Origin of the sequence: Aliihoeflea sp. (assembly GCF_052435475.1) — a bacterium.
GTDB lineage: Bacteria > Pseudomonadota > Alphaproteobacteria > Rhizobiales > Rhizobiaceae > Aliihoeflea.
On the sequence record NZ_JBQVMV010000008.1, the window covers coordinates 1 to 113,581 of the forward strand.

A 113,581-nucleotide genomic window follows, 5' to 3' on the forward strand; every position below is an offset into this window, starting at 1 on the left:
TCTCACTTTGCATCCTTGGCGAAATACGCGGTGGCTTTTTTTAGGATGTCACGCTCCTCGGTGACGCGCGCCAACTCCTTCTTCAGACGTCGGATCTCTGCCGCCTGATCCCCATCGCCTCCTGATGGCTTCGAGAACTTCCTGCGCCACGCGTAGAGCGAGTGCTGGCTGACACCCAGCCGCTTCGACACCTCCGCGACAGGATAACCACGCTCGGTGGTCTGCGCGACCGCATCGCGCTTGAACTCATCAGTGAAATTGCCAGACCCCATCATGGCCTCCTTGCCTCAAAATTAGGGAAGAAGGCGTCCACAAATCTAGGGGCTATTCACCCTACACCGGGCGTGGCGTAATAAAGGGGCTGCTCCCACATGGGCCTCACAATGTGCGCGACGTGCTGGCGACCCACATCCTGAAGCAGACAGGCTCATACGAACAGGCAAGCTACGCTATCCAAGACACGCCCGACATGGTGGCGAAACACTACGGACGATTTTTGCCACAGGACAAGGCAGCACTGGCCGCGCGCATTCTCAATCAGGTTTGGAGTGCGGCATAGTAGTGTGCACTTAACCTTTCTCTTTGGGAGGAAGCCGGCGATAGTCGCCGAATACGTTTGCGTTCGAGCAGGATTCCGCGCCCATGTCCAAGTCCTCGCGTCTCGTCGATCAATCGACAGAGTTATTCCCATTTAATAGGGAGACCTACGAGCGTATTACAGAAGAGTTCGATACCATCGAACACCGCTTTCGCAGCCTACAACATTCCGGCAACGTTGAAGCGAAACGCCTAGGTGATTTGGCGGCGCAGATTAACGGCCAGATTTGGGAGCTGTGGTCCGCGATTGTCGAGGCAGAAGATCGAGAACGGGATGCGGAAACGAAGACTGCTTCCTGATCTGCGTGGCGTCACGAGGTGACCTACGCACTCGAATTATCAGTCTGCCTGTTGCATCTCGAGTCTTGTTTTCGCTGTCTTCCCTCGGATTGGACGTGCCGAGTTCTGTCGACAACGTCGCTGTAAGAATTCGTCGGATTTCATATCTGAAATCCGAACTTTCGGGCCGTGCCCCTTGGTAGTCGAATACCCGCCCCCCCGGATTCCGTTTCCGGCAGGAACTCGACCCCTGCGTCGATGAGCGCCTTCTGCACGCGCAGGCTGATTTCCAGGCCGACCGGTTCTCCTGCTTCGATGCGCACGAGCGAGCGCTTGCTGATGCCGGCGCGCTCGCAGAGCTCGGTCGTTGACATGTCGAGGGCAGAGCGCGCGGCGCGCAGGAGATCGAAAGATGCTTGCATGGTCGACTTGTAGCCGATCCGAATCCTAGACGCCAGGCGTCGCGACGCCTCATCTGGCCGGTGGACGCCGGCCCCTCCGACGCCTTATGCAAGGTCTCGTCACGAAGCGAATCGCCATCCGCACCCCAGCATCCGGGCCGGCGGCGAGATCCCGGAGCCTTGCCATGGTCACCTTCACGAACGGCAACCCACAACATGAGTCTTTGGCCAAAACGGCGGAGCGGCTGTCGGCGCTCGCCGCCGACCTGAGGGCGATCGCTCATGGCCAGCTCCCGGAGGAATTCCTCGCGGGATCAGCGCCCACCCTCGACTGGTGGAGCCCGGCGGTCCGTCCGTCCGTTTGCCTCGAAGGTCTGGTGAGCGGCCATCCCGTCCTCGTCGGCCAGGATCGGGCCATCCGCACGTCCGAGTTATGGCACCTCGACCAAGAAGCTGGCTGGGCCAGGACCTATTCAAGGTGGTACCGCCTCGGCCAGCCCGCGCCTGCGCTAGGTCAGGGAACTGGATCGTGAACATCGATGACGGCATTGACCATGACCGGCATTTTCAGCGACGCTTGGCAGCGGCGGTGGCCGGGGTGCATCTGCCTTCGGAGGAAGAACTCTTGCGTGGCATGTCCTTCTTCAAGGACCGCCTCGTCGAGGACGTCCGCGAATATGCGGGCCGCATGGGCCGCGCTGCGAAGAAGCGGGCGACCTTGGGACCTGCGAGCATCATTGCCTGCCTCGATGAACTCGCCGTCGACCCTTGCCTGGAGGCGGTAACGGTCCTTGAGGAAGTGATCGCCGAAGCCGAGAATCCAAAGCGGTTTCCTGTCGCTGCCTGCCGGCTGCGCTGCCGGATCTACCGCGCCTGGCTCGGGGACGAGGATGCCATGGCGCAGGTCGCCGCCGAGGCCGCGGCGCGCGTCTTCGACGACGGCCGCCTCGACGGGCTTCCCGAGTTGACCTGGGATGCGCTCGCTTGGGGCGCCTTGTCCGTGCGCATAGCGGGATGGAAGGACACGGGTGTTGCCATCGCCGCTTCGCACACTCGCACTGATCATGAGCTCCAGCGCACTCGCCAGCAGTTCCGACGCAGCTTCCAACGTGCCGTCGAGCGTGAGTTGGAAGAGCGTTTGGCGGAGAGCGACGTCAAGAAAGCAGAGCAGAAGGATGAGGACTTCGGTCTCGGGAGCGAGGCGTCCGACAGCGACATTGACGATGAAAGCGTTCCGTCCCCACGCCCCAGCACCGATGGCGTGGTCATCTTGACCGGGGTCGGCAATGACACGACGTCCGAGGGAAAGAAGGTCGTCAAGGAATTCGCCTCCCTCATCGGCAAGCCGGTTCCGATGCGGGCCCCACCCGACCTCTCGCTCGTTCGGGAAGAACTCGTGGCGGAGTTTCCCTACGCCGCTGGCATCGTCGACGCCCTGCTGAAGACCATGATCGGCCGCGACCACGTCTGGCTGCGGCCGACATTGCTGGTAGGATCGCCAGGATGCGGAAAAACGCGATTTGCCCGCCGCTTCGCCGAAGTCGTCGGTCTGCCCTACGAACTCGTGCCGTGCGGCGGGCTCAGCGACAGCGCGATCGGGGGTACCGCGCGGCGCTGGTCCTCCGGCGAACCCAGCATTCCGATCATGTCCATCCGTCGGCACGGCATCGCCAATCCTTGTATGATCCTCGACGAGATCGAGAAAGTCGGCACCAACCGCAACAACGGCAACCCGCACGATGTCCTGATCGGGCTGCTCGAGAACGAGACCGCGCAGCGCTGGCACGACCCCTATGTCGAGTCCCACTGCAACCTGAGCAATGTGGTCTGGCTGATGACGGCCAACAGCGTCGGGCCAGTCCCCTCTGTCCTGCGGGACCGGTGCCGGACCCTTCGCTTTCCTGATCCCGGCCCCGACGACCTCGACATGCTGGCGCAGCGGATCCTTCAGCGGCTCTATGAAGACACCGGTCACGACCGGCGTTGGGCGACGCCGCTTGATGGGGCCGAGCGCGCGGCCCTCGGTGAAGCCTGGCCGGGTGGTTCGATCCGCAAGCTGGAACGGCTTGTCGAAGGACTGATCGCGGCTCGCGATCAAGCGCAGGTGCCGCAATGACGAATCCTTCGACAACAGCGGATCAGGCAAGTGCGGACGCCGGCTCGGAACGGCACTCCTCAACGGGACGATGCGCGCTGCCATCGAACGCGCTCCTCTACCGGCTCGCCATCCACGAAGCCGGACATGCCGTGGCAAGGATCCAGCTCGATGCCGGCACGCTCGAGCTGATCACGCTGGACCTCGCGCGCGAGCGCGGCGGCGGCGTCTCGTGGATTCCCGACGATGATGACGAGGCAACCGAGACGCGCCTGACAAACGAACTCATCATCATGCTGGCGGGTCGGGCGGCCGAGGACGTCCTGGTCGGATCGGTATCTGCTTATTCCGGCGGGCCCGAGTTCAGCGATCTCGCACAGGCGAACGAACTCGCCCTGCGCATGGAGACGGTGTTGGGATTCGGGACGGCGCTGCCGCTGCTGCACCTGCCGACCGCCGATCGCACCATGCTCCTCACCATGGACAAGGAACTGGCAGTCCGAATCCATGAGCGGCTCGCGAGAGCATATGAGGAAGCACGCGCTCTGGTCGGCCGGCAGCAGGCGGCGGTGAAGTACATGGCGGCGTTGATCCTCCACGAAAGGCCGCTCGAAGGTCACCGCCTCCAACGCATCGTCGAGCGGATCCACAGCAAGGTCGTTCCGTGAGGATATGGTTCCTTTCCGACGTCCAGCTCGAAGTGGCGCCGTTTTCTGGACCGCTCGCGATACCCGACGCCGAAGTCTGCGTCGTGGCCGGCGATCACTTCCAAGGCGTCGCCACAGCGTCCGCTGGCCGGCTGATCACATCGCACCCGCCATGCCTTGCGTCTACGTCGCCGGGAACCACGAGTTCTACAAGGCTCGATCCAGGAAGGCCTGGAGGATGGACGACGCGTGGCGCAAGGATTCGCCAACGTCCATTTCCTGGAGCAGGACATGGTGACCATCGGTGGCGTCTGATTCCTTGGCGCGACGCTCTGGACTGACTATCGAATTGAAGGCCACCTGGCCATGATGCACGCCCGCGAGCGCATGAACGACTGCAGGGCAATCACGCTTCAGAAGAAGCCATGGCGCCGCTTCGTGTCGGAGGCCGCCGCAATGATTCACGACCAGTCGCGCGCCTTCATCGCCTCCGCGCTTGCAGCCGTATCTTTGCGACCGTCGTCGTCACCCACCACCTGCCACACAAAAAGTCGGTCCCGCCACGCTTCACCGGAGACCTCCTCAACGCCGCATACGCGTTCGATCTTGAAGAACTCAACGCCGCGGGACGGCCCGCTCTAAGGATTCACGGGCACGTCCACGACAGCTGCGACTATCGAATCCATTAGACGCGTATAATGGCCCATCCGCGTGGGTATGGAGGCAAGAACCGGTCACACGATCCGGGGCTGATCGAGCTGAACGTCTGGAGTTGATGCAGGGCGGACGCCGGATGTTCGAGCGGAAGCCGAGCCTATAGTGAAGCGGCGCCTTTGCGGCCCATTCCGGCCGTTCCATCGACACTTATGACTTCCCGAAATCCGACATCAATTATTGTCTAGCAAAACGGGGACAGACGAGCGTCAGCATCTATTTGAGTGAACCAATCTGAAGAAAGCCGGCGGACTACCTAGAGCCGTCAGGATGCCAACTGCCCATGCCTTTCGAGGAGCCGCATCAACACGGCATTGGCGTGGGTGAAATTCGCGAGCTGGCCTTGGAGATGGTACGCCCACTTCTCGCCGTGGAACAGATTGTTGCGAAAGCGCCAGACGATCATCATCACGGTCAGCAGCCGATCGCGCGGGTCGTTGTTGGTCCCGTCGACGACCGCTCGAACTAGGTCGGGCTGATCGGCGGGACGCAGGTGGAGGTGCGCGAAGTGGTGCGTAAACACGCCGTTCGAAAAGTAGCGCTGCCGAAAATAGACCAGCTCTCCATTATATTTGTCGGCGTCGAGCGTGCCTGCATCGCGCCACTCGTCGGCTTTCGCGCAAATGAGATCGGCGCGCGCGAAATTGCCCATGACCTGCGCCTCGAACAGACTCCAGAGGAAGGTGAAGTTGAAGATCGCTGCGCGGTCCTCTTCGGGCAGCGCCTGGAAACCCGGTGCGCGCGCCAACAGCCATTGCATGCTCATGTTATGCCCCATTCGTTGTTGGTCTCGAGGACAGTCAGTATCCTGGCCCGTCGCAGTCATCCGGGGACAGTTCCGAGAAGTCGGTGAGCGTGTCGCACTGGATGCAGTAATACATCTGAGAGGCCTCCTGAAAATGCATGCCGCATAGGCATCCGCAGAAGGGACAGCATTCGTCGATTTCGAGGTCAGCCCACTCCCACACACCGAGATATTCGGGGATGGCGTCGCGGTCGTAGCCGGTGATCTCAAAGGCATCGGCGTTCTTCGCGACGAACCCGCGCTGTCCGACTTCCATTAGGAAAGGCAAGACGTCGGCCGGCTCGACGTAGAACCACTCGCCGCGGCCGCGCCGGGATGCGAGGCGACGATGCAGATCGCGCTCGGTCTCGAAATCGTCGGCCGACGTAATCCAGCCGAGGAGTTTGAGTTCGAGCGGATTGCCGGTCTGCAGATCGCTCCTTCGCCGGCCAATATCCTTGGCAACGCCGACCTTGATCGGCGAGCACCCGTTTTCATCCTCGCCTATGAAGTAAACCGGCATAGGCCTTGCCCCGTTGCGTCTATCTGCATTTGCGATCAGTCATTCCCGTAGTCTGGCTCGTATTCCATTTCACGTTCTTGCTGGTCCTCGTGGATGTAGTTCAGTCCAGAGGCGTCGAGCTCGTCGCTTCCCATCAGCGTCAAGTCGCATGTTGGGCAGCGAAACTCTTCACCAACGAACTCGCGGTCGACGACTTCCCAGATCGCATGCTCATCGCGCTCCTCGCTGATGTCTTCGCCGGTTTGCTCGCCGGTCATGAAGGCTCGGCATTTGCACGCCGGGCAGCTCTCCGCCCAGATCTCGTCGTAGCGGCTCTTGAAGATTCCGACCTGGTGCTGCGGTTCGCGCAATTCCGCTTCGCCAGTCAGGCGCTCCCGCTCTGCCTTCTTCAACGCCTCGAATTGCTCGCGGGCGGCTTCGACGCGCAGCTTGACGGCGGCCGCGAGAGCCTTGGTGGCTTCATTGAGAAGCTGGCGGGGCGCTTTTGCATCGGCCGCGCCGAGCCATTGCTCCAGGGATGAACCCATCTGGTACAGGATCGTGTCGCACGCATGCCAATAGCGTGCCTCCCAAGCGTCGAGACGCATCGTCCGGAAGGGAAGATCGGCCGAATGCAGCTCGGCGTTTCGACGTTCGGCGATGTCCTGGCAGAATTTCTGGACCGTCTTGTCGAAGCGAGGAACGAGGTGGGCCAGGCGCTCGAACAAGGTCTTGGCTGCGATAGTCTTCACGTCCGTGGTGACGTTGATGCCGGCGGCGACGAACATAGACTGCCAGTGCGTCGGATCGACCACGAGGCTCGGGTGCTGACGGGCGAGTGCGGCCTTGCCAAGCAGCTCAAGCGCGAGAGATGCCCAGAGCTGATACTCGTCGAGATCGCTGGCGCCTTTGCGGGCCAACGCACGGCCGATATAGACCTTCGATTTTGCATGGAGCGCGTCGCCGTTTATGGCGATGAAGACGTCTTCATGCATCGATGAGAATCCTTGCGAGGCGTCGGCCGGACGCTGGGTCCGACGGACTGCGCCCGTGAAGGACGCGCCAGTTGTCGATGATGAGGATGTCGCCCTGGCGCCATTGATGGGCTTGGGGCGAAGCCGCGGCAATTCGGTTCTCGATGAGCGCCAGGGCTATGCGGCCGCGCTGGTCAACGGCTTCAAGACAGCCGGGATCGTATCGCAGGAAGGCTCCACCCGGCGCGAGGATCGTCGTGTAGAAGGAACGCCGGCCGCTACGAACGAGCATCGGAGTTGCTTCGAGAAGGTTAAGCTCTTCCGGCGAAAAGCCGAGCGTTTGCCAATCGAGGAGCATCGTCGCCGCTGCGGGCGATCCGGGGTCGATACACCCGAGGAGGAGGTAGCGGCATGGTCTGGTACGATGACTGAGTTCGGTATGGAACGGCAAGGCGCCCAGCCCGTAGCGGGCGCTCAAGGATCGCGGATGCGCAGCGTCGGCGCTGTGAGGCTCGATGACCTCTTCGAGCGCGCCAGCGCGGCCGCCAACACGAGTGCCTATGCGATCGCCGAGCTTGCCCAGCTCGCTCACTGTCGCGTCGGCGTTCGCGCTTTCGCTGCGATGAAGAGACCAGCCGCGCTCCGACAGCGGGTCGAGAGGCGGTCGCGTATCGGAGACGGCGATGTCGTGCGCAGCCATCTCGCCGTCCTATCGCTCGAGGCGGACGCGAAGGCGCCGGGCGCGCTCGCGGAAGGCGGCTTCGCCGCCTTCGAGGATGTCGCAGACGGCCTTGCGGATTTCAGCATTTTCGAGTCCGCCCGCCACGTAGCTGATCGGTGGCAGGCCACCTGAAGGATGCGGTCCTGCTTCGGCGACAATGATCTGATCCGCGTCGGTATTAATCACGAGGTTGGCGTTGTGCGTGACCATGATCACCTGACGCTTGGCCTTCGCCGCAATGAAGAGCGCGACCAACTCGTCGAAGACGGATTTCGGATCGAGGTTCTCCTCGGGTTGGTCGATGATCAGCGGCCGATCATCGGAGTCGTCGAGCGCCAGATAGAGCAACAGCAGCACGATGCCGCGCGTGCCGGGCGATAGCTTGCGAATGTCGACGCCATCATAAGAGATCTCATACCTGACGGTGATGTGATCGGTGCCGAAAAGCCAGTGCGCGAACTGCTTTGACCAGGCACGGAAGTCGGCCTGCTCCGTCGGAGCGAAAGGCGCATGGGACAGCAGGTCTCGCAGGTATTTTGCCATGAACGCCGTCATGGCGGCCTGAACCTCCGCTGCCGATCCGGTTTCCCACGCTGGCTTGAGTGCTTCTGTGGCTGCGCCGATAAGCGAACCGCGCCCATAAAAGAGTCCGGTTTTGCGACGGTCGAGAAGCTCTTCCTCCGCGAAGTTGCCCCAGGTCTGAACGTCGGCGATCCGGCGAACGGAGAAGCTGAGCTTCTTCAGGGTCCCCGACGAAGCGGCAAGCCGCGCCATCAGGGGCGCGTAAAGTCCCGCGAGCGCGTCCTGCTCGTTGATGATCGCCTCAAAAACGCGGCCGTACGTATCATCGCGCTCCGTTTGGAGATACTTACGCCTCGCGGCGGCACCCTGCGCATCCGCAAGGCGGGTTTCGAGGGTCTGAAGCGCCGAATTCTCCTGCGCGATGCGGTTGGTGAGCGCCGCGTATTGATCGCGCACCAGCTTGTCGGCGCTGAATAGTGCCTCCAACCGAGTCATCTCGGCGGCGATCGGCGCCAGCGGCAATTTCGAGACATCGGCTGTATCGGCAATCAGCGCGACATTGGGATCGCCGGGCGGCAGCGGGACGCCCTGGAGCTTCCGGATCTCGCCATCCGCCCAGGTCACGTATGCAGTAAGGCTCTTGTCGACGTCGCCCTTGTAGATCAGCAGGAATTCGTCCCACTGCGTGGCATTGAGCCCGCTATTGGTGTGACGCGCCTGGGCCTGCCGCAGCATCTCCGGCGAGCCGGTTGCCCGCGTGGAACGCACCTCGTCTTGCATGGCCACGAAGGTACGGCGCTGGTTCCCGAAATTCTGGATTGTACTGCGGAGCTTCTGCGCGGCTTCGCTAAGCTGCGTATGGCGGGCGACCTGGGCTTCAGTCCCTTTCACAACGAGCCTGGCACGATCGGCGGTATAGTCGGCTATCAGCTTCATCTTCTCGCCGACCTGCTTAGTCAGCGAGGCGACGAGGCTCTCCTTCTCGAACTCAGTGGCGATTCGGTCCGAGATGTCCGCTATCGCCTGGACCTCGCGTTCGCGCGCCTGCTGGAACCGCGAGGTCTGCTGCTCGCGCAGCTCTACGAAGTCGAGTGCCCATTCGCGATCGTCCTGCGAATGCGATTCGAAGATCACACGCTCGATCTCGTCGACCAAGCCGTCGGACACACCTTTGGCCGAGCAAAGCTCCTCGACAAACTGCTGGGACAGATAGCGGGCTCGCGGAAACGACATATGGCCGTTGGCGTCGCTGCCATCGAGAGCGCGGGTGACCGTCGCGCCGCCGCCCCAGGTCAGCGTCGTCGTCGCATCGCCGATCAACCGGCGCGCACGCGCCAGGAAGGATGGGCTAATGTTTTCGTCCGCGTTCCATCCGGATGGGGTGATCGCATCGCAGCCGGCCGCGATCACGTCGGCCAGGGCGGTCTTGCCCGAACCCCGAGCGCCGATGATGGCAACAAGGCCGGGGTTGAGCGGGATGTCCGGCGTGTTCGCCCAATCCGCATCGTCGATCCTGACGTGCGAGATCACCTGGGATGGCATCGCCGACCGCGGCGGGTGTTCGCCGACATAGGCGCGCCCCTCGGGGTCGATGCACGCTTGGCGCAGGGCATCGAACTCAAGGGCGCCCTTGATCCACGAAAAGCGGTTGTCGGTGGGTTGACCCACGGATTTCTGGTCGTGGGAATCGCTGCCGTGAAGGCAGGGTTTGCAGCCGTCATATCGTGTGCGCAGCTCGTCGATCGTCACGCCACGTTGGCCGATCCAGAACTCGCGCTGCGCCGCGCTGCTCGAAAAGATTATGTGCGCGAACTTCTCGATCTCTTGCCGCACCGTGGCATCGGCGGCCTGCCGAACGCCGGACGTGCCGTCTCCGGCCGCGCCGGCGACCGCGATGAGGATGTTCTTGGTCGCCCATTCGCTTTCGCCGATGACCTTGCGCAGTTGATCGAAATTGACCTTGAACTGCGTCGCGCCGTGCCGGAGCGCCGCGCCGTCGTCGGTGATCGACTGATCGGCGCGCTTTCCAAGTTTGATCAGCTCCTCGCGCGTGCAATCGAAGCGGTCGTTGAACGCGTGGAACTGGAGGCGCTTGAGGATACGCTTCACCTCCGAGAGGTGATCAGTATCTTCCGGGCTGACGAGAAGATGGACGTTTACGAAGCCCGATTTCGCCGCTACGTCCAGGCGCAGCTCGATGTTCGGAAAGATAAGCTTCACTTCTGGCAAGCGGCCGGCGTCCATATGCTTGCGAAATTCCTCGTAGGTGTCGGTGACGTAGTAGTCGGTGACGGCGATCGACTCGACCTTCGGCGTCAGCCCCTCGAGCGACGTGAGGTATGCGCCCCAGGGATCGGCAGCACCGAATTGGTTGTTGAGGATAGTGCCAGGGGCATGAATATGCGGCTCCCAACGGTGCCATTCCGAACCGCGACTGATCATACGCCCCCCTAGTGCCCTTCCTTTGTTGTCCTGCTCCGTAGCCGGTGATGCAACTGAACAGTAGCGCAGCATCGCGCATTCTATCGTAGGAATATTTCCTGAAACCAGCGCCGGGCAATATGATGTCGCGTCGTCCACTGTCTTGTCGCGGAAAACAACATCGCGGCAGATGGAAGTATAAACTAGCGGCGCGAATGCGCCGCTAGTGAAAATTTCTCGCCTTAGGGGCGTCGATGCGTCCCACCGCAGGTGTCGAGCTGACCATCGTCGAATCTCAATCAGACCGACCATTGCCTCATGTAGCGGCAGTCGTCGGGAATCATTTCCCCGCCGAACCGCCCCTTCTGCGCCGAACCGCGGCGCGCGCCTGTTGAAACTGCGGATCCTCACTCGTCAGCGGCGTACTGAGTATAACCCTCGGCCGTTCGAGCGCGGCACGGTCCTTCTGTGTGATCTCGCCAGCGATCGCACGGCGGATATGGTCAGGCACGCCATTTGACGGGCGGACCGCGAAGTCCGGATCGGCCGTGCGTGCGATCTCCCCGCGGACCAGATTGATCCGTTCGGCGACCAGCTCAGGGTGAAAGGCCATTGCTGGATAGGTGACCGGGGTGAACGTGCGGGGAAGTAAGAACTCCGTCGCAGGTTCTCCTGGTTGCGGCGGTGGTGCGGGCTCGTTAAAGATCGGCCAGCAGAGCAGGTCGGACAATGTCAAGAAGCCGGTGCGCCAGTGGCTGACCTTCTTCTCATTGCGCTTACATCCGCCGATCACCGTGGCGACGATGTCGCGCGCAAGCCTTATGTTGATCCCTTCCACGCCCGGAAGTTGGCCAGCCGACGGCTCAAGCGCCGACTGAGGGTGATAAAACATGTACAACGGCAGCGTATCCATCCCATCCGGTTTGGACGCGGCATAGTTCACCAGCGTCTGCGCCTGACTTCCTTTCGGCGTCCCATGATCAAGATGATCGTAATACCAGTAGGTCGATCCGTCCTTTAGCTTCGCCCGCTTACAGCGCTTGGCTTGGATCATCAGGCGCAGATAGCTACCACCGCCGAAGTCGTGCGGTGCGACGTAGATCCAGTCCATGTCCGCGCCAGTGACTACCTCGTCGGGAAAATCGACGCGGACGCCAAGCGGCTGGAGTGGTGTAAGTCCCATCATCAGCAGATCGGTCGCAGTCTCCTCACGAAAGTTGCGCGTTAGATCCCGGTCGCGTTCCAGCAGTATCGCGAGGTCGCGTGGAAAGCGGTTGGCGAATTCGCAGAGCATTAGTCAGCAGTCCCCCGTTGCCGGTTCAACAGGTGGCACAGATATTCTGCTCACGTCGACAGCGCTATGTGCAGGCGCCGCGATTTGCGGGTCGCACTCTGGCGGCCTCGATGAACCTGCCAAGGTCGCGCGCCTTTCCTTCTGCATGCCACCCAACCGGATATTCCGCTGTCGGCCTCGAATTCGCCAACAAGTGCTATGCTAACGGCGGCAGTTTTCGGAAGACGTCAGTGACCGTGAAATGACGCGATAGGTTGCTAGCGGAAGAGGCAAACTTTGCCTGTCAGGCCTATCTCGAAGGTCAGCTTACTGCGGGGTGGTCCCAAAACCGGACAGTCCCGTTCCGGCCCCAAATTTGCTATGCTCTTACCCCTTCGTCGATCTTCCAACTACACGCAAAGAGCCTACTATTTCACTGCATAACTGGTCCCGGTTCCACCAACGAGGTTCTCTTCGGTTGATCCAGCAGGAATAGGCGTCCATTCTCCGAAGGATTCGTGCCTTGGGGGGATGATGACGAAGCCGTTCTATTCGGAACCTATTCTAAATTCGCCATATCTGCCGCCGACCCGTCACCACGCGCTTGATGACGAGGGGCAGCCCGTTGATTCTCCACCTATCGCTGGACGAAGAACATCCAAGTACCTCATCCCGGTGCCACGAGGGAGGCGGTCCAAGTCGGCGACATCACAGAAAGCGCTTGAGCTAGATAACGCTGGACGCGAGGCAGGCAAATATTCGCCGAATGCGCTTGTCAACGAGTTGCGCCGCAATTTGGGAGCTTGGCGCTCTATTCCAAATCCGTCGGACTGGGGTGTGACGCCTACATCGCAGCGTCTGCTTCAGCACTGGCGACAATACGAATTCTCCAACCAGCGACCCTTCTTTTGCCAGGTTGAGGCCGCCGAGACCATCATCTGGTTGAGCGAAGTCGCGCGCGGGCGCAAGCAGTACGCGCACATCTTCAGGTCTCTCGAGGCGGCCAACAAGGATTCTAATCCAGAGCTGTTCCGCCTGGCCCTAAAACTCGCTACCGGCGCTGGCAAGACGACAGTCATGGCGATGCTGATCGCCTGGCAGTCCATCAACGCCGCCCGCCAGCCGAATTCCAGCCTGTTCTCCAGGGGCTTCCTGCTGGTTGCGCCCGGCATCACTATTCGCGACCGGCTCCGCGTGCTCCTGCCCTCAGACCCCGACAACTACTACGTGACGCGCGAACTCGTTCCGCCGGAAATGATGTTCGATCTCGGCAAGGCAAAGATCGTCATTACCAACTACCACGCCTTCCAGCGCCGGAAGGCGCACGACCTGAACCCCGTGGGCGAGCGCCTGATGCAGGGCCGGACCGGCGCGCCGATCGAAAAGCAAGAGACTGAAGGGGAGATGCTGCAGCGCGCATGCGGCGAACTCCTTCCGCTTAAGAACGTCGTCGTCATCAACGACGAGGCGCACCACTGCTACCGCGAGCGCCCGGGAACCGACGAGGAAGCCGAGCACAAGGGCGAGGACAAGGAGGAGGCCAAGAAGAACAACGAGGCGGCGCGACTCTGGATATCAGGCATCGAGGCGCTCAAGCGCAAGGTGGGCCTGCGCGGTGCCTACGACCTGTCGGCAACGCCCTTTTTCCTCCGCGGCTCAGGCTATGACGAAGGGACTCTGTTCCCATGGGTCGTATCCGACTTCAGCCTCGTCGACGCAATCGAATGCGGCATCGTTAAACTGCCTCGAGTTCCTGTTGCGGATAACGCCGTCAACGCGCCCGCCCCGATCTACCGCAATTTGTGGGACCACATCGGCAAGCAGATGCCAAAGAAGGGGGCTGGCAAGTCTGGGGATCTCGACCCCTTGGAACTGCCAAACGAGCTGCAGACCGCGCTTCATTCGCTCTACAGTCACTACAAGACCGAGTACGACGCGTGGGAACGGGTCGGTATCGGCGTGCCGCCCGTTTTCATCGTGGTCTGCAACAACACTGCCAGCTCCAAGCTCGTCTACGAATGGATTGCTGGGTGGCAGCGCGAACGCGAAGGCCAGATGCAGACCATTCACACGGGCCATCTTGACCTGTTTCGGAACTTCGACGAGCGGACGGGCGAACCGTTGCCCCGCATGAACACGCTGCTGATCGATTCCGAACAGCTCGAATCCGGCGACGCGCTCGACGCGAATTTCCGCAAGATTGCTGAGGCGGAGATCGATCTGTTTCGGCGCGAGAAGCAAGAGCGTGAAGGAGCTGCAGCCGGCAACATCTCCGACTCCGACCTCCTGCGCGAGGTCATGAACACGGTCGGCCAGAAGGGTCGTCTCGGCGAGCAGATCCGCTGCGTCGTCTCGGTATCTATGCTCACCGAGGGCTGGGACGCCAACACGGTCACCCACATCCTGGGCGTCCGCGCCTTCGGCACGCAGCTGCTCTGCGAACAGGTCATCGGGCGCGGCCTGCGCCGCCAATCCTACGAGCTCAACGAACGCGGCCTGTTCAACACCGAATATGCCGACATCATGGGCATTCCCTTCGACTTTGCGACGGAGCCGCAGAAGGTCGTCCGCACCCCGCCGAAGAGAACCACCCGCGTCCAGGCCATGAAGGAGCGCGAGCGGCTGGCCATTCGCTTCCCGCGGGTTGCGGGCTACCGCACCGAGCTGCCGCCGGACCGCATCTCCGCGACCTTCACGCAGGATTCGACGCTGACGCTGACGCCCGAAATGGTCGGACCCACAATCGTCCGGCTTGAAGGACTCGTCGGCGAAGGCATCGACATGTCGCCCGCGGCGCTCGACGAGATGGCGCCGAACGCGGTGAGCATGCACCTCACCAAGCGTCTGATAGAGCTCTACTTCCGCGACGGCGACCAGGATCCGCCTTACCACCTCTTCAGCCAGATCCAGCCGGTGACGCGCCGCTGGCTGCGCGAGCACGTCAAATGCGTCGGCGGCACCAGAGTCGGCATGCTCACCTATGCCGAGCTGGCGGAGAAGGCCGCGAACCTGATTTACAGCGCGATCGTGCGGGAAGCGGGCGCCGAGGGTGTCCGCGTCGTGAAGGCCATGCTCGACCCCTACAACCCCGCCGGCACGACCAATTTCGTCGCCTTCAACACCACGAAGTCCAACATCTGGAAGACCGCGCCACATAGATCTCACATCAATTACGTCGTCTGCGATTCCGACTGGGAGGCCGAGTTCGCTCGGGTCGTCGAATCCCATCCCGGCACGCTCGCTTATGTGAAGAACCAGGCACTGGGCTTTGAGGTGCCCTACCGCCTCGGCTCGACCACGCGCCGTTACCTGCCCGACTTCATCGTGCGCATCGACGATGGGCGCGGCCCGGACGATCCGCTGCACCTCGTCGTCGAAGTGAAAGGTTTCCGTGGCGTCGATGCCCAGATCAAGGCGGAGACGATGGAAGCACTCTGGGTGCCAGGGGTCAACAGCCTCGGCACCTTCGGCCGCTGGGGCTTTGCGGAGTTCCGGGACGCCTTCGCGATCGAGGAAGAGTGGGGGAAGCTGGTCGATCGGCTGGGTTGGAGGTCGACAGAGCCGGAGGTGCAGTATGCTTCGTCGGTTTGATGAATCAATCCAGACGCTATCGTCCATCATCTCTATGAAGGCTGAGCGGCTATGTGATCGCCTCGGCACCAAGATCGTCGATGAAGACGACTTCACCTCCCGACTCATTCAATCAATCGAAGAGGCGGTCGATGGTCTGGTGATCGATGGGATTCAATGGTCGATAGACACCCGCAAGTTGCCGTGGCGCGGCAAGGATTCGGAGGAGAGCCGATACGGCGCCGATTTCGGAGTTGTCATCAGGATGGAAGGCAACGGGATCGATGTTTCGAAAGGGTATTTGATCCAGGCCAAAAGGGAGATTGCCGGATTTCCGACCCATCCTGCCGACCTATTCGCACACAAGATCGACCGGCGACTTCCGGTGCAGGCTAGGAAGATGCTGGAAGTGACACCCGAGTCATATGTCTGGTTCTACACACAGAATGGCGTCCACATCATCCGAGCAGGGACGCTTCTTGGCGCTTCCGGCTCGCCTTTGGGCGAGCTGCGTTTCCAAGGGATACACGGGTTCTTCGTTCGTGCCTTCATGAGTTGGTCCGGCGACTATCGGCTCGGCGAAATGGCTGCGAAGAACCTGGACATTTTCATGCAGGATTACGACCTGCGACGAGCCATTTTTATCAGCGGACGCAAAGTCCGCGAACGGGAATTTGAATAGCTATGGCCAAGACCTCGATCCAGAAGGCCATCGCGTCGCTGTCGCATGACGACACGCGCATCAACGTGCCCACGGCCGAGATGGCGTCGCTGTTCGAGCAGCAGGCGGAGCTGACGGGTGATGTCGAGCGCGAGATGACGATACCGCGCCCTCGCCCGCTGGCCCCAGGCGAGACGCGGGTGCGCGATGGCGATCTCGACCCGCAGATCGTCTGGAACGGCGCCAAGATCCGCATCACCAAGCAGCAGATGCGCCAGCTGGCCGAGACGGGCGAGCTCGAGCTCGGCGACGCGCAGCTGGTCTGGCGCGGCAAGGATTCACAGGACTGGTCCGACCTCGTGGTCAACGCGCCGCCGATCTACCGCCAGGAGGCCATCCACCCGAAGCACCTGATCGACGATCTCAGGCGCATGTCGGAGCGCGCCCGCGAGACCGGCGCCGAGCAGCCGAACCTGTTCGCCGATTTCAACGGCATCACCGATCCGGAGGCACGGGCCGAGTTCTACCAGCACGCCCAGCACTGGACGAACCGCTTCATCCTCGGCGACAGCCTGCAGGTGATGGCGAGCCTGGCCGAGCGCGAGGCGATGCGCGGCAAGGTGCAGTGCATCTATTTCGACCCGCCCTACGGCATCAAGTTCAACTCGAACTGGCAGGTTTCCACCCTCTCCCGTGATGTGAAGGACGGCAAGAAAGAGGACGTCTCCCGCGAGCCGGAACAGGTGAAAGCCTTCCGCGACACCTGGAAGGACGGCATCCACTCCTACCTCACCTATCTCCGCGACCGCCTGATGGTCGCGCGGGAACTATTGACTGAAAGCGGCTCGATCTTCGTCCAAATCAGCGATGAAAACGTGCACAGACTACGGGGGCTTTTGGATGAGGTCTTCGGAGATCGCAACTTCGCATCTGTCATCATAGCGCCCAAGGTCACAGGGGTTGATAGTACGCTTCTCGCCTCACAAAGTGACTTTGTGCTCTGGTACTGCAAGGACCGTGAGCGTGCAAAGTTTCGCCGTCAGTTCTTGAGGAAAATTGATCGAGCATCGGCAATCGGCCGATATAGTCGGATTATCTTCGAAGATGGCCAGTCTCGGCCACTGCAGGCGTCTGAAAAGGCTGGCGAAGTCGAGATTGCCGCTGGACAGCCCTACCGACACGATAACGTCCTCAGCTCGGAGTTTCGACCAGATACAACAGTCGCCATAACCATATGGGGACAGCGGTTCTTCCCGGGCTCCAGCAATCACTGGAAAACCTCAGTCAGAGGAATGGAACGCCTAGCGCGTTCATCGCGCCTCGAACCGTCGAAAGGCGGCAAGCTGCAGTATGTTCGTTTACTTTCAGATTTTGACGTCATCGAACTTGGCAATGTTTGGTCTGATATTAGCGGAGCCGTCCAAAGCCGATCTGATCCGAAAATCTATATCGTGCAGACCTCCACTGCTTTGGTCCAGCGCTGCATCTTGATGACCACCGATCCCGGCGATTTGGTGCTCGATCCGACCTGCGGCTCGGGCACCACGGCGACGGTCGCCGAGCAATGGGGCCGACGCTGGATTACAACGGACACCTCCCGCGTCGCGCTGGCGCTCGCCCGCACGCGGCTGATGGCTGCGCGCTATCCCTACTACCTGCTTGCCGACAGCCCGGACGGCCGCGCGCAGGAACAGAAGGTTTCCGGAAAGCTGCAGCCGCAGGCGCTAACTGCCGGCGACCTCCGCCAGGGATTCGTCTACGAGCGCGCGCCGCACATCACGCTGAAGTCCATCGCCAACAATTCCGAGATCGATGTGATCTGGGAGAAGTGGCAGGCTGTTCTGGAGCCGCTGCGCGCCGAGCTGAACGAAAGGCTGCAGGCCACCTTCGAGGAATGGGAGATCCCGCGCGACCTCGACCAGTGGCTGGAAACGAAGGACGGCGCCGCCAAGGCCGGGCGCGTCAGCGCCCGGGTGCGCGCGCTGCACAAGGATTGGTGGGAAGGCCGGATCGTCCGGCAGAAGGAAATCGACGCTTCCATCGCCCGCGCGGCCGACGTCGAGATGCTCTACGACCGTCCTTACGAGGACAGGACAAAGGTGCGCGTCGCCGGCCCCTTCACGGTCGAGAGCCTGTCGCCGCACCGTGTCGTCACCTCGCGCGACGATACGCTGGCTGGCGAGCTTGCGGCCGCCGAAGGCACTATGCAGCCCGCACCGAAGAACGTGCCGGATCAGGATTTCGGCCGCATGGTCCTCGACCACCTGCGCTCCGCTGGCGTCCACAGCCAGGAGCGGCGCGACACGATCCATTTCCACTCAGTCGAGCCCTGGCCGGGCAACTGGCTGGCCGCCGAGGGCCGTTACACCGACGGTGACGGGCGCGAGAAACGTGCGGGAATCTTGATCGGTCCGGAATTCGGCACGCTCACCCGCTCCAACATCACCGCCGCCGCGCGCGAAGCCTCCGACGCCCGCTTCGACGCGCTGATCGCCTGCGCCTTCAACTTCGAGGCCCAGGCCAGCGACTTGAACCGTCTCGGCCCGCTGCCGATCCTCAAGGCGCGCATGAACCCCGACCTGCACATGGCCGAGGACCTGAAGAACACGGGCAAGGGCAACCTCTTCGTCGTCTTCGGCGAGCCGGACATCGACTTGATCGAGACGCCCGCCGGCGAAATCCAGGTGAAGGTCAACGGCGTCGACGTGTTCGACCCCTCGACGGGCGACATCCGCTCCACCGACACCAAGGGCATCGCCGCCTGGTTCATCGACACCGACTACAACGAGGAAAGCTTCTTCGTCCGCCACGCCTACTTCCTCGGCGCCAACGACCCCTACAAGTCGCTGAAGACGGCGCTGAAGGCCGAGATCGACGAGGACGCGTGGGCGACGCTCTACTCCGACACGTCACGGCCGTTCCCGCGACCGGCGACGGGGCGGATCGCGGTGAAGGTGATCAATCATTTTGGTGATGAAGTGTTGAAGGTGTTTGGGGTGTAGTAATGGCGATACCAAGGCACTTTCATCCAGCAGATTTCGGCTTCGACCCGAAAGAAATAGGGAATAGCAGCGGATTCTTCTACAAGCAGGCAACTATTGAGTGGTCCTCGCCACGGATCTGGAATCCCGATGAACTCGCGCCTACCGGACTCGAAAATCTTGAGCCCGGATACCTCTATGCAATCGTGCGGAACCATCACCGCGCTAAGACGCGCGATACGATCGTCTACGTCGGCATAACGAACAATCTCGACAGGCGATTTAGGAATCACCCGAAGGCATCCAATTTCGCAGCGATGCGCGGTCCGACGAGTTTAAGCATCGGAACAGTTGACTTCGGATTTTACCGCACTGCCAAGACTACCGGAAATAGAAAGGCGCTTGAGGGGATCGAGCATGTTCTAATCTGGTCATTATGGCCGACGCTGTTCAACGAGAAGAAGCAACACTCTCTTCCGCGTTTCAAAGCCCCAGTGGCGCAAGCTTGGCACATTGAAAACACCGGATATCGGTTCGCAGGCCGAATGCCCCGCGAAATTGTATTTCCTTGGATGCTTATCAAGCATGGACGAGATCGCTCTGCGAAATAGCGCCCTGAAGGTACGGAAATGAAAATAGCCAAGCCGCTTAATGAAATACAACGCCGCTTCAATGAGCTATGCGACAAGGGAGGTGGGCTAGGAGGAGGCCCCGCACGTACCAAGATGCAAGCGCTTCTGCATGAGGGCAGCAAGAAGCTCAACGCATTCGCTTTCGATGAAATCACTGACCAGCTGACGAAGTTCTCAGACCGAGATCCATGGCACGTCTGTTTTGCTGTCGGTTTGGGCTGGGGTCATCTAGCTCAGATCTCGGACGAATTTACCGACACTGCCACGCTGGTCCTAAGCAAGTTGGACAGCGCCGCATTACACAAGGCATGCGCCTACCACTACGAACGCGGGCCCGTCCCGATCGAGCAGTCCCTTTTGGGAGGCTACTCGATGTTTCAGAAGGTGCGACTTCCTGCCTCGCTTCCGGACGATCTGAAAAGTTACGGACGCGCGCAGGAGCGATGGCTGCAGCCAGTCCTATCAAAATCCGAGGAGAGACCGCGTTATATCGGCAGTTGGAATGCGACTGCAATGTTCATGGTCGCGTTGTTCTCGAAGCCAACATTGGCCGCTACCATGAAAGATCGTGAAGTAATGCTTCCTCCGGGCGGGCCCATCTTCAATGCGCTGTCCATACTGCATAAGGCGAAAATCCTCCCTTCCAAACCGGCAGGCAGTGAACTTGACGACCAGGCGTTTGAGCCGGGCGCGATATACGAGAATAATGCTTTGATGTCTGATCTGCTGAAGGGCAAATCCGACTGGAGTATTCTTGACGTCCACAGTGGGCTTTACATGCTTGGTACGCGGCACAATTTGTCGGATCAGTGGGCATAGCGCATGCCCACCATCCTCGCCGACAGCTTCACCGCATCCCTCGCCAAGCTCGCCAATGACGAGCAGAAGCAGGCGCAGCTGACGGCGTTCACGCTGATGACGGAGCCGGATCGGCCGGGGCTGCAGTTCCACCGCATCGACAAGTCCAAGGATCCGAACTTTTGGTCGGTGCGGGTTTCCCGCGACATCCGCATCATCGTCCACAAGACCGGCGGCAGCCTGATGCTCGCCTATGTCGACCATCACGACGACGCCTATGCCTGGGCAGAGCGCCGCCGCATCGAGGCGCATCCGGCGACCGGCGCGATCCAGATCGTCGAGGTGCGCGAGCGGGTCGAGGAGATCGCGCTTCCCGCCGCTCCCGTGCAGGCCGAGCTGTCCTTTGACGCCCCGGCACCCGCCCCTGTTCCGCCGATCTTCGCTAGTCTGGATGCGGGCCAGCTCCTGTCCGTCGGCGTGCCGGAAGATTGGGTCGCCGACGTCGGCAAGGCCACAGAGGAATCCTTCTTTGCGCTGGCCGCCCACCTGCCCCAGGAAGCGGCCGAGGCGCTCCTCGAATATGCCGCGACGGGCATCCTTCCGGTCCCAGCTCCCGCGACGGCCGATCCGCTGATCCATCCGGACACGATGCGCCGTTTCCGCATTCTCGACGGCATCGAGGAGCTACAGGCGGCCCTCGACGCGCCCTTCGAGAAATGGGCCGTGTTCCTCCACCCGCTCCAGCGACAGGTGGTGGAGCGCGACTATTCCGGCCCGGTGCGCGTGGCAGGTTCGGCGGGAACGGGCAAGACCGTCGTGGCGCTCCACCGCGTCATGCGCATCCTGCGCATCGATCCCGACGCCCGCGTCCTTCTCACCACCTTTTCCGACACGCTTGCCGATGCTCTCCAGCGCAAGCTGGTGATCCTGGCCAGCAGCCGTCGCGAGCTGACGGATCGCGTCACCGTTGCCTCGTTTCGGCGCATCGCCGAGGAACTTTATGCGCTGACCACAGGTCGCAAGGCCCACCTTGCCGACCGGGAGGGCGTTCGCAAGCTGGTGGAACAGGCCGCGATAGAGGCAGGCGTCACCGACTTTTCTCCACGCTTCCTTCTTTCGGAGTGGGAGAACGTCATCGACGCCTGGCACATCGGCAGCGCCGACGCCTACGCGGACGTGCCGCGCATGGGCAGGAAAAACCGGCTCGGCGCGAAGCAGCGCGAGACGCTGTGGCAGGTCTTCGCCCGGGTTCGGGAGGCATTGCGGCAGCGTGCCCTTTTTACGCCAGCCGCGCTATTTCAGCACGTCACCGAAACCTACGCCGCGCGAGATGAAAAACCGTTCTCGCATATCGTGGTCGACGAAGCGCAGGATCTCGGCGTCTCCGAGCTCCGCTTCCTCGCCGCAATTGCGCCGAACAGGCCCGACGCGCTGTTCTTCGCGGGAGACATCGGCCAGCGCATCTTCCAGCAGCCGTTCTCCTGGCTCGGTCTCGGCATCGACGTGCGCGGACGTTCGGTCACGCTGAAGGTGAACTACCGCACCTCGCAGCAGATCAGGCAGATGGCGGATCGGCTCCTGCCCCGGACGGTGCGCGATGTCGATGGACTCGAGGACGACCGTCGCGGCACGGTTTCAGTCTTTGAGGGCATCGAGCCGGAGCTCGTGATCGCAGAGGACGAGGCCGCAGAGCGCGCCGCGGCCGCTGCCTTCATCTGTCGCGCACTGGAACAAGGGATCGCGCCGCGCGAGATCGCCATCTTCGTTCGGTCGCGGGAGCAGCTGCTCCGTGCGCGAGACGTTGCCGAAGCGGCGGGACTCCACTTCCGGACGACGATGGCCGGCCAACACGACGAGGACACGGCGCTTGTTGGCACCATGCATCTTGCGAAGGGTCTTGAGTTCCGCGCCGTCGCGGTCGTAGCGTGCGACGAGGACGTCCTTCCACTTGCTGCGCGTGTCGCCGATGTCGCGGACGCGTTCGAACTGGACGAGGTGATCGCGACCGAACAGCAGCTGCTCTACGTGGCCGCGACCCGGGCGCGTGACCGGCTGTTCGTCTCGGGAAAGGCACCCGCATCGGAGTTCCTCGAGGCGGCGGTCGTCACGTAGCAAGCGCACGGCGACCCGGCGCCGCGGTGGTCCGCTAGTCGAATTGTTTGGGAACCACGTCATCGGCGCCTGTCTACCTTTCCCAGCGGGCGCTCAAGCTCTTGAGGGGTTATGCCTAGCCGATGAGCATTGGTCTGGTAAATAACGAAGAGTTCGTCATAGGCTCGCACCTGCATTCGCAGCCGCTGCAACTCTATTTCTTTCTGCTGAACCTTTTCCTGAAAGTGGATGATGGCAAGATCACCTTTCGAAAGGTGCCGTGGAATCGGTTTGGCCGATACTTTGTTGCGATATGCGTCGACTATGCCCTTGTGATTGCTTAGCGACTGCCGCGTCCACTTGTGGCCACATACACGTTCGGCTTCGTTGACAATATCCTTCCACCTCGGGATCCCTTTCCACTCACGGATGAATTCAACGATGTCGGCAATGTACGCGTCCGTGATCAGGACGCGTCGCTTCACGTGGCGAGGTTTGCTGTTTTTTCCAAGTCGTCTAGGCATCGTTGGCCATTTGCAGCGGTCGGTTTCCTAGGCGGGAAGGCATCGCGCGATTGACATGCACGACAGACCCATCCGGGATCGCAGGATCGTTGTGAACGGCGAGAATGCTACGCAGGCCATCGACCATGGATTGGTGGTGGGCCACGTAGTTGGACGCGCCGTAGGTCTCTTGGTCTGCCTCAGCAACCGCGTCCGCGAGAAACCATTCGTGCTCAGTCAACAGTTCCTCCGCTGCCCTCTTCTGTTCGAGGTCGCCTTTGATGACTAGATGCTCCCCGCACCGCCCGCAGCTGCCGTGATCGGGGCACGGCGCCAAGCTCCAATCCGTAACGCAGAGACCGATATCGGTTGTATGTGCGGTGGCAACAACGCTTTCCCTGAATGCGGGGCGCATGACTGGGGGCAGAGAGTCATGCAGTTCCGCCATGGTCCCGCGCATGCTGCCGTTTTCCATAAGGCGGCGAACCTCTTCAGCCTTTTGCATTCCGGTTACATGATCATATTCGGCGTTGTGACCGATGTCCTTCCTGCCGAACCATCGTGCGATTTCGTGCTCTCCCATGCCGCCTTGCTGGGCAAGTGTGTTCAGCCAGTGACGAAACATGTGGGACGTCAATTTGATCGGGCTGCCGTCGGCTTCCGTGAAACCGTATCGCGCGAAGATCGACTGCGTTGCTCCGCGCTTGGAACCCCTTCCGCAAAGAAAATCCCGTATCTGCTGGTCGGCCAGAACGCATACGACCGACGGGTTGCTCCCTTTTTTGTCATGACAGAAGTTCAGCGGCACCAGAAACAGATACTGAGACAGCGACAACTGGGACGATCTGCCAGGAAACCATTGCTCGGCAAGAAGCGCCCGTTCAATATCGGCCCGACGATACCAGCATGTACGACCTATCAGCGACGGCTTCAGGCTACGCCCCCTGGCCCACTGGTTGCCGCCATTCCCCCCGGAAAGACCGAACAACGGGCTGAGGTCATGCCCCGAAAAAAGCTGCTCCGGTCCGTGGTCGTTCGTCGGTTCCAGGAAGGCACGTCCGGGATGGTCTGCCAGCCACCGAGCCACCTTGCGGCCAGGAGCAGTGTGGGTCCTTATGTCCCTGATCGCTCGCTTGACGACATCGACCATCACCGTCTGAATCCACTTGACTTCCGGTTGACCGCCTGACTTTTCCGGCCAATACCGAAGTCCGTAGCGGGACTTGCGCCTTCCTTGTTGATCAAAGACCGGCTTTCCGTTTTCGACAACCTCCTCTTCTACCTCACAGTCTTCCGGCAAGGTCAGGGCCTCATTCAGGCGCATGCCCGTCGCGACCAAAATCTCGACGGCTCGCATGAGAACGACCTCCCACGGCTGCTCGACGAGGTTGGAAATGGCGCCGAGGGCTTCAAAGGCAGTCGGAGTCGGAAGCTTTTTCTTTCGTCGCTCTTCGTGCTCCTTGCCGATCCGGGTGTGGTCATGCGCGACCCTGGGAAATGGGTTCGTGAAGTCGATCCGGCCCTTAGAGATGGCATAACGGTTTAGCCATCTAGCTATCTCCTGGAGGAATTGGCCTATCCTGTAGCGCGATGACTCGGCCTCTCTCGCCCGACAGGCATTGGACGCCGCGTCGAAATCCGCTGTCATGATTGAACATGGGTCTCCCGAACGTTCGATAATCGCGTCGTGTAGATAGCGGGACGCACGGATCATGACCTGCAGGCCGGCCGGATGTTTCGGGTTCGCTTCGTACCGGAGGCAGACCAACGCCTTGATGAAATCCCCGAATGGCCTGAGCATCGGCCGGCGGCCGGACATCCCCTTCGCCGATCCGTTCTCGTGCGTCGTGAAATATAGAACGACCTTGTTGTGTGCGGAGGCCCTCCCTTCACGACAATGACTTACGTTCCAATCGTGCGCGTCGAAATCCCGGTTGCCTCTAAGCATCGTGCTGCTACGTGCACGTTCGATAAACGCTTCGAGGTTCTGCCGAGCGTCGCGAAGACGGGCGGAAGGGAGCTGCTCAACCGGCACTGGAGCCTCCAGCCTGAACGATGTCGATCCGCATGATCACGTCAGCGATCGCCAGGATCGTCGTATCGAAAAGCATGATCATGCTTGGGCCCAGCCCAATTTCCTCGCGCCGTTTCCGCTCGTCGAGGAGCCCGCTCAAAGCCTTGTCGTGCGGTGCGTCCATCCACGGCTGAAACCGGACGCAAGTATAGCAAGCAATCGGCGCCGTGAGGCCGCAGAACGAGAATGAGCCGCACGTCCCCAAGGCTTCCAAGGAGTTTTGCTTTCGGTCAGTGTGGTAGACGCGGCTCGATGGTCTTTCGCCGCGAATTGCTTCCTGTTCGTTGCGAACGAGCGTTCCGAGAAAAGCCTGGGACAGTGGCCCGAGTGTCAACGCCATGGCGGCATCGAGAGCCTCGACAATGTCGCTTTTGACATCGAAATACACGGAGACGTTCTGGAGGTCGGTGTGGTCTAGCAGCCGTGCTACCACCTGCCGCGAGGCCCCTTCCCTTACGAGACGCGTGGCAAACGTGTAGCGAAGGCGTCGCATCGTGACCCTCAGGGGACGGCCCGTACGAGGGGAGATGACGGAAAGCTTCTCGACCGCGCGCGTTACCATTAAGGAAAACTCATGTGCGGAGCGATGGTAGCGGTAGTCGGAGCCTGGGCCTTCCTGGGGCAGATCCTTACGCGGTGTCTGTCGCCTGAACAACGGCCGGCCATCACTGTCCGACAAATCCATCGGGTGATCGGCCCTGTTCTGATTGAATAGGGCAAGCAGGACTTCGCCGATTTCAGGGTTGAGCCGCCGGTCAACGCTCTCGGCCCGAGGGGCAGCATGGCCCTTCTTGTGTCGAGGGACTTCAAGCAGGAAGACTGGGGCCCCGTTTTCCGTCATAGGAACATCCCAGAAATCCTCTTCCCGGAGCAGGGCGAGCGGTTCGGGATTGGAGCCAAGGGCAAGCGCGAGCCAGATCGCGGCCTGTTCCTGAAGCGTTAGCGTTCCGTTCGTCGGGGAAGCACGGAGGGCGTTGCTGAGAGCGATGACCTCGCTGTCCAGCAGAGGCCCCTTGTCGGGATCGGCCGACCGGACCGCGTGCCCCTTTTCGTTCCCTCCGATGACGCGTTCGTCCAAGAGAAAGGCAACCTCTGGGGAAAACGGAGCGAACCCTTGATCGGAACACCAGCAATACCACTTCCTTCCGTAGTGGAGGCGATACTGCTCGTGCTCTGACAGGGCATTTGCCAGTTGCCCGAGGAACTGAAATGGGATTTCTCCGTCAAATTCTAGCGCAGCCTGAATCGACGGGAGAGGCCAGAGGATTTTGAAGATCTCCCAGTTGTTCGAAACCTCCCTCACCGAGTAATTCCGGATAAGGTACGAGAAGTACGCTTCAGTGGCGTGCAGCACGGTTCCGACTGGCAGGTCTACCTCAAGCCAGTCCAGTGTGGCTGATCGGCCTGGGTGGGGTATTCTCCAAAGCTTGCCACTAGTATCCACCTCGTACCCTGCGCGGCTGACCACGATTTGGTCGCGATCCGCAAGCGAAGATCGCGTCTCCATGCCAGATTCGGCGACGGCAGCATCGATCATCCTAGCCATCGCAGACCTTCCCCTGCATCTGCAGGCTGAGTTCCTGGGCCCGCCGTTCTGTGTGTCTCTCGGTGTACTGAAGGGCTGTCTGGGAGTTCTTTTTCCAGCCCATGAGGTAGTTTCTCATACTGGCTTCGCGTGCCTCGGTGAGACGCTGGTCCCTGTCGATCTCCTTTCCCCCCTCGTCCTGCCGTACCCTGTCGCACAGTTCGGAGAAGCGATCGTTCCAGGTGTGCCTCAGGGTGTGGGGCGAGAAGTCAGTTGGGAACTCCGGGAACGCATCTCGAAGGATGACGAACAGGTCGTAGACCGTCCGACTCGCCATCGGCTTTCCGTTCTCGGCCACGAATACGAACGGCTGCTTCTTGGCTCCCGGATAGAGCCTAGCGTCCGAGCGGCAGATCAACCATTTCTCCAGTGCGCCTAATAGGTCGGCGTCGATGTGCAGCACTCGGTCGGCGGTCTTGACCGAGGGCTGGTCGGGCCGCGGATCCTCCGGGTCGTCGGGACGGCCATGCACCGAAATACGGGGCCGTGATCCCGCCATCAACAGGTCCACCCCCTTCAGAACCAGTGGCTCTGCTCTCCGCAGGCCTAGCTTGTAGTAGGAAAGCAGCAGCGCCCAGTTGCGCGCCCTGTGCCGCGCCTCGAACGGATTGTCGGGATAATCCGGCCTGATGACCTCCAGGAATCTGTCCCTGAGTTCCTCAGGAAGACCCTTCTTGCCGCCTCGGCCTCGGCCTCCGCCACCTTCGCGCACGGTGGTCTCTACGAGGCGCTTCCAGTCCTCCAGTTTCCGCGATGCGTCGCCGTACCGCCCGCTTGACGACAAGATTCGGTACAATGCGTGTTCGGCGCGCCAGGCAAAATATTGGCGCATCGCCATGACGCGCCCGTACTGGGTATTGCCGCTCACGCTGGACAGGTGTCGACGCTTCCTGTCGGTCGCGCGTCCTCTGCCGAGCCAATGGGCTAGGTCCCGCGTCTCCTCGGACGAGAAGAGTTCGAGGCTGTCCAAGCGGGCATCTATGTCGATGTCCCGCTCGATTCCCCATTCGAGCACAAGGCGGATCGTGGAGAGGCTTGCGTCTATGGTCTTCTGCGCCCTGCGTTGGTCGCGTTTCGGCCCGGTGCAATAGCGGGTCACCCACGGAACGGGCAGGTCCGTCGTTGCGTCCTTCAGCAACGTCATCCTCTCGCCCGACGCAGCAACCAGGCGTGACAGATAGTAGCCTTGCTTCGGCGGAGGCGCGACGGATGTCATTACTTCACTCCCGGCGCGATCAGGAATGAGCAGGACCTACATACTTGCGGTTCACTGTAAGTCGGCTGACCCTCCCTATGCGCCCGGTTGCGGCAGGTACCCTGCGCGGCACCTTCCCAGGAGGATTTGTTGGCTATCTGCGCAAGGAAATCGGTGTCCCACCACGGCTGCGTTGGCGCTTCGTGTTTCACTGGCATCCCCTTCCCCTTTCGTGCGTGTGCGCGAAAGGAGAGCCGGCGCGACGCACGGCGTCAACGTCGACGAAAACGATAGCGCCGCAGGCCATTGGCGCCGAGCAAAGTATTGGTATTTCTCGATAATCAGATCGGCGCCAAGGATTCGTTTTTTTGGTGAAATGACATCGAATCCTTGAGGAAAGGCGAAAGTTTTTGAGGCCGCCAAGGACTAAATCTGTGGATAACTCTTGCTCGGCGTTCCCTTCTGCCACTCGCGCTGTGGCGAAAGTTTCTTCCGAAGAGGTGTTGACCGATTCGTTCACGATAGCAGGTGTGCCAAGCCGTTCGCACTTCAGAGCCTCACGCCTCTCATCAAGCGGGTAAAGCGCTCTCCGCAAGCCCCCGCTCGCGCATGTCCACTTTAGGATACCCAGAAGGACCGTGCGGTAGCTTCGCGATGCCGTTCACCCATCGGGAGATATCTGCGCTCATGGTGACCACCGCTCCGCTAGCCCCCAATTCTGAGAGGGATTGCTAAGTGGCCTCCATCGCCGTCAGCTTCGCGGCGAGCGGTGAGTGCGGCCTTGGGCAGTTCAAGCGGACGCCCTCCCTTCTCAGCCTGGCAGTCCGTCGCCGACGCGGCGACACTTGGAAGTCTTGTCATCAACGCCCCGGACACACGGCAAGGACCTTAGGCCTGGGTGACCGGGCAGTGGAACACATGCGCCAGCCACCGACATCAGATGAAGTCCGGGTTCGGCATCGCTCCTGGGTGCGGCCTGCGCGCGGCCAGGGAGATGCTCGGCTGCTAATAGCGATTGCCGTGCTCGGCGATGCTGCGAACCTGGGCATGGGATCAACGAAATATACGGGATCCACAGGGCGGAACGGGCGCCCCTCGCCACTACGCGCCTTCCTACACTGCCAGCCGGAGCCACGAGATGCCACGATGGCACCCGGAAGATCTTGCCTGATCGTGCGTATCCAATGGCGGATTCTACTGCTGGACTTGCCACGCCTGGGAACGCCTCTGAAGTGGCACACCGGGTTGACGATGGCCTTCGGAAGTCGCCCAGATGGGATTGCGCGAATGCCCGCGCGGTTTACACACGGGCAATATGGTCCCCGAACAAACCTCGGGTTCAAAAGCGGTTTCAGCCGAACAGTTGACAGTGGGCGAGGTCGGGCAAGCGGAAACGCGCAGCTGAAAAGCCCCATTCCCTGGAATTCCGTCAAGTCATTGACTGCTCACAAGAAAGTCGGCTGCTGTTTACACCCACGCTTGACCACCTGTCAGAACGGAATTTCGTCGTCCAGATCGCGGCCGTAGCCGCCTCCGCCACCGCCACTGGACTGACCTCCGCGGCCGCGATCGTCAGAGGGACCGGACTGGCCGAAATCGCCGCCGCGACCACCGCCGCCGCCCGAATAACCGCCGCCACCACCATAGCCGACCTGGCCCTGATCGCCGCCCTGCCCGCGCGAATCCAGCATTTGCAGTTCGCCGCGGAATTTCTGCAGGACGATCTCGGTCGTATAGCGCTCGACGCCATCCTTCTCCCACTTACGGGTCTGGAGCGCGCCTTCGATATAGACCTTCATGCCCTTCTTCAGATACTGCTCGGCCACCTTTGCGAGGTTGTCGTTGAAGATGACGACCTGATGCCACTCGGTCTTTTCCTTGCGCTCGCCGGAATTTTTGTCGCGCCAGCTTTCCGAAGTTGCGATGCGCAGATTGACGACCGGATCGCCCGAGTTCAGGCGGCGCGTTTCCGGATCGGCCCCGAGATTGCCCACCAGAATGACCTTGTTGACGCTGCCTGCCATATCGCTCTCCAGATTACATACACTTTGTGCCGGCACCATAATGGATGCCGCCCGACGACGCTCCGGCGAAGTGCCGACGTTCCACAACAAACATGTTCTTATTTTGTTCTATCGAAACTCGAAGCTGGGATCAAGCGAAAATCCAGCGCTCGCGAAAAGCAAAGCCCCCCGACCATCAAGGGTTCGAGGGGCCTTCTTGTCGCCTCTTGGGCAACGGTATCGATATCCGAGTATCGATATATTATTTCGAAAGCGACTAGACGTCGTTCGACAATCGTCTCTGATTTTGGATTGATCACCGACAAGCGGTCGGCGCGACTGCGTCAGGCAGTCAGAAGAGCCTATCCGGTGGAGTCATGCCTCACCTCGTGATTGTCTCTCGGGCGTCGCCGACCTTGATCGGCTGACGGTTTCATCGTGCCCTCACCCCGCCGTTAGGTCAAGGCGAAATCGATGTCAGGAGCATGTTCCTTCTTCGTTCTTTTCGCTTGAAGCGGCGATTGAAAAGCAGCAAAAGAAACTAGCCTGCGTGCCGCCCTCGACGGAAGCGCGGGAATACCTACATGTGCGGCTTGGCCGGACGGCAAATTCCCGGCATCGCAATCAGGAAGGCGACGTTCGGCTCATGGCGGACCACAAATTCATTTCCGTGCGCGGCGCGCGCGAGCACAATCTGAAGAATCTCGATATCGATCTGCCGCGCGATAGCCTGATCGTCATGACGGGTGTGTCGGGCTCCGGCAAGTCCTCGCTCGCCTTCGACACAATCTATGCCGAAGGCCAGCGCCGCTATGTCGAGAGCCTCTCGGCCTATGCCCGCCAGTTCCTGGAAATGATGCAGAAGCCGGACGTCGACCAGATCGACGGCCTGTCCCCCGCCATCTCGATCGAGCAGAAGACGACGTCGAAGAACCCGCGTTCGACGGTCGGCACCGTCACCGAGATCTACGATTACATGCGCCTGCTCTTCGCGCGTGTCGGCATTCCCTATTCGCCCGCGACCGGCCTTCCGATCGAGAGCCAGACGGTCAGCCAGATGGTCGACCGGGTGCTCGAAATCGAGGAAGGCACGCGTCTCTATATCCTGGCGCCGATCGTGCGCGGCCGGAAGGGCGAGTACAAGAAGGAACTCGCTGAGCTTATGAAGAAGGGCTTCCAGCGCGTGAAGGTCGACGGCACCTTCTACGAGATCGCGGACGTCCCGGCCCTCGACAAGAAATACAAGCACGACATCGACGTCGTGGTCGACCGTATCGTGGTGCGCGGCGACCTGGCGACGCGGCTCGCGGATTCGATGGAAACCGCGCTGCGTCTTGCCGAAGGTCTCGTCATCGCCGAGTTCGCCGACAAGCAGTTGGGCGAGGAGATGACGGGCGCCGACGCCGTCAACAAGTCAAAGAACGAGACGCATGAGCGCATCCTGTTCTCCGAAAAGTTCGCGTGTCCGGTGTCCGGCTTCACCATTCCCGAGATCGAGCCGCGCCTGTTCTCGTTCAACAACCCCTTCGGCGCCTGCCCGACCTGCGACGGCCTCGGCAGCCAGAAGGCGATCGATCCATCGCTCATCGTTCCCGAGGAACACGTATCGCTGCGCGAGGGCGCCGTCGCGCCCTGGGCAAAATCGTCCTCGCCCTATTACGTCCAGACCCTCGAAGGTCTCGGCCGCGCCTATGGCTTCAAGATCGGCGACCGCTGGCGCGACATCGGTGAGGAAGGCCGCAACGCCATCCTCCACGGCACCGGCTCGCGCAAGGTCGAGTTCTCCTATGATGACGGCATGCGCAACTACAAGACATCGAAGACCTTCGAGGGCGTGATCCCGAACCTTCAGCGCCGCTGGAAGGAAACCGAATCCGCCTGGATGCGCGAGGAGATTGAGCGCTTCATGTCGGCCACCCCCTGCCCGGCCTGCAACGGCTACCGGCTGAAGCCCGAAGCGCTGGCGGTCAAGATCGCCGGCCACCACATCGGCCAGGTCACCGAGATGTCGATCCGCAAGGCGGTCGGCTGGTTCGAGGAACTGCCAAAGGCGCTCAACGAAAAGCACAATGAGATCGCCGTCCGCATTCTGAAGGAAATCCGCGAACGCCTGCGCTTCCTGAACGATGTCGGCCTCGACTATCTTACCATGTCGCGCAATTCCGGCACGCTGTCGGGTGGCGAGAGCCAACGCATTCGCCTCGCCTCGCAGATCGGCTCCGGCCTCACCGGCGTGCTCTACGTGCTGGACGAGCCATCCATCGGCCTTCACCAGCGAGACAATGCGCGTCTCCTCGACACGCTGAAGCACCTGCGCGACCTCGGCAACACGGTCATCGTCGTCGAGCACGACGAGGACGCGATCCTGCAGGCCGATCATGTCGTCGACATCGGCCCCGCCGCCGGCATCCATGGTGGAAACGTCATTGCCGAGGGCAAACCGTCCGAGATCATGGCCAACCCGAACTCGCTGACCGGTCAATATTTGTCCGGCTCGCTGGGCGTTCCTCTTCCGGCCGAGCGCCGGAAATCGAAAAAGGGCAAGCGCATCAAGGTCGTCGGAGCGCGTGGCAACAATCTGCGCGATGTCACCGCCGAAATTCCGCTCGGCACCTTCACCGCCGTCACGGGCGTTTCGGGCGGGGGCAAGTCGACCTTCCTCATCGAGACGCTCTTCAAGGCCGCCTCGCGGCGGATCATGGGCTCAAGAGAGCACCCTGCCGAGCACGAAAGAATCGAAGGTCTCGAATTCCTCGACAAGGTCATCGACATCGATCAGTCACCCATCGGCCGCACCCCGCGCTCCAACCCGGCAACCTACACCGGGGCCTTTACGCCGATCCGCGACTGGTTCGCGGGCCTGCCGGAGGCCAAAGCGCGCGGCTACCAGCCGGGCCGGTTCTCGTTCAATGTCAAGGGCGGCCGCTGCGAGGCGTGCCAGGGCGACGGCGTCATCAAGATCGAGATGCACTTCCTGCCCGACGTCTACGTCACCTGCGATGTCTGCCACGGCAAGCGCTACAATCGCGAGACGCTCGACGTCACCTTCAAGGGCAAGTCGATCGCCGACGTGCTCGACATGACGGTCGAGGAAGGCGTCGACTTCTTCGCCGCCGTGCCGGCCGTCCGCGACAAGATGGAGACGCTGAAGAAGGTCGGCCTCGGCTACATCCATATCGGCCAACAGGCGACGACGCTGTCGGGCGGCGAGGCGCAGCGCATCAAGCTCGCCAAGGAACTGTCGCGCAAGGCGACCGGCAAGACGCTCTACATCCTCGACGAGCCGACCACCGGCCTCCACTTCCACGACGTCGCCAAGCTGCTCGAAGTGCTGCACGAGCTCGTCGACCAAGGCAACACGGTCGTCGTCATCGAGCACAATCTCGAAGTCATCAAGACCGCCGACTGGGTCCTCGACCTCGGCCCCGAAGGCGGCGATGGCGGCGGCCAGCTCGTCGCCTCCGGCACGCCCGAAGAAGTCGTCGCCGAGCCGAAAAGCTACACCGGCCAGTTCCTCAAGGAACTCCTTGAACGCCGGCCCATCATTGGCAAGGCCGAGGCGGCGGAATGACCATGCCAGGCAAAATCCGCGCGGGCATCGGTGGCTGGACGTTCGAGCCGTGGGAAGGCACCTTCTATCCCGACAAGCTCGCGAAGAAGAAGCAACTCGAGTTTGCCAGCCGGCAGATTCCGACGATCGAGATCAACGGCACCTACTATCGCGGCCAGACGCCCGAGACCTTCGCCAAATGGGCGGCGGACGTCCCCGAGGGCTTCGTCTTTTCAGTCAAGGGCAACCGCTTCGTCACCAATCGCAAGGTGCTGTCGGAAGCCGGTGAATCGATGCAGCGCTTCTTCGATACCGGCGTCGCCGAGATGGGCGACAAGCTCGGCCCGATCGTCTGGCAGTTCGCTCCGACAAAAAAGTTCGAGGCCGACGATTTCGAAGGTTTCCTGAAGCTCCTTCCCGAAAGCCGCGACGGAGTTTCCTTCCGCCATGTGCTCGAAGTGCGTCACGAGAGCTTCGCGGTGCCCGAATTCGTCGCGCTCGCGCGGAAGTACAAGTCGGCGATCTGTTATGCCGATCACCACACCTATCCGGAAATCGCCGATGTGACGTCGGACTTCGTCTACGCCCGCCTGCAAAAGGGCGAGGACGACGTGCCGACTGCCTACCCGCCAGCCGAACTCGACCAGTGGGCGGAGCGCGCGCGCATCTGGGCGGCGGGCGGCGAGCCGGTCGAATTGTCGAAGGCCGACCCGAAATCGACCCCGGAAAAGCGCCCTCGCGACGTGTTCGTCTATTTTATCCACGAAGGCAAAGTCCGCGCGCCGCAGGCCGCGCAAGCCTTCATGGAACGGGTGAACTCATAAGAGTTCGCGCAGGATCGCCGGCAGCATGTCCGGCAGATCATCGGCGATCAGCCCCGGCCCGAAGCGCGTTCCGGCCTCTGCGTGTATCCAGGCGGCGGCGCACGCCGCCTCGAATGCCGGCATCCCCTGCCCGGACAATCCCGCGATTATCCCTGCCAGCACGTCGCCGGAACCCGCGGTCGCCAGCCAGGGCGAACCGTTCTCGTTGACGGCAATGCGTCCATCCGGCGCGGCAATCGTCGTATCCGGCCCTTTATAGACGACGATCGCACCCGAGCGCCGCGTCGCCTGGCACGCGCGATCCGCCTTCAGACCCTCCGCCTTATCCCCAAATAGCCGCCTGAACTCGCCCTCATGCGGGGTCAGGACGACCTGCCACTCGGAGCGGACGATCAGCCCGAAGAGGGCATCCGCCTCGTCCTTGAACGAGGTGAGCGCATCCGCGTCCAGAACCGCTGTCGCGCTCCTGGCCCCAACGGGACTCGTCAGGATTGTCTCGACAAACGCCCGGCACTTCCCGCCCACCCCAAACGCCGGACCGATGACCACCGCCGCCGGCAAACGCTCTTCCAGGAACGTCCGAAGCGAACCGACATCGTCGATCTCCGCCAACATGGTCGACGTCAGATGCGCCGCATTCGCAGCCAGCGCATTGCGCGACGATCCGACGGTGACCGCGCCCGCTCCTGCCCGCGCCGCACCTTTCGCCGACAGCCGCGCAGCGCCGGTGTTCAGCGGCCCGCCGGAAAACACCAGAACGTGGCCGCGTCGATATTTGTGCGCATCGCGCGCCGGCCGGGGTAAGTGCGCCGCCCAAAGCTCAGGGAGATTGCGAAGTGGCGTTTTGGCGAGAGGATCAGTCATTGCCCATTATGCTCGCACTTTGCCTGTTTCATGTGCACATCGACGATCAACATTCTCTCGGACCGTACCCGTTTTCCGCTGCCATCATGCTTGCTCGTCTGTGGCCAGCGCGGCAATCGCGACTTTCTGCAAAAAACCCGAAAACGAGACGCGGAATCGCTAAAACTGGCACGGACCGTGCATTCTTTTCGGCGAAACGGGACTGTCAGCCTCGTTTTTATCGTATCGGAGGCCAATTTCGCATGAAAAAGATCGAGGCGATCAACAAGCCTTTCAATCTCGACGAGGTGAAGGAAGCTCATCAGGAAGACGGGCTTCAGGGCATCACCGTGACCGAGGCGAAGGGCTTTGGCCGTCAGAAGGGTCACACCGAGCTTTATCGGGGTGCCGAATACGTCGTCGATTTTCTTCCCAAGGTGAAGATCGAGGTCGTGCTCGGCGATGACCATGTCGAACAGGCGATCGAGGCGATTCGCAAGGCGGCGCAGACGGGGCGGATCGGCGACGGCAAGATCTTCGTCTCAAATGTCGAGGAAGTCGTGCGCATCCGGACGGGAGAGACCGGCATCGACGCCATCTAGGGCGCGGGCCGATCAGGGATTTCAAAGTTCAACTACAGGGAAACTGAAAATGACCACAGCAAATGACATCCTCAAGCGGATCAAGGACGAGGACGTCAAGTTCGTCGACCTGCGCTTCACCGATCCCAAGGGCAAGCTGCAGCACGTGACGATGGACATCGCGGCCGTCGACGAAGACATGTTCGCCGATGGCGTCATGTTCGACGGCTCGTCGATCGGCGGCTGGAAGGCCATCAATGAGTCCGACATGGTGCTGATGCCCGACACCGAGACGGCCCACATGGACCCGTTCTTCGCGCAGTCGACCATGGTCATAGTCTGCGACATTCTCGACCCCGTCTCGGGCGAGGCCTACAATCGCGATCCGCGCACGACCGCCAAGAAGGCCGAGGCCTATCTGCGTTCGGAAGGCTTCGGCGACGAGGTCTATGTCGGCCCGGAAGCCGAATTTTTCGTCTTCGACGACGTCAAGTACAAGGCCGATCCCTACAATACCGGCTTCAAGCTCGACTCCTCGGAACTGCCGTCCAACGACGATTCCGAATACGAGACCGGCAACCTCGGTCACCGTCCGCGCGTCAAGGGCGGCTATTTCCCGGTTCCGCCGATCGATTCTCTCCAGGACATGCGCTCCGAGATGCTCTCGGTCATGTCGGAAATGGGCGTCGTCGTCGAAAAGCACCACCACGAAGTGGCTGCCGCCCAGCATGAGCTCGGCATCAAGTTCGACGCGCTGACCCGCAACGCCGACAAGATGCAGATCTACAAATACGTCATCCACCAGGTCGCCAACGCCTACGGCAAGACGGCGACCTTCATGCCGAAGCCGATCTACGGCGACAACGGCTCGGGCATGCACGTCCACATGTCGATCTGGAAGGGCGGCAAGCCGACCTTCGCCGGCAACGAATATGCGGGCCTGTCGGAGAACTGCCTGTTCTTCATCGGCGGCATCATCAAGCACGCCAAGGCGCTCAACGCCTTCACCAACCCCTCGACCAACTCCTACAAGCGTCTGGTCCCCGGTTTCGAAGCCCCGGTTCTGCTCGCCTATTCGGCACGCAATCGTTCGGCCTCCTGCCGCATTCCGTTCGGCAACTCGCCGAAGGCCAAGCGCGTCGAGGTCCGCTTCCCCGATCCGACCGCCAATCCGTACCTCGCCTTCTCGGCGATGCTGATGGCTGGCCTCGACGGCATCAAGAACAAGATCCACCCGGGCCAGGCCATGGACAAGGATCTCTACGATCTGCCGCCGAAGGAACTGAAGAAGATCCCGACCGTCTGCGGTTCGCTGCGCGAAGCGCTGACCTCGCTCGACAAGGATCGCGGGTTCCTGAAGGCCGGCGGCGTGTTCGACGACGACCAGATCGATTCCTACATCGAGCTCAAGATGGCCGAAGTGCTGCGTTTCGAAATGACGCCGCACCCGATCGAGTTCGACATGTACTATTCGGTCTGATCGGACCGCGTTTGAAATGCGAAGGGCGGCTCTCGGGCCGCCCTTTTTCGTTGCCGCGAATGCCTACTGCCAATGCCGGTGCTGCGCTTCGATCGTCGCCAGGACAGCCTCGGCGCCGATCTCGCCCGCGGGCCGTTCGGTGTGGAGCCGCTGCGCGACGATGTCGAAACCGTGCATCTGCGTTGCGCGCGCCGGCGTCGCCGCCCAGATCTGCTCGATCGCCCGCGCGAGATTCCCCGGCCGCACATACTCGTTGTAATATTCGGGCACGACCGGCCAGTCGGCGATGAGGTTCGGCAGCGAAGCCGACCAGGTCTTTACGAGACTCATCAACGCACGCCAGATCGCATCGGTCTTGTAGCAGGCAACCAGCGGAACCCGCGCCAGCGCGAGTTCGAGCGACACCGTGCCGGAAGCGGCAAGCGCCGCATCCGCCCGCGCGAATGCGCCGTACTTGCCTTCTGCATCCTCGATGATCCGCGTCGGCACCGGCCAGTCGGCGATTGCGTCGTGAACCAGCGCCGCGACCTTCGGCACGGTCGGAATATCCACCTCGAACCGGTTTCCGCGCGCGACGAGTTCCTTCACCGTCTCGCCGAACGGCCCGATCAAGCTCGTCACTTCCGCCCGGCGCGAGCCGGGCAGAACCAGCAGCGACTTCGTCCCCCAGGCCGGATCGCCGCGCGTCATCTGCGCGGCGGCGGCATGGCGCAAGCCAGCATCCTGCGTCAACCGGTGGCCGACAAACGTGCCGGACGGCCCGCCGAGCCGCTCGAGTTCGCCCGGCTCGAACGGCAGCAGGCACAAGATGTGGTCGATATAGGGCTTCATCTCCACCGCCCTGCCCGGCCGCCACGCCCACACGCTCGGGCAGACATAGTGAACGGTCGGGATCGTGGGCACGATCGCGCGCACCTTGCGCGCGACGCGCAGCGAGAATTCCGGGCTGTCGATGGTGATGAGGCAGTCCGGCCGCTCCGCCGCGATCGCCTTGGCGGTTTGGTTCAGCCGGCCGATCAGCCGCGGCAAATCCTTGACGACGGCGGTCACGCCCATCAATGCGATCTGCGATCCGTCAAAGAAAGAGTTGAGCCCGCGCGCTTCCAGATGCCGCCCGCCGACGCCGACGAGTTCGATCGGCCGCCCCGTCAGGCGCGCAATCGCATCGACGAGATCGGCCCCCAGCAGGTCACCCGATTCTTCGCCGGCCACGATGGCGATCTTCAAAGCCTGCATCAATCGTCACCCTTCAGGCCATAGATGAAGACGCCGTGCGCTTTCGCGCGCGCCACGGTCGTTGCGAAATCCAGGATGAACGCCCGCTCCGCGTCGAGCGCGATACCGTTCAATCCGGCCGCAAATACGGCGTCGACCGTATCCGGCCCGATGGCCGGCAGGTCGGCGCGCAAATCCTGCGCGGGCTTGGCGCATTTGACGAGCACGCCGCCGCTGCGTCCGGCAAGCCGGCCGTGGCCGCGCATGCCGGCAACGCGTTCGATCAGCCCTTCGGTTCCCTCGATGCCTTCGAGCGCGACCGCTCGTCCCCCGATCGCAATCGTGGCCTGCCCGATATCGAGCGCGCCGATCGCGTGCGCCGCTTGCGCCGCGGCGCGAACATCCCGCATGTCGGCCGCCGAAGGCTTCGGCCCGGCAATCAGGCCGACGCCTGCGAGCAGATCGGGCGCCAGTTCATGCGCACCGACGACCGCGATGCCGTGTGCTTCCAGATGACCGATGATGGTGCGCAAGAGAACGTCGTCGCCGGATGCCAGCGCCCTGACGAGCCGCGGCAGCATCGAGACGAGCGACCACGACCACCGGATCGACTTCAAAGCCGGGCGACGCGCGACCCCGCCCGCCATCACAACCCGTTCGACCCCGGCCGATTTGAGCATCGGCACCAGCCGGCCGAAATCCTCGACCCGCAGCCAACCATGCTCATGGCTTGTGAAGAGCGGCAGCGGCTCCGCCTCGCCATCGATCAGGATGAGGAAGGGTCGCATGCCACGCGCATCGAGGCTCTCGATGATTTCGATTGGCAGCCGTCCGCTGCCCGCGATCAGCCCGATCCGGCCCCCGGCCGGGTCAATCCTCGTCATCGGTTTCGACGCCCCGATCGCTCAGGGCCGGCACCGTGAAGTAGCGCTTCCCGCGCGCCTGCAGGAAGGCGAGGATGTCGGCGACTGCGGGCGCATGACCATATTCGGCGGCAACCAGCGGGATCGCTTCGGCGAGCGTCCGCCCCGGCGCGAAGAGCATCTTGTAGGCGGCGCGCATTTCCATCAGTTCGGCGCGCGAATGGCCCGACCGCTTGATGCCGATGACGTTCAGCCCGCGCAGCTTTGCCCGGTCGCCGACCGCCATCCCATATGGGATTACGTCACCGACGACGGCAGCATAGCCGCCGATGAAGGCGTGGTGGCCGACGCGCACGAACTGATGCACGGCAGCAAGCCCCCCGATCGTGACGAAGTCGCCGATCTCGCTATGCCCGCCGAGCGCGGTGGAGTTCGCCATGGTGACGTTGTCGCCGACGATGCAGTCATGCGCGACATGCGACTGCGCCATGAAATAGCCGTTCGAGCCGACGGTCGTCGCGCCCCGCGACGTGTCGGTGCCGAGATTGAAGGTGACGCCCTCGCGGATTTCGCAATTGGTGCCAACCGTCAGCGTCGTGCGCCCGCCCTTATGCCGCACGCTTTGCGGCGGTCCGCCGAGAACGGCATTCGGCCAGATCCTGCAATCGGCGCCGATCGTCGTCGCGCCGAGCACCGTGACATGGCTCACCATCCGCACCCGATCGCCGATCTCGGCATCCGGCCCAACATGGCAGAACGGCCCGACATGAACACCGAGACCCAGCTTGGCGCCGGTCTCGACGACCGCCGAGGGATGGATGAACGTCTCGTCGGCCATGCCGTCAGCCCTGCTTGGCCGACATCATGGCGGAAATCTCCGCCTCCGCGACCTTGGCGCCGTCAACGATGGCCTCGCAGCCGAAGCGCCAGATATTTCCGCGCTGCTTCAGCTTCTTCACATGCATTTCGAGCCGGTCGCCCGGCACCACCGGCTTGCGGAACTTCGCGCCGTCGATCGTCATGAAATAGACCAGAGACGGCGTTTCGGCAGCCGTCTTGTTGATGCAGATCGCCCCGGCGGTCTGCGCCATCGCCTCGATGATCAGCACCCCCGGCATCACCGGGAATTCCGGGAAGTGGCCGGTGAAATGCGGCTCGTTCATCGTCACGTTCTTGATCCCGATGGCCGATTCGTCGCCATTGATCTCGATGATCTTGTCGACCAGCAGGAACGGATAGCGATGCGGCAGAAGCTTCAGCAAGTCCTGGATGGTCAAAGTGTCGAGCGTCGTCGGATTGCCGTCAGTCATCGCCGCCTTCCTTGGCCTTTCGCGAGCCGGATACGAGTTTGCGGATATAGGTGACTTCGCGGAAGAAGTCCTTCATCGGCTGGGCGGGCATCCCGCCCCACCTGCCGCCGTCCGGAATGTCGTGCATGACGCCGCTGGCCGCCGCGACCGCGGCACCGGTTCCGATCGTGACATGGTCGGCAAGCCCGACACGTCCGCCGAGCATCACGTAGTCGCCGAGCGTCACCGAGCCCGACAGACCGCAATGGCCGGCGATCACGCAGCCACGCCCCAGACGTACATTGTGGGCGATCTGCACGAGATTGTCGATCTTGCTGCCCTCGCCGATCACGGTATCGGACATCGCCCCGCGATCGACGGTCGTGTTCGCGCCGATCTCGACATCGTCCTGGATGATGACCCGGCCGATCTGCGGCATCTTCTCCGGTCCGCGCGGACCGGTGACGAAGCCGAACCCATCCTGCCCGATCTGCGCGCCGCCATAGATCAGCACGCGATTACCGACCAGCGCATACTGAACGGAAACGTTGGGGCCGATATAGCAATCGCGCCCGACCCGGCAATTGCGCCCGATGACGGCGTTGGGTGCGACGACGGTTCCGGAGCCGACATGCGCCCCCGCTCCGACGACGGCACCCGGCTCGATGATCGCTCCGTCTTCGACCTGCGCGGTCGGGTCGACATAGGCGCGATCCGAAATTCCGGTCTCCGACGTCAGCGCAGCTGGCTTGGCGGCCGTCGGGAAAAGCAGGCGCCCGACGGTTGCAAACGCGTATTGCGGCTTGCGGGTGACAAGGACAGCCACTCCGGGGGGAACCTGATCGGCGATATCGGACGTGCACAGCACGGCAGTCGCCTTCAGGCCCGTCAGATGGTGCGCATTGCGCTTGCCATCCACGAACACGAGCGCCCCCTCACCCGACTCCGAGACGGGAGCGATACGGCTGACCGGCGTTTCGGCGTAAGCGGCATTGGCGAGATCCGCGCCCGTAAGCGCAGCGATCTCGCCAACCGAAAAGGTTCGTGCCGGCTCAAAGAAGAGCGGATCTGTCATTCATGCCTGCACTTTCGGGGCGCAACCCGCCCCGAAAAGCGTCCCACCCTTAGAACCGGGTCGAGATGCCGAAGCTGAAATTCTGGACTTCGTCCGTGTCTTCCTTGGCGACCGGAACCGCGTAGTCGACGCGGATCGGACCGAAGGGCGACGCCCAGAGAATGCCCGCACCGACCGAAGCGCGAAGCGATGCGCCGGTTCCGAGAGCCGTGAAGTCGTTGCCGTGAAGCGTGGCAGCATCGGCGAACACCGCACCGCGCAGACCCAGGCTTTGCGGCAGCGCCGGGAACGGGAACTGCGCCTCGGCCGAAGCGTGGAAATAGGTCGTGCCACCGAGATGGTCGATCGTCCCGTTCGTCACGTCATAGGGCCCGATTCCGTTGAAGTCGAAGCCGCGGATGATGCGGTCGTTCGAGCGGAACAGGTCGAAGACGCGCAGGCCGTCATCGCCGAAGCCTTCGATGTGGCCCGCACCAGCCGTCAGCACGCCGACGAGATCGAGTTCTTCCGACAGCGTCCGGTAGTAATTGCCGCGCGTCGTGAACTTGACCCAGTTCGCATCGCCGCCGAGCCCGGCGACTTCCGTCGTGAACGTGGCATAGAAGCCGTCACGCGGGTTCTGCATGTTGTCGATCGTGTTGTAGATCAGACCGCCGCTGACCGACGACTTGATCCACGGGCTCTGCGATTCGATCGCGCTCTGCAGGACAGGCGAGATGTTGCACAGCGAGGGATCGAAAGCACCGGAGGAATCGAGGCAACCGTCGCGGTAATCATAGGACTCACGCGTGTAGTTGTAGGCGAGCTGCGTGCTCAGTGCCTCGGTGATCGGCAGACCGAAGCGGATCGTGCCGCCATCGACCTGGCTCTCATAGGTGTCGAATTCACGCGTCTGGCGGAAGATGTCGAAACCGGCCGAGATGCGGCGTCCGAGGAAATAGGGCTCCGTGAACGACAGCGAGTAGTCGCGCGAATCGCGGCCGCCCGATGCGGCGACGCGGATGAACTGGCCGCGACCGAGGAAGTTGCGCTCGCTGACCGAGCCCTCCACGGAAACGCCGGCGCCGCGATTGATCGTCTCGCCGGTCGAATAGCCGGCACCGATCGAGAACTCGCCGGTCGCCTTCTCGACGACTTCGACCACCAGCACGACCTGGTCGGGCTGAGAGCCGGGCGCGGTCGCGATGTTGACCGACTCGAAGAAATCGAGACGCTCAAGACGACGGCGCGCGCGCTGCACGAGAATCTGGTTGAAGGCGTCGCCCTCGCTCAGGTCGAACTCGCGGCGGATGACATAGTCACGCGTGCGGGTGTTTCCGCGGATTTCGATCCGCTCGACATAGGCGCGCGGGCCTTCGTCGACCGTATAGACGACGTCGATCGTGCGGTTCTCGAAATTGCGGTTGCCGCGCGGCGTGACCTGCGCGAACGCATAGCCCGAGCCGGCGACGTCTTCCGTCAGGCCGACGATGGAGCTTTCGACGTCCGCGGCGTTGTAGACGCGGCCTTCGCGCGTATCGATGCTGCGGCGATAGCTTTCCGCATCGACGCCGGGGATCGAGCTTTCGATCGCAACATTGCCGAACGTATAGCGCTGGCCTTCGTCGATGGTGAAGACGATCGAATATTCGTTAGCGGCTTCGTTGAACTGCGCATCCGAAGACAGGACGCGGAAATCGGCGTAGCCGCGGTTGTAGTAGAAGCGGCGCAGCGTTTCCTCGTCCGCACGCAGGCGGTCGGCATCATAGATGTCGTTGCGCGTCAGCCAGGACAGAAAGTTCGACTGGCGGGTCGAGACGACGTCGCGCAGGCGGCCGTCACTGAACGCCTGGTTGCCTTCGAAGGTGATGGAACCAATCTTGGTCCGGTCGCCTTCCTGGATCTGGTAGACGACGTTGACGCGGTTGTCGCCGAGGTCGACCGTCTGCGCGGTCACCGTCGTGTCGTCGCGACCGACGCGGGCATAGGCCTGGCGAATCGCTTCGATGTCGGAATTCATCGCGTCGGCCGAGTAGGCGCCGCGCGGCCGAAGCTGAACGGCGGCCGTCAGCGCATCGTCCTTGACGCGCGAATTGCCCTGGAACAGCACCTGGTTGACGATCGAATATTCGGAAACTTCGACCACCAGCGTCGAGCCGGACTGGTTGATGCGCACGTCGGAGAACAGCCGCGTCTCGAAAAGGCGCACGACGGCCGCGTTGATGTCCGCGCTGTCGAACTGGACGCCCGGCTGGATGCCGAGATTGCCGATCACCGTCTCGTCGCTGACGCGCTGATTCCCCCGCACGTCGATGCTGCTGACGACTGCCGCATATGCTGCGGTCGTGCTTGCGAGCTGCACGGCAACGGTGCCGACCGCCGCCAGAGCGGTGGAAAGTGCAATCGCCGAAGCGGCGCTCTTGAAATTCGAAGCTGCCTTCATTTGGCTTAGAAACCTTTTGTTCTCGTTGTCCCCGTCGCGAGAATGACGGAACTGAGCCGCAAACCCCATACGGTATTAACCGGATTTTCCCTACACGCAAGGCTGCCGGTTAATTTGCATTTACTAAGTCCGAAAGCGTGGCATTCGCGTCACGCAAATTCCCATCCATGGTAAATGGAGCCTGAATTTTCAGGGTGTTGAGCCGTCAGCAGCCGAATATGTCGTTCCAGAAAACGAACGCCATGAAGCCCAGGACGGCGAGCATCCCCACCTTGTAGAACCCCTCCATCACCCGTTCCGAAACCGGTCGTCCGCGAACGGCTTCAGCGGCATAGAAGACCAGATGGCCGCCGTCCAGTGGGGGAATGGGCAGAAGGTTGAGGAAACCTATCCCGACCGACAAAAGAGCGATGAGCTGCACCAGCCACATCGGCCCGAGCGAGGCCGCCTGCCCGGACATCTCGGCGATGCGCACCGGCCCGCCGAGCTGGCACCTGTCCTCCCGACCGGCCACGAAGCGCTGCAGGAAATGCCCCGTACGCGCGATGATCTGCCCCGTCTCGGTGACGGCCGCACCCAGAGCCTCGACCGGCCCGTAGACGATCTGGCGCGGCTGGCCCAGTTCCTCGTTGTTGACGACGCCGATGATGCCGATGCGAATCGTGTTGCCGAGCGCGTCGGTCTGTTCGGACAGTTCCGGTGTCGCCCGCAGCTCGATTTCCGATCCGTCGCGCAGCATGACGAAGCTGAGTTCGTCGCCCGCGCGCGCGGAGACGACGCGCTGCACGTCGCCGAAAGTCGAGATTCGCGTGCCGTTGACGGTCACGAAGCGGTCGCCCGGCTCGAAGCCCGCCTCCGCGGCCGGACTGTCGGGACGGATCTCGGCAACGGTCGGCTCCGAGACGAACCGGCCATAAGCGGTGAACATCACGGCAAAGACGGCAATCGTCAGGAGGAAGTTGAAGATCGGGCCGGCCGCGACCGTCGCGGCCCGCTTCCAGACCGGCTGCGTATGGAACGCGACCCTGCGCTGTTCTTCGGTCAACTGCGCCGTCGCTTCCGCGTCCGGCTCGCTCGTCACGCTCATGTCGCCGACGAATTTGACGTAGCCGCCGAGCGGCACCGCCGAGATCTTCCAGCGCGTTCCGCGCCTGTCGTTGAAACCGAAGATTTCCGGACCGAATCCGATCGAGAAGGCTTCCACGCCAATCCCGCACCAGCGGCCGACCAGATAGTGGCCCATCTCGTGGACGAAGACGACGACCGCGAGCACGAGGAGAAAGGGGACCAGCGTGCCGAGGATGAGCCCGCCCGATCCGAATATGCCCGTCAGGAAATCCAATTCACCGCCCCTTCAATGTCATCGTTCGCCATGCCCGTTGCGGACAAATCGCGGCGTTTCGGTGGCTCTGCCGACGCGCGTCGGCCCACCGATCAAAAGAATGCCAGCGCCGGCCGGTCGGGATCGGCCAGCACCGCCCCGATCACGTAAAGCAGCAGGCTTGCGGCAACCAGACCATCGACCCGGTCCATCACCCCGCCGTGACCGGGAATGAGCTTGCTCGAATCCTTCACCTGGAAGCGGCGCTTGAGCCACGATTCGAAGAGGTCCCCGGCCTGGGAGGCGACCGAAAGCGCGACGATCAGGACAAGCAGCGCCCCGACAGGCAGTCGCGTTTCCATCATGAAGGCGGCAAACATGCCGAAGACGAGCGCGAACACCGTTCCCCCCAGAGCCCCGCTCCAGGTCTTGCCGGGCGAAATCGCGGGGGCAAGCTTGGGACCGCCGAACGTCCGGCCGACGAAATAGGCCATGATGTCTGTCGCCCACACGACGACGAAGACGAAGACGACGGTCTTCAGTCCCTCGACCTCTCCTCCACGCAGCAGCGCCAGCGACAGCGCGGCAAGGCTCGCATAGGCAAGTCCGACTGCGTTCCAGCGTGTGGAACCCAGCATCGGCGCAGCAAAAAGGGCCAGCACGGCCAGCGCGCCGACCATGACGAAGCTCAAGGCTCCGCCGGGCGCCATCAGGACGATGATCCCGGCGGTCGCCATCAAAAGGCCCGACAACTGGCGCTCCGGCGCCGTGCTGTGCGCCTTGGCCATCTTGAGCCATTCGTAGAACACGGCCGCGCCGATCCCGGCGCACAGCATGCGGAAGGAGAAGTCGCCGACCCAGGTGACGATCAACGTCACGGCGATCATCACGATCGCCGACAGGATGCGCAGCCGCAATTCCTTGGTCAAGAACGTCTGCCCCGCCTGGCTCAAGACACCGCCCCGCGCGCATCGACCGCGCCGAACCTGCGTTCGCGCCCGGCAAACGAGGCCAGCGCCCGGTCGAGTTCGGCCCGGTCGAAGTCCGGCCAGAAGCAGGGCAGGAACACGAATTCGCTGTAGGCCGCCTGCCAAAGAAGAAAATTGGACAGGCGCTGCTCGCCGCTCGTGCGGATGATCAGGTCCGGATCGGGAATGTCGGATGTGTCGAGCGCACCGCTCAGCATTTCCGGCGTGATCGATTGCGGATCGAGATGCCCGCCCGCCGCCAGTTGCGCCAGGTGCCGGGCACCGCGCACGATCTCGTCGCGCGAGCCGTAATTGAAGGCGATGACGAGGTTCATCGCGTCATTGCCGCGCGTCAGCGTTTCGGCCTCGTCGATCAGTTGGCGAATATCGGGCTCGAGCGTGTCCCGTCCGCCGATCATGCGCACCCGTACGCCGTGGCGATGGAGATCGGCCAGATCGCGGCGGATGAACAGCTTGAGCAGGCCCATCAAGTCGCTGATCTCGGACGCGGGCCGCGACCAGTTCTCCGAGGAAAACGCATATAGCGTCAGCCATTTGACGCCGCTCTCGCCTACGTTGCGAACCGTCTTGCGCAAGGCCTCGACGCCGGCGCGATGCCCGGCAGCCCGCGGCAGCCCGCGCGCCTGCGCCCAGCGGCCGTTGCCGTCCATGATGATCGCGATATGCGCGGGAGTGGTCACCGGCTCTCCAGTTCCGAGGCTCGGGAAAAGGTCCTGTTCGACCTAGACCTGCATGATCTCGGCTTCCTTTTCGGCCAGAAGGCCGTCGATCTGCTTGATCGTCTCGTCGGTCAGCTTCTGCACGCGCTCGGACTGGACCTTGGAATCGTCCTGGCTGATCGCGCCGTCCTTCTCCGCCTTCTTGGCGATTTCCATGCCGTCGCGGCGCACATGGCGCGCGGCCACCTTGGCCTGCTCGGTATATTGGTGGGCGATCTTGACGAGGTCGCGGCGGCGCTCCTCGTTGAGTTCGGGCAGAGGAATGCGCAGATTGCTGCCGTCGACAATGGGATTGAGCCCGAGATTGGATTCCCGGATCGCGCGGTCGACCGCGCCGACGAGCTGCTTGTCCCAGACGGAGACTGCAAGCATCCGCGATTCCGGCACTGTCACGGTCGCGACCTGGTTGATCGGCATCGGCGAGCCATAGGCCTGAACGAGGACGGGATCGAGAAGATTGCTCGAGGCGCGGCCGGTCCGCAGCGATGCGAGGTCATGCTTGAATGCCGAGATCGCGCCGTCCATCCTGCGCTGCAGGTCCTTGAAGTCCACGCCTTCGCTCATCTTCGTCTCCTCTGCCGGCAGCGCCGGTCCGTCTTTTATCTGGCCCTTGGCTGGCTTGCCGGCCCGTCATTTTCTGGAAAGTCCGCTGCCGCTCAGGCGTCGGCGACGACCGTGCAGCGCCCTTCCCCGCGCAGAATGGCGCCGAGACCGCCCTGCTCATGAATCGAGTAGACGATTATCGGAATGTGGTTCTCACGCGCAAGCGCAATCGCCGCCGTGTCCATGATCGCCAGGCCTTTGACCAGCACTTCCTCATGCGTGATCGTCTCGAAGCGCGTCGCGGTCGGGTCCTTCTTGGGGTCGGCGGAATAGACGCCGTCCACCTGCGTGCCCTTCAACAAAGCGTTCGCGCCGATCTCTGCAGCGCGCAGCGCGGCGGCGGAATCGGTGGTGAAGAACGGGTTGCCGGTGCCGCCTGCGAAGATCACCACCTTGCCCTGGTCCATATAGGCGGTCGCCTGGCGCTGGGAGAAGCTTTCGCAAAGTTCGGGCATGGCGATCGCCGACAGGACGACCGCGTCGACTCCGAGCTTGATCAGCGAGGTGCGCAGCGCCAGCGAATTGATGACGGTGGCGAGCATGCCCATGTGGTCGCCGGTCACCCGGTCACCGCCCTTGGACGCCACCGCCACGCCGCGGAAGATGTTGCCGCCGCCGATCACCACGGCCACCTCGACGCCCATCTTGCGCGCCTCGGAGATATCGGCGGCGATCTGGTCGGCCACCGACACGTCGATGCCGAAGCCCTGCGATCCCATCAGGGCCTCGCCCGACGCCTTGAGAAGGATGCGCTTGTATCGCGGGGCGTGGCTCATGAAACTCTCTTCTCGCAGTGAATGGGAAACCGGGTGTCAGATACATGAAAGGGCACCGCCGTGTCACCCGGCGATGCCCTTCGTTTCTGTGCAGGACGACTGCTTACTTCTTGGCGACCGCCGCAACCTCGGCTGCAAAGTCGCTTTCTTCCTTCTCGATGCCCTCGCCGAGCGCAAAGCGCACGAAGCCGGTCAGCTTCGCCGGCGCGCCGATTTCCTTCTCGGCATCGGCAAGCGCCTTCTCGACGGTCACGTCGGGGTTCATGACGAAGGCCTGCTTCAGGAGCACGACTTCCTCGTAGAACTTGCGCAGGCGGCCTTCGACCATCTTCTCGATGATGTTCTCCGGCTTGCCCGACTGGCGGGCCTGCTCGGAGAAGACTGCCTTTTCACGCTCGACGGCGGACGCGTCGACTTCCTCGGCGGTCAACGCGAGCGGGTTCGTCGCAGCGACGTGCATGGCCACCTGGCGAGCGAAGGCGCGGGCGGCATCGGCATTGCCGGTCGTCTCGATGGCGACCAGCACACCGAGCTTGCCGAGATTGTCGGCGACGGCGTTGTGGACATAGGTCGCAACAGCGCCGCTCGAAACCGTAAGCTTGGCCGAACGGCGCAGGCTCATGTTCTCGCCGATCGTGCCGATCGCGTCCTTGATCGTATCGGTGACCGACTTTTCCGAACCCGGATAGGTCGCGGCGCCGAGCGCATCGGTCGAACCGTCGGTCGTCAGCGCCACTTCGGCAATGTTGCGCACGATGGTCTGGAAGGCATCGTTGCGGGCAACGAAGTCGGTCTCGGAATTGACCTCGACGACGACCGCGCTGGTCGCATCGGAAGCAACGCCGACCAGGCCTTCGGCTGCCGTGCGGCCGGCCTTCTTGTCGGCCTTGGAAATACCCTTGGCGCGCAGCCAGTCGACCGCGGCCTCGATGTCGCCATTGGTCTCGGACAGGGCCGTCTTGCAGTCCATCATGCCCGCGCCCGTCATGTCGCGGAGCTGTTTGACCTGTGCAGCAGAAATGCTCATCGTCGCCTCTTCAATTTCGTCAATTCATAAAATGGCGCGGCGCACCGTGGAGAATTCCAGGTGCGCCGTTCGCCTCGTCCAATGCAGCGGACAGCCTTAGCTGGCCTTGCCTTCTTCGGCAGGCGTCTCGTCGAGGGCCGGCTCGACCGGCGCTTCGGCCGAAGCGCCGACGTCCACGCCCATCGCGCCCTGCTGGCGCGCAATGCCGTCGATGGCGGCCTTGGCGATCAGGTCGCAATAGAACGAGATCGCGCGTGCGGCGTCGTCATTGCCCGGGATCGGGTAGTCGACCTTGTCCGGATCGCAGTTCGAATCGATGATCGCGACGACCGGGATGCCGAGACGGCGCGCTTCTTGGATCGCGATCGCTTCCTTGTTGGTGTCGATCACGAACATCAGGTCCGGCGTCGAGCCCATGTCCTTGATGCCGCCGAGTGCGCGGTTCAGCTTCTCGCGCTCGCGGTCGAGCGTCAGGCGCTCCTTCTTGGTGAAGCCCTGGGCTTCGCCGGCGAGCAGCTCGTCGAGCTTGCGCAGACGCTGGATCGAGTTCGAGATCGTCTTCCAGTTGGTGAGCATGCCGCCCAGCCAACGCGAATTGACGTAGTACTGCGCGGAGCGTTCGGCCGCGTCGGCGACGATTTCCGAAGCTTGGCGCTTGGTGCCGACGAACAGCACGCGTCCGCCACGGGCGACCGTGTCCGAAACGATCTTCAGCGCCTGGTTGAGGAGCGGAACCGTCTGCGACAGGTCGATGATGTGGATGTTGTTGCGGGCGCCGAAGATATAGGGCGCCATCTTCGGATTCCAGCGGTGGGTCTGGTGGCCGAAGTGGACACCAGCTTCGAGAAGCTGGCGCATGGAGAAGTCTGGCGTAGCCATGGTTGGTTCCTTTTCCGGTTAGCCTCCACGGATGTCAGGCGGATGAACCGCCACCGGAGGTAGAGGCCGGATTTCTCCCGGCGCCAAACCCATCACCCGTGTGTGGAATGGCCGCGCATATAGCGGCAATGAGGACGCGATGCAACCCGCCTCATTCGGCGCAGTCGGCCGGCTCGTCGAAGAGTTCGAGATCGACCAGCCGCCCGGTGATGGCGAAGTCGCCGTAATCCATCGTCAGGTCGCGCGTGACGCCATTGTCGTAGAGCTTCATGGAGATGCGATAGGTCGGCGTTTCCTCGCCGGAAATGTCGGTCAGGTCGAAATAGGCGATGTCGACCGGCCAGAACTCCTCCGACGCAATCGCCTCGACCGCGTCCGATTCGGTGTCGCCCTCCTCCAATCCGGTCTTCTGGCCGAGGATGACGGTCGTGGTCATCAGCTTGTCGCCGTCCTCGGAACCGTCATAGATCGTCGTCTCATAGAAATTCTCGCCGGCATTCGCCTTTTCCAGCACCTCGATCAGATGATGTGTCGGGAACTGCGACTTTTCGAGCGCGTGCTCCTGCGGCTCCGGCATCTCGATCGCGACCTTCGTCCCGTCATCGGTCATCTGCGCCGACCCGCGCGATTCCTTGTCCAGATTGCGATCGATGAAGGAGCGCGTGACGAAGGAGAACTCCGAGCCGTCGCCGGCCTCGAACGTCGTCGTCTGCTGGTCGGTAAGGCGCGTCGTCTCGTTCGCCTCGATCTGCGTGACGAACCGGAAAGTGACGGTGTAGCCCTCGCAGGCAGAGCCGTTGAACTCATAGACCATGCGGCCCGAAAGCCCTGTGATTCCCGAACTGTCCGTTGCATCGTCGAGCCCGAGATCATACACCGCACGATGCGGGAGGAGCGGCGCGGCCGACGCCTGGCCTTGCAGGAATGGCGCGGCGATTGTCGCCAGAAGTGCAAGACGTGGCAGGGACATTCGGTTCTCCCGATTGGGTGCTGGGTCGGCTCGGCCGGCACCTGAAAGCGTTTTCGTGGCAGAAGCGAGGCGATGCAGCCGCCGCTTGCCTTTCGACAAGGATCACAGGATGACCGACACAATCAATAGCCGCCTGGAGAAGCTTGGCATCGCCCTGCCGGCTCCCGCCGCTCCCGCCGCCAACTACCTGCCCTTCATGGTGACAGGCGATCTGCTCTTCACCTCCGGCCAGCTTCCGTTCGACAACGGCAAGCTCGCGGCCACCGGTCGCCTTGGCCGAGAGGTCGAGATCGCGACCGGTCAGATCGCCTCGCGTCACTGCGCGATCAACGTGCTCGCGCAGGCAAAAGCCGCCCTCGGCGACCTCGAGCGCATCGCCCGGCTGGTCAAGATCACCGTCTTCGTCTCCTCCGATCCGGACTTCACCGAGCACCACCTCGTCGCCAACGGCGCGTCGGACCTCTTCGCGGAAGTCCTCGGCGAGGCCGGCCGCCATGCCCGCGCCGCCGTCGGCGTCGCCCGACTGCCGCTCGACGCGGCGGTCGAGGTCGAAGCCATCTTTGAGATCGCGAAGGGCTGAGCACGCATGTCCGACATTTCCTGGCTCACCGCACACCCCATCGCCCATCGCGGCTTCCACGACCTGAACAAGACGCGCTGGGAGAACACGCTCTCCGCCTTCCAGGCCGCCATCGACCGCAACTACGCGATCGAGTGCGACGTCCATCTGTCGTCGGACGGGAACCCCGTCGTCTTCCACGACCATGATCTGAAGCGCCTGACCGGAACCGAGGGCCATGTCCTCGACCGGACCGCCCGCGAGATGGCGGACCTTCGCATCGGCGGCACGGACGACCACGCGCCGACCCTGAAGGAACTGCTCGACCTCGTCGCCGGCCGCGTGCCTCTGGTTATCGAGCTCAAGGGCACCGAAGGCCGTGACGACGGCCTCGCCGCCGCCGTCCTCGCGCTGGTCAAGGCCTATGACGGCAAGGCCGCGGTCATGTCCTTCGACCATTGGCTCATCCGCCAGCTCGTCGCGGATGCGGGCGACGTTCCGGTCGGCCTCACCGCCCACGGCAACAAGCCCGAGGAGCTGGAGGCGCATTTCTCGATGCTGGCGCATCCGATCGACTTCGTCTCCTACGGCGTCCACGACCTGCCGAGCCCCTTCGTCGCCTTCGTGCGCGAAAAGCTCGGCCTTCCGGTCATCACCTGGACCGTTCGCGACAAGAAGTCCGAGGAACTGACGGCAGCACATGCCGACCAGATGACCTTCGAAGGCTTCGATCCGGACGGACGCGGCCCGATCTGACCACGCGGACTTGCAACCTTTATCCCGGCTCGTATCTAGAGAGTGAATGAGCGGGTCGGGATGTCTGGTCGATGAGTGAGCGTGAAGCCGGGTTCGTCATTCGTGTCGTGGACGGGATGGCGGGCATCGCAGCGACCGACTGGGCAAAGCTTGGCGCCGCCACGCATGGCGGTCCCGAGCCCTACAATCCCTTTCTGTCATACGCCTTTCTGTCCGCACTCGAGGACTCAGGCTGCGTCGGCGCGCGCGCAGGCTGGCTATCGCAGCACCTGGCGCTCGAAACTGCTGATGGCGACCTCATCGGCGCAGTGCCCTGTTACCTCAAGTCCCACAGCCAGGGCGAATACGTCTTCGACCATGGCTGGGCGGATGCGTTCGAACGCGCGGGCGGCCGGTATTATCCCAAGCTCCAAGTCGCAATTCCGTTCACCCCCGCAACCGGCCCACGCCTCCTGGCCGATGCCGCGCTCGATCCCGCGCCCATCCGTCTCGCACTCGGCGAAGGGCTAAAGACGCTTGGTGACCGGCTCGGCATTTCGTCGGTACATGTCACCTTCGCGCAGGAGGAAGAAGCCCTCGCGCTCGAAAACCTCGGCTATCTCCACCGCACCGACACCCAGTTCCACTTCGTCAACGAGGGCTACGCCAGCTATGACGACTTCCTCGAAACCCTCGCCTCGCGCAAGCGCAAGGCCCTGCGCAAGGAGCGGCGCGAGGCACTCGGCGACGGCATCGAGATCGACTGGCTGACCGGGCGGGATTTGACCGAAGCCGTCTGGGACGATTTCTTCCGTTTCTACATGGACACCGGCAGCCGCAAATGGGGCCGGCCCTACCTCAACCGAAAATTCTTCTCGCTGATCGGCGAACGAATGGCCGACGACATCCTGCTCGTCATGGCGAAGCGCGACGGCCGCTACATCGCCGGTGCGATCAACTTCATCGGCAGCGACCGTCTCTTCGGCCGCAACTGGGGCTGCATCGAGCACCACCCCTACCTCCATTTCGAGGTCTGCTACCACCAGGCCATCGACTTCGCCATCGAACGCAAGCTGGCCGTCGTCGAAGCCGGAGCGCAAGGCGAGCACAAGCTCGCCCGCGGCTATCTCCCCGTCACCACCCACTCCGCCCACTGGATCGCGCATCCGGGGCTGAGGAATGCCGTGGCGGATTATCTTGAGCGCGAGCGGGAAGACGTGGCGGAGGTCGGCGAATATTTGAGTGAGCGGGCGCCGTTCCGCAAAGGGTGAATGGTGAATGGTGAATGGTGAATGGAAGGGGTTCCAATCCGCCACTTGCCGTCAACGCCTTCATCGCCGACGGTTGCAATCCCCTCGCCCCATTCACTATTCACTATTCACCATTCACCATTCACCAACCCGGAGCCATCGATGAAGACCGCCTACGACGACACGAACATCTTCGCCAAGATCCTCCGCGGCGAACTGCCCGCCCAGAAACTCTACGAGGACGACGCGACCTTTGCCTTCATGGACATCATGCCGCGCGGAAACGGGCATTGCCTCGTCATCCCGAAGATGCCGTCCCGCAACATTCTCGACGTCGCGCCCGAAAGCCTCTCGGCGGTCATGGCAACGGTGCAGAAGCTCTCGCGCGCGGTCGTCAAGGCGTTCGACGCCGACGGCGTGACCGTACAGCAATTCAACGAACCGGCCGGTGGGCAGGTCGTCTTCCATCTCCATTTTCACGTCATTCCGCGCTTCGACGGCGTCGCGCTGAAGCCGCATTCGGGCGAGATGGAAAAGCCGGACGTCCTCGCGGCCAATGCCGAACGGATCAGGGCTGCGCTGGACGGCGCGTGACGATCGCCGGCTTCCTGTGTTCGGCGCCAGCCGGAACGAGCATTCTCGCCATTGCGAGCGCCACCGCGAAAACGGCGACGCCACCTGCAAGATCGATCAGGTGATGCCCGCCATGGACCAGGATCGCGGGTATCATCGCGATGTTGACGACGAGAAACGGGGCCCGCAGCCGCGTTTCCCACGTGAACCAGATCGCCATGAGCGCCATCACCGTGTGGAATGACGGAAATGCGATCACGCCCAGCGTGTCCTTCGCCGTGATCAGCGCCGACCCTTCGATCGCCAACCGCAGCAATTCCGCTCCGTATTCGTTGCGCACGACCAGATCGATGCTGTTGGCCAGATCGCCTGGAATGTCGTGCATCGTCGACGGCCCGAAGCTCGGAGCAAGCCACCAGATGCCAATGGACAGTGCGGCGCCGATGATGCCGGCCAGAAGAAAGCGATGAAGCGCGACCGGCTTTTCCATGAAGCCGAGCAGAATGACGACCAGTACGAGCTGAGGCAGAGAACTCAGATAGATGCGCCCAAGCACGGTGCCGAGCCACGGCCAAGCCCCGAACATGGCGACGAAGTCGGGCCAGTGATAACCGAACAGTGCATCGATCCTCGCCAGAACCGGATCGATCGTGGGCGCGGCGAGCGGGAAAAGCAGGTAGTTCAGGATCGACGCAAGGATCGTGAACAGGACGAACAGGCCCGTCGCGATGGAGCCGAGCGCAATGCCCTCGCTGCGCCCGAGCGCGCGATAGGCAAGCCCCACAGCCATCACCACCAGCGCCGCCAGAATACCGGGCGCATAGCTGGCCCAGTCGACGGCCTGTTCCTTCGCGACGATCAGCCAGCCGTCGATCAGCGCCAGCGGCGCGAGAAACAACAGGATCGTGATTTCAGCCTGGCGCAGATACATGTCGGCCCTCTTCAGACGGAGGACCGTACCGGAATTTGATGAATCGCCGCCTAACCGGCCGCCAGGATCATGCCCGCGATCAGCACGGCCTCGGTCACGAAGATGCCGACCAGCACGCGCTTGCCGAACCACAGGAAGGCGAAAAAGCCGACGATCGCCGAAAAGACCCGCAACTCCAGCGTCGTGTCGGCGAGCGGCCCGTTCGGATTGACGATCAGATTGGCGATGACGGCGGCAACCAGCGCGGTCGCAACGCACCGCACGAAGACGAGCGCATCCGATTCTTCCGATATCCGCCCGCCGAGATAGACGCCGAGAAAGCGCCAGCTATCCGTCGCCAGCCATCCGGCAACGAGGATGAAGACATAAGGCCACCACCAGACGTCAAGCGCATCGAAGGTCATGTCGCTTTCCTGCGCTTCGCCACGATATGGAAAAGATAGGCCAGCAATCCGCCGACCAACCCCGTCGCCAGCAGGCTGAAATCGGGAACGACGATGTGGAAGAGCGGCCCGAGCAGAAGCCCGAGGACCATCGCGACATGCCCTGCTCGCTCGCGCGCGGACACCCAAAGCGAAGTCAGAAAGTAGATCGGCGTCAGCATGAAGAGCGCGGCCGAAATGATCGGCGGCAGGTTTTGCGCCAGCGTATAGACCAGCGCGACGATGATCATGTTGAGCAGGACCAGCGACGAGCCGACGCCGCCATACCAGCTCGTCCGCAGGTCGCGCGGCACGTGGCGAATCTGTTCGAGCGCGATGACCCAGGAGGTCACGGCGACGAAATGCGACAGGAGGTATAGGACCCATGGCCGCGTTCGCGGCCCGCGCAATTCCGGCACCAGCACGACGACCATTGGCGCAAGCCGCACCGATGACAACGCCACCGCAAAGGCCGCGCCGGCAATGCCGTTGCCCGCCAGCACCGCGCCGATCAGCACTACCTTCGCCGGAAGTGCCCACACGATCCCCGTCATGAACACGGTCTGCGCCAGCGTGAAGCCAGCCTCAAGCGCCAGCGCGGCAAAGCCGACGAAGCTGCTCGCCAGGATCAGCGCCGGAACCGACATCGACGCACGACACCCGCGCGCGAACCATTTGAGTCGCGTGGAGAAGTCGGGCGATGGAGAATCGATATGTGAGTCGGCAGGCGAAGGCATGTCGGGCCCCGATAACACAGGGGCCGGAAACTTGCGATGTTAAAAAAGCGGCGCCCGAAGGCGCCGCTCTTGGTTTCGCTGTCGGCCGGCCTCAGCTCTTGCGCGGCAGTTGCGGCACGCTCGACCGTTTGCCGCCCGCCTTGTCCGGCGCGCCATCGGCGCCGACCGCCGCCGCGACTTTCGCCTTGGCTTTCCGCGACGCGGCCTTCTTCGGCTTCGGAGAATCCTCCGGCGCTTCCTTCTTGGGCTTCACCGGCGCATCCTCGGCAAGGCTTTCGAGGACGATGCCCTTGGAGCCGTCCTCCTTCGCCTCGACCAGAACGCGCACTGTTCCACCCTTCTTGAGCTTGCCAAACAGCACTTCCTCAGCCAACGGCTTCTTGATGTGCTCCTGGATAACCCGGCCGAGGGGCCGCGCGCCCATGCGCTCGTCATAGCCCTTGTCTGCCAGCCATTCGATCGCGTCCGGCGTCAGCTCGAACGTCACGCGGCGCTCGGCGAGCTGCGCCTCGAGCTGCATAACGAACTTCTGCACGACCTGGTAAATGACCGGGATCGGCAGCGAGCCGAACGGGATGATCGCGTCGAGCCGGTTGCGGAATTCCGGCGAGAACAGGCGGTTGATCGCCTCCATGTCGTCGCCTTCGCGCTTCGTCGAGCCGAAGCCGATGGCCGGCTTGGCCATGTCGGAAGCGCCCGCATTGGTCGTCATGATCAAGATCACGTTGCGGAAGTCGATCTTCTTTCCGTTGTGATCCGTCAGCGAGCCATGATCCATGACCTGCAGCAGGATGTTGAACAGGTCCGGATGCGCCTTCTCGATCTCGTCGAGCAGCAGCACGCAATGCGGATGCTGGTCGACGCCGTCGGTCAGGAGACCGCCCTGGTCGAAGCCGACATAGCCAGGAGGCGCGCCGATCAACCGCGAAACGGTGTGCCGTTCCATATATTCCGACATGTCGAAGCGCAGCAGTTCCACGCCGAGCGACGCCGCAAGCTGCTTGGCCACTTCCGTCTTGCCCACACCCGTCGGTCCCGAGAAGAGGTAGGAGCCGATCGGCTTGTCCGGCTCGCGCAGGCCGGCCCGCGCCAGCTTGATCGAGGACGACAGTGCGCTGATCGCCGTATCCTGCCCGTAGACGACACGCTTCAGTTCGTCCTCCAGCGTCGCCAGCACCTTCTCGTCGTCGGCCGAGACGGTCTTCGGCGGAATGCGCGCCATCGTGGCGATCGTCTGCTCGATCTCCTTCACGCTGATCGTCTTCTTGCGCTTGTTCTCCGGCAAGAGCATCTGCGACGCGCCGGTCTCGTCGACCACGTCGATCGCCTTGTCCGGCAGCTTGCGGTCGGAGATGTAGCGCGCCGAAAGTTCCACTGCGGCCTTGATCGCCTCGTTGGTGTACTTGACCTTGTGGAAGTCCTCGAAATAGGGCTTCAGCCCCTTCATGATCGAGATCGCATCCTCGATGGTCGGTTCCTTCACGTCGATCTTCTGGAAGCGCCGCACCAGCGCGCGGTCCTTTTCGAAGAACTGGCGGAACTCCTTGTAGGTGGTCGAGCCGATGCAGCGGATCGCGCCGGACGACAGCGCCGGCTTCAGAAGGTTCGACGCATCCATCGCGCCGCCCGAAGTCGCGCCAGCGCCGATCACCGTATGGATCTCGTCGATGAACAGCACCGCGCCGGGATAGTCCTCGAGTTCCTTGACGACCTGCTTCAGCCGCTCCTCGAAATCGCCGCGATAGCGGGTGCCCGCCAGAAGCGATCCCATGTCGAGCGAGAAGATCGTCGCATCGAGCAGCACTTCCGGCACGTCGCCCTCGACGATGCGCTTGGCGAGCCCTTCGGCGATGGCGGTCTTGCCGACACCCGGATCGCCGACATAGAGCGGGTTGTTCTTCGAACGGCGGCAGAGCACCTGGATGGTCCGGTTGATCTCTTCCGAGCGGCCGATCAGCGGGTCGATCTTGCCGGTCTTCGCCTTTTCGTTGAGATTGACGCAATAAGCCGTCAGCGCATCCTGCTGCTGCTTCTTCTTGGTGCCTTCCTCGTTCTCCGAGGCCGGGCTCGCAGCCTCTTCCTCGGCCCCGCGCGGTGTGCGCGCCTCCGCGCCGCCCGGCCGCTTGGCGATGCCGTGGCTGATGTAGTTGACCGCGTCGTAGCGCGTCATCTGCTGTTCCTGCAGGAAATAGGCCGCATGGCTTTCCCGCTCGGCGAAGATGGCGACGAGCACGTTCGCGCCCGAAACCTCCTCGCGGCCCGATGACTGCACGTGGATGACCGCGCGCTGGATGACGCGCTGGAACCCGGCCGTGGGCTTGGAATCCTCGTCATAGCCGGTGACGAGATTGTCGAGTTCGGCGTCGATATAGGTGAGAACGGTTTGCTTGAGTTCGTCGACATTGACGTTGCACGCACGCATGACGGCAGACGCGTCGCTGTCGTCGATCAGCGCCAGCAGGAGATGCTCGAGCGTCGCGTATTCATGATGCCGTTCGTTGGCGAAAGTCAGCGCCTGGTGCAGCGCGCGCTCGAGGCCTTGGGAGAATGCCGGCATTCAGTACCTCATTTCTTTTCCATCACGCATTGCAGCGGATGCTGGTGTTGGCGAGCGAAATCCATGACCTGGGTCACCTTGGTCTCGGCCACCTCGAAGGTGTAGACGCCGCATTCGCCGACACCGTGATTATGGACGTGGAGCATGATGCGGGTCGCAGCCTCGCGATCCTTCTGGAAGAAGCGCTCGAGCACGTGCACAACGAATTCCATCGGCGTGTAGTCGTCGTTCAGAATCAGGACGCGGTAGAGACTGGGCTTCTTGGTCTTGGCTTTCGTGCGGGTGATGACCGCCGTGCCGCGGCCGGGGCCGCCATTGCCGTTTTCGCCCGCCTGAGCCTTGGGCGCACGCTCGCCGGAACCTATGCTCGTCACTCGCCTTCCCAATCCAACCACTCCCGCCTCGGAAGCGTCATGTAGGTGTTTCGTGTTCGATTGTAAGCCCTGTGTCGATGGTGACAATACGGCCAGGCTTCACGTCCTCGACAATATTTTTGACGTCTCGATCCGGCACGAAAAAGGCCGCGCAATCGCGCGGCCTCGTCGTCGTTTCATCGATGTGCCTTGCGGTCACCGCGCCTTCACGCCCAGCGTCTCGAAGGGCTTGTAGACCTCTTTCGCCATGTCGGCATAAAGCTCGCTCATGCGCGTCGCCTGGCCGACAAAGGCTTCATAGGCCTGGCGTGCGAAATCCATCTGGATCTCCATCGCCTTGTCGGGCGACTTCGCCTGAACCAGCTTTTCCACCACCGAACCGGACTGCTCGAACGCGCGTCGGGAGTATTCGGTCGCCTCGACGGCGATCGCCTGCATGTTCTTCGAAACGGAAGCGAAACTTCTCAGCCCGCTATCGGCCATTTCCTTGCCGAACTTACCGGCGTCGTCGAAGGATTGCATCATAAGCCAAAACCTCTTGGTCCAATGGATGGGGCAGCAATGCTGCGATGCGAAAACCGTAGCGTGCAACGCAGCACCCGTCAATTGCGGCCGGAATGCAGGCACGTCTCGAATTGGGCCGGCTTTATGAACGAAGCGGTTACCATAAACGGATCGGTAACTTCCGGCGGCTAGGTTGGCAGCATGTAAATCCTCGCCAGAATGCGACCGACAAAATCTGTATGGGTGTAGTTGTGCGTCAGACGTTCGCCGGAATGCTTCCGCGTCACCAGGCCGTCCTCAAGGTCCTGCTTTCCTTCCTCACCGCTCTCGCCTTGGTCGCCGGCTCCGTCGGTCACGCTTCGGCGAATCCGCGCTATGCGGCCTATGTCATGGACGCCAAGACGGGGCAGGTCCTGTTCAATCGCTATGGCGACGAACAGCGCTTCCCGGCCTCGCTGACCAAGATGATGACCCTCTACATGCTGTTCGAGCAGATGGAGTCCGGTCGCGTCGCCAAGTCGACGCCGATCCCGATCAGCGCCAAGGCAGCCGCCGAGCCGCCGACCAAGATCGGCTTGCGCGCCGGCTCCACGATCACGGCGGAAAACGCGATCTATTCGCTCGTCACCCGTTCCGCCAATGACATCGCCACTGCGATCGGCGAATTCGTCGGTGGTTCGGAGCAGAACTTTGCCCGGCTGATGACCACGAAGGCGCGCCAGCTCGGTATGAATTCGACCACGTTCCAGAACGCCCACGGCCTGCCGAACAACAAGCAGGTGACCAGCGCACGCGACATGGCCATTCTGGGCGTCGCCCTGCGCGAGCACTATCCGCAGTATTACTCCTATTTCGGCACCCGCGAGTTCAATCTCGGCAAGCAGCGCTTCGGCAACCACAATCGGGTGCTGGGTCGCGTTCGCGGCGCCGATGGCATCAAGACCGGCTACATCCGCGCATCGGGCTTCAACCTCGTCTCGTCGGTGCAGGACGATGGGCGTTCCATCGTCGCCGTCGTGATGGGCGGCCGTTCCGGACGTTCGCGCGACGACCACATGGTCGAACTGATCCGCGAATACCTTCCCAAGGCTTCGCGCGGCAACAAGCAGTTGCTTGTTGCTCGCGGCGCGGCCAGCCAGGGCGTTGCCGTTGCCGCCGCCGCCAACGTGCTGCCGACGAAGATGTCCGCGCCGCAGTTCCGCCCGGCCGAACCGGCCGGCGCCGCGCAGATGGAACTCGCTTTGACCTCGACCGCAGCCGCACAGCCGGTCGCCCAGGCGCCAGCGATGGCTCCTGCCCCGTCCGCCCCGCTGGGCAATGATGACGCCTCCAACCGTATCCAGATGGCATTCGCAGGTGCGGTCCCGACCGCCCGGCCGACGCCCCCTGCTCCGGTGCCCTCGCAGGCCGTGCCCGCGGCCCTGCATGCGATCAAGGAACGTGCCGAAGTCGATCCGGTCCAGACGTCCTCGACGCAGCCAGCCGGCTGGGTCATCCAGGTGGCGTCCATGCCGTCGGAAAGCGAGGCCAAGTCCTTCCTCGCCAACGCGAAGTCGCGCGCGTCAAACGTCCTCGGCAATGCCGATCCGTTCACCGAGACGTTCGACCACAACGGCCAGACCTACTACCGCGCGCGCTTCGCCGGTTTCGCCGGCAAGGACGCAGCATGGTCCGCCTGCAGCTCGCTGAAGAGCTACGGCATCGCCTGCTACGCGGTGCAGATGTAAGTTTCCCGTTCTCCGGGAGTGTTTCGTGTCGAAGGAGAATCAGCCGTGACCGGACAACAGAACGTCCTTGGCTTCATTGATCCGCGCAGCCAGGAAGGAGCTTCCTCCGAGGTCCGGATGCAGCCGCTGCATCAGGCGCCGATGCGCCTTGCGGATATCCGCCGCGCTAGCACCCGCTTCAAGACCAAGGACCTGGTAGGCCTCCTGCTTGCTCATGGGGCCAGAAGCTGGCGAGCGAGTTTCCCCGCCGCCGACATCCGCCTGCGCGTGATCGCGCCAGAGGGGAAGCCGGCCGTCAAGATACGTCTCAAGTAGCTGCCGGCTCTCGCCGTCATCCGCCAGTTCGGCGAGCAACTCGTAGAGTTCGAGTTCGCTGAGATCGCCAAGCGGCTTGCCGTCGAACCGGCCCGCCAGCACCACCCCGTCCAGTTCGCCGGTATCGTGGTCGAGTTCCATCTCCAGCGCCGCGGTCCGGACATGGGATCGCTTTCCCGGCGTCGGGCTGACGCGGCGACGCATCCGCCCGGCGCCATACCAGGCCAGCGCGCTCGAAAGCGCCATGCCGCCAAGGCCGGCCCGACCGATGAGAATGAGCCCCACGCCGACGATGCCGAGCGCAATCGGGCCGATCAGCCGCAGGCTCGAGGCAATCTTCGAGGCGTCGGCGCGCAGAAGAACGAACATGAGAAACAGCGCAAGCGCGCCACCGGAAATGACGTAGATCATGATCCGCTTCTGCCGCGCATGTTCTCGATAAGCAGGCGATCCGCACCACGTCCCCTCGCCTCGAGCGCAGGATAGCCGCCGGTGGCGTAGATCGCGATCGCCGAAAGCAGCTCGGCCAGCGTCGATGCCGCGTTGCGGTCGAACCGGAACCAGGCGCCTCGTGTCAGCCGTGCGATCTCCTTGAAGGCGCGCTCGGCAGATGCATCGTGACCTTCCTGAAACAGGAATACCGGAACGCCCTTGAGCCCGAGCCGTCCGGCCTTCTCCGCCAGATCGTCGACCTCCTCCTCCATCGCATCACCGATATAGACGAGCGCGTTGACCTTTTGCGCCTCGGTCTCGGTGAGAGCATGCGAGAGCACCTTGCCGATCTGCGTATGTCCGCCCCGGCAGTCGATCTTCACCATCAGGTCCTTGAGCTTGCCCGTATCGGAGACGAATTTCGACGATCGGCACTCGCCAAATCCGCGAAAGTAGACGAGCTGGACTTCAAGCCTCCCCGTCTTTCCGACCGCATCGAACATCTCGGCCTGAAGCGCACAGGCAAGGTCCCAGGTCGGCTGCCGGCTCATGGTCGCGTCGAGCGCCAGGATCAGGCGCCCCTTGCTCGCGCCGGCGACACGTCCCGCGCCCAATGCGCGCGCCTGCTTCAGGAAGGATGCGACCGCATTCGGGTCGCTGCGCTGCGTCTCGGTTGGCAGCGTCGTCGGTTTGGCGGGCGTCTTTTCACTCATGTTCATGAAAATGAGGTGCCGGCCCGTCCAAGGCAAGATGACGTGCGATCACAGAAGCCCGAGATCGGCGAGTTCGCGGCGAAGCTGCGCCGGCATTTCGCGCATGTCCGATCCGCCGCCGACATCCTGCGGGGCGTCGTCCGTCCGCAAATAGCGCCAGCCCTGGAAGGGCCGGCGGGGCTGCCAGACTGTCGGCGTGAGTTCGTGGTCGAGCACCAGATGGCAGCGGCCGATCCCGTCGCCATCGGTGAACGGTCTGACGTCGATCAGCTTCTGCCGACACTGCACGCCCCCCTTGATCACCCAGTAGAGCGATCCGCCGTCGAGCAGTTCCTCGACGCGCTTCGGCACCATTCGCGTCGTGTGGAAATGTTCAATCGGCTGGCCGCTCGCGCGCATCCGCGCCGCCCGCTCGTCGATCCACGACTGCAGGTCCTCGATCGAGTCGCAGCCGACGCAAAGCTTGAGGATGTGAAGTGCCATGGCTCTAGATAGGCGTGGGCTTCCGGCAACTCAAAGGCACGATCGCTTGATGTCCACAGAAAGCGACCTCAGCACTCGACGACATTGACGGCGAGCCCGCCAAGGCTGGTTTCCTTGTACTTGTCGTTCATGTCGAGCCCCGTCTGGCGCATGGTCTCGATCGCCGCGTCGAGCGGCACGAAATGCTTGCCGTCACCCTTGATGGCGAGCGACGCTGCCGTCACCGCCTTCACCGCGCCCAGCGCATTTCGTTCGATGCACGGCACCTGCACGAGCCCCGCGATCGGATCGCACGTCATGCCCAGATGATGTTCGAGCGCGATCTCGGCCGCATTCTCCACCTGCTCGGGCGAGCCGCCCATGACGGCGCACAGTCCCGCAGCCGCCATAGCCGACGCCGACCCAACTTCGCCCTGGCAACCGACCTCGGCTCCAGAGATCGACGCATTGTGCTTGATGATCCCGCCGACCGCCGCCGCCGTCAGCAGGAAATCGCGAATACCATTCTGGTCGGCCTCCGGATGAAAATGCAGCCAGTAGCGCATCACCGCCGGCACCACGCCCGCCGCCCCGTTGGTCGGCGCCGTCACCACGCGCCCGCCTGCCGCGTTCTCCTCGTTCACGGCCATCGCATAGACCGACAGCCAGTCGTTCGCGAGCAGCGGGTTCGGGCGGTTCTGCCGCCACTGTTCCTGCAGCGTGTCGTGGAGGTGCCGCGCGCGCCGGCGCACCTTCAGCCCGCCCGGCATGATCCCGTCCTGGCTCAAGCCCCGCTCGATGCAGCCGCGCATCGCGTCCCAGATCGCGTCGAGCCCGGCATCGAGTTCGGCGCGCGATTGCCGCGTCTCCTCGTTCGCTCGTTTCATCTCTGCGATCGACCGGCCGGAAGCTTCCGCCATCGCCAGCATCTCGCGCGCATTGCGGAACGGATGCGGCACCTCGCCCGCCTTCCCCTCCGGCCCCTTCGCCGCCAGCCGCTGCAACTCCTCCTCCGAAACCACAAACCCGCCGCCGATCGAATAGTAGATCCGCTTCAGGAGCAGCCGATCATCGGAATCGTACGCGCTGAAAGCCATGCCGTTCGCATGCCCGGGCAGCGGCTGCTTGCGGTCGAGGACGAGATCGCTCGCAGGATCGAACCGATAGCTCGCATGGCCGGGCGGCGTCACGCGCTTCGCCTCGCTCACCTCGGCCACCGCCGCATCCATCCTGTCCGGGTCCACCGTCTGCGGCAGCGCCCCTGTCAGTCCGAGGATCACCGCCCGGTCCGTGCCGTGCCCGACGCCGGTGAAGGCGAGCGAGCCGTGCAGGCTGACCGAGAGCCGGGACACCACCGCGCCCTGCGGCTTCGGCCAGTCGCCACTCAAGATCTCGTCGAGAAACCGCCCGGCCGCCGACATCGGCCCCATCGTGTGCGAACTCGACGGGCCGATGCCGATCTTGAAGAGGTCGAAGACGGACAGGAACATCGGGTTCTCCAGGAGGTGTCGGCGCACTCTTCGCCAGCCGCGCGTGCGGCGCAAGGCGTTGCCCGACCTTCGCTGATCCGGTTGCGACATGGCAAAGAAAAAGGCCGCGGAACGCGTTCCGCAGCCTCTCGAATTTCAGTGCAGGCCCGCGGCCTGCTTCGCGAACTAGCGAGCGGCGATCGTCGCCACGCCTTCCGCGCCTGCACCCCCGACCAGCCAGGCCAAGAGAATGATGCCTGCAAAGCCGATCACTGCCTTGGCGGTTACGCCCCAGCAGGATTTCTGAACGCTATCGTCCATGGAATTCCCGTTATTGAGATCTTGGTTTGCCATCGCCCCCGAAAAACGCGGATCGCGTCCCCTGCTCAAGCAGACTTCTGGGTAGACGTATTCGTGGCGCCTTGCAATGCCGAAAGAAGGCAAATTCAAGGCATGAATTTCAGACTTCTCATTCTGTTTCGAACAATTTGAGACAAATCATCGGGTTAGCTGTAACGCGATATTTGCGAATTCGTAACGCATCAGGCGAAAGGATGACGCTCGCATGTCCGGCGAAATCGGCTAGGCTCTTCGAATGATCCCCGACTCCCTCCTCCTCGATCCGCTCGACCTCGTGGCGCTCGCCTACTTTCTGATTGGCTGGATCGTCTTCGCCCAGGCGACGCAGGGCCGGCTCGTCTCGCGCCCGACGCTCACCTCCGCCATGAACCGCGAGCGCGAGACATGGATGCGCACCATGGCCCGGCGCGACCTGCGGATGATCGACACCGGCATCATGATGGGCCTCCAGCAGGGCACGGCTTTCTTCGCGTCGAGTTCTCTGCTGGCGCTCGGCGGCTGCTTCGCGCTTCTGGGCTCGACCGATCAGGTGATCGCAGTCCTCGGCGACCTGCCGACAAACGAGGACATCGCCCGCCCCGTCTTCGAGGCAAAGGTCTTCGGCCTGACGGGCATCCTCGCCTATGCCTTCTTCAAGTTCGGCTGGGCCTATCGGCTCTTCAACTATTGCTCGATCCTGATCGGCGCGGTGCCGATCGTGAAGGACGGCATCGAGGACGCCGCGACCGAGCGCGCGGTGATGCGGGCCGCGCGCATGAACCAGCTTGGCGGCAAACACTTCAACGCCGGCCTGCGCGCGATCTTCTTCGCACTCGGCTATCTCGGCTGGTTCGTCGGTCCGTGGTTCTTCATCGCCACGACGACGTTCACGCTCTTTGTGCTGGTGCGCCGGCAGTTCTTCTCCGCCGCCCGCGCCGCCGTCCTCGACGCCTAGGGAAGCAGCCTGTCGGTGCGCCCCGTCAGGCGATAGGCGACGAGCCCGATCCATTCGCGAATGGCGATAGCCGTATTCTGGAGGCTGTCGATCTCGTTGTCCTGAGCCAGACCCGCCGTCTCTATGCCCGCCGTGCGATAATCGGCCGGCCACGGCACAACATCGAACCCGGCCTTCTCGAACAAGAGCACCGAGCGCGGCATGTGGAAGGCGGACGTGACGAGCAGCCAGGTCTGACTCGGCTGCGGGTTCACCATGTCGCGCGTGAACCGCGCATTCTCGTCGGTGTTGCGCGAGCGGTTTTCCAGCACCAGCCGGCTTTCGTCGACCCCGAGCGCAGTCAGGAGCCGCGGCGCCGTGTCCGCATCGCCCTCACCCTCGAGCACCATCGTTCCGGTTCCGCCCGACACCACGACCGGCACCTGCGGATACCGCCGCGCCAAAACCGCCGTCTCGACGAATCGGTCGCCGCTCGAATTCAGCTCATAGCCGCCGCGCGCCAGATTGACCGAACCCTCGAACCCGCCGCCCAGGACGATGATCCCGTCGATGCGCTCGGGCGCAGGCTCGGGCCGCGCGAAACGATCCTCCAGCGGATGCAGCATCAACGCGCCGAGCGAGGTCCAGGTCGAAAGCGCCACGACGAGAAACGCGACCGAAAACGCCGCCCCGGCCAACCTCGTCCATTGCAGGAACAGCAGAACCAGCCCGACGAAGAGCAGGATGCCCGTCAGGTTGAGAGGGTGAGCGAGCAGCCAGAATATCTTGGAAAGGTAGAAGAACACCGGCCGGCGCCCTGACCTACCACCACTTCGCCGGCTCGAACCGCCCGGCTGCCTGCTCGATCACATGCGCCGTGCGGAACAGCGTCTCCTCCTCGAACGGCCGGCCGATAAGCTGCAGCCCGAGCGGAAGTCCCTTCGCGTCCAGCCCCGCCGGCACCGCGATGCCCGGCAAGCCCGCCATGTTCACGGTCACGGTGAAGATGTCATTGAGATACATCTTCACCGGGTCGGCGGCCATATCCTCGTCGGCAATGCCGAAGGCTGCGGAGGGCGTCGCCGGCGTCAGGATCGTGTCGATCCCGGCGGCGAACACGTCCTCGAAATCCTTCTTGATCAGCGTGCGCACCTTTTGCGCCTGCAAATAATAGGCATCGTAATATCCGGCGGAGAGCACATAGGTGCCGATCATGATGCGCCGCTTCACCTCGCGTCCGAAACCGGCTGCGCGGGTCTGCTCGTACATGTCGGCAATGTCCTTGCCCGGCACGCGCAGCCCGTAGCGCACGCCGTCATAGCGCGCGAGATTGGACGAAGCTTCCGCCGGCGCGACGATGTAGTATGCCGGCAGAGCGTACTTCGTGTGCGGCAGAGAGATGTCGACGATCTCCGCGCCGGCGTCCTTCAACCAGGCGATGCCCTTTTGCCAGAGCGTCTCGATCTCCTGCGGCATGCCTTCGACGCGATACTCCTTGGGAATACCGATCCGCATGCCCTTGATCGACTGGCCGATCGCGGCCTCGTAATCCGGCACCGGGATGTTGACGGACGTGGTGTCCCTCTCGTCCACCGACGCCATCGACTTCAGCATGATCGCCGCGTCACGCACGTCGCGCGTGATCGGCCCGGCCTGGTCGAGCGACGAGGCAAAGGCGACGACGCCCCAACGCGAGCAGCGGCCATAGGTCGGCTTGATGCCGACCGTGCCGGTGAACGCCGCGGGCTGGCGGATCGAGCCGCCCGTATCCGTCGCCGTCGCGCCGGCGCAAAGCCAGGCCGAGACCGCCGAAGCCGAGCCGCCTGACGAGCCGCCGGGCACGAGGTCGAGATTGGAGTTCTGCGCGCGCCACGGGTTCTTCACGGGGCCGTAATGGCTGGTCTCGTTGGACGAGCCCATGGCGAATTCATCCATGTTCAGCTTGCCGAGCATCACCGCGCCGTCGGCCCAAAGATTGGCCGTCACGGTCGATTCGTAGCGTGGCTCGAAGCCATCCAGAATGTGGCTCGCCGCCTGCGTGTGGACGCCTTCGGTGCCGAAGAGGTCCTTGATGCCGAGCGGGATGCCTTCGAGGTCACCGCCCTGCCCGGCGGCCAGCTTCGCGTCCGAGCGCTTGGCCATCTCGCGCGCTTTGTCCGGCGTCACCTTCACATAAGCGTTGAGCTCGCCATTGGCGGCGTCGATTGCGCCAAGATAGGCATCCGTCAATTCGGCCGAGGTGAATTCCTTCGCGCGCAGCTTGGTGCGCGCCTCGGCAATCGTCAGGCGGGTCAAATCGGTCATGGGGTAAGCTTCTTTTCGTAGAAACGGGAAAAGCCGGAATCGGGATAGTCGAGGACGGCGCCGCAGACCGCGTAGCCGCCGCGCTCATAGACGCGCCAGGCTTCCTCGAAGCCGGGCGCCTCGCCGGTTTCGAGAACCAAACGGGATAGCCCCAGCGCACGCGCCTCGTCCTCGACGCGGGCGAGAAGCCGCGAGCCGACGCGCTGGCCGCGAAAGGCAGGCAGCGTGTACATGCGCTTGACCTCACCCATCGTCGCGTCATGCGCTTTCAGCGACGCCATGCCGACTGCGCGGCCTGCCTCGTCGCGGGCGACGAACACGGTCACGCCCGGCGTCGCCATCTGCTCGACGGTCAACTGGAACTGAAACTCGCGCGGCGTCAGCGGCGTCATGTAGGCGTTGAGTTCCGCCACCATCTGCCGCACGTCGTCCTGCAGCGGCGTTTCCTGTGCAATCGTGACCGACATCCTATTCGATCACCTTCGGCACGAGGAAGAAGTTCTCGTCGGTCGCCGGCGCGTTGGCGACGACGTCCTCGGCCTTGCCGCCATCGGTGACAGCGTCGACACGCTTCTTCATTTCCATCGGCGTGACCGAGGTCATCGGCTCGACGCCGGAAACGTCGACCTCGCCCAGTTGCTCGACGAAGCCGAGGATTGCGTTGAGTTCGCCCGTCATCCGCTCGGCTTCCTGATCGGTGACGGCAATGCGCGCGAGATGCGCGACGCGGCGGACGGTGGCGAGATCGACGGACATGCTTGCTCCGCGGCAAAGGGCAGAAAAGAACGTGAAGCCCGCGCTATAAAGGCGCGGGCTTATAGGTGCAATATGAACTCGCCGCCGGGTCTAGATTTCGGTCGCCTCGCCGATCTTCGGAACCAGCACCTTCGCCTTCGTCCCCTTCATCCCCTCGACGAACTTGTCGGCGTTCTGATCGATGATCGGAAACGTTCCGTAGTGGCAAGGAACGATGGTTTCGAAGGCGAAGAAGCGCTGACAGGCCATCGCGGCCACCGCACCGCCCATCGTGAACCGGTCGCCGATCGGCACAAGCCCGATCTTCGGCTGGTGCAGTTCGTTGATCAGCGCCATGTCGCCGAAAATGTCGGTGTCGCCCATATGGTAGACCGATTCCCCATTGGCGAAGTGCAGAACGAGCCCGTTCGGATTGCCGAGATAGACGTTGCCGCCACCCTCCTTGCTGAAGGACGAGGAATGGATGGCGTTGACGAAGGTCGTGGTGAAGCTGCCGCAATCGACCGTTCCGCCGTGATTCCCGGGATTGACCTTGTTCGGATCGGCGCCCTGGCTGACCAGATATTCGTAGATCTCGAAATTCGAGACCAGCATCGCGCCGGTCTTCTTGAGGATCGGCAGCGTATCGCCAAGATGGTCGTTATGGCCATGGGTGAGCAGCACATGGGTCACGCCTTCGGCGGCTTCCTCCCAGCCCTTCCCCCATGACGAATTGCCGGTCAGGAAGGGATCGATCAGGATTTTGGCGTCGCCGGCCTCGATCCTGAACGCCGAATGTCCATACCATGTGAGTTTCATGTCCCGTCCTCTCTTTGATTGGATTGCGCGGAAGGATAGGACGGAGACAATCGAAGTCAAAGTGGCCGAACCATGAACCTCATCGACCTGGAACAATTGCTCGCCGTCTCGAACGGCCGACCCATCGCGGGGCTCGACCTCGGCACCAAGACGATTGGCGTCGCGGTTTCGGATCGCCACCACTCCTTCGCCCACCCCCGCCCCGTCATCATGCGCACCAAGTTCACGCAGGATGCGGGAGCCCTGCTGGCCCTGCTTGAAAAGGATCAGGTGGCGGCGGTCGCGATCGGCTGGCCGATCAACATGGACGGCTCGGAAGGCCCGCGCGCGCAGGCGACCAAGGCCTTCGTGCGCAACATGGCGCGGGTGACGAAGCTGCCCTTCGTCCTCTGGGACGAGCGCCTGTCGACGGTGGCGGCCGAACGCGCGCTTCTGGAAATGGACGTATCACGCAAGAAGCGCGGCGAGCGGATCGATTCGGCCGCCGCGTCCTTCATCCTGCAGGGCGTTCTCGACCGGCTGCAGACGCTTCTGCCCGAGCCAGATGACGCTCATAGCGACGAAGCGCCCAACTCCTGATCTGCTGCCTGCGCCGGAATGCGAAAATCGCGAAGATCAGCACCGTGTCGACGATGCACGCGCGGATGACGAGCGGCATGATCGAGGCCGGATCGACGCCGAGTATCTGCCCATAGACCTCGAAGACGTGGTCGTGCAGCAGGCGGCTCAGCATCAGATAGCCGAAATGCATGTCGTTGTAGGAAAGGAAGTACCAGCCCCAGAAGAAGCCCATCGGCAGGCCCCAGAAGATCAGGATGTATTTCATCGCCAGAAATCTCCCGGCGTGCCTGCGCCCTGCCGGGTCATGCGGTTGATCTTGGCGTCCGTCGCGGCCAGCATCGCCAGAAGGCGCGCGGCGGCGCGACTGTTGTCGTTGGCGCCGACCGGCTTGCGGGACGTCCCACGCTCGGCCTGCATGATCAGATGGCTGACGAGCAGCCCCGCGAACTGGAGCGCGCAAAGCTGAAGAACCGCGATGTCGCCTGCCAGGGCAGGCCCGATCGCGCCCGCCGTCGTCGCCAGAAGCCCGACCGCGACGGCGATCCGCGTAACGTCGCCCTGCCCGGCCTCTTCATTGTCGGAATCGATCAGCACGGAGACCATCGCCCAGAAGAAAGCGAGCGCGGCCATGAAATGGATAGCTGCGACCGCGCCGGTCGCGATCACGTCGCCCAGCGCAGCCGTGCCCGGCGCCGCGACGCTCCGCGCGCCAGAAAGGCAAAGCAGCGCCGCCCAGTGGAAGGCGATGATGATGGTCAAAGCGCGTGGCATGGAATCCCTTTCTTAACCATCAGGGAAACTGGACCTCGCACTGGTTACCGGCAATCGAAACCTTTTGTTAAGGTTAACGGCGAAGGGCGCCGGCACGGTTTACATTGCAGAACGGGGCTCTTAAGCGAGACATCTCCCGCCCGCGAAAGAACTCCCGGAAAATGCTCGCCATCTTCGAAAGCACGCTGCCGATCTTCCTGCTCGTCGTTCTCGGGATCATCCTGAAGCGACTGCCGATCATCGACCAGAAGGTCTGGCCGGGCCTCGAACAGATCGCCTACTGGTTCCTCTATCCCGCGCTTCTCTTCATCACGATCTACAATGCCGATTTCGACGGGTTGCGGCTTGATGCGATGCTGGTCGCTCTGGTTCTGTCCATCCTGATCATGGCAACCCTGCTCGGCCTTCTCTGGCCAGTCCTGAAACGAACGGGGCTGGTGGCGGCGACGGAATATTCGTCTGTGTTCCAGACGGCGATGCGCTGGAACGGGTTCATCGCGCTGGCCATCGCGCAGAAAATGTTTCCGCCGGCCGGCAGCGCCGTGGTCGCTCTGGTGATGGCGGTGATCATTATCCCCATCAACGTCTTCTCGGTTTTCGTCGTCACGAAATTCGCCGATTCCAGCGCGAATTGGGCCCGAATCGGGCGGACTATGGCTTTGAATCCGCTGATTCTGGCGGCATTATTCGCGATTCTGATGCGTTTTGCGCCGTTCCGAATCTACGATCCGATCAACGAGACACTTATCCTCGTCGCCAACGCGGCACTCGGAATGGGGCTGATCACCATCGGCGCGGGACTGCGCATCGCCGACATCGCCTCGCTGCGCTTCCCGCTCTGGCTGCCGGTCTTTCTAAAGCTCGCCGTCTTCCCGATCATACTGATTTCCTTGGCCTGGAGCCTCGGACTGGACGGCACGCAGCTCCAGTATCTGGCGCTCTGCGCTGCCGTGCCGACGGCGATGAACGGCTATCTCCTGGCCAAGCAACTGGGCGGCGACGCGGAGCTTTACGCCGCCGTCACCACCTTGCAGACCGCCCTCTCCTTCTTCTCGATCCCCACCGTCCTGGCACTCACCGCTCAGTTGACTTCGGGGTAGAGCGAATCGACAATCATCCGGGCGTCGTAGCGTGCGCCGAGCATGCCGTAGGTCGTGCGCCACTGGCCGCCGAGGCGGGTCTCGGCGAAGGCATCAGCGATCTGCCCGGCCCCAAGACGCTTGAGTTCGGCGGCGGCGGCGGCGAGCGCCAGTTGCTCGGTCAGGATGCGCGCGGAGCCCTCGTCCTCGACGGCGACGTCCATCGCGGCGCGAAGCACCTGCGTGGTGCCCGGGCCGCTCGCGCCGAGTTCCCGCTCGATCCAGCCCAGAACCTCTTCGAACGGGCCGCGACCTCGCTTGAGGACGCGCAGGACGTCGAGCGCCATGACGTTGCCCGACCCCTCCCAGATCGCATTGACCGGCACCTCGCGATAATGCCGCGCGAGCGGGGCTTCCTCGACATAGCCATTGCCGCCAAGGCATTCCATCGCTTCATAAATCAGCGCCGGCGCGATCTTGCAGGTCCAGTATTTGACGACCGGCGTCATGGCACGAGCGAAGGCGGCCTCGGTGCGGTCGTTCGCCGCCTCGTCGAAGGCGCGGGCAAGGCGCAGCGACAGCGCGGTCGCGGCCGCGACATCGAGCGCCATGTCGGCCAGAACCCGGCTCATCAGTGGCTGGTCGATCAGCGCGGAGCCGAAGACCTGCCGGTGGCGGGCGTGGTGGACCGCCTCCGCGAGCCCGGCACGCATGATGCCGGCATTGCCGAGCGCGCAATCGAGGCGGGTCAGCGTCACCATGTCCATGATGGTGCGAACCCCGCCCCCCGGCTCGCCCACCATCTCGCCGATGGCACCGTCGATCTCGACTTCGGACGAGGCATTGGAGCGGTTGCCGAGCTTGTCTTTCAGGCGCTGGAAATGGAGGCCGTTGGCCGATCCGTCCGAAAGAATGCGCGGGACAAGGAAGCAGGACAGCCCTTCCGGCGCTTGGCCGAGCACCAGAAACGCATCGCTCATCGGCGCGGACATGAACCATTTGTGGCCGGTGAGGCGATAAAAGCCGTTGCCGACGCGCTCCGCTTTGGTCGTGTTGGCGCGGACGTCCGTACCGCCCTGCTTCTCGGTCATCCCCATGCCGATGGTCAGGCCGGACTTTTCGACCGGCGGCTTCGACGCCTGGTCGTATTTGCGGGTCGTCACGCGGGGCGCCCATTCACGGAAAAGCTTCGGGCTCGCCATCAGCGCGGCGAGCGATGCACTGGTCATGGTGACGGGGCAAAGATGACCGCATTCGAGCCCGGCCGTCATGTAGAAGCGCGCGGCGCGAATCTGGTGGCGATGACCCTTTTCGGACTCGTTGTTCTCCCAGATGGACGAATGAATGCCGAGCGCCACCGAACGGCGCATCAAGGCGTGATAGGCCGGATGGAACTCGACCTGATCCAGCCGGCGTCCCTGCCGGTCATGCGTCCTCAGTTTGGGCGACTCGCTGTTCGCCAGCCGGGCCAGATCCAGTGCCTCGGGGTTGCGCGCGAACTTGCCGAGCAGGTCGAGGTCCTTGCGCGCGACTTCGGAAAAGCCTTCGCCAAGCTGCATCAGGAGCGGGTCGGAACGCCACGCATTCGTTCCCGCGATCGGCGGGGTCTGGTTCGTCACCTCGTGGTTCACGTCTCGTCCTTCCGCATCATCTCAATTCCGCCGCTCGCGGAGCATTTGCCCGATCAAAGCATGGGCGGACCCGCGATGAAAATCCCGGGGAGGAAATTTGTCGGGGGCAACGCCGGCTTGCCCCAAGGGCGGGTCTTGCCTATAGGCCGTGATCGTCATGACATCGCCAGCGACCTTTCCGCCCTACCCGCACCGCCATCTTCTCGGCATCAAGGGCCTGTCGCCGCTTGATATCGAAAACCTGCTCGACCGTGCGGAGGCCGCCGTCGCGATCTCGCGCGGGGCCGACAAGAAGCGCGCGACGCTGCGCGGGCGCACGCAGATCAATCTTTTTTTCGAGGCCTCGACGCGCACGCAGGCGTCCTTCGAACTTGCCGGCAAGCGGCTCGGCGCGGACGTGATGAACATGTCGGTCGCAAGTTCTTCGGTGAAGAAGGGCGAGACGCTGATCGACACGGCGATGACGCTGAACGCCATGCGGCCGGACATCCTGATCATCCGCCACGGTTCGGCGGGCGCAGCCGCGCTTCTGGCGCAGAAGGTCGGCTGCTCGGTCGTCAATGCCGGCGATGGCGCGCACGAACATCCGACTCAGGCGCTACTCGACGCGCTGACGATTCGCCGCGCCAAGGGCCGCATCGCCGGATTGACCGTGGCGATCTGCGGCGACGTTCTGCACAGCCGCGTCGCGCGGTCCAACATCGTCCTCCTCAACGCGCTGGGCGCGCGCGTGAAGGTCGCCGCGCCCTCGACACTCCTGCCGTCGGGAATTGGCCAGATGGGCGTCGAAACCTTCGCGCGGCTCGAGGATGCGATCGCGGACGCCGATGTCGTCATGATGCTGCGGCTCCAGCGCGAGCGCATGGCCGGCGCATTCGTGCCTTCGGTGCGCGAATATTTCCGCTTTCACGGTCTCGACGCCGCCAAGCTGTCGAAGGCCAAGCCCGACGCGCTCGTCATGCACCCCGGCCCGATGAACCGCGGCGTCGAGATCGCGTCGGCCATCGCCGACGGTCCGCAAAGCGTGATCCAGGAGCAGGTGGAGATGGGCGTCGCGGTTCGCATGGCTGTCATGGAAGCGCTTCTCGAAGGAGCCCCCTCATGAAGCCGGTGGTTCTGAAGGGCGGCCGCATCGTCGATCCGTCGCGCGGACTGGACGAAGTCGGCACGGTCGTCGTCGTCGACGGACGTATCGCGGAAGCGGGCGCATCGGCGCTGAACCAGGGCACTACCGACGGCGCAAAAATCATCGACTGCGCCGGGCTGACAATCATGCCCGGACTGGTCGACACCTCCGTCCATATCGGCGAGCCCGGCGCGGAACATCGCGAGACGATCGCCTCGGCGAGCGCTGCGGCAGCGGCCGGCGGCGTCACGACGCTGACCATGATGCCCGACACCGACCCGGTGATCGACGACGTCGCCCTCGTCGAATTCGTACGGCGAACGGCACGCGACACAGCCATCGTCAACGTCATCCCGACCGGCGCGATCACCAAGGGCCTTCTCGGCGAGGAGATGACCGAGATCGGCCTCCTGTCGCAGGCCGGCGCGGCGTTCTTCACCGAGGGCCGCAGGACGATCTCAAGCTCGCTCGTGATGCGCCGCGCGCTGACCTACGCGCGCGATTTCGGCGCTGTCATCGCACACCGGACGCAGGACCGCGACCTCGCCTCGCAGGGCGTGATGAACGAGGGCCTGTTCGCAAGTTGGCTCGGCCTGCCCGGCATTCCGCGCGAGGCCGAGCTGATCCCGCTCGAACGCGACCTGCTTCTGGCTAGACTGACGAGAGGCGCCTACCACGCCGCCAAGATATCCGCCGCCATGTCGGCCGATGCCATTCGCCGCGCCAAGGCGGACGGGGCGAACGTGACTGCCGGCGTCTCGATCAACAATCTGGCGCTGAACGAGAACGACATAGGCGAATATCGCACCTTCTTCAGGCTGGCGCCGCCCTTGCGGGCGGAAGACGACCGCCTGACGATGATCGAGGCATTGCGCGACGGAACGATCGATATCGTCACCTCCGGACACGACCCGCAGGACGTCGACACCAAGCGCCTGCCGTTCGCCGAGGCTGCAAGCGGGGCGATCGGTCTGGAGACGCTTCTGGCCGTCGCGCTTCGCCTTCATCATAATGGGGATGTCGGACTGATGCGGCTCGTCGAGGCGCTCTCCACGAGTCCGGCAAAGCGCTTCGACCTCGACGCCGGCACGCTAAAGGCCGGAGCCGCTGCGGACATCGCAATTGTCGATCTCGACGCGCCCTGGGTTGTCAGCGAGGCCGACATCGTCTCGTTGTCGAAGAACACGTCCTTCGAAGGCGCACGATTGCAGGGCCGCGTGATGCGCACGCTGGTTGCAGGCCGCACGGTCTTCGCGCAACAATGACCACCGACATCGCATCGACGAAGGGCGGACAATGATTCTGCTGGCAGCACTCGCCTTCGGCTATCTCCTCGGCTCGATCCCATTCGGGCTGCTGCTGACACGGATGGCCGGCCTCGGCGACGTGCGCGCGATCGGATCGGGCAATATCGGCGCGACCAACGTCCTGCGCACCGGCAACAAGAAGCTCGCCGCGGCGACGCTGCTGCTGGACGCGCTGAAGGGCACCTTGGCCGTCGTTCTCGCTGAGCAATATGGCATCGGGCTCGGCATCCTTGCCGGATTCGGCGCCTTCATCGGGCATCTGTTTCCGGTCTGGCTCGGCTTCAAGGGCGGCAAGGGCGTGGCGACCTATCTGGGCATCCTGCTGGCGATCTCCGGCATCGCGTCCCTCGTCTTCGCCATCATCTGGATCGCAACCGCCTTCCTGACGCGCTATTCCTCGCTCGCCGCTCTGATCGCCTGCGTGGCGGTGCCGATTACGCTCCTGCTGCTCGGCTTCGGCGACGCCTCGATCGCCTTTTCGCTGATGAGCCTCATCGTGTTCTGGAAACATCGCGAGAACATCAGGCGCCTGATGGCCGGCACCGAGAGCCGGATCGGCGCCAAGGGATGAACGCACCAGCCTCCGCACCGCTGAAACTCAACGATGCGCAAAGGCTGAACTGGCTGCGGCTCCTGCGCTCCGACAATGTGGGCCCGGCAACCTTTCGCGACCTGATCAATCGCTTCGGCTCGGCAAGTGCAGCCCTCGATGCGCTGCCCGACCTTGCCGCGCGCGGCGGCGGACGCAAGATCCGCATTGCGACGGCGGCGCAGGCGCAGGCCGAAATGGAACAGGTCGCGCGTTTCGGCGGGCGGATCGCAGCGATCGGAGAGGCGGACTATCCGCCGATGCTGCGCCACATGGACGTGCCACCGCCGCTGGTCACGGTGATGGGGCGCTGCGACGTGTTCGCCGCACCGGCGGTCTCGATCGTCGGTGCGCGCAATGCATCAGCCTCGGGAGCCAGGATGGCGCGCCAACTGGCTGGCGAACTCGGCGCGGCCGGCTTCACGATCGTCTCTGGCCTTGCGCGCGGCATCGACGCCGCGGCGCATTGGGCGAGCCTCGAGACCGGCACCGTGGCGGTGCTCGCCGGCGGGCTCGACAAGCCCTACCCGCCGGAAAACCTCGAACTCGTCGGCCGCATCGCCCGCTCGGGCGCGGTGATCACCGAAATGCCCTTCGGCTGGGAGCCGCGCGCCCGCGACTTTCCGCGCCGCAACCGGCTGATCGCCGGGCTCGGGCTTGGGCTTGTCGTCGTCGAGGCAGCGCAGCGTTCCGGTTCGCTGATCACCGCGCGACTGGCCGGCGAACTCGGCCGGATCGTCTTTGCCGTTCCCGGCTCGCCGCTCGATCCGCGCGCGGCGGGATCGAACGGGCTGCTGAAGGACGGCGCGATTTTGACGCTGGGCAGCGACGACGTGCTGGAGCATCTGCGCCCGATGATCGGTCGCGCGCCGGCCCCGGCGCTCAGAGAGCCGGATGCCGCGCCGCTCGACCCAGCGTTCGACGAGCAGCCAGAGCCGGAGCGGGACGACCGCACGCGGCTCATCGAGGCGCTGAGCCCGAGCCCAACCGCCGTCGACGACATCGTCCGCCACACCGATCTGCCGGCGCGAACGGTTCGGACGCTGCTTCTCGAACTCGACCTCGCCGGCCGGCTCGAGCGCCATTCAGGCGGCGCTGTCTCGCTGGCTTCGCCGGATGCGTGAGGGACGGGCACCGCGCAATATGTCGTTGGCTTCGGTCGAGGCCATCTCGATCAGATAGGCGAGCATCTCGTGGTCCTCATCCGCGGCCATCCGGCGCAACTGGACCAGCATGGAATGGACGTATTCCAGCCTGTCCGTCTTCGCAGTGAGTGCCTCCCGCATCAGGGCTCCCTTCGGCTCCGACCTTGACCGCACAATGGGTCATTTCCGCCGGCTGCAAACTTGCCTGCACGGCAACCGGTGGTCATATTAGAATGTACGCTATCACCATCAATTGCAATCAAAATTCATTACAACCTTAACGTGCATTGCATCGGATGCGACGGTCGGCAAAAGCGTTTTCCCTTGACCGGACGACGCTGCGCCGCCATGTCACGCTCCGAGAACGAAATGACAAATAAGGGCCGCACGCATCGTGGAGGCCCGGGGATCGTGCGGAAAATATGGACGTCGTCGTCGTCGAATCGCCTGCCAAGGCCAAGACAATCAACAAATATCTGGGGTCGCGCTATACGGTGCTGGCCTCGTTTGGCCATGTCCGCGACCTGCCGGCCAAGGACGGCTCGGTGCGTCCCGACGAAGATTTCGCCATGTCGTGGGAAGTGGATTCGCCCTCGTCCAAGCGGCTGGGTGACATCGCCAAGGCCATGAAGGATGCCGACAGCCTGATCCTGGCGACCGATCCGGATCGCGAGGGCGAGGCGATTTCCTGGCATGTTCTGGAAGTGCTGAACCAGAAGAAGGTCATCAAGGGCAAGCCGGTCAAGCGCGTCGTCTTCAATGCGATCACCAAGGCCTCGGTCACCGAGGCGATGGCCAACCCGCGCGAGATCGACGGTCCGCTGGTCGACGCCTATCTGGCACGCCGGGCGCTCGATTACCTCGTCGGCTTCACGCTCTCGCCGGTGCTGTGGCGCAAATTGCCGGGCGCCCGCTCGGCGGGCCGTGTCCAGTCGGTGGCGCTGCGGCTGATCTGCGACCGCGAATCCGAAATCGAACGCTTCGTACGCGAGGAATACTGGCAGGTCGCCGCCCTTCTCGACACGGTGCGCAAGGATCGCCTCGAGGCACGGCTGACCGCCTATGCCGGCAAGAAGCTCGCCAAGCTCGACATCGCCAACAAGGCGCAGGCCGACGAGATCAAGGCGATGCTCGATGGCGCAACCTTCACGGCGGCCTCGGTCGAGCCGAAGCCGACGAAGCGCAACCCGGCCCCGCCCTTCACCACCTCGACGCTGCAGCAGGCGGCGTCCTCGCGGCTCGGCTTCTCGGCCTCGCGCACCATGCAGGTCGCGCAGCGGCTCTATGAGGGCGTCGAGATCGGCGGCGAGACGACTGGCCTCATCACATATATGCGTACTGACGGCGTGCAGATGGCGCCCGAGGCGATCGCCGCGGCACGCGAGCAGATCGGCAAGGGCTTCGGCGAGCGCTACCTGCCGGAAAAGCCGCGCTACTATTCGACCAAGGCCAAGAATGCGCAGGAAGCGCACGAGGCGGTCCGGCCGACCGAATTCTGGCGCACGCCCGACCAGGTGCGCAAATATCTCGATGCCGACCAGGCGCGGCTCTACGAGATGATCTGGAAGCGCGCGATCGCCAGCCAGATGGTGCCGGCCGAGATCGAGCGCACGACGGTGGAGATCGAAGCCGCCAACGGGCCCAAGACCGCCAATCTGCGCGCGGTCGGCTCGGTGGTCCGCTTCGACGGCTTCATCGCCGCCTATACCGAGCAGAAGGACGAGGACGCGCCGGACGCGGACGACGAGGACAAGCGCCTGCCCGAGATCCGGCAGGGCGAGCCCATCGCGCGCCACCAGATCAACGCGACCCAGCACTCGACCGAACCGCCGCCGCGATATTCGGAAGCCTCGCTCATCAAGCGGATGGAAGAGCTCGGCATCGGCCGTCCCTCGACCTACGCGGCGACGCTGAAGACGCTGGAAGACCGCGACTACGTCACCAACGAGAAGCGCAAGCTGGTGCCGCAGGCCAAGGGCCGGCTGGTCACCTCGTTCCTCGAAAGCTTCTTCGACCGCTATGTGGAGTACGACTTCACCGCTGCGCTGGAAGAAAAGCTCGACCAGATCTCGGACGGCAAGCTGGCCTGGAAGGACGTGCTGCGCGATTTCTGGAAGGAATTTTCCGGCCATGTCGACAGCATCAAGGAACTGCGCGTTACCGACGTTCTCGATGCGCTCAACGTCGAACTGGCGCCGCTCGCCTTCCCGCCACGCGAAGACGGCAGCGACCCGCGCGTCTGCCCGAAATGCGGATCGGGGCAATTGTCGCTGAAGCTTGGCAAGTTCGGCGCTTTCGTCGGCTGCTCGAACTATCCCGAATGTGGCTTTACCCGCCAGCTCGACGGACCGGGTGCCAACGGCGACGGCACGGCGGTCGAGGGCGACAAGGAACTTGGCAAGGACCCCTATACGGGCGAGGAAATCACGCTGAAGAGCGGCCGCTTCGGCCCCTATGTCCAGCGCGGGGAAGGCAAGGAAGCCAAGCGTTCTAGCCTGCCGAAGGGCTGGACGCCGGATTCGATCGACCATGAAAAAGCGCTGGCGCTCCTGTCGCTGCCGCGAGATGTCGGCAAGCATCCCGAAAGCGGCAAGATGATCTCGGCCGGGCTCGGCCGCTACGGGCCGTTCGTGCTGCATGACGGAAGCTATGCCAATCTGGAGACGATCGAGGACGTGTTCTCGATCGGCATCAATCGCGCCGTCACGGTCATCGCCGAGAAGAAGTCGAAATTCGCGAACGGACGCGACCGCGGCGCGGCGACGGCGCTGAAGGAACTGGGCGACCATCCGGACGGCGGCGGCAAGATCACCGTGCGTGACGGGCGCTATGGCCCCTATGTGAACTGGGGCAAGGTCAACGCGACGCTGCCCAAGGGCAAGGCGCCCGAAAGCGTGACCGTCGAGGAAGCGCTGGTGCTGATCGCCGAGCGGGCGGCCAAGAGCGGCACGAAGGTGCCGAAGAAGAAGGCGGCGCCGAAAGCCAAGGCGAAGGCTGCCAAGGCGGATGGCGAGACCAAGACGGCTGCGAAGAAGCCCGCGGCGAAGAAGGCTGCAGCAAAGAAGCCGGCCGCAAAGAAGGCGCCTGCAAAGGCGAAGGAGTAGCCCTTGGCGCGAAAGATTTCCGGGCGAAAGTCTGCCGCCCCAGTGAAGCGAGCTGGTTCGACATCGTCCGACAGCTTTCGCCCGAGCCGCGACGAAATCCTCGCCTATATCGCCGAGAATCCGGACCTGTCCGGCAAGCGCGAACTCGCCAAGGCGTTCCGTCTCAAGGGCGACGATCGCATCTGGCTAAAGGACATGCTGCGCGACATGCAGGACGAGGGCCTGCTGCAAAAGCGCGACAAGAAGCTGAAGCGGCCCGGCGACCTGCCGCACATGGTGGTGCTGGACGTCGTCAGCCGCGATCCGGACGGGCTGCTGATCGCGCGACCGGCCGAATGGCCTGCCGATCTCGGTGCCGCGCCGCTGGTCGCGATCCGCACGCAGCGGCAAGGGCGAGGGCCCGCTCCGGGGATCGGCGACCGCGTTCTCGCCAAGACCTTTCCGAACGAGGAAAAAGGCGGCCCGACCTACACGGCCCGCGTCGTCAAGATTTTCGACAAGCAGCGCGACGCGGTGCTGGGCGTGCTGCGGCACCTGGCCGATGGCGGGTTTCGCATGGAACCGGTCGAGCGCCGCCAGCCCGAACTCATCATCGACGAGGACGATCTGAACGGCGCGAAGCCCGGCGACCTGATCGAGGTCGCGCCGCTGCGCCATGCCCGCTACGGCTTGCCCAAGGGCAAGGTGGTCGAGGTCGTCGGCTCGCTGACGACCGAGAAGGCGGTCTCGATGATCGCCATCCACAGCCATGACATCCCGCATGTCTTTCCGAACGCAGTCATTGCCGAGGCCGAAGCCTGCCGGCCTGCAGCGCTCGACAACCGGGAGGACTGGCGCGATCTGCCGCTGATCACCATCGACCCTGCGGACGCCAAGGACCATGACGATGCGGTCCATGCCGCGCCGGACGAGGACGAGGCGAATCCCGGCGGCATCGTCGCGACCGTCGCCATCGCCGACGTCGCGGCCTATGTGCGTCCGGGCACCGAGCTCGACCAGGAAGCGTTGAAGCGCGGAAATTCCTGCTATTTCCCCGACCGCGTCGTGCCGATGCTGCCGGAGCGCATCTCGAACGACCTCTGCTCGTTGCGCGAGAACGAAGACCGCCCTGCCCTTGCGGTGCGGATGGTCTTCAGTGCCGAAGGGCGCAAGATACGGCATTCGTTTCATCGCGTGATGATGCGAAGCCACGTCAAGCTGTCCTACAATCAGGCGCAGGCGGCGATCGATGGTGCGGCCGACGAGAAGGCGGCACCGTTTCTCGACCATGTGCTGAAGCCGCTCTGGGACGGCTATCGCGTTTTGAAGCGCGGGCGCGACAGCCGTCAGCCGCTCGATCTCGACCTGCCGGAGCGCAAGATCCTCCTGAAGGAGGATGGCACGGTCGACCGCGTGGTCGTGCCGGATCGGCTGGATGCGCACAAGCTGATCGAAGAATTCATGATCCAGGCGAACGTCGCCGCCGCCGAGACGCTGGAGGCCAAGCGCCAGCCGCTGATCTACCGCATCCATGACGAGCCCTCGATGGCGAAGCAGGAATCGCTGCGCGAGTTCCTGACGACGGTAGGCCTGTCGCTGGCGCGCGGCGCCAATCTGCGCCCCTCGCAGTTCAACGGCATCCTGAAGGCCGTCGAGGGCAGCGAGCATGACGAACTGGTCAACCAGGTCGTGCTGCGCAGCCAGAGCCAGGCGATCTATTCCAAGGACAATGCCGGGCATTTCGGCCTGAACCTGAAGCGCTACGCGCATTTCACCTCGCCGATTCGCCGCTACGCCGATCTGATCGTCCACCGCGCCTTGATTGCCGCGCTCGGCCTCGGCAAGGACGGATTGACCAAGGGCGAGGAAGGCCGGCTGGAAGAAACCTCGGCCCTGATCTCCGCGACGGAGCGCCGCGCCATGGCGGCCGAGCGCGACACGGTCGATCGGCTCATCGCCGCACATCTGGCGACGCGGATCGACGAGACCTTCACCGGCCGCATCTCGGGCGTCACCAAGGCGGGACTTTTCGTCCAACTGCCGCAATTTGGCGCAGATGGCTTCGTGCCGGTGTCAACGCTGGGCGACGACTACTATATCTACGACGAAGCGGCCCATGCGATGGTCGGCGAACGGAGCCGGAAGGGTTTTCGGCTCGCCGATACGGTCGAGGTGAAGCTGGTCGAGATCGCGCCGATGGCCGGAAGTTTGCGGTTCGAGATGATGAGCGATCCGGAGCCCGTTTCGGGTTCACGCGCCTCGCTTCACAAGGCCAAGGGCCGCAGGCGCGCAGACCAGTCGCGCCGGCCGGGCGGGCGTGGATCGACGAGGAGAAGGCGATGAGCGAAATCCACTATGGCGGTGAGGCCGCACGGGAAGACAGGTCTCTCATCCGCTCGGTGTGGCGCGGCTTTAAATGCCGCTGCCCCAATTGCGGTGAGGGAAGGTTGTTCGATCGCTTCCTGAAGGTGACGCCGCAATGCGCGAAATGCGGTGAGGAATTTCACCACCATCGCGCGGACGACCTGCCGGCCTATCTGGTGATCTTCATCGTCGGCCACATCGTCGTCGGCGGTTTCATGGGCGTCGAGATGACCAGCGGTCTCGGCCTCTGGCAGCATCTTGCGATCTGGGTGCCTCTAACGATCATCGGCTCAATCGTGCTTCTCCAGCCGGTGAAGGGCGCCGTGGTGGGGTTGCAATGGGCGCTGCACATGCACGGTTTCGGCGGTGAGGAAGACCGGCTCGACCACCACCCGGAACTCTGATCGAACCGTCGCTGAGGGAGTGACAACTTGGAAGGTTTTACGCGCGCCCAGATCGACAAGGCCGAAAGCAAGGATTTCGCGCTGGGCGCCGGCCCGAAGCGGCCGCGCGATGCGGCGACGTTGATCCTGCTCGACCGAAAGGGCAGCGACATCTGCGTTCTGATGGGTCGCCGGCACATGAAGCATGCCTTCATGCCGGGCAAGTTCGTCTTTCCGGGCGGGCGCACCGACCCGAACGACAGCCGCATCGACGTCGCGACGCCGCTCGACCCGGCCGAGGAAATCAAGCTGATCGGAACGGGAAGCCGAGCGACAGCCGCCCGCGCCCGCGCCATCGCGCTTTCCGCCATCCGCGAAACCTACGAGGAAGCCGGGCTGCTGATCGGGCGCCGCGGACCCTTCACGACCAACAAGACCGACTGGCAGGGCTTCGTCGAGCACGGCATCCAGCCCTCGCTGGCGGGCCTGCGATTCGTCGCCCGCGCGATCACGCCGCCCGGCCGGGTGCGGCGCTTCGATACGCGCTTTCTCTCGGTCTGGAAGGATGAAGTGGCGCTCGAACTGGAAGATGGCGGGCCGACCCACGAGCTCGAAGAACTCGTCTGGCTGCCGATCGCGGAAGCGAAGGAAGCCGACATCCCGAGCATCACCCGGACGGTGCTCGGCGACCTCGAAACGCGGTTGAAGATCGATCCCGAATTGAAGCCCGGCGGCGAGGTTCCGTTCTACCGGCTTCGCCGGGACCGCTTCGAACGCAACATCATCTAGCAACCGCATGCATTCCGGCACATCGGCTCCCGGTGACGAGACCATCAAGTGGCTGTCCGTGTCGGCGGCGATCGCCTCGATCAGCGTCGTCGGGATCGCCATCGGCATCGGCATGCCGCTCCTGAGCGTCATCCTTGAGGGCCGCGGCCATTCGGCGACGATGATCGGGCTCAACACGGCGATGGCCGGCCTCGCCTCGATTGTGGCCGCACCCTGCGCGACGCCGCTCGCGGCGCGCTTCGGCGTCGTGTGGACGATGCTTGCCATGATCGTGGTCGGCGCCTTTTCCTTCGTCGGCTTTTATGCCGCGCCGGATTTCTGGATGTGGTTTCCGCTGCGCGCGGCGCTGCATTTCTCGATCACCATCGTCTTCATCCTGTCGGAATTCTGGATCGCGACCTCGGCGCCGGCGGCGAAGCGCGGCTTCATCCTCGGCATTTACGCGACCGTGCTCTCGCTCGGCTTCGCCTTCGGGCCTTGGCTGTTTTCGCAGGTCGGCAGCCAGGGCTTCCTGCCCTTCGGCATCACCTTCGCCATCATCATGATCGCCGCCCTGCCCGTGCTGGCGGCCTTGAAGGAAAGCCCGCGCATCGACGCCGCGCCGACCGGCACGCGCTTCGTCGGCTATATCTGGCTGGTGCCGATGGCGACTGCGGCCGTGCTCGTCTTCGGCGCGGTCGAAACGGGCGGCTTCGCGCTCTTCCCGGTCTACGGCACGCGGATCGGCTATTCGGAAGCGGATGCCGCGCTGCTCCTCACGGCCGTCGGGCTCGGCAATGTGCTGATGCAGATCCCGCTCGGCCTGATCAGCGACCGGATCGGCGACCGGCGCCACCTCCTGATGATCTGCGCGGCCATCGGCCTTGCCGGCATGGTGGCCCTGCCCTTCGTCGCGCATGACTGGTATCTGACGGCCGGCGTGCTCTTCGCCTGGGGCGGCGTGGTCGCGGGGCTCTATACGGTCGGGCTGGCGCATCTCGGCTCGCGGCTGTCGGGCCGCGACCTCGCCTCGGCCAACGCCGCTTTCGTGCTTTGCTACGGCATAGGCATGCTCCTCGGCCCGCAGGCGATCGGCATCGGCATGGACCTCTTCGGGCCGAACGGTTTCGCCTATGCGATCATGATCTTCTTCGCGGGCTATCTGGGATTGGGCGCGGTGCGGCTCGGTTCAGGCTCCGGCCGGGGTTGACAATCGGCGTCGATCAAGTATGTCTCGCGCCAAGTTTTCCGCCGCCCGGGCCCGGCTCCCGTTCGTATGCGGTGACATCTCTTTCAGAAACGGACGACCAAAATGGCCAAGGCGACAACCATCAAGATCAAGCTTCTGTCGACCGCCGACACCGGCAGCTTCTACGTCACGACGAAGAATAGCCGCACGATGACGGACAAGATGACGAAGCGGAAGTACGATCCGATCGCGCGCAAGCACGTCGAATTCAAGGAAACCAAGATCAAGTAAGCTCCGCGCTTCTGATCGGTTTCAAGCGCCGCCTTCGGGCGGCGTTTTGCGTTTCTGGCGGTAAAAAAGAAAGGGGCCGGCCGACGGCTGACAGTGGTACGAGGAGGCCACTAAGGTGTCAGTGTCGACCGGCCGACCCCACGGACCCAGGAGATGCGGCGGACCTGAGCATCATGGGGTAGCTCGCCGGGCAGGTGCCCTCGTTTGCTGCCCTGATGGCTTCACAGTCGCGCAAGACCGGTGGAAAATCAATAATTTCTTAACTTTGAGGGCAACTGTCACGCATTAAGGTAAACGCGCGCGGGGAAGCCCCTTGACGGTCTAGTTGCAGCCTTGACTAGGCAGCGCTGGCCACGACGCGGTTACGGCCGGCATTCTTGGCCTGATAGAGCGCGATATCCGCGCGCTTCATCATGTCGCCGGCGGTGTCGGGCTCGCCCTTCAGCGAGGCGACGCCGACAGAGATCGTGACCTCGAGCGTCTTGCCGCCCTCTTCGATGGTGAACGGATTGCGCGCGATCTGGTCGCGGATGCGCTCGGCGACCTTTTCGGCTAGCGCCGGATCGGTATCCGGCATGACGATGACGAATTCCTCGCCCCCATAGCGGCAGGCAAGATCGAAGCCGCGAACGCTTTGGCGTAGCCGCATGGCGAACTCGCGCAGAATGTCGTCACCGGCATCGTGGCCATGCGTGTCGTTGATCGACTTGAAACGGTCGATGTCGGTGATCAGCACCGAGAGCGGCTTGCCGCGGCTGCGCGCCTTGGCGGCAAGGCTTGCAAGGTGGCTGTCGAGATAGCGGCGGTTGTGAAGGCCGGTCAGCCCGTCGGTCACCGCCATCTCGATTGTTTGCGTCACCGAGGAGCGGAGTTGGTCGTTGTAGCGCTTGCGCTTGACCTGCGTACGCAGCCGCGCGATCAGCTCCTGCCGGTCGACGGGCCGCGTGACGTAATCGTTGATGCCGAGTTCGAGCGCGCGCACGAGGCGCTGGTTCTCGTCCTGCCCGGCGATCAGGATGATCGGCAGGAAGCGCGTGCGGTCGAGCGTGCGAAGCTGCGAGCAAAGCCGCAGCGGATCGTAATCGGCAAGCGCGGTGGAGATCAAAACGCACTCATAGGGCTTCTCGGCCGCCTCGATGACCGCCACTTGCGGATCGGACACGACATCGAGCGTGCAGACGCCGCGCAGATACTTCTCGATCTGCTCGACGGAGGACGCGCGATCATCGACGAGCAGCGCGCGGATCGGCGCATCGGCGGAGATGTCGCGTTTCTTCAAAAGCTCCTCGATGCCGATATTGCGCGTCGTCGAGGCGCGCATGCGCAATTCGTCGGTGAGCATCTTGAGGCGCACGAGGCTCTTGACGCGCGTCATGAGCTGGAGGTCGTTGGCGGGCTTGGTCAGGAAATCGTCGGCGCCGACTTCGAGCCCGCGCACGCGGTCCGCAGCCTGGTCGAGCGCGGTGACCATGACGACGGGAATGTGGGCGGTGGCCGAATCGGTCTTCAGGCGGCGGCAGACCTCGAACCCGTCCATGTCGGGCATCATGACGTCGAGCAGCACGACGTCGGCGCGGCCCGCCTCGCAGATTTCGAGCGCGTCGCGGCCGTTGCTGGCGGTGAGCACCTCGAAATACTCGGCCAGAAGCCGCGCTTCGAGAAGCTTCACATTCGCCGGAATGTCGTCGACAACAAGTATCCGCGCCGTCATTTCAACCCCTTGTCCGGCCGCCCGGCCGGCTTCTCACGCATCGCCCAGATAGGACTTGATCGTCTCGATGAAGCGCGCGACCGAGATTGGCTTCGAGATATAGGCCTCGCAGCCGCCCTGCCGGATACGCTCCTCGTCGCCCTTCATGGCGAAGGCCGTCACCGCGATGACCGGGATCGAGCGAAGATCGTCGTCGTCCTTCAGCCATTTGGTGACCTCCAGCCCCGAAACCTCGGGAAGCTGGATGTCCATCAGGATCAGGTCCGGACGATGCTCGCGCGCAAGGTCGAGCGCCTCGAGCCCGTTGCGCGTACGCACGGTCTCGTAGCCCGACGCTTCGATGAGGTCGCGAAAGAGCTTCATGTTGAGCTCATTGTCCTCGACGATCATCACCTTCTTGGTCATAAGTCCTCGACAGTCCAGGCGTCGAACGGTTTCGACCCCGCCGAAATGTTAGCGTGATTTGATTGACGAAACGCAAACTCTTGAAACAAGTCATCGCGCGATGCTTGATCGCAAGGATGGTGCAGGCTAACCCAGCCGCATGATCAGGACCATGTCGGATTCGGGGCGCAGCGACAAGAAGCTGGCGCGGGAAGCGGCCGATGACATCGCCATCCAGGCGCTGGGCTTCATCGCCGGCGATCCGGAGCTGTTGCCCCGCTTTCTCGACCTCACCGGCATCGCCGCGCACGACATCCGCCGGGCAGCGGGCGAGCCGGGCTTTCTCGCAGGCGTGCTGCAGTTCATCCTGGCGCATGAGCCGACGCTGATGAAATTTTCCGAGGCGAGCGGCATCGCGCCGCAGGATGTCGGCCGTGCGATGCGCGCCTTGCCGGCCGGCGAAGACGGATACGAGATTTCCTCATGAGCGACGATCCCGAGACGCTGCGCCAGATCGAGGAACTGGCGGCCGACGACCGGCCGCTGCTGATCCTCGACGTCGACGACGTCATCCTCGACTTCATCAAGCCGTTCCCGCGCTATCTCAAGTCGAAGGGTTTTGACCTCAGGCTCGACAGCTTCGCGCTGCATGGCAACATCTTTCATGTCGAGAACGGCAACGTCGCCGAGATCGAGCATGTGCGCACGCTGGTCGACGATTTCTTCCACGGCCAGGCCGACTGGCAGACCGTGACCGACGGCGCTGCCGATGCCATGGCGCAGATCGCACGACGCGCGGAGATCGTGCTTTTGACCGCGATGCCACACCGCTTCCGCGATGCACGCCGCCGCCACCTCGACGCGCTCGGCCTGCCCTACCCGCTGCTGACAACGGAGATGGCGAAGGGTCCGGCCGTCGCGCGGCTGCGGGGCGAGACGCCGCGTCCGGTCGCCTTCGTCGACGACCAGCCGCGCAATTTGATCTCGGCGCATGAGAGCGTGCCGGATGCCGCGCTGTTCCATCTGATGGCCGACAACAGCCTGCGCGAACTGATGCCGCCGCCTCCCGATTTCGCGACGATCGTCCATGACTGGGCCGAGGCGCTGCCGATGATCGAGCGTGCGCTCGGGATCGATGGTCACGACGCGACAGCAAGCGCATAGCGCATCAGCGGCCGCCCGACCTTGCGCTCGGCGACCCTTTCGAAACCCGCCTGTTCGAAGACGCGGGCGGAGCCGACAAAAAGCCCGATCGAGCGCGAATCCTTCGACTGCCGTATCGGGCAGGCCTCGACGAGACGGGCGCCATTCTGGCGGGCAAAATCCAGTCCGGCTTCGACCAGCCGATGCGTCAAGCCCTTGCCGCGGGCCGACGAGCGCAGGAAGAAGCAGGAGATCGCCCATGCAGCCGCGTCCGCAGGATCGACATCGAGCGGCGCGGATGCCCTGCCCTTGTTGTTCCACTCCGGCACGTCGGCACGTGGACCGATCTGCATCCAGCCGACCGCGCGGCCATTGTCGAATGCCAGGAGGCCCGGCGGCGGACCATCCTCGATGCGCCGTTTCATGAACGCCTTGTTCGCCTCCCGGTCGTTGACGCGGCGCGCGGCGGACGGCAGGCGGAAATGGACGCACCAGCAGCCATAGCACGCGCCCTGCCTGCCGAAGAGGTCTTCGAAGGCCGGCCAGCGCTCCGGCGTCAAGGGAAGGATGTCGGCGTCCATTCCAGTGCCTTTCTGCCGGTGCAAGGACACGCAATTCGCTTGCGGCGCTCTGCGCATCGTCCTACGATATTTGTTCACTTTATGTTCACATCGATGCGCCCGACTGTCAATCATCCGTCTCATGGATTCTGCCGCGATTGCCTGACGCTCCAGCGCGGGAAGGCGCCGCGCTGCGACGCCTGCGGCAGCCCGCGCATCGTGCGCCACGACGAGCTCTACGCGCTGCATCTCGCCCATATCGACTGCGACGCCTTTTATGCTGCGGTGGAAAAGCGGGACAATCCTGCGCTTCGCGACAAGCCGGTGATCATCGGCGGCGGAACGCGCGGCGTCGTTTCTACTGCCTGCTACATTGCCCGCATCAAGGGTGTGCGCTCGGCGATGCCGATGTTCAAGGCGCTGCAGGCCTGTCCGGAGGCGGTGGTGATCAAGCCGGACATGGAAAAGTACGTTCGCGTCGGGCGCGAGGTGCGCCAGATGATGGAAGCGCTGACGCCCTTGGTCGAACCGCTCTCCATCGACGAGGCTTTTCTCGACCTTGGCGGCACCGAAACCCTGCACGGACGCCCGCCGGCGCTGGTGCTCGGGCAATTCGCCCTGTCGGTCGAGCGCGAGATCGGGATTTCGGTTTCGGTCGGCCTTTCTTACTGCAAATTCCTGGCAAAGGTCGCATCCGACCTGAGAAAACCGCGCGGCTTCGCCGTCATCGGCGAGACGGAGGCGCTGAATTTCCTCGCAGGCCAGCCGGTCTCGATGATCTGGGGCGTCGGCAAGGCGTTCGAGGCTGTGCTGGAGCGCGACGGCGTGCGAACCATCGGGCAGTTGCAGAAGATGGAGCGCGGCGATCTCCTGAAGCGCTACGGGACGATGGGCGACCGGCTTTTCCACCTCTCGCGCGGCGAGGACGTCCGGCGCGTTTCGGCCGACCGGGAGGCGAAGAGCGTTTCGGCCGAGACGACATTCGATGTCGACCTGTCGCGCAGCGAAGACCTTGTTCCGGTGCTGCGCGCGCTGAGCGAAAAGGTGTCGCGGCGGCTGAAGAGCCATCAGATCGCGGGCCGGACCGTCGTCCTGAAGCTGAAGACGGCCGACTTCAAAATCCGCACACGCAACCGCGCGCTGGCGGATCCGACACAGCTTGCCGAGCGGATTTTCCAGACCGGCCTGGAGATGCTGAAGCACGAACTCGACGGGACCCGGTTCCGGCTGCTCGGCATCGGCGTCAGCGAGTTGGCGGACGCCGCGCGAGCCGATCCACCCGACCTCGTCGATCTGCGCGGAGCGAAAGCCGCGAAGGCGGAAGGTGCGATGGACCGGCTGCGGGAAAAGTTCGGCAACACGATCGTGGAGACGGGCTATACGTTCGGGCGGCCGCGCAACGGGCGGCCGCCGAAAGCGACCTGACTACTGCCGCTCGAAGGAAAGCTGCGCGGTGATGACGGGCTCGCCCGTCTCGGGATGCGCTTCGGTCGTGACGATCTGCAGGGCATTACCGGACGAGGAAAGCTGCATGCTCGCCTCGCGGCCGGTTTCCGGCCATGCGACGGCGAGATTCACCGTGTCGCCGCTGCGGTTGCCCGAAAGGCTGGCAGGACCGCGCGGTGAGCCCGTATAGGTGCCCGAATAGGTCTCGCCGTCGACCGAAAGGTCGGCGCCGATCGCGCGCGACATGACGATCATCGCGTTGCAGTTTCCGTCCATCGACAGGCGCTCTGCCGACGCGTCGGAGGACAGGTCGCAATTGACGTTGACTGGCTCCTGATCCGGCTTCAGGCGAATGGAGCCGCTGCCGGCCCAGTTGCCCTCGAGCGTTTCGAGGAATTCGGCCTCCGAGGCGTGGGCCGGTACTGCAGCCGTCATGGCCGCCGCGACGATGAGTGCGGACAAGGCGCGCATGTCTATCCTTTCGAATTTGAGCTTCGTTGGAGACAGAACGCGCGAAATCCGGCCTTTCGATCCTGGAAGGCCACAATTCCCATGACGCAGGGACATGGTCCGTGATGGATGTCAGACGAGTTCGACGTCGACCACGCCGGGCACGGCCTTCATCGCGGATGCGATCTGCGGCGACAGGCGGTAGCGGCCGGGAAGCTCGACCTCGATTTCGCCCTGCCCGCCTTCGCGGATGACGACGAAGCTGACCTGCCCTTCGCCGCGCTGCGACAACTGGCCGGTCAGGGTCGACAGCGGCGACGGATCGCGCAGGAAGATGCGTAGCGCCTTCTGGATGCGGCTGGCCTCCTCTTCCAGCGACGCCATCGTCTGGACGCGCAAATTGACGCCTTCGGGACGGTTTTCGGCCGCGACGGTCACGACGACCGACTTGCCCGGTTCGAGGAGGTCACGGTATTGCGCCAGCATCTCGGAGAAGAGCACGGCCTCGTATTGACCGGTCGCGTCGGACAGCATGATGATGCCCATCTTGTTGCCGGTCTTGGTGCGACGCTCCTGCCGCGAGGTGATCGTGCCGGCGAGCCGTCCGGCCGATGCGCCACGCTTGACGGCTGCCTGGAACTCCGCCCAGCCCTGCACGCGCAGCTTTTCGAGCGTCTTCTTGTATTCGTCGAGCGGATGGGCCGAGAGGTAGAAGCCGACGGCGTTGAACTCGCGGTGCAGGCGATCGGCTGGCAGCCATGGCTCGGCCAGCGGCAAATGGAGCTTTTCAGGCTCGGCGCCCAGCGCCTGACCGAAAATGTCGGTCTGGCCCGACGCGGCATTGTCGCTGGCGCGGGCGGCGAGCCCCATCATCCGATCGAGCCCGGAGGCCAGCGCCGCGCGGTCATGACCGAAGCAATCGAACGCGCCGGCGGCGATCAGGCTTTCGAAGACGCGTTTGCCGACGATCTTGGGGTCGATGCGCGAGCAGAAATCCTCGAGGCTCTCGAACGACTTTTCCTTGCGCAGCGCCACGATGTGGTCGACCGCGCCCTCGCCGACGCCCTTGATGGCGGCGAGGGCGTAGAAGATCTTCTTCTCGCCGACCTCAAACGGACGGTGGCTCGTCATCACCGACGGCGGCACGACTTCGATGCCGAGCCGCATCGCATCCTGTCTGAAATCAGACAGTTTCTCGGTGTTGTTCATGTCGTACGTCATCGACGCAGCGAGGAATTCGGTCGGGTAATGTGCCTTCAGATACGCCGTCTGGTAGGAGACGATGGCGTAGGCGGCGGCGTGCGATTTGTTGAAGCCGTAGTCGGCGAACTTGGCAAGCAGGTCGAAGATAAAATTGGCCTGTGGCTTGCCGACGCCGCGTTCCATCGCGCCGTCGACGAAGCGCACGCGCTGCTTGTCCATCTCGGCGCGGATCTTCTTGCCCATGGCGCGACGCAGAAGATCGGCCTCGCCGAGCGAATAGCCGGACAGCTCCTGCGCGATCTGCATCACTTGTTCCTGATAGACGATGACGCCCTGGGTTTCTTTCACGAGATGGTCGATCTTCGGATGGATCGACTCGATCTCCTCCTCGCCATGCTTGCGGGCGTTGTAGGTCGGGATGTTCTCCATCGGGCCGGGGCGATAGAGCGCGACCAGCGCGATGATATCCTCGATGCAGTCCGGCTTCATGCCGACCAGCGCCTTGCGCATGCCGGCCGATTCCACCTGGAACACGCCGACCGTCTCGCCGCGCGAGAGCATGGCGTAGGTCTTCTCGTCGTCGAGCGGGATGGTCGCAAGGTCGATGTCGACGCCGCGGCGTTTGATCAGATCGACCGCGGTCTGCAGCACGGTCAGCGTCTTGAGGCCGAGGAAGTCGAACTTCACCAGCCCCGCCTGCTCGACCCATTTCATGTTGAACTGGGTGACCGGCATGTCGGAGCGCGGATCGCGATACATCGGCACGAGCTGCCAGAGCGGCCGGTCGCCGATGACGATGCCGGCGGCGTGCGTCGAGGCGTGGCGGTAGAGACCTTCGAGCTTCATCGCGATGTCAAGAAGGTTCTGGACGATCGGTTCCTTTTCGACCTCCTCTGCAAAGCGCGGCTCGCCCTCGATGGCGTCCTTGAGCTTGACGGGGTTGGCGGGATTGGCCGGCACCATCTTGCACAGCCGATCGACCTGGCCGTAGGGCATCTGGAGGACGCGGCCGACGTCGCGCAGCACGGCGCGGGCCTGCAGCGTTCCGAAGGTGATGATCTGGCCGACCTGCTCGCGCCCGTACTTGCCCTGAACGTAGCGGATCACCTCCTCGCGCCGGTCCTGGCAGAAATCGATGTCGAAATCGGGCATCGACACGCGTTCGGGATTGAGGAAGCGCTCGAAGAGGAGCGAGAAGCGCAGCGGGTCGACGTCGGTGATGGTCAGCGCATAGGCGACCAGCGACCCTGCGCCCGAGCCGCGACCGGGACCGACGGGAATTCCTTGCGCCTTGCCCCATTTGATGAAGTCCGCGACGATCAGGAAGTAGCCGGGGAACTTCATCCGGGTGATGATCCCGATCTCGAATTCCAGCCGTTCGCGATAGTGCTCGACCGTATAGCCCTTGGTCGGGCCATGCGCGGCAAGGCGCGCGTCGAGACCTTCGCGCGCCTGGCGGGCGAGTTCGTCGGCTTCCGCCTGAAGCGCGGCATCGGCGTCGGCCGCATCATTGCCGGTGAAGCGCGGCAGGATGGGGTCGCGTGTCCTCGGATAGTAGGAGCAGCGCCGGGCGATCTCGACGGTCGATGCGAGCGCTTCCGGGAGATCGGCGAAGAGCGCGGCCATCTCCTTTTGCGTGCGCAGATAGTGGTCGGGCGTCAGCCGGCGGCGGTCGTCGACTGCGACGACGGAGCCCTCCGCGATCGCCATCAGCGCGTCGTGGGCGTCATAGTCGGCGGCGGCGGGGAAAAAGGCCTCGTTGGTGGCGACGAGCGGCAAATCGTGCGTGTAGGCGTGTTCGATGGTCGCCGCTTCCAGCACGCGGTCGTAGCCTGTGGGGCGTTGAAGCTCGACATAGAGGCGGTCGCCGTACCAGTTCTTCAACTGAAGAAGGCGCTGTTCGGCGAGCCCCGGCTGCTCGGCTTTGAGCGCCGCGCCGATCGGGCCACGGTCGCTGCCGGTGAGGCAGATGATGCCGTCGGAGCGGGTTGAAAGCCACTCGGCGAGCACCTGCACCGGCTCTCCGGCCGGTACGTCGAGATAGGATTTGGAGACGAGGTCGACGAGGTTGGCGTAGCCGCGCTCGTTCGCCGCGATCAGCACCAGCGGCGTCAGCCCGCGATCGTGCTTGCGCGCGCCCCGGCCATTGTCCTGCGCGTCGCCGAAATTGACGTCGATCTGGCAGCCGACAATGGGCTGCACGCCGTCCTTGACCGCCTTCTGGGCGAATTCCAGCGCGCCGAAGAGATTGTTGGTATCGGCAATGCCGATGGCCGGCGCCTGGTCCTTGACCGCGTGGCCGACGATCTTGCCGACCGGCAGCGCGCCTTCGAGGAGCGAATAGGCCGAATGGACCCGAAGATGGACAAAGCGGTTGGAAACAGCGCTGGTCGGGCTGGCGGTCATGTCGGGCTTTCGCAAGAAGAGTCGGCGAACATTGTCGGACCCGGCCGGTTCGATGTCTACCCTGCGGGCGACGTTTCCAACAGACGCGCCGTCAGAAATGCTCGCCAGAGCGGAACGGGCCGATGCGCATGCCCGCGGCGATGAGATAGGCCGTGGACCAGCCAATGAGAAGGAATCCATTGATCCCCTCCAGCGCCGCAAAGACGCGCCAGCGTTCCGGCGGAATGACGTCGCCATAGCCGAGTGTGGAAAAGGACACGATCGAGAAATAAAGCGCTGTTTCGATGTCGCCGAAACTGCCGATCGCGAAATGGACGAGCGCCCACAGCCAGATTTCGACGGCCAGCACGACGAAGGTGCCGAGCACGGTCGCGACCATGGCGACGATGCGGTTGCGCCGGTGATCGACGCGAAGCACATCAGTCAGTGCCGACGACCAGTGCGTCACCTCGATCAACCCGATTGCATGGATCACCACTGTTGCGGCGATCACCATCGTGCCAAGCAGAAGATTTTCGACCACCTGCGACGCTCCGTTCACACGAGGCTGCTTGAACGCGGGCCAAATTCCTGAAAACCTTGTAGCAACAGAAAAACGCCGAGGATACGCCATGAAGACCCGCGCCGCCGTCGCCATTGCCGCTGGAAAGCCGCTCGAGATCATGGAAGTCGACCTCGAAGGTCCGCGCGCCGGCGAAGTGCTGGTCGAGATCAAGGCGACGGGCATCTGCCACACGGACGAATTCACCCTGTCCGGCGCCGACCCGGAAGGCATCTTTCCGGCGATTCTCGGTCACGAGGGCGCCGGCGTCGTCGTCGATGTCGGTCCGGGCGTGACGAGCCTCAAGAAGGGCGACCACGTCATCCCGCTCTATACGCCCGAATGCCGATCCTGCCCCTCCTGCCTATCGCGCAAGACGAATCTGTGCACCGCGATCCGCTCGACGCAGGGCCAAGGCGTGATGCCGGACGGGACGAGCCGCTTCTCGATCGGCAAGGACAAGATCTTCCACTACATGGGCTGCTCGACCTTCGCCAATCACACGGTTCTGCCCGAGATCGCGCTCGCCAAGGTCAATCCCGACGCCCCCTTCGACAAGATTTGCTACATCGGCTGCGGCGTGACGACTGGCATAGGCGCGGTGATCAACACCGCCAAGGTCGAGATCGGCGCGACCGCGATCGTCTTCGGGCTCGGCGGCATCGGCCTCAACGTCATCCAGGGCCTGCGGCTTGCCGGCGCCGACATGATCATCGGCGTCGATCTGAACAACGACAAGAAGGAATGGGGCGAGCGGTTCGGCATGACGCATTTCGTCAATCCGAGCGAGGTCGACGGCGATATCGTTCCCTATCTCGTCAACCTGACCAAGCGCGGCGCCGACCAGATCGGCGGTGCGGACTATACGTTCGATTGCACCGGCAACGTGAAGGTCATGCGGCAAGCCCTTGAATCCGCGCATCGCGGATGGGGCGAATCCATCGTCATCGGCGTTGCCGGCGCCGGCCAGGAAATCTCGACGCGGCCGTTCCAGCTCGTCACCGGGCGCACCTGGAAAGGCACGGCCTTCGGCGGCGCGCGCGGACGCACCGACGTTCCGAAGATCGTCGACTGGTACATGGACGGCAAGATCGAGATCGACCCGATGATCACCCACACGCTGTCGCTCGACGAGATCAACAAGGGCTTTGACCTGATGCATGCGGGCGAATCGATCCGCAGCGTCGTCGTTTACTGACGCGGCCTCAGGGCACCTTTCCGGCGCTGGTGCGTTGATGCGCGAGCCATCGGACATGTGCCGGCCGCTCGCTTTCGACAATCGGGGAAAACAAATGTTCGCAAAGAAGATCATGCTTGCTGCGGCAGGCGTTTCGCTGATGGCCCTTGCCGCGTGCGGCGAGGACGAGACGGCGACCTCACAGGCCCAGCCGACGCCGCCGGCGCAGACCGAACCGGCCAACCCCGACCTCGACCAGACGCTGGACGATGCCGAGGAGGCGGCCGGCGACGCGCTGTCGCGCATGCGCGAGGCGGCCGAAGAGGCGGCAAGTGAAGCGGGGCGGCTGGCCGGAGAGGCACGCACCCGCGCCGAGCAGGCGCTGGAAGATGCCGGTCCGACGCTTGACCGTGCCGGCGAGGTTGCCGGCCAGATCGGCGCTTCGGTGGGCGAAATCGTCGAACGGGCACGCGGCGACCTCGAACGCGCGGCTCGCGAACTTGAAGCGCGGATCAATCAATCAACGACTGAGGATGCGCAGCCCGAGACAGGCGATCCGGATGCCGAACTGGCCCCTGCCGAGGATCTGCGCGCGGATACGCGTGCCGCTGCACGCGCCCTCTCGGCCGGCGTCGGCCCCGATTATGTGGGCGTATGGGCCGCGGAGGCATCGAGCTGCGCGCGTATCGACCGCGAAGCGGTCGAAATGTTCGCCGTGATCACCCCGACGACGATGCGGCGTCATGAAAGCGTCTGCAACATCGATGCCGCTCCCCTTGCCAACGGGAGCGCGACGTTCAATGCGTCGTGCATTGCGGAGGGCATGGAAGAAGACCGCCAGATCACATTCACCATGCCCGATCAGAACCGGCTGTCGATTTCCTATGACGCAACGGCCGACAGTGCCGAGCTGATCCGCTGCCATCTGCCGGAATGATCGGGCGACGAACCTTCCGGTGACTTGGGCATATGACTATAATCGCTCTCAAATGATCGATCGTTTGGGGGACAAATGAAGCGCGTTGTGGTCGGGTCGCTGCTTTCGCTGCTGTTGGCGGCCGGCATCTTCCTTGGATATGGGGGCTGGCACACAGCAACGACGCTCGAGGGCGTATTGCGGGTTGGTGGCTCGACCGCACAGGGCGACGGCTGGCCCGCGCCGGAGACACCGTTCGATATCGGCTTCAAGGGAAATCCGGCGGTCGCCCTCGACTTCGCCTATGAGGACGTCGTCATCGAAAGCGAACTCGGCCCGATGCCGGCATGGCTCGTCCTGCCCGAACATGGCGGCCTGCAAGAGACGACCTGGGGCATCATCGTGCACGGCATCGGAGGTCGCCGCGAGAACGGCTATCGCTTCCTGCCGCACTTTCGCGCGGCCGACATGCCCACCCTGCTCGTCTCCTACCGCAATGACGAAGGCGCCCCGCGTGATCCGAGCGGCTTCTACGCGTTCGGCCTGACGGAGTGGCGGGACCTCGACGCTGCGGCCGACTATGCCATCGGGCGCGGCGCAACTTCCCTCGTGCTGCTCGGCGAATCCATGGGTGGCGGCATCGTCGGCCAGTTCATGCAACGCTCCGACCGGGCCGAGCGCGTTTCCGGCCTCGCCTTCGACGCGCCAGCATTCGACTTCCCCGCCGTGCTCGTCAGCCAGATGGAAAAGGCGGGCGCTCCGTTGCCGAACGTGCTCGCTCCGGTCGGAATGCGGCTGTTTGCGCTTCGCAACGGCCTCGCAATTGCCGAAACGGACGTTACGGAGACGATCTCCGAATTTTCCGGTCCCGTCTTCGTCTCGCATGGTTCGGCGGATCGTATCGTGCCGGCGGCCGGAACCGAGGCGATGGTGAAGCGGCGCACCGGCGCGACAGAATATCTGCGCACGGATGCCGACCACATTCTCTCCTGGAAGTCGGGACCGGCCGCCTATGACGCGGCGCTGGGCGCCTTTTTGAAACAGGCGGCGGGGCAACGGTGAACAAACCCACGATTTTTGTCGACGCGGACGCCTGTCCGGTCAAGAACGAGGTGCTGAAGGTCGCCGAACGTCACGATCTCGTCGTGACGTTCGTCGCCAATGGCGGCTTGCGGCCCTCGCGCGACCCGATGGTGCGAAACGTCGTCGTCTCCGCCGGCTTTGACGCCGCCGACGACTGGATCGTCGAGAACGCTGCAGCGAACGACATCGTCGTGACAGCAGACATTCCGCTTGCCGCGCGCGGCGTGGAGAAGGGCTGCCACGTCATCGGCATGACCGGCCAGCCCTTTACGCCCGAAACGATCGGCATGGCGGTGGCGATGCGCGATTTGAAGCAGAATCTGCGCGAGAGCGGCGAGATCAAGGGCTACAACGCGGCGTTCTCGCCGAAGGATCGGTCGCGCTTTCTGGAGACGCTGGACCGGACGATCCGGCGCGCATTGAATTCGAAATGAGGGACTGATGAAGACAATATCGGAAGCGAAAGCCCATGGCGGCGTTCAGGGCGTCTATTCGCATGCGTCCGAGACATGCGGCTGCGACATGACATTCGCGGTCTTCGTGCCGCCGCAGGCAAAGGAAGCACCCAGCCCGATCCTCTGGTATCTGTCGGGCCTTACCTGCACGCATGCCAACGTCATGGACAAGGGCGAATATCGCCGGCTGGCCGCCGAACTCGGCCTGATTATCGTCTGCCCCGATACCAGCCCGCGCGGCGAAGGCGTCGCGGATGAGCCGGACAACTGGCAGTTCGGCAAGGGCGCGGGCTTCTATGTCGACGCGACCGAGGAGCCGTTTGCGAAGCACTACCGGATGTATTCCTACGTCACCGAGGAGTTGCCGAAGCTGATCGCGGCGAATTTCCCGGCCGACATGGAGCGCCAGTCGATCTTCGGTCATTCGATGGGCGGACATGGCGCGATGACGATCGCGTTGAAGCACCCGGACCGGTTCCGGTCGTGCTCGGCCTTCGCGCCGATCGTGCAGCCGTCGACCGCCGGCTGGTCGAAGCCGGCCTTCGAAAAGTATCTCGGGACGGATAAAGCCGCGTGGCGGGCCTATGACGCGACGGCGCTGGTCGAGGACGGCGCGCGGTTCCCCGAGTTCCTGATCGACCAGGGAACGGCCGACGGCTTTCTCGACGACGGGTTGCGGCCGTGGCTTTTCGAAGATGCAGTGAAGGGTACGGAGATCGGGCTGACCCTGCGAATGCAGGACGGCTACGACCACTCCTATTTCTTCATCTCGGGCTTCATGGACGATCATCTCAGATGGCATGCGGACCGCCTCACCGCTGTCAAATGACATTAACATGAGATGCTAATATACGGGTGGAATTGGGGAACCGGTCGGGCGGTTGCGGTCGGTGCCTTGATGGGCCATGCTTGGGCGCGCGCTGCCGACCGGCCCTGCGCATGCAATCAAGATACAACCCAGGGGGTGGCACAGGTGCCTGACACCGCGACGATCTATTCCGAAAATCCCGACCTCGATACGCTGGGGGGCCGGCTTTCACGCGCCCGCGACGCGGTCGGAATGACCACAGCGCAGCTTGCGCGCCGGCTTGGCGTCCAGACCGCGACGCTGCAGGCTTGGGAAACCGATCGTTCGCAGCCACGCGCCAATCGCCTGTCGATGCTGGCGGGCGTGCTCAATGTCAGCCTGTCCTGGCTGCTCTACGGCGTCGGCACCGCGCCGGTGGAAGAGGACGCGCGCGACGACACGGTGCGCGCGATCACCGCACAATTGTCCGAGTTGAAACGACTGCATGCGCAAAGCGCGGCGGTGATTTCGCAGATCGAGGATGAGTTGCGGATATTCGCCCGCGAGGGTGACAAGGCCGGCGCAATCGTCTAGCGTCGATTCCGTCAGGGGTGCTTGCACTCCGCCGGTTTGCGGGAGAGAGCGGTTCGGGCATTCGCCGGGATCGCCGCCGAAGGGGAAATCGCCCGAAATCTCTCAGGCAAAAGAACCGTCCGCCGGCCAAGACGCTCTGGAAAGTCGGGGTTTTCGCCCCGCGCCGAAGGTGTAAGCGCTGCCGACAGAGTTCCGGTCGCGCGAGTCTCTCAGGCTTCCGACAGAGGGGCACGAACATGCCGCGCGAGCGGCTGGATGCGTGCGACCTTTGGAGGCCGAATGGCGGAACCGGGCGAACTGAAACGACTCCCCTTGCATGAGCTGCACGCAGCGGCGGGCGCCAAATTCGGCGGCTTCGCCGGCTGGTCGATGCCGCTGACCTATCCCGCAGGCGTCATGAAGGAACACCTCCACTGCCGCGAGGCGGCGGGGCTGTTCGATATCTCCCACATGAAGCTGTTTGTGGTCTCGGGTCGCGAGGCTGCGGAAGCATTGTCGCGCGCCTGCCCGATCGAGGCCGGTGAGCTGGCTACCGGACAGTCGAAATACACCTTCTTCCTGAATGACCAGGCCGGCATCCTTGATGATCTGATCGTGACGCGGGTGGGCGAAGACCGCTTCGTCGTCGTCGCCAATGCCGGCAATGCGCACACTGACGAGGCGCATCTGCGCGAAATCGCCTCCAGCTTCGACTGCACGGTCGACGCGCTCGAACGTGTGTTTCTGGCCTTGCAGGGGCCGCTGGCCGAGGCCGTCGCGCGCGATGCCGGGCTCGATATCGACGGCCTCGCCTTCATGAACGGCCGGGAGACGGCTGATGGCGACTTCATCGCGCGCAGTGGCTATACCGGCGAAGACGGGTTCGAGATCGCGGTGCCACTCGATGCGGCGCAGGCGCTTGCCGAAAAACTAGCGGCCGATCCGCGCGTCGAGTGGATTGGGCTCGCCGCGCGCGACAGTTTGCGGCTCGAGGCCGGGTTGTGCCTGCACGGACAGGACATCACGCCGGATACGAACCCGGTCGATGCCGGGCTGATCTGGGCGATCCCGAAAACACTTCGCTCAGGCGGCGCATATGTCGGCGCCGATGCGTTGGCCGCTGCGATTGCCGCAGGCCCGCGTCGCAAGCGCGTCGGCCTGAAGCCAGAGGGCCGCCAGCCGGTGCGTGCCGGGGCAGCGCTGGTCGATGGTGACAGCGCGCCGGTCGGATCGATCACGTCGGGCGGGTTCGGGCCGTCCTTCGGTGGGCCGGTCGCCATGGGGAGCGTCGATGTCAATGCGCTCGACAAACCGATTTTCGCGGAGGTGCGCGGCAACCGCCTGCCTCTCGCGCTCCACCCTCTTCCCTTCCAGCCACATCGCATGCGCAAAGGATGACGCAGATGGCCAAGACTTATTTCACCGAAGATCATGAATGGGTTCGCGTCGAGGGCGACATTGCGACCGTCGGGATCACCAATTACGCGCAGGAGCAACTCGGCGACCTCGTTTTCGTCGAACTGCCCGAAAAGGGCCGGACCATCGCCAAGGGCGACACGGTCGTCGTCGTCGAATCGGTGAAGGCGGCGTCCGATGTCTACGCGCCGCTCGCCGGCGAGGTGACGGAGGTCAATGACGGGCTCTTGGACAATCCCGGCCTCGTCAACTCGGCTGCCGAAAAGGATGGCTGGTTGTGGAAGATGAAACTCGCCGACAAGGCCGCGCTCGACGGCCTGATGGACCGCGCCGCCTATGACGCGACGACGGCCTGACGGAGAGCGACCGATGAGCACCAGCTTTGCCAATCGCCATATCGGCCCCGGCCCCGCCGACCAGCGCGACATGCTGAAGACACTTGGCGTCACCTCCATCGACACGCTGATCAGTCAGGCCGTGCCGAATTCCATCCGGCTGGAGGCGCCGCTCGACCTGCCGGCGCCGGCCAGCGAGCAGGAAGCGCTCGCCGAGCTTTCCGGCATGATGGACAGGAACGTCGTCGCCAGGAGCTTCATCGGCGCGGGCTACCACGGAACGCATGTGCCGCCGGTCATCCAGCGCAATCTGTTCGAGAACCCGGCCTGGTATACGGCCTATACGCCCTATCAGGCCGAGATCAGCCAGGGGCGACTGGAGATGTTGTTCCACTTCCAGACGCTGGTGACGGAACTGACCGGCCTGCCGGTTGCATCCTCCTCGCTGCTGGACGAGGCGACGGCGGTGGCCGAAGCCGTCGGCATCGCGTTCCGCCATCACCGCATGAAGCGCCTGAAAATCTCGATCGCCGGTGCGCTGCACCCGCAGACGCTCGACGTCGTCGAAACGCGCGCCGAACCGCTCGGCATGGCGATCGGCTGCGATCCGGTCGATGAGGATACGGCAGCGCTGATCGTGCCGTGGCCGGATACGAACGGCGTCTATGGCGACCAAAAGGACGAGATCGCCAAGGCCAAGAAATCGGGCGCGGTCGTGATCTTCGTCGCCGATCCGCTCGCGCTGGCGGTTACGCAGACGGCGGCATCGCTCGGCGCGGAAATCGCGGTCGGTTCGATGCAGCGCTTCGGCGTGCCGATGGGCAATGGCGGACCGCATGCGGCCTATTGCGCGGTCGAGGACCGCTTCACGCGGCTGATGCCGGGCCGTCTCGTCGGCCAGTCGGTCGATGCCGGCGGGCGCGTCGGCTATCGCCTCGCGCTCCAGACGCGCGAGCAGCACATCCGCCGTGACAAGGCGACGTCGAACATCTGCACGGCGCAAGCGCTGCTCGCCAACATGGCAGCCGCCTATGCGGTCTGGCATGGGCCGGAAGGCCTGCAGGAAATCGCGAACCGCATCCATGGCTTCGCGACGCGGCTTCATGCCGGGCTGAAGGCCAAGGGCGTCGAGGTCGCGGGCGATCGGTTCTTCGACACGGTGACCGTGACGACGAAGCACGCCGAGGCGATCGTCGAGAAGACGATGGAGCGGGGCCTGTGGCTGCGCGACTTCGAGGACAGCCGGATCGGCATCAGCTTCGACGAAACGTCGACGGAGGCCGACCTCGCCGCCATCGCCGACCTCTTTGGCGTCAAGCTGCCGGAGGAGGCGCAGGCGCGGCTGCCGGGCAAGCGTTCCGGCTCGTTCATGAGCCAGCCGGTCTTCCATGAAAACCGCTCCGAGACCGAGATGATGCGCTTCCTGCGCCGCCTCGCCGACAAGGATCTGGCGCTCGACCGGGCAATGATCCCGCTCGGCTCCTGCACGATGAAGCTCAATGCGGCGGCCGAAATGATGCCGGTGAGCTGGGCAGGTGTCGCCAACCTCCATCCCTTCGCGCCGGAGGGAAGTGCCGAGGGCTATAAGGCCATGTTCGACCAGCTCGAGGCGTGGCTGGCCGAGATCACGGGCTTCGATGCCGTGTCGTTGCAGCCGAATGCCGGCAGCCAGGGCGAATATGCCGGTCTCCTTGCCATCCGCCGCTATCACCGGACGCGTGGCGACGAGAACCGCACCGTCTGCCTGATCCCCTCCTCCGCCCATGGCACCAACCCGGCCAGCGCCTCGATGGCGGGGATGGACATCGTCGTGGTCAAGTGCACGGACCATGGCGACGTCGACTTCGACGACCTTACGGCGAAGGCCGACCAGCATGCCGACAGGCTGGCGGCGCTGATGCTGACCTATCCCTCGACGCATGGCGTGTTCGAGGAAGGCGTGCGCGACATCTGCAAGATCGTCCACGACCATGGCGGCCAGGTCTATTTCGACGGCGCCAATCTGAACGCGATGGTTGGCCTTGCGCGGCCGGGCGATCTCGGTGCCGACGTCTGCCACATGAATTTGCACAAGACGTTCTGCATCCCCCATGGCGGCGGCGGGCCTGGCATCGGCCCGATCGGCGTCAAGGCGCATCTGGCGAAGTTCCTGCCGGGCCATGTCGCGGAGGGTTCGCGCCATGCCGTTGCGGCGGCCCCATTCGGCTCGGCCTCGATCCTGCCGATCACCTGGATGTATATCCGGATGATGGGCGCACCGGGCCTCAAGCGCGCGACGGAACTCGCGATCCTTTCGGCCAACTACATCGCCGAACGGCTGGAGCCGCATTTCCCGGTGCTCTATCGCGGCCGCAACGGACGCGTCGCGCATGAGTGCATCCTCGACACGCGGGTGCTGAAGGAAAGCGCCGGCGTTTCGGTCGAGGACATCGCCAAGCGCCTGATCGACTACGGCTTCCACGCGCCGACCATGTCGTGGCCCGTCGCGGGCACGCTGATGGTCGAGCCTACGGAGTCCGAGCCAAAGGCCGAAGTCGACCGTTTCTGCGACGCGATGATCGCCATCGCGAAGGAAGCGGCGAAGGTGGCAGACGGCAAGTGGCCGAAGGACGACAATCCGCTCGTCAACGCCCCTCACCCGGCAATCGACGTGATGGCGGCCGACTGGGTGCACCCCTATTCGCGGATCGAGGCGGCGTTCCCGGCCGGCGACGCGAACATGGCGTCGAAATATTGGCCGCCCGTCTCGCGCATCGACAATGTAGCGGGCGACCGCAACCTCGTCTGCTCGTGTCCGCCCATGGAGGCTCTCGCCAGTTAACTGGCGAGCCGCGCGATCTCGATGCGGTTGCGGCCGGAGTTCTTGGCCGCATACAGCGCCTCGTCGGCGCGCGCGATGAGCGCGTCGACGCCCGGCCGCGTCTCGTCGCCGAAGACGATGCCGGCGCTGGCCGTGCAGCGAAAGGCGCGGCCCTTTGCCTCGAAGGTCTCGGCCGCGAACATGGCGCAGATGCGGCGCACGGTGGCCGCCGCCTGGTCGTTCGTCACGCGCGGCATGACGAGCGCGAACTCCTCGCCGCCAAGGCGCGCGGCGATGTCGCGCCCGCGCTTGCCCTGGTCGAGAATGCGGGCGAAGTCGCAGAGCACTGCGTCGCCCGCGGCATGGCCATGCGTGTCGTTGACGCTCTTGAAGTGATCGAGGTCGAAGATCGCGACGGCTGCGAAGGGCCCGTAGGTCTGGCCGCTGGTCATTTGTGACAGGCCCCGGCGATTGAGGAGGCCGGTCAGCGCGTCGGTGATCGCCTCGGCCTTGTGCAATTGTGCAAGGCGCGTCTGGTCGAGCGCGATGGAGAGCGCGCCGCCGCCGGTCATGGCGAGGATGGCGACGACGATGTTGATGCGCTCGGCCCAGTTTTCCGGCACACCGCCAAGCGTCCATTGCTGGCCGACGATCAACACGAGCCCGCAGGCCGCGAAGGACAGCGCAGCCAGATGATAGAGGCCAGCCATCAGCATCAGCGCCGTCGGCGCTTCGCGGCGATGGCTGAAATAGACATGCCCGGACATGGACAGGAGGATGGCGGCTGCGAGGTTTTGAACGATGAAGGCGATGCCGTCATAGCCGAGCGCGAGCGGCGGGAGGGCGAGGCCGAGCGAGATCAGCGAGGTGACCGCGACGCGGTTGAGCGAGGGGTTCTGCTGAACGAACTGGTGCGCCGCGCCGTGGATGATCGACAGGCCCAGCGGCAGCAGCGCCACGACGAAGGCGCCTATGACCGGATGCGGGTTCTCGGCATAGATCGTGTAGGCGAGGACATGGGCGACGAGCGTCAGGACGCCGAGCGACCAGGTGAGCTTGAAGGAATCGCGTTTTGCGGTGAACCAGAACCCCATCATGGTCGCGGCGAGGCAGATGCCGGAAATCGCCGTCGCGAGCAGAAGTGATGCGTAATTGACCGTCACTTCTCTACCCCTCGCCAGCTATATTTGCCGATGCTTTAACTGTGAAACGTTCTCATTGAATTACTTCGTTTCAAAAGTTTGCACGGTTCCCCCGAGACGGCCGACGCGCGCCTCGGAGCCATGGACTTGCGTCAAACTGATTTAGCCCTCAAAATTCCGTGAACGGCGGGGATTGCGATGTCATCTCCTCAAACCGAAGCGGTCGTCGACGAAATCTATGCTTGTCTGGTTGGACGGACGAGCTGGGAGCGTTTTGTCGGCAATCTCGCGGCTCGCGTTCCCGGCGGCAAGGCGAGCCTGTTCTGCTACAATCCGAGCGAGAAAAAGGGTACATTCAATCTCGCCTCGCCAATGGACGAGGCGGATGCGATCAGTTTTCGCGACTACTACGTCCATGTGAACCCGCTGATACCGCCGGCTCTCGAGCGGCCGGTCGATCTCGGCACCGTTGCGGACACCTTGTGCGCGCGGGACGTTTTCCTGAGGAGCGAGTTCTACAACGACTATTTGCGCCCGCAGGGCATCGAGTCGGCCATGGGCGTCACCGCAGTCCGCGACCCGTCCTGCTTCTTCTTCCTGATCGGTTTCACCGGGCAAGCCGACGGAAATGCGAACGAACCGTTTGCCCGGATGTTCGGCGAAACATCTCCTCATCTTCGGCGCGCGTTCTCCTTCTACAGGCGATCGGTCACGCGCGAGGCGATCGGGCCGATCGGCCATTCGATCCTCGATGCCTTCAACGCCGGAGCAGTCGTCGTCGACGAGGAGCGCATGATCAGGTCCGCCTCGCCTTCGGCGCGCGAAATGATGACGCACGGGGTGGGCATCCGGTCGCATGGTCGCGGCGTGCGCATGGCTTTGCCCCGCGCCAACGATGCGCTTCGCCTGATGTGCAAGCGGGACTACACGGGTCCGAAGACATTGGCCTTCACCTCGCGGACGGAGCGCGTGACGCTTGTGTCGATCCGTAAGGACCCCCTTCCCGCCTATTTCGAGGGCCCGACCATCCTCATCCTCATCGAACCGCTGGCGCGGGAACTGCAAGCCAGCGACATCGAAGATGTCGGCAGGCTGTTTCAGTTGTCGGCCGCGGAGCAGCGGGTGGTGCTCGGCCTAGTCGAGGGTCTTTCGGCCCGGATGATCGCGGATCGACATGGAATCTCGGTCGAAACCGTACGAACGCAGATCAAGCACATCTATGCAAAGACGGAATCCAGCTCGCGCGTGGACCTGATCCGCACGCTTCAGGGTCTCGCCGTCCATGGCCCGCCCGGCTGACCGGCACTCTTGCCTGTGGACGAATCGGGAACGCGCCTCTTCATTTTTGCCGCGATCTCCTGCATTAGAAGGCCCCCGGCTATGATGACAGCCCTGCGAGCACGCTCGATCTGATTCGCGAACGGACCAACCTGCCGCCATGGACGACAACAACGACCTCTTCGGCGACCTCGCCGCCTCGACGCCGGCCAAGCCCGCGACGCGCCCCGCCGACCCGATCGTCGCCGCCGCCAAGCGCGCCGCGCCACCGGCCATCGCGACGAGGGACGCCAGCGACGGCTACAGCGCAGCCGACATCGAGGTGCTGGAAGGGCTTGAGCCGGTGCGCCGGCGGCCGGGCATGTATATCGGCGGCACCGACGAAAAGGCGCTGCACCACCTCTTTGCCGAGGTGATCGACAATTCGATGGACGAGGCCGTGGCCGGCCATGCGACCTTCATCGATGTCGAACTCGGGGCGGACGGGTTCCTGTCGGTGACCGACAATGGCCGTGGTATCCCGGTCGACCCGCATCCGAAGTTCAAGGACAAGTCCGCCCTCGAAGTCATCATGACGACGCTGCATGCGGGCGGAAAGTTCGATTCGAAGGTCTACGAGACCTCGGGCGGCCTCCATGGCGTCGGCGTCTCGGTGGTCAATGCGCTTTCGGACGATCTGGAAGTCGAGGTCGCGCGCGGGCGCAAGCTCTATCGCCAGCGCTTCTCCCGCGGCATTCCGCAAGGCGGGCTGGAATTTCTGGGCGACGTGCAGAACCGGCGCGGCACGAAGGTGCGCTTCCACCCGGACGCGCAGATCTTCGGCGCCAATGCGCGCTTCGAACCCGCGCGGCTCTACAAGATGGCGCGCTCGAAGGCCTATCTCTTCGGCGGCGTCGAAATCCGCTGGTCGTGCGATCCGACGCTGATCGGCGAGAAGGACAAGACGCCGGACAAGGCGACATTCCACTTTCCCGGCGGGCTGAAGGACTATCTCCTCGCCTCGCTCGGCACGGAATACCAGGTCACGCGCGAGCCATTCGCGGGTAAGAGCGAGAAGTCCGGGGGGCACGGCTCGCTCGAATGGGCCGTCACCTGGCATGGCGGCGATGGCTTCCTCAACTCCTATTGCAACACGATCCCGACGCCCGAAGGCGGTACGCACGAGACGGGGCTGCGCAATGCGCTGCTGCGCGGCCTGCGCGCCTATGCGGAACTGACCGGCAACAAGCGCGCCTCGATCGTCACCTCCGAGGACGTGATGATCTCGGCGGCCGGCATGCTGTCGGTGTTCATCCGAGAGCCGGAATTCGTCGGCCAGACCAAGGACAGGCTGGCGACCGGCGAAGCGCAGCGCATCGTCGAGAACGCGGTGCGCGATCCGTTCGATCATTGGCTCGCGGACAATCCGCAGGAAGCCTCGAAGCTTCTGGAATGGGTCATCGCGCGCGCCGACGAGCGCGTGAAGCGACGCCAGGAAAAGGAAGTCAGCCGCAAGAGCGCGGTGCGCAAGCTGCGCCTTCCCGGCAAGCTCGCCGACTGCACGCAGAACGCGGCGGCGGGCGCCGAACTCTTCATCGTCGAGGGCGACTCGGCCGGCGGCTCGGCCAAGCAGGCGCGCGACCGGGCGAGCCAGGCCGTCCTGCCGCTACGCGGCAAAATCCTGAACGTCGCGAGCGCCGGGCGCGAGAAGCTGACCGCCAACCAGCAGATCGCCGACCTGATCCAGGCGCTCGGCTGCGGCACGCGGTCGAAATACCGCGAGGAGGATCTGCGCTACGACCGCGTGATCATCATGACCGACGCGGATGTCGATGGCGCGCACATCGCTTCGCTTCTGATCACCTTCTTCTACCAGGAGATGCCGGAGCTCGTGCGCGGCGGGCATCTCTACATGGCCGTGCCGCCGCTCTACAAGCTGACGCAGGGCGGCAAGACGATGTACGCGCGGGATGACGCGCATAAAGATGAATTGATGCGCACCGAATTCACCGGGCGCGGCAAGGTCGAGCTCGGCCGTTTCAAGGGCCTCGGCGAGATGCTGGCGAGCCAACTCAAGGAAACGACGATGGACAAGCGCAAGCGGACCTTGCTGCGCGTCGAGGTCCACGAGAGCGAGGACGCGACCAAGGCGTCCATGGATGCGCTGATGGGCACCAAGCCCGAACTGCGCTTCCGCTTCATCCAGGACAATGCCGAGTTCGCTGGCGAACTGGATATCTAGAGCATTTGCAGCCAGACGGACTCTTCTGGCGTCGCACAAATGCGGATGGGAAAGACAGCTAGAGCGGCATACTTGGCATTCGTCACAATGCCCGCCGGTCTAAGCGGCGATCCGTACCGTTTCAGTCGCGGCCGCGCGCGTCGCGTCGGCCTGGACCTGGCGCAGCAGGCTGACGACCGGGCCGGCCTGCGAAGAATTTTCTTTGCCCATCGCATCGATCATTGCCTGGCTCGCCTCGCGGACGCCGGCGATCCGTTCGCCGCGCGCGACCGAGCGCCAGACATGGATGGCACCGACGAGCGGCTGGTGGATCGACGCTGCAAATCCAGCCTTGTCGAAAAGGGCCGTGATGGCGAGGTCGCGGCCCGAGACGAGGATCGTGCGTACGCGCTCCTGCGGAACGGTCGAGAGATGCGCGACGAGATGAACGAAGAACTCCATCTTGCCGAGCGCCATGCAGCGCAGGACGAAAGCGGTGGTGAGATGCCCCGTCTCGCGCAGGCGTGCGACGAGTTCGGACAGCTCCGCAGTTCGCGCGCCTTCGACGAGAGAGACGGTCGAACGGGCACAGGCATCGCGCGTGACCCGCGCCGCGCGCTCCGAACCGATCGTCGCCTTGACGAAGGCCGATTGGCTGAGGACATCACCGATGCTGGCGAGGAGCCTGTGGCGGCAATCGACGGGCAGCCGCGCCTGACGGATCAGAATCTCGCGCAGTTCGGCATCGCAGCCGAAGCGTTCGACCATCTGACGGAAGGCCGAGGGCAGGATTTCGGCGTCGTCGTTGCGGGCGAGTTCGATGACGGCATCGCGCGGTCCGAAGGCCGAAAGCGTTGCGGTGACACCGGGAGTGAGCCCTGCCCGCCGTGCGATCACGGTCTGTCCGCGCGCGTCTAGCGTGGCGACGAGTTCGACGAGGTCGCCCTCGGTCAAGAGCGGCGAGCGCAGAAGGATCGGTGCTGCGACGGAAGGCTGGTCCTTGGCAAGGTGGAGAACGATGTGAAGCGGCGCGCGGCGGTTGCCGGCAAGCGCCAAGGCGATGGCGGCGCGCACGTTCGGCGATGGGTCGTCGGCGAGGAGCGTCAGCGCGGAGATGGCGGCATGGCGGTCGTCGCGCGGGGTCTCGGCGGCAAGAGCGGCGTTGGCGAGATATGCGGCGGCGGCGGCGCGTTCGGATGCGCGCGTCGAGCGTAGATATGTTTCTGCGATTGCCGTCGTCACGCCCGCCCCCCTTCGCAAACTATGCGTGGACGCTAGCTCGAATTGGTTTACGAACGGTTCACCATGTTCTTTAACGCGTCACGTTCGCGATCAGGAGGAGCCTTTCATGGCAGGACTTTACCTCGAGGAATTCGTGCCGGGACACGTCATCCGGCATACGCTGACCAAGTCGGTCACCGAGAGCGACAACATGCTGTTCTCGGTCATGACGCTGAACCCGCAGCCGCTCCATATCGATTTCGATTTCGCGGCGAAGAGCGAGTGGGGCAAGCCGCTCGTCAACTCGCTGTTCACGCTGGGCCTGATGATCGGCATTTCGGTGCATGACACCACGCTCGGCACCACGATCGGAAATCTCGGCATGACCGACACGGTGTTTCCGCATCCGCTCTTCCACGGCGACACGGTGCGCGTGGAGACCGAGGTGAAGAGCGTGCGGCCGTCGAAGTCGAAGGCCGATCGCGGCATCGTCGAATTCGAGCATCGCGCCTATAACCAGAACGACGTGCTGGTGGCGAAATGCACGCGCCAGGCCATGATGCTGAGGAAGCCCGCCTGATGCGCTCGCTGCTGTTCGTTCCCGGCGATTCGGAGCGCAAGCTCGACAAGGGCCTTAACTCCGGCGCCGACGCGCTGATCCTCGATCTGGAGGATTCGGTGTCCGCGGCGAACAAGCCGGCGGCACGCGAACTCTCGCGCGACTTCGTCGCAAACCGGCGGCCGGGCGGACCTATGCTCGTCGTGCGCGTCAACGATTTGACGACGGGCCTCACCGACGACGACCTCGCCGCCGTGATGGCTGCGCGGCCCGATGCGATCATGCTGCCGAAATGCTGCGGATATGCCGATCTGGAGCATCTATCGGCCAAGCTGCGCGTCCACGAAGCCGACCACGGGATCGAGGACGGGACAACGCGGATCATCCCCATCATCACCGAGACGGGCGCCAGCGTGCTCGCCGGTTCGACCTACCGCGCCCATGTCCGGCTCGGCGCGCTGACCTGGGGCGCGGAGGATCTTTCGGCCGATATCGGCGCCAGCGCGACGCGGGACGAGACGGGCGTCTACACCGACGTCTTCAAACTGGCGCGGGCGGTGACGCTGCTGGCTGCGAGCGCAGCGCAGGCGGCCGCCATCGACACGGTGTTCCCGAACTTCCGCGACGAGGATGCCTTTCGCAAGGACTGCGTCGCCGGCATCCGCGACGGGTTCACGGGGCGGATGGCGATTCATCCGGCGCAGGTGCCGATCATCAACGAGGTCTTCACGCCGTCGGCCGACGCGGTCGCCCATGCGCGCGCGGTGATCGATGCGTTTGAAGCGGCGGGCAACCCCGGCGTCGTCGGCATCGATGGCGCAATGTACGACCGTCCCCACCTGCGGCGCGCCGAACGCCTGATCGCGCGCGCGCAGGCTGCCGGGACCGCCTAGTCGGCGTTCCAGCGGGGGCGGCGCATGGCGAAGGTTTCGGTGACAGACGTATAGTCCATGTAGCCGAGGCGGGCAAGATTGCCCGCCTTGACGACGTCGAATAGGCCGTTCGTCAGGACACCGTCGTCGATATAGACGCCGATGACTTCGCCGATGACGACGGTTGCAGCGGACGGCTTGCCGTTCAGACCGACCGGCTGGAAAGTCTCGGTGACCCTGCATTCGAGCGCGGCATGGGCATGCGCGACGCGCGGGGGTGCGACCAGCCTCGACGG

Annotated in this window: 104 protein-coding genes, 2 pseudogenes and 1 riboswitch (1 of these 107 cut by a window edge); of the genes and pseudogenes, 49 read left to right on the forward strand and 57 right to left on the reverse strand. The window is 63.6% G+C overall.

Features of this window, described 5'->3' with window-relative positions; all coding sequences use genetic code 11:
* Window positions 1–272, reverse strand: a pseudogene (locus ACT6QU_RS10840) (transposase); the annotation flags it as partial.
* Window positions 273–325: 53 nt separating this feature from the next.
* Between ACT6QU_RS10840 and ACT6QU_RS10845 the strand changes: the two are divergent.
* Window positions 326–559, forward strand: a pseudogene (locus tag ACT6QU_RS10845) (hypothetical protein); the annotation flags it as partial.
* An 83-nt stretch (window positions 560–642) separates the two neighbouring features.
* Window positions 643–897: a hypothetical protein gene (locus tag ACT6QU_RS10850; protein ID WP_444836653.1), complete on the forward strand. Its 255-nt coding sequence runs from the start codon at window positions 643–645 to the stop codon at window positions 895–897.
* A 140-nt stretch (window positions 898–1,037) separates the two neighbouring features.
* Here ACT6QU_RS10850 and ACT6QU_RS10855 read toward each other — a convergent pair whose 3' ends face one another.
* On the reverse strand, window positions 1,038–1,298 hold the full coding sequence (locus ACT6QU_RS10855) for a transcriptional regulator (RefSeq protein ID WP_444836654.1): 261 nt from the start codon (window positions 1,296–1,298) through the stop codon (window positions 1,038–1,040).
* A 164-nt stretch (window positions 1,299–1,462) separates the two neighbouring features.
* Between ACT6QU_RS10855 and ACT6QU_RS10860 the strand changes: the two genes are divergently transcribed.
* From ACT6QU_RS10860 to ACT6QU_RS10870, 3 genes are read left to right on the forward strand one after another with little or no spacing between them, the layout of a single operon-like run.
* The gene (locus tag ACT6QU_RS10860) at window positions 1,463–1,810 is read left to right on the forward strand and encodes a DUF6634 family protein (RefSeq protein ID WP_444836655.1); all 348 of its coding nucleotides are present in this window, start codon (window positions 1,463–1,465) and stop codon (window positions 1,808–1,810) included.
* Window positions 1,807–3,393 carry an AAA family ATPase gene (locus ACT6QU_RS10865; RefSeq protein WP_444836656.1) on the forward strand — a complete coding sequence of 529 codons (1,587 nt, stop codon included), beginning with the start codon at window positions 1,807–1,809 and terminating at the stop codon, window positions 3,391–3,393. The genes ACT6QU_RS10860 and ACT6QU_RS10865 overlap by 4 nt, the downstream gene beginning before the upstream one ends.
* Window positions 3,390–4,040, forward strand: a complete 651-nt coding sequence (locus ACT6QU_RS10870) for a hypothetical protein (RefSeq protein ID WP_444836657.1) — start codon at window positions 3,390–3,392, stop codon at window positions 4,038–4,040. Before ACT6QU_RS10865 ends, ACT6QU_RS10870 begins: the two co-directional genes overlap by 4 nt.
* 958 nt (window positions 4,041–4,998) lie before the next feature.
* Here the strand turns inward: ACT6QU_RS10870 and ACT6QU_RS10875 are convergent.
* From ACT6QU_RS10875 to ACT6QU_RS10900, 6 genes are all read right to left on the reverse strand, one after another.
* Entirely contained in the window at window positions 4,999–5,493 is a 495-nt protein-coding gene (locus ACT6QU_RS10875; RefSeq protein WP_444836877.1) for a hypothetical protein, read from the reverse strand.
* Window positions 5,494–5,533: 40 nt separating this feature from the next.
* A complete protein-coding gene (locus tag ACT6QU_RS10880) occupies window positions 5,534–6,040 on the reverse strand; it encodes a GIY-YIG nuclease family protein (RefSeq protein WP_444836659.1) in 507 nt (168 codons plus the stop codon).
* A gap of 35 nt (window positions 6,041–6,075) precedes the next feature.
* A complete protein-coding gene (locus ACT6QU_RS10885) occupies window positions 6,076–7,014 on the reverse strand; it encodes a hypothetical protein (protein WP_444836660.1) in 939 nt (312 codons plus the stop codon).
* Window positions 7,007–7,693 (reverse strand): TauD/TfdA family dioxygenase, encoded by a 687-nt coding sequence (locus tag ACT6QU_RS10890; protein ID WP_444836661.1) that lies wholly within the window; start codon window positions 7,691–7,693, stop codon window positions 7,007–7,009. Before ACT6QU_RS10890 ends, ACT6QU_RS10885 begins: the two co-directional genes overlap by 8 nt.
* Window positions 7,694–7,702: 9 nt before the next feature.
* Window positions 7,703–10,678 carry a TrlF family AAA-like ATPase gene (locus ACT6QU_RS10895; RefSeq protein WP_444836662.1) on the reverse strand — a complete coding sequence of 992 codons (2,976 nt, stop codon included), beginning with the start codon at window positions 10,676–10,678 and terminating at the stop codon, window positions 7,703–7,705.
* Window positions 10,679–10,997: 319 nt separating this feature from the next.
* Window positions 10,998–11,951, reverse strand: coding sequence for a DUF6615 family protein (locus ACT6QU_RS10900; RefSeq protein ID WP_444836663.1), 954 nt, complete (start codon window positions 11,949–11,951; stop codon window positions 10,998–11,000).
* Between the two features lie 513 nt (window positions 11,952–12,464).
* Between ACT6QU_RS10900 and ACT6QU_RS10905 the strand changes: the two genes are divergently transcribed.
* From ACT6QU_RS10905 to ACT6QU_RS10930, 6 genes are read left to right on the forward strand one after another with little or no spacing between them, the layout of a single operon-like run.
* On the forward strand, window positions 12,465–15,521 hold the full coding sequence (locus tag ACT6QU_RS10905) for a BPTD_3080 family restriction endonuclease (RefSeq protein WP_444836664.1): 3,057 nt from the start codon (window positions 12,465–12,467) through the stop codon (window positions 15,519–15,521).
* Window positions 15,505–16,182, forward strand: a complete 678-nt coding sequence (locus ACT6QU_RS10910) for a hypothetical protein (protein WP_444836665.1) — start codon at window positions 15,505–15,507, stop codon at window positions 16,180–16,182. The genes ACT6QU_RS10905 and ACT6QU_RS10910 overlap by 17 nt, the downstream gene beginning before the upstream one ends.
* A 2-nt stretch (window positions 16,183–16,184) precedes the next feature.
* On the forward strand, window positions 16,185–19,163 hold the full coding sequence (locus ACT6QU_RS10915; RefSeq protein ID WP_444836666.1) for a site-specific DNA-methyltransferase: 2,979 nt from the start codon (window positions 16,185–16,187) through the stop codon (window positions 19,161–19,163).
* Window positions 19,164–19,165: 2 nt separating this feature from the next.
* On the forward strand, window positions 19,166–19,753 hold the full coding sequence (locus ACT6QU_RS10920) for a GIY-YIG nuclease family protein (RefSeq protein ID WP_444836667.1): 588 nt from the start codon (window positions 19,166–19,168) through the stop codon (window positions 19,751–19,753).
* An 18-nt stretch (window positions 19,754–19,771) separates the two neighbouring features.
* Complete coding sequence (locus ACT6QU_RS10925; RefSeq protein ID WP_444836668.1) at window positions 19,772–20,593, forward strand: hypothetical protein; 822 nt, start codon at window positions 19,772–19,774, stop codon at window positions 20,591–20,593.
* A 3-nt stretch (window positions 20,594–20,596) separates the two neighbouring features.
* A complete protein-coding gene (locus ACT6QU_RS10930; protein WP_444565255.1) occupies window positions 20,597–22,684 on the forward strand; it encodes a 3'-5' exonuclease in 2,088 nt (695 codons plus the stop codon).
* A gap of 59 nt (window positions 22,685–22,743) precedes the next feature.
* Here ACT6QU_RS10930 and ACT6QU_RS10935 read toward each other — a convergent pair whose 3' ends face one another.
* The 5 genes from ACT6QU_RS10935 to ssb form a co-directional block, all read right to left on the reverse strand.
* The gene (locus tag ACT6QU_RS10935) at window positions 22,744–23,148 is read right to left on the reverse strand and encodes a hypothetical protein (protein ID WP_444565256.1); all 405 of its coding nucleotides are present in this window, start codon (window positions 23,146–23,148) and stop codon (window positions 22,744–22,746) included.
* Between the two features lie 31 nt (window positions 23,149–23,179).
* Window positions 23,180–25,201 (reverse strand): hypothetical protein, encoded by a 2,022-nt coding sequence (locus ACT6QU_RS10940; RefSeq protein WP_444565257.1) that lies wholly within the window; start codon window positions 25,199–25,201, stop codon window positions 23,180–23,182.
* The gene (locus ACT6QU_RS10945; RefSeq protein ID WP_444565258.1) at window positions 25,191–26,786 is read right to left on the reverse strand and encodes a tyrosine-type recombinase/integrase; all 1,596 of its coding nucleotides are present in this window, start codon (window positions 26,784–26,786) and stop codon (window positions 25,191–25,193) included. Before ACT6QU_RS10945 ends, ACT6QU_RS10940 begins: the two co-directional genes overlap by 11 nt.
* Window positions 26,779–28,041, reverse strand: a complete 1,263-nt coding sequence (locus ACT6QU_RS10950) for a tyrosine-type recombinase/integrase (RefSeq protein WP_444565259.1) — start codon at window positions 28,039–28,041, stop codon at window positions 26,779–26,781. Before ACT6QU_RS10950 ends, ACT6QU_RS10945 begins: the two co-directional genes overlap by 8 nt.
* Before the next feature lie 1,469 nt (window positions 28,042–29,510).
* Window positions 29,511–30,044, reverse strand: a complete 534-nt coding sequence (gene ssb, locus ACT6QU_RS10955) for a single-stranded DNA-binding protein (protein WP_444565260.1) — start codon at window positions 30,042–30,044, stop codon at window positions 29,511–29,513.
* Window positions 30,045–30,669: 625 nt separating this feature from the next.
* Between ssb and uvrA the strand changes: the two genes are divergently transcribed.
* Together uvrA and ACT6QU_RS10965 are read left to right on the forward strand one after the other, a co-directional pair.
* Window positions 30,670–33,594 (forward strand): excinuclease ABC subunit UvrA, encoded by a 2,925-nt coding sequence (gene uvrA, locus ACT6QU_RS10960; RefSeq protein WP_444565261.1) that lies wholly within the window; start codon window positions 30,670–30,672, stop codon window positions 33,592–33,594.
* Complete coding sequence (locus ACT6QU_RS10965; RefSeq protein WP_444565262.1) at window positions 33,591–34,397, forward strand: DUF72 domain-containing protein; 807 nt, start codon at window positions 33,591–33,593, stop codon at window positions 34,395–34,397. Before uvrA ends, ACT6QU_RS10965 begins: the two co-directional genes overlap by 4 nt.
* Here ACT6QU_RS10965 and ACT6QU_RS10970 read toward each other — a convergent pair.
* The gene (locus ACT6QU_RS10970; RefSeq protein ID WP_444565263.1) at window positions 34,392–35,261 is read right to left on the reverse strand and encodes an NAD(P)H-hydrate dehydratase; all 870 of its coding nucleotides are present in this window, start codon (window positions 35,259–35,261) and stop codon (window positions 34,392–34,394) included. The genes ACT6QU_RS10965 and ACT6QU_RS10970 overlap by 6 nt on opposite strands.
* 242 nt (window positions 35,262–35,503) lie before the next feature.
* Between ACT6QU_RS10970 and ACT6QU_RS10975 the strand changes: the two genes are divergently transcribed.
* Together ACT6QU_RS10975 and glnA are read left to right on the forward strand one after the other, a co-directional pair.
* Entirely contained in the window at window positions 35,504–35,842 is a 339-nt protein-coding gene (locus tag ACT6QU_RS10975; RefSeq protein WP_444836878.1) for a P-II family nitrogen regulator, read from the forward strand.
* A 49-nt stretch (window positions 35,843–35,891) separates the two neighbouring features.
* Window positions 35,892–37,301, forward strand: a complete 1,410-nt coding sequence (glnA, locus tag ACT6QU_RS10980; RefSeq protein ID WP_024585546.1) for a type I glutamate--ammonia ligase — start codon at window positions 35,892–35,894, stop codon at window positions 37,299–37,301.
* 63 nt (window positions 37,302–37,364) lie between these two features.
* On the opposite strand, the gene ACT6QU_RS10985 is transcribed toward glnA, so the two are convergent.
* From ACT6QU_RS10985 to ACT6QU_RS11050, 14 genes are all read right to left on the reverse strand, one after another.
* Window positions 37,365–38,537, reverse strand: a complete 1,173-nt coding sequence (locus tag ACT6QU_RS10985; protein ID WP_444565264.1) for a lipid-A-disaccharide synthase — start codon at window positions 38,535–38,537, stop codon at window positions 37,365–37,367.
* Window positions 38,537–39,400 (reverse strand): LpxI family protein, encoded by an 864-nt coding sequence (locus ACT6QU_RS10990; protein WP_444565265.1) that lies wholly within the window; start codon window positions 39,398–39,400, stop codon window positions 38,537–38,539. Before ACT6QU_RS10990 ends, ACT6QU_RS10985 begins: the two co-directional genes overlap by 1 nt.
* Window positions 39,387–40,217: an acyl-ACP--UDP-N-acetylglucosamine O-acyltransferase gene (lpxA, locus tag ACT6QU_RS10995; RefSeq protein ID WP_444565266.1), complete on the reverse strand. Its 831-nt coding sequence runs from the start codon at window positions 40,215–40,217 to the stop codon at window positions 39,387–39,389. Before lpxA ends, ACT6QU_RS10990 begins: the two co-directional genes overlap by 14 nt.
* A gap of 4 nt (window positions 40,218–40,221) precedes the next feature.
* Complete coding sequence (gene fabZ, locus ACT6QU_RS11000) at window positions 40,222–40,689, reverse strand: 3-hydroxyacyl-ACP dehydratase FabZ (protein ID WP_024585542.1); 468 nt, start codon at window positions 40,687–40,689, stop codon at window positions 40,222–40,224.
* Window positions 40,682–41,743, reverse strand: coding sequence for a UDP-3-O-(3-hydroxymyristoyl)glucosamine N-acyltransferase (gene lpxD / locus ACT6QU_RS11005; RefSeq protein WP_444565267.1), 1,062 nt, complete (start codon window positions 41,741–41,743; stop codon window positions 40,682–40,684). The genes fabZ and lpxD overlap by 8 nt, the downstream gene beginning before the upstream one ends.
* A gap of 49 nt (window positions 41,744–41,792) precedes the next feature.
* Window positions 41,793–44,165, reverse strand: coding sequence for an outer membrane protein assembly factor BamA (gene bamA, locus ACT6QU_RS11010; protein WP_024585540.1), 2,373 nt, complete (start codon window positions 44,163–44,165; stop codon window positions 41,793–41,795).
* Between the two features lie 205 nt (window positions 44,166–44,370).
* Complete coding sequence (gene rseP, locus ACT6QU_RS11015) at window positions 44,371–45,507, reverse strand: RIP metalloprotease RseP (RefSeq protein ID WP_444565268.1); 1,137 nt, start codon at window positions 45,505–45,507, stop codon at window positions 44,371–44,373.
* Window positions 45,508–45,599: 92 nt separating this feature from the next.
* On the reverse strand, window positions 45,600–46,415 hold the full coding sequence (locus ACT6QU_RS11020) for a phosphatidate cytidylyltransferase (protein ID WP_444565269.1): 816 nt from the start codon (window positions 46,413–46,415) through the stop codon (window positions 45,600–45,602).
* Between the two features lie 20 nt (window positions 46,416–46,435).
* Window positions 46,436–47,155: an isoprenyl transferase gene (locus ACT6QU_RS11025; RefSeq protein ID WP_024585537.1), complete on the reverse strand. Its 720-nt coding sequence runs from the start codon at window positions 47,153–47,155 to the stop codon at window positions 46,436–46,438.
* Between the two features lie 42 nt (window positions 47,156–47,197).
* Window positions 47,198–47,758 (reverse strand): ribosome recycling factor, encoded by a 561-nt coding sequence (gene frr / locus ACT6QU_RS11030; RefSeq protein ID WP_024585536.1) that lies wholly within the window; start codon window positions 47,756–47,758, stop codon window positions 47,198–47,200.
* A gap of 92 nt (window positions 47,759–47,850) precedes the next feature.
* Window positions 47,851–48,573, reverse strand: a complete 723-nt coding sequence (gene pyrH / locus ACT6QU_RS11035) for a UMP kinase (protein ID WP_444565270.1) — start codon at window positions 48,571–48,573, stop codon at window positions 47,851–47,853.
* Window positions 48,574–48,676: 103 nt separating this feature from the next.
* The gene (tsf, locus tag ACT6QU_RS11040; RefSeq protein WP_444565271.1) at window positions 48,677–49,600 is read right to left on the reverse strand and encodes a translation elongation factor Ts; all 924 of its coding nucleotides are present in this window, start codon (window positions 49,598–49,600) and stop codon (window positions 48,677–48,679) included.
* Between the two features lie 96 nt (window positions 49,601–49,696).
* Entirely contained in the window at window positions 49,697–50,479 is a 783-nt protein-coding gene (gene rpsB / locus ACT6QU_RS11045) for a 30S ribosomal protein S2 (RefSeq protein WP_444565272.1), read from the reverse strand.
* Between the two features lie 151 nt (window positions 50,480–50,630).
* Window positions 50,631–51,449: a cell envelope integrity EipB family protein gene (locus tag ACT6QU_RS11050; RefSeq protein ID WP_444565273.1), complete on the reverse strand. Its 819-nt coding sequence runs from the start codon at window positions 51,447–51,449 to the stop codon at window positions 50,631–50,633.
* Window positions 51,450–51,558: 109 nt separating this feature from the next.
* On the opposite strand from ACT6QU_RS11050, the gene ACT6QU_RS11055 reads away from it, so the two are divergent.
* The 4 genes from ACT6QU_RS11055 (at window position 51,559) to ACT6QU_RS11070 (ending at window position 54,587) form a co-directional block, all read left to right on the forward strand.
* Window positions 51,559–52,029 carry a RidA family protein gene (locus ACT6QU_RS11055; RefSeq protein WP_444565274.1) on the forward strand — a complete coding sequence of 157 codons (471 nt, stop codon included), beginning with the start codon at window positions 51,559–51,561 and terminating at the stop codon, window positions 52,027–52,029.
* Window positions 52,030–52,035: 6 nt separating this feature from the next.
* Window positions 52,036–52,764 carry a glycerophosphodiester phosphodiesterase gene (locus ACT6QU_RS11060; protein WP_444565275.1) on the forward strand — a complete coding sequence of 243 codons (729 nt, stop codon included), beginning with the start codon at window positions 52,036–52,038 and terminating at the stop codon, window positions 52,762–52,764.
* A 116-nt stretch (window positions 52,765–52,880) separates the two neighbouring features.
* Window positions 52,881–54,014 (forward strand): GNAT family N-acetyltransferase, encoded by a 1,134-nt coding sequence (locus ACT6QU_RS11065; RefSeq protein ID WP_444565301.1) that lies wholly within the window; start codon window positions 52,881–52,883, stop codon window positions 54,012–54,014.
* Between the two features lie 141 nt (window positions 54,015–54,155).
* Entirely contained in the window at window positions 54,156–54,587 is a 432-nt protein-coding gene (locus ACT6QU_RS11070) for an HIT family protein (RefSeq protein WP_444565276.1), read from the forward strand.
* Here ACT6QU_RS11070 and ACT6QU_RS11075 read toward each other — a convergent pair.
* The 6 genes from ACT6QU_RS11075 to ACT6QU_RS11100 form a co-directional block, all read right to left on the reverse strand.
* Window positions 54,562–55,497, reverse strand: a complete 936-nt coding sequence (locus tag ACT6QU_RS11075) for a phosphatase PAP2 family protein (protein ID WP_444565277.1) — start codon at window positions 55,495–55,497, stop codon at window positions 54,562–54,564. The genes ACT6QU_RS11070 and ACT6QU_RS11075 overlap by 26 nt on opposite strands.
* A 50-nt stretch (window positions 55,498–55,547) precedes the next feature.
* Window positions 55,548–55,901 carry an AzlD domain-containing protein gene (locus tag ACT6QU_RS11080; protein ID WP_444565278.1) on the reverse strand — a complete coding sequence of 118 codons (354 nt, stop codon included), beginning with the start codon at window positions 55,899–55,901 and terminating at the stop codon, window positions 55,548–55,550.
* Window positions 55,898–56,566: an AzlC family ABC transporter permease gene (locus ACT6QU_RS11085; RefSeq protein ID WP_444565279.1), complete on the reverse strand. Its 669-nt coding sequence runs from the start codon at window positions 56,564–56,566 to the stop codon at window positions 55,898–55,900. The genes ACT6QU_RS11080 and ACT6QU_RS11085 overlap by 4 nt, the downstream gene beginning before the upstream one ends.
* A gap of 181 nt (window positions 56,567–56,747) precedes the next feature.
* Window positions 56,748–59,213: an ATP-dependent Clp protease ATP-binding subunit ClpA gene (gene clpA, locus ACT6QU_RS11090; protein WP_444565280.1), complete on the reverse strand. Its 2,466-nt coding sequence runs from the start codon at window positions 59,211–59,213 to the stop codon at window positions 56,748–56,750.
* An 8-nt stretch (window positions 59,214–59,221) separates the two neighbouring features.
* Window positions 59,222–59,578, reverse strand: a complete 357-nt coding sequence (gene clpS / locus ACT6QU_RS11095; protein WP_029660067.1) for an ATP-dependent Clp protease adapter ClpS — start codon at window positions 59,576–59,578, stop codon at window positions 59,222–59,224.
* Window positions 59,579–59,782: 204 nt separating this feature from the next.
* Entirely contained in the window at window positions 59,783–60,112 is a 330-nt protein-coding gene (locus ACT6QU_RS11100; RefSeq protein ID WP_444565281.1) for a phasin family protein, read from the reverse strand.
* A gap of 251 nt (window positions 60,113–60,363) precedes the next feature.
* Between ACT6QU_RS11100 and ACT6QU_RS11105 the strand changes: the two genes are divergently transcribed.
* Complete coding sequence (locus tag ACT6QU_RS11105) at window positions 60,364–61,818, forward strand: SPOR domain-containing protein (protein ID WP_444565282.1); 1,455 nt, start codon at window positions 60,364–60,366, stop codon at window positions 61,816–61,818.
* Window positions 61,819–61,857: 39 nt separating this feature from the next.
* Here ACT6QU_RS11105 and ACT6QU_RS11110 read toward each other — a convergent pair whose 3' ends face one another.
* From ACT6QU_RS11110 to ACT6QU_RS11130, 5 genes are all read right to left on the reverse strand, one after another.
* Window positions 61,858–62,544, reverse strand: a complete 687-nt coding sequence (locus ACT6QU_RS11110; RefSeq protein WP_444565283.1) for a DnaJ domain-containing protein — start codon at window positions 62,542–62,544, stop codon at window positions 61,858–61,860.
* Window positions 62,541–63,278, reverse strand: coding sequence for a VWA domain-containing protein (locus ACT6QU_RS11115; protein WP_444565302.1), 738 nt, complete (start codon window positions 63,276–63,278; stop codon window positions 62,541–62,543). The genes ACT6QU_RS11110 and ACT6QU_RS11115 overlap by 4 nt, the downstream gene beginning before the upstream one ends.
* Window positions 63,279–63,326: 48 nt before the next feature.
* Window positions 63,327–63,761 carry a DUF1489 family protein gene (locus tag ACT6QU_RS11120; protein ID WP_444565284.1) on the reverse strand — a complete coding sequence of 145 codons (435 nt, stop codon included), beginning with the start codon at window positions 63,759–63,761 and terminating at the stop codon, window positions 63,327–63,329.
* A 68-nt stretch (window positions 63,762–63,829) separates the two neighbouring features.
* Complete coding sequence (locus ACT6QU_RS11125; protein ID WP_444565285.1) at window positions 63,830–65,230, reverse strand: L-serine ammonia-lyase; 1,401 nt, start codon at window positions 65,228–65,230, stop codon at window positions 63,830–63,832.
* A gap of 165 nt (window positions 65,231–65,395) precedes the next feature.
* Window positions 65,396–65,530, reverse strand: coding sequence for a hypothetical protein (locus tag ACT6QU_RS11130; RefSeq protein WP_280113748.1), 135 nt, complete (start codon window positions 65,528–65,530; stop codon window positions 65,396–65,398).
* Between the two features lie 277 nt (window positions 65,531–65,807).
* On the opposite strand from ACT6QU_RS11130, the gene ACT6QU_RS11135 reads away from it, so the two are divergent.
* On the forward strand, window positions 65,808–66,503 hold the full coding sequence (locus ACT6QU_RS11135) for a DUF599 domain-containing protein (protein ID WP_444565303.1): 696 nt from the start codon (window positions 65,808–65,810) through the stop codon (window positions 66,501–66,503).
* Here the strand turns inward: ACT6QU_RS11135 and ACT6QU_RS11140 are convergent.
* From ACT6QU_RS11140 to ACT6QU_RS11160, 5 genes are all read right to left on the reverse strand, one after another.
* Window positions 66,500–67,288 carry a YdcF family protein gene (locus tag ACT6QU_RS11140; RefSeq protein ID WP_444565286.1) on the reverse strand — a complete coding sequence of 263 codons (789 nt, stop codon included), beginning with the start codon at window positions 67,286–67,288 and terminating at the stop codon, window positions 66,500–66,502. The two genes, ACT6QU_RS11135 and ACT6QU_RS11140, sit on opposite strands and share 4 nt — an antisense overlap.
* Before the next feature lie 16 nt (window positions 67,289–67,304).
* Window positions 67,305–68,786, reverse strand: a complete 1,482-nt coding sequence (gatA, locus tag ACT6QU_RS11145) for an Asp-tRNA(Asn)/Glu-tRNA(Gln) amidotransferase subunit GatA (protein ID WP_444565287.1) — start codon at window positions 68,784–68,786, stop codon at window positions 67,305–67,307.
* On the reverse strand, window positions 68,783–69,253 hold the full coding sequence (locus ACT6QU_RS11150; RefSeq protein WP_444565288.1) for a GNAT family N-acetyltransferase: 471 nt from the start codon (window positions 69,251–69,253) through the stop codon (window positions 68,783–68,785). The genes gatA and ACT6QU_RS11150 overlap by 4 nt, the downstream gene beginning before the upstream one ends.
* Window position 69,254: 1 nt before the next feature.
* The gene (gene gatC, locus ACT6QU_RS11155) at window positions 69,255–69,542 is read right to left on the reverse strand and encodes an Asp-tRNA(Asn)/Glu-tRNA(Gln) amidotransferase subunit GatC (protein ID WP_444565289.1); all 288 of its coding nucleotides are present in this window, start codon (window positions 69,540–69,542) and stop codon (window positions 69,255–69,257) included.
* A 90-nt stretch (window positions 69,543–69,632) separates the two neighbouring features.
* Window positions 69,633–70,340: a metal-dependent hydrolase gene (locus ACT6QU_RS11160; RefSeq protein ID WP_444565290.1), complete on the reverse strand. Its 708-nt coding sequence runs from the start codon at window positions 70,338–70,340 to the stop codon at window positions 69,633–69,635.
* Between the two features lie 72 nt (window positions 70,341–70,412).
* On the opposite strand from ACT6QU_RS11160, the gene ruvX reads away from it, so the two are divergent.
* Window positions 70,413–70,919: a Holliday junction resolvase RuvX gene (ruvX, locus tag ACT6QU_RS11165; protein WP_444565291.1), complete on the forward strand. Its 507-nt coding sequence runs from the start codon at window positions 70,413–70,415 to the stop codon at window positions 70,917–70,919.
* Here the strand turns inward: ruvX and ACT6QU_RS11170 are convergent.
* Both ACT6QU_RS11170 and ACT6QU_RS11175 read right to left on the reverse strand, forming a co-directional pair.
* Window positions 70,834–71,166 carry a DUF6105 family protein gene (locus ACT6QU_RS11170; RefSeq protein WP_024585509.1) on the reverse strand — a complete coding sequence of 111 codons (333 nt, stop codon included), beginning with the start codon at window positions 71,164–71,166 and terminating at the stop codon, window positions 70,834–70,836. The two genes, ruvX and ACT6QU_RS11170, sit on opposite strands and share 86 nt — an antisense overlap.
* Window positions 71,163–71,672, reverse strand: coding sequence for a hypothetical protein (locus ACT6QU_RS11175; protein ID WP_444565292.1), 510 nt, complete (start codon window positions 71,670–71,672; stop codon window positions 71,163–71,165). The genes ACT6QU_RS11170 and ACT6QU_RS11175 overlap by 4 nt, the downstream gene beginning before the upstream one ends.
* A 161-nt stretch (window positions 71,673–71,833) precedes the next feature.
* On the opposite strand from ACT6QU_RS11175, the gene ACT6QU_RS11180 reads away from it, so the two are divergent.
* Window positions 71,834–72,772 (forward strand): AEC family transporter, encoded by a 939-nt coding sequence (locus ACT6QU_RS11180; RefSeq protein WP_444565293.1) that lies wholly within the window; start codon window positions 71,834–71,836, stop codon window positions 72,770–72,772.
* Here ACT6QU_RS11180 and ACT6QU_RS11185 read toward each other — a convergent pair.
* Window positions 72,754–74,382 carry an acyl-CoA dehydrogenase family protein gene (locus tag ACT6QU_RS11185; RefSeq protein WP_444565294.1) on the reverse strand — a complete coding sequence of 543 codons (1,629 nt, stop codon included), beginning with the start codon at window positions 74,380–74,382 and terminating at the stop codon, window positions 72,754–72,756. The genes ACT6QU_RS11180 and ACT6QU_RS11185 overlap by 19 nt on opposite strands.
* A gap of 157 nt (window positions 74,383–74,539) precedes the next feature.
* Here ACT6QU_RS11185 and ACT6QU_RS11190 point away from each other — a divergent pair, with 157 nt between their 5' ends.
* The 4 genes from ACT6QU_RS11190 to dprA are packed head-to-tail and all read left to right on the forward strand — an operon-like array spanning window position 74,540 to window position 78,528.
* Entirely contained in the window at window positions 74,540–75,487 is a 948-nt protein-coding gene (locus tag ACT6QU_RS11190) for an aspartate carbamoyltransferase catalytic subunit (RefSeq protein ID WP_444565295.1), read from the forward strand.
* Complete coding sequence (locus tag ACT6QU_RS11195; protein WP_444565296.1) at window positions 75,484–76,773, forward strand: dihydroorotase; 1,290 nt, start codon at window positions 75,484–75,486, stop codon at window positions 76,771–76,773. The genes ACT6QU_RS11190 and ACT6QU_RS11195 overlap by 4 nt, the downstream gene beginning before the upstream one ends.
* 31 nt (window positions 76,774–76,804) lie before the next feature.
* A complete protein-coding gene (plsY, locus tag ACT6QU_RS11200; protein WP_444565297.1) occupies window positions 76,805–77,386 on the forward strand; it encodes a glycerol-3-phosphate 1-O-acyltransferase PlsY in 582 nt (193 codons plus the stop codon).
* Window positions 77,383–78,528: a DNA-processing protein DprA gene (gene dprA, locus ACT6QU_RS11205; protein WP_444565298.1), complete on the forward strand. Its 1,146-nt coding sequence runs from the start codon at window positions 77,383–77,385 to the stop codon at window positions 78,526–78,528. The genes plsY and dprA overlap by 4 nt, the downstream gene beginning before the upstream one ends.
* Here the strand turns inward: dprA and ACT6QU_RS11210 are convergent.
* On the reverse strand, window positions 78,490–78,690 hold the full coding sequence (locus tag ACT6QU_RS11210) for a hypothetical protein (protein WP_444565299.1): 201 nt from the start codon (window positions 78,688–78,690) through the stop codon (window positions 78,490–78,492). The genes dprA and ACT6QU_RS11210 overlap by 39 nt on opposite strands.
* 281 nt (window positions 78,691–78,971) lie before the next feature.
* Between ACT6QU_RS11210 and topA the strand changes: the two genes are divergently transcribed.
* The 6 genes from topA (at window position 78,972) to rpmG (ending at window position 86,627) form a co-directional block, all read left to right on the forward strand.
* Window positions 78,972–81,653, forward strand: coding sequence for a type I DNA topoisomerase (gene topA / locus ACT6QU_RS11215; RefSeq protein ID WP_444565300.1), 2,682 nt, complete (start codon window positions 78,972–78,974; stop codon window positions 81,651–81,653).
* Between the two features lie 3 nt (window positions 81,654–81,656).
* Window positions 81,657–83,975, forward strand: coding sequence for a ribonuclease R (rnr, locus tag ACT6QU_RS11220; protein WP_444836670.1), 2,319 nt, complete (start codon window positions 81,657–81,659; stop codon window positions 83,973–83,975).
* Window positions 83,972–84,400 (forward strand): DUF983 domain-containing protein, encoded by a 429-nt coding sequence (locus tag ACT6QU_RS11225; RefSeq protein ID WP_444565079.1) that lies wholly within the window; start codon window positions 83,972–83,974, stop codon window positions 84,398–84,400. The genes rnr and ACT6QU_RS11225 overlap by 4 nt, the downstream gene beginning before the upstream one ends.
* Before the next feature lie 27 nt (window positions 84,401–84,427).
* Window positions 84,428–85,168 carry an NUDIX hydrolase gene (locus ACT6QU_RS11230; protein ID WP_444565080.1) on the forward strand — a complete coding sequence of 247 codons (741 nt, stop codon included), beginning with the start codon at window positions 84,428–84,430 and terminating at the stop codon, window positions 85,166–85,168.
* Between the two features lie 7 nt (window positions 85,169–85,175).
* Window positions 85,176–86,357, forward strand: coding sequence for an MFS transporter (locus tag ACT6QU_RS11235; RefSeq protein ID WP_444565081.1), 1,182 nt, complete (start codon window positions 85,176–85,178; stop codon window positions 86,355–86,357).
* A 102-nt stretch (window positions 86,358–86,459) separates the two neighbouring features.
* The gene (gene rpmG, locus ACT6QU_RS11240) at window positions 86,460–86,627 is read left to right on the forward strand and encodes a 50S ribosomal protein L33 (protein WP_024585495.1); all 168 of its coding nucleotides are present in this window, start codon (window positions 86,460–86,462) and stop codon (window positions 86,625–86,627) included.
* Between the two features lie 337 nt (window positions 86,628–86,964).
* On the opposite strand, the gene ACT6QU_RS11245 is transcribed toward rpmG, so the two are convergent.
* Window positions 86,965–88,338, reverse strand: a complete 1,374-nt coding sequence (locus ACT6QU_RS11245; RefSeq protein WP_444565082.1) for a PleD family two-component system response regulator — start codon at window positions 88,336–88,338, stop codon at window positions 86,965–86,967.
* A gap of 33 nt (window positions 88,339–88,371) precedes the next feature.
* Window positions 88,372–88,743: a response regulator gene (locus ACT6QU_RS11250; protein ID WP_024585493.1), complete on the reverse strand. Its 372-nt coding sequence runs from the start codon at window positions 88,741–88,743 to the stop codon at window positions 88,372–88,374.
* A gap of 139 nt (window positions 88,744–88,882) precedes the next feature.
* Here ACT6QU_RS11250 and ACT6QU_RS11255 point away from each other — a divergent pair, with 139 nt between their 5' ends.
* Both ACT6QU_RS11255 and ACT6QU_RS11260 read left to right on the forward strand, forming a co-directional pair.
* Window positions 88,883–89,209, forward strand: coding sequence for a DUF3572 domain-containing protein (locus ACT6QU_RS11255; protein WP_444565083.1), 327 nt, complete (start codon window positions 88,883–88,885; stop codon window positions 89,207–89,209).
* On the forward strand, window positions 89,206–89,886 hold the full coding sequence (locus ACT6QU_RS11260) for a hypothetical protein (RefSeq protein ID WP_444565084.1): 681 nt from the start codon (window positions 89,206–89,208) through the stop codon (window positions 89,884–89,886). Before ACT6QU_RS11255 ends, ACT6QU_RS11260 begins: the two co-directional genes overlap by 4 nt.
* On the opposite strand, the gene ACT6QU_RS11265 is transcribed toward ACT6QU_RS11260, so the two are convergent.
* Window positions 89,862–90,446: a GNAT family N-acetyltransferase gene (locus ACT6QU_RS11265; RefSeq protein ID WP_444565085.1), complete on the reverse strand. Its 585-nt coding sequence runs from the start codon at window positions 90,444–90,446 to the stop codon at window positions 89,862–89,864. The genes ACT6QU_RS11260 and ACT6QU_RS11265 overlap by 25 nt on opposite strands.
* 93 nt (window positions 90,447–90,539) lie before the next feature.
* On the opposite strand from ACT6QU_RS11265, the gene ACT6QU_RS11270 reads away from it, so the two are divergent.
* Window positions 90,540–91,850 carry a DNA polymerase IV gene (locus ACT6QU_RS11270; RefSeq protein WP_444565129.1) on the forward strand — a complete coding sequence of 437 codons (1,311 nt, stop codon included), beginning with the start codon at window positions 90,540–90,542 and terminating at the stop codon, window positions 91,848–91,850.
* On the opposite strand, the gene ACT6QU_RS11275 is transcribed toward ACT6QU_RS11270, so the two are convergent.
* From ACT6QU_RS11275 to ACT6QU_RS11285, 3 genes are all read right to left on the reverse strand, one after another.
* The gene (locus ACT6QU_RS11275) at window positions 91,851–92,342 is read right to left on the reverse strand and encodes a hypothetical protein (protein WP_444565086.1); all 492 of its coding nucleotides are present in this window, start codon (window positions 92,340–92,342) and stop codon (window positions 91,851–91,853) included.
* Between the two features lie 111 nt (window positions 92,343–92,453).
* Window positions 92,454–95,930 (reverse strand): DNA polymerase III subunit alpha, encoded by a 3,477-nt coding sequence (gene dnaE, locus ACT6QU_RS11280; protein ID WP_444565087.1) that lies wholly within the window; start codon window positions 95,928–95,930, stop codon window positions 92,454–92,456.
* A 91-nt stretch (window positions 95,931–96,021) separates the two neighbouring features.
* A complete protein-coding gene (locus ACT6QU_RS11285) occupies window positions 96,022–96,453 on the reverse strand; it encodes a potassium channel family protein (RefSeq protein ID WP_444565088.1) in 432 nt (143 codons plus the stop codon).
* Between the two features lie 88 nt (window positions 96,454–96,541).
* On the opposite strand from ACT6QU_RS11285, the gene ACT6QU_RS11290 reads away from it, so the two are divergent.
* The 9 genes from ACT6QU_RS11290 (at window position 96,542) to gcvP (ending at window position 106,034) form a co-directional block, all read left to right on the forward strand.
* A complete protein-coding gene (locus tag ACT6QU_RS11290; RefSeq protein WP_444565089.1) occupies window positions 96,542–97,669 on the forward strand; it encodes an S-(hydroxymethyl)glutathione dehydrogenase/class III alcohol dehydrogenase in 1,128 nt (375 codons plus the stop codon).
* 94 nt (window positions 97,670–97,763) lie between these two features.
* Window positions 97,764–98,585: a hypothetical protein gene (locus ACT6QU_RS11295; protein WP_444565090.1), complete on the forward strand. Its 822-nt coding sequence runs from the start codon at window positions 97,764–97,766 to the stop codon at window positions 98,583–98,585.
* 75 nt (window positions 98,586–98,660) lie between these two features.
* A complete protein-coding gene (locus ACT6QU_RS11300) occupies window positions 98,661–99,626 on the forward strand; it encodes an alpha/beta hydrolase (RefSeq protein ID WP_444565091.1) in 966 nt (321 codons plus the stop codon).
* A complete protein-coding gene (locus ACT6QU_RS11305; protein WP_444565092.1) occupies window positions 99,623–100,081 on the forward strand; it encodes a YaiI/YqxD family protein in 459 nt (152 codons plus the stop codon). The genes ACT6QU_RS11300 and ACT6QU_RS11305 overlap by 4 nt, the downstream gene beginning before the upstream one ends.
* 7 nt (window positions 100,082–100,088) lie before the next feature.
* A complete protein-coding gene (fghA, locus tag ACT6QU_RS11310; RefSeq protein ID WP_444565093.1) occupies window positions 100,089–100,931 on the forward strand; it encodes an S-formylglutathione hydrolase in 843 nt (280 codons plus the stop codon).
* A gap of 144 nt (window positions 100,932–101,075) precedes the next feature.
* Window positions 101,076–101,483, forward strand: a complete 408-nt coding sequence (locus ACT6QU_RS11315; RefSeq protein ID WP_024585480.1) for a helix-turn-helix domain-containing protein — start codon at window positions 101,076–101,078, stop codon at window positions 101,481–101,483.
* A gap of 29 nt (window positions 101,484–101,512) precedes the next feature.
* Window positions 101,513–101,611, forward strand: a riboswitch (glycine riboswitch).
* Window positions 101,612–101,762: 151 nt separating this feature from the next.
* Window positions 101,763–102,860 (forward strand): glycine cleavage system aminomethyltransferase GcvT, encoded by a 1,098-nt coding sequence (gcvT, locus tag ACT6QU_RS11320; RefSeq protein ID WP_444565094.1) that lies wholly within the window; start codon window positions 101,763–101,765, stop codon window positions 102,858–102,860.
* A 5-nt stretch (window positions 102,861–102,865) separates the two neighbouring features.
* Window positions 102,866–103,234, forward strand: a complete 369-nt coding sequence (gene gcvH, locus ACT6QU_RS11325) for a glycine cleavage system protein GcvH (RefSeq protein ID WP_444565095.1) — start codon at window positions 102,866–102,868, stop codon at window positions 103,232–103,234.
* A 13-nt stretch (window positions 103,235–103,247) separates the two neighbouring features.
* Window positions 103,248–106,034 carry an aminomethyl-transferring glycine dehydrogenase gene (gcvP, locus tag ACT6QU_RS11330; RefSeq protein ID WP_444565096.1) on the forward strand — a complete coding sequence of 929 codons (2,787 nt, stop codon included), beginning with the start codon at window positions 103,248–103,250 and terminating at the stop codon, window positions 106,032–106,034.
* Here the strand turns inward: gcvP and ACT6QU_RS11335 are convergent.
* Entirely contained in the window at window positions 106,031–107,176 is a 1,146-nt protein-coding gene (locus tag ACT6QU_RS11335; RefSeq protein ID WP_444565097.1) for a GGDEF domain-containing protein, read from the reverse strand. The genes gcvP and ACT6QU_RS11335 overlap by 4 nt on opposite strands.
* 177 nt (window positions 107,177–107,353) lie before the next feature.
* Between ACT6QU_RS11335 and ACT6QU_RS11340 the strand changes: the two genes are divergently transcribed.
* Together ACT6QU_RS11340 and parE are read left to right on the forward strand one after the other, a co-directional pair.
* A complete protein-coding gene (locus tag ACT6QU_RS11340; protein ID WP_444565098.1) occupies window positions 107,354–108,454 on the forward strand; it encodes a helix-turn-helix transcriptional regulator in 1,101 nt (366 codons plus the stop codon).
* Between the two features lie 139 nt (window positions 108,455–108,593).
* On the forward strand, window positions 108,594–110,654 hold the full coding sequence (gene parE / locus ACT6QU_RS11345; RefSeq protein ID WP_444565099.1) for a DNA topoisomerase IV subunit B: 2,061 nt from the start codon (window positions 108,594–108,596) through the stop codon (window positions 110,652–110,654).
* 99 nt (window positions 110,655–110,753) lie between these two features.
* Here parE and ACT6QU_RS11350 read toward each other — a convergent pair whose 3' ends face one another.
* The gene (locus tag ACT6QU_RS11350) at window positions 110,754–111,875 is read right to left on the reverse strand and encodes a DUF2336 domain-containing protein (protein WP_444565100.1); all 1,122 of its coding nucleotides are present in this window, start codon (window positions 111,873–111,875) and stop codon (window positions 110,754–110,756) included.
* 106 nt (window positions 111,876–111,981) lie between these two features.
* Between ACT6QU_RS11350 and ACT6QU_RS11355 the strand changes: the two genes are divergently transcribed.
* Window positions 111,982–112,434, forward strand: coding sequence for a MaoC family dehydratase (locus tag ACT6QU_RS11355; protein WP_444565101.1), 453 nt, complete (start codon window positions 111,982–111,984; stop codon window positions 112,432–112,434).
* On the forward strand, window positions 112,434–113,306 hold the full coding sequence (locus ACT6QU_RS11360) for an HpcH/HpaI aldolase/citrate lyase family protein (RefSeq protein WP_444565102.1): 873 nt from the start codon (window positions 112,434–112,436) through the stop codon (window positions 113,304–113,306). The genes ACT6QU_RS11355 and ACT6QU_RS11360 overlap by 1 nt, the downstream gene beginning before the upstream one ends.
* Here the strand turns inward: ACT6QU_RS11360 and ACT6QU_RS11365 are convergent.
* Window positions 113,303–113,581 carry the final stretch of a flavin reductase family protein gene (locus ACT6QU_RS11365; RefSeq protein ID WP_444565103.1) on the reverse strand. 330 nt of this gene lie beyond the right edge of the window, so only the last 279 of its 609 coding nucleotides appear in the window; the start codon falls outside the window, past its right edge; it ends in the stop codon at window positions 113,303–113,305. The genes ACT6QU_RS11360 and ACT6QU_RS11365 overlap by 4 nt on opposite strands.

Excerpts from the sequence above, each read along its gene's own strand:
- ACT6QU_RS11100 (WP_444565281.1), bottom strand. The coding sequence starts at position 60,112 with ATGATGCAATCCTTCGACGACGCCGGTAAGTTCGGCAAGGAAATGGCC.
- ACT6QU_RS10900 (WP_444836663.1), bottom strand. The coding sequence starts at position 11,951 with ATGCTCTGCGAATTCGCCAACCGCTTTCCACGCGACCTCGCGATACTG.
- dprA (WP_444565298.1), top strand. The coding sequence starts at position 77,383 with ATGAACGCACCAGCCTCCGCACCGCTGAAACTCAACGATGCGCAAAGG.
- ACT6QU_RS11175 (WP_444565292.1), bottom strand. The coding sequence starts at position 71,672 with ATGCCACGCGCTTTGACCATCATCATCGCCTTCCACTGGGCGGCGCTG.
- ACT6QU_RS10910 (WP_444836665.1), top strand. The coding sequence starts at position 15,505 with ATGCTTCGTCGGTTTGATGAATCAATCCAGACGCTATCGTCCATCATC.
- ACT6QU_RS11270 (WP_444565129.1), top strand. The coding sequence starts at position 90,540 with ATGCGCCCGACTGTCAATCATCCGTCTCATGGATTCTGCCGCGATTGC.
- ACT6QU_RS10870 (WP_444836657.1), top strand. The coding sequence starts at position 3,390 with ATGACGAATCCTTCGACAACAGCGGATCAGGCAAGTGCGGACGCCGGC.
- ACT6QU_RS10850 (WP_444836653.1), top strand. The coding sequence starts at position 643 with ATGTCCAAGTCCTCGCGTCTCGTCGATCAATCGACAGAGTTATTCCCA.
- ACT6QU_RS11120 (WP_444565284.1), bottom strand. The coding sequence starts at position 63,761 with ATGGCACTTCACATCCTCAAGCTTTGCGTCGGCTGCGACTCGATCGAG.
- ACT6QU_RS11055 (WP_444565274.1), top strand. The coding sequence starts at position 51,559 with ATGACCGACACAATCAATAGCCGCCTGGAGAAGCTTGGCATCGCCCTG.
- bamA (WP_024585540.1), bottom strand. The coding sequence starts at position 44,165 with ATGAAGGCAGCTTCGAATTTCAAGAGCGCCGCTTCGGCGATTGCACTT.
- ACT6QU_RS11355 (WP_444565101.1), top strand. The coding sequence starts at position 111,982 with ATGGCAGGACTTTACCTCGAGGAATTCGTGCCGGGACACGTCATCCGG.
- ACT6QU_RS10855 (WP_444836654.1), bottom strand. The coding sequence starts at position 1,298 with ATGCAAGCATCTTTCGATCTCCTGCGCGCCGCGCGCTCTGCCCTCGAC.
- ACT6QU_RS11210 (WP_444565299.1), bottom strand. The coding sequence starts at position 78,690 with ATGCGGGAGGCACTCACTGCGAAGACGGACAGGCTGGAATACGTCCAT.
- ACT6QU_RS11050 (WP_444565273.1), bottom strand. The coding sequence starts at position 51,449 with ATGTCCCTGCCACGTCTTGCACTTCTGGCGACAATCGCCGCGCCATTC.
- lpxD (WP_444565267.1), bottom strand. The coding sequence starts at position 41,743 with ATGACAGATCCGCTCTTCTTTGAGCCGGCACGAACCTTTTCGGTTGGC.
- uvrA (WP_444565261.1), top strand. The coding sequence starts at position 30,670 with ATGGCGGACCACAAATTCATTTCCGTGCGCGGCGCGCGCGAGCACAAT.
- ACT6QU_RS11250 (WP_024585493.1), bottom strand. The coding sequence starts at position 88,743 with ATGACCAAGAAGGTGATGATCGTCGAGGACAATGAGCTCAACATGAAG.
- ACT6QU_RS11125 (WP_444565285.1), bottom strand. The coding sequence starts at position 65,230 with ATGTTCCTGTCCGTCTTCGACCTCTTCAAGATCGGCATCGGCCCGTCG.
- ACT6QU_RS10895 (WP_444836662.1), bottom strand. The coding sequence starts at position 10,678 with ATGATCAGTCGCGGTTCGGAATGGCACCGTTGGGAGCCGCATATTCAT.
- ACT6QU_RS11115 (WP_444565302.1), bottom strand. The coding sequence starts at position 63,278 with ATGAGTGAAAAGACGCCCGCCAAACCGACGACGCTGCCAACCGAGACG.
- ACT6QU_RS11150 (WP_444565288.1), bottom strand. The coding sequence starts at position 69,253 with ATGTCGGTCACGATTGCACAGGAAACGCCGCTGCAGGACGACGTGCGG.
- ssb (WP_444565260.1), bottom strand. The coding sequence starts at position 30,044 with ATGGCAGGCAGCGTCAACAAGGTCATTCTGGTGGGCAATCTCGGGGCC.
- ACT6QU_RS10905 (WP_444836664.1), top strand. The coding sequence starts at position 12,465 with ATGACGAAGCCGTTCTATTCGGAACCTATTCTAAATTCGCCATATCTG.
- plsY (WP_444565297.1), top strand. The coding sequence starts at position 76,805 with ATGATTCTGCTGGCAGCACTCGCCTTCGGCTATCTCCTCGGCTCGATC.
- ACT6QU_RS10875 (WP_444836877.1), bottom strand. The coding sequence starts at position 5,493 with ATGCAATGGCTGTTGGCGCGCGCACCGGGTTTCCAGGCGCTGCCCGAA.
- lpxA (WP_444565266.1), bottom strand. The coding sequence starts at position 40,217 with ATGGCCGACGAGACGTTCATCCATCCCTCGGCGGTCGTCGAGACCGGC.
- ruvX (WP_444565291.1), top strand. The coding sequence starts at position 70,413 with ATGAACCTCATCGACCTGGAACAATTGCTCGCCGTCTCGAACGGCCGA.
- ACT6QU_RS10885 (WP_444836660.1), bottom strand. The coding sequence starts at position 7,014 with ATGCATGAAGACGTCTTCATCGCCATAAACGGCGACGCGCTCCATGCA.
- tsf (WP_444565271.1), bottom strand. The coding sequence starts at position 49,600 with ATGAGCATTTCTGCTGCACAGGTCAAACAGCTCCGCGACATGACGGGC.
- ACT6QU_RS11295 (WP_444565090.1), top strand. The coding sequence starts at position 97,764 with ATGTTCGCAAAGAAGATCATGCTTGCTGCGGCAGGCGTTTCGCTGATG.
- ACT6QU_RS10880 (WP_444836659.1), bottom strand. The coding sequence starts at position 6,040 with ATGCCGGTTTACTTCATAGGCGAGGATGAAAACGGGTGCTCGCCGATC.
- ACT6QU_RS11265 (WP_444565085.1), bottom strand. The coding sequence starts at position 90,446 with ATGGACGCCGACATCCTTCCCTTGACGCCGGAGCGCTGGCCGGCCTTC.
- fabZ (WP_024585542.1), bottom strand. The coding sequence starts at position 40,689 with ATGACTGACGGCAATCCGACGACGCTCGACACTTTGACCATCCAGGAC.
- topA (WP_444565300.1), top strand. The coding sequence starts at position 78,972 with ATGGACGTCGTCGTCGTCGAATCGCCTGCCAAGGCCAAGACAATCAAC.
- ACT6QU_RS10890 (WP_444836661.1), bottom strand. The coding sequence starts at position 7,693 with ATGGCTGCGCACGACATCGCCGTCTCCGATACGCGACCGCCTCTCGAC.
- gatC (WP_444565289.1), bottom strand. The coding sequence starts at position 69,542 with ATGTCCGTCGATCTCGCCACCGTCCGCCGCGTCGCGCATCTCGCGCGC.
- pyrH (WP_444565270.1), bottom strand. The coding sequence starts at position 48,573 with ATGAGCCACGCCCCGCGATACAAGCGCATCCTTCTCAAGGCGTCGGGC.
- ACT6QU_RS11255 (WP_444565083.1), top strand. The coding sequence starts at position 88,883 with ATGATCAGGACCATGTCGGATTCGGGGCGCAGCGACAAGAAGCTGGCG.
- ACT6QU_RS11105 (WP_444565282.1), top strand. The coding sequence starts at position 60,364 with ATGCTTCCGCGTCACCAGGCCGTCCTCAAGGTCCTGCTTTCCTTCCTC.
- ACT6QU_RS11160 (WP_444565290.1), bottom strand. The coding sequence starts at position 70,340 with ATGAAACTCACATGGTATGGACATTCGGCGTTCAGGATCGAGGCCGGC.
- ACT6QU_RS11130 (WP_280113748.1), bottom strand. The coding sequence starts at position 65,530 with ATGGACGATAGCGTTCAGAAATCCTGCTGGGGCGTAACCGCCAAGGCA.
- ACT6QU_RS10950 (WP_444565259.1), bottom strand. The coding sequence starts at position 28,041 with ATGACATCCGTCGCGCCTCCGCCGAAGCAAGGCTACTATCTGTCACGC.
- ACT6QU_RS11260 (WP_444565084.1), top strand. The coding sequence starts at position 89,206 with ATGAGCGACGATCCCGAGACGCTGCGCCAGATCGAGGAACTGGCGGCC.
- ACT6QU_RS10920 (WP_444836667.1), top strand. The coding sequence starts at position 19,166 with ATGGCGATACCAAGGCACTTTCATCCAGCAGATTTCGGCTTCGACCCG.
- ACT6QU_RS11300 (WP_444565091.1), top strand. The coding sequence starts at position 98,661 with ATGAAGCGCGTTGTGGTCGGGTCGCTGCTTTCGCTGCTGTTGGCGGCC.
- ACT6QU_RS10945 (WP_444565258.1), bottom strand. The coding sequence starts at position 26,786 with ATGGCTAGGATGATCGATGCTGCCGTCGCCGAATCTGGCATGGAGACG.
- dnaE (WP_444565087.1), bottom strand. The coding sequence starts at position 95,930 with ATGACCGCCAGCCCGACCAGCGCTGTTTCCAACCGCTTTGTCCATCTT.
- ACT6QU_RS11110 (WP_444565283.1), bottom strand. The coding sequence starts at position 62,544 with ATGATCTACGTCATTTCCGGTGGCGCGCTTGCGCTGTTTCTCATGTTC.
- ACT6QU_RS11170 (WP_024585509.1), bottom strand. The coding sequence starts at position 71,166 with ATGAAATACATCCTGATCTTCTGGGGCCTGCCGATGGGCTTCTTCTGG.
- ACT6QU_RS10965 (WP_444565262.1), top strand. The coding sequence starts at position 33,591 with ATGACCATGCCAGGCAAAATCCGCGCGGGCATCGGTGGCTGGACGTTC.
- ACT6QU_RS11070 (WP_444565276.1), top strand. The coding sequence starts at position 54,156 with ATGAAGACCGCCTACGACGACACGAACATCTTCGCCAAGATCCTCCGC.
- ACT6QU_RS11290 (WP_444565089.1), top strand. The coding sequence starts at position 96,542 with ATGAAGACCCGCGCCGCCGTCGCCATTGCCGCTGGAAAGCCGCTCGAG.
- ACT6QU_RS10990 (WP_444565265.1), bottom strand. The coding sequence starts at position 39,400 with ATGACGAGGATTGACCCGGCCGGGGGCCGGATCGGGCTGATCGCGGGC.
- glnA (WP_024585546.1), top strand. The coding sequence starts at position 35,892 with ATGACCACAGCAAATGACATCCTCAAGCGGATCAAGGACGAGGACGTC.
- rpsB (WP_444565272.1), bottom strand. The coding sequence starts at position 50,479 with ATGGCTACGCCAGACTTCTCCATGCGCCAGCTTCTCGAAGCTGGTGTC.
- ACT6QU_RS10970 (WP_444565263.1), bottom strand. The coding sequence starts at position 35,261 with ATGACTGATCCTCTCGCCAAAACGCCACTTCGCAATCTCCCTGAGCTT.
- ACT6QU_RS11340 (WP_444565098.1), top strand. The coding sequence starts at position 107,354 with ATGTCATCTCCTCAAACCGAAGCGGTCGTCGACGAAATCTATGCTTGT.
- ACT6QU_RS11085 (WP_444565279.1), bottom strand. The coding sequence starts at position 56,566 with ATGTCGGTTCCGGCGCTGATCCTGGCGAGCAGCTTCGTCGGCTTTGCC.
- ACT6QU_RS11075 (WP_444565277.1), bottom strand. The coding sequence starts at position 55,497 with ATGTATCTGCGCCAGGCTGAAATCACGATCCTGTTGTTTCTCGCGCCG.
- ACT6QU_RS11245 (WP_444565082.1), bottom strand. The coding sequence starts at position 88,338 with ATGACGGCGCGGATACTTGTTGTCGACGACATTCCGGCGAATGTGAAG.
- rpmG (WP_024585495.1), top strand. The coding sequence starts at position 86,460 with ATGGCCAAGGCGACAACCATCAAGATCAAGCTTCTGTCGACCGCCGAC.
- ACT6QU_RS11190 (WP_444565295.1), top strand. The coding sequence starts at position 74,540 with ATGACATCGCCAGCGACCTTTCCGCCCTACCCGCACCGCCATCTTCTC.
- ACT6QU_RS10860 (WP_444836655.1), top strand. The coding sequence starts at position 1,463 with ATGGTCACCTTCACGAACGGCAACCCACAACATGAGTCTTTGGCCAAA.
- gcvP (WP_444565096.1), top strand. The coding sequence starts at position 103,248 with ATGAGCACCAGCTTTGCCAATCGCCATATCGGCCCCGGCCCCGCCGAC.
- ACT6QU_RS10930 (WP_444565255.1), top strand. The coding sequence starts at position 20,597 with ATGCCCACCATCCTCGCCGACAGCTTCACCGCATCCCTCGCCAAGCTC.
- ACT6QU_RS11360 (WP_444565102.1), top strand. The coding sequence starts at position 112,434 with ATGCGCTCGCTGCTGTTCGTTCCCGGCGATTCGGAGCGCAAGCTCGAC.
- ACT6QU_RS11065 (WP_444565301.1), top strand. The coding sequence starts at position 52,881 with ATGGCGGGCATCGCAGCGACCGACTGGGCAAAGCTTGGCGCCGCCACG.
- ACT6QU_RS11195 (WP_444565296.1), top strand. The coding sequence starts at position 75,484 with ATGAAGCCGGTGGTTCTGAAGGGCGGCCGCATCGTCGATCCGTCGCGC.
- ACT6QU_RS11080 (WP_444565278.1), bottom strand. The coding sequence starts at position 55,901 with ATGACCTTCGATGCGCTTGACGTCTGGTGGTGGCCTTATGTCTTCATC.
- parE (WP_444565099.1), top strand. The coding sequence starts at position 108,594 with ATGGACGACAACAACGACCTCTTCGGCGACCTCGCCGCCTCGACGCCG.
- gcvT (WP_444565094.1), top strand. The coding sequence starts at position 101,763 with ATGGCGGAACCGGGCGAACTGAAACGACTCCCCTTGCATGAGCTGCAC.
- gcvH (WP_444565095.1), top strand. The coding sequence starts at position 102,866 with ATGGCCAAGACTTATTTCACCGAAGATCATGAATGGGTTCGCGTCGAG.
- ACT6QU_RS10975 (WP_444836878.1), top strand. The coding sequence starts at position 35,504 with ATGAAAAAGATCGAGGCGATCAACAAGCCTTTCAATCTCGACGAGGTG.
- ACT6QU_RS10925 (WP_444836668.1), top strand. The coding sequence starts at position 19,772 with ATGAAAATAGCCAAGCCGCTTAATGAAATACAACGCCGCTTCAATGAG.
- ACT6QU_RS11225 (WP_444565079.1), top strand. The coding sequence starts at position 83,972 with ATGAGCGAAATCCACTATGGCGGTGAGGCCGCACGGGAAGACAGGTCT.
- ACT6QU_RS10985 (WP_444565264.1), bottom strand. The coding sequence starts at position 38,537 with ATGCAGGCTTTGAAGATCGCCATCGTGGCCGGCGAAGAATCGGGTGAC.
- ACT6QU_RS11275 (WP_444565086.1), bottom strand. The coding sequence starts at position 92,342 with ATGCGCGCCTTGTCCGCACTCATCGTCGCGGCGGCCATGACGGCTGCA.
- ACT6QU_RS11060 (WP_444565275.1), top strand. The coding sequence starts at position 52,036 with ATGTCCGACATTTCCTGGCTCACCGCACACCCCATCGCCCATCGCGGC.
- ACT6QU_RS10915 (WP_444836666.1), top strand. The coding sequence starts at position 16,185 with ATGGCCAAGACCTCGATCCAGAAGGCCATCGCGTCGCTGTCGCATGAC.
- ACT6QU_RS11180 (WP_444565293.1), top strand. The coding sequence starts at position 71,834 with ATGCTCGCCATCTTCGAAAGCACGCTGCCGATCTTCCTGCTCGTCGTT.
- gatA (WP_444565287.1), bottom strand. The coding sequence starts at position 68,786 with ATGACCGATTTGACCCGCCTGACGATTGCCGAGGCGCGCACCAAGCTG.
- fghA (WP_444565093.1), top strand. The coding sequence starts at position 100,089 with ATGAAGACAATATCGGAAGCGAAAGCCCATGGCGGCGTTCAGGGCGTC.
- frr (WP_024585536.1), bottom strand. The coding sequence starts at position 47,758 with ATGAGCGAAGGCGTGGACTTCAAGGACCTGCAGCGCAGGATGGACGGC.
- clpA (WP_444565280.1), bottom strand. The coding sequence starts at position 59,213 with ATGCCGGCATTCTCCCAAGGCCTCGAGCGCGCGCTGCACCAGGCGCTG.
- ACT6QU_RS11235 (WP_444565081.1), top strand. The coding sequence starts at position 85,176 with ATGCATTCCGGCACATCGGCTCCCGGTGACGAGACCATCAAGTGGCTG.